This window comes from Variovorax sp. AB1(2024), from assembly GCF_037482385.2.
Taxonomy (GTDB): Bacteria; Pseudomonadota; Gammaproteobacteria; order Burkholderiales; family Burkholderiaceae_C; genus Variovorax.
In genome coordinates this window covers 2,933,552-3,046,569 of record NZ_JBBHKP020000001.1, presented here as the reverse complement: position 1 = coordinate 3,046,569, position 113,018 = coordinate 2,933,552, and the positions used below count along the sequence as shown (strand labels likewise).

General features: G+C 66.2%; 103 protein-coding genes and 1 tRNA gene (2 of these 104 running past the window's edge). 50 read left to right on the top strand and 54 right to left on the bottom strand.

Annotation, left to right across the window (positions count from 1 at the left end; genetic code table 11):
* Positions 1-287, top strand: the 3' portion of a protein-coding gene (locus tag WIX39_RS14155) for an ABC transporter ATP-binding protein (RefSeq protein WP_081266613.1). 364 nt of this gene lie to the left of the window's left edge; only the last 287 of its 651 coding nucleotides appear in the window; the start codon falls outside the window, past its left edge; it ends in the stop codon at positions 285-287.
* A 19-nt stretch (positions 288-306) separates the two neighbouring features.
* Here WIX39_RS14155 and WIX39_RS14150 read toward each other — a convergent pair whose 3' ends face one another.
* Positions 307-1,266, bottom strand: coding sequence for a threo-3-hydroxy-L-aspartate ammonia-lyase (locus tag WIX39_RS14150; protein ID WP_409195252.1), 960 nt, complete (start codon positions 1,264-1,266; stop codon positions 307-309).
* 116 nt (positions 1,267-1,382) lie between these two features.
* On the opposite strand from WIX39_RS14150, the gene WIX39_RS14145 reads away from it, so the two are divergent.
* The 5 genes from WIX39_RS14145 (at position 1,383) to WIX39_RS14125 (ending at position 6,092) form a co-directional block, all read left to right on the top strand.
* The gene (locus WIX39_RS14145; RefSeq protein WP_409195251.1) at positions 1,383-2,090 is read left to right on the top strand and encodes a GntR family transcriptional regulator; all 708 of its coding nucleotides are present in this window, start codon (positions 1,383-1,385) and stop codon (positions 2,088-2,090) included.
* Entirely contained in the window at positions 2,087-2,962 is an 876-nt protein-coding gene (locus WIX39_RS14140; protein ID WP_081266610.1) for a phytanoyl-CoA dioxygenase family protein, read from the top strand. Before WIX39_RS14145 ends, WIX39_RS14140 begins: the two co-directional genes overlap by 4 nt.
* Positions 2,963-2,966: 4 nt before the next feature.
* Entirely contained in the window at positions 2,967-4,328 is a 1,362-nt protein-coding gene (locus tag WIX39_RS14135; RefSeq protein WP_081266609.1) for an NAD(P)H-dependent oxidoreductase, read from the top strand.
* 163 nt (positions 4,329-4,491) lie between these two features.
* The gene (locus WIX39_RS14130; RefSeq protein WP_409195250.1) at positions 4,492-4,854 is read left to right on the top strand and encodes a YciI family protein; all 363 of its coding nucleotides are present in this window, start codon (positions 4,492-4,494) and stop codon (positions 4,852-4,854) included.
* The gene (locus tag WIX39_RS14125; RefSeq protein ID WP_409196343.1) at positions 4,854-6,092 is read left to right on the top strand and encodes an RNA polymerase sigma factor; all 1,239 of its coding nucleotides are present in this window, start codon (positions 4,854-4,856) and stop codon (positions 6,090-6,092) included. Before WIX39_RS14130 ends, WIX39_RS14125 begins: the two co-directional genes overlap by 1 nt.
* A gap of 6 nt (positions 6,093-6,098) precedes the next feature.
* On the opposite strand, the gene WIX39_RS14120 is transcribed toward WIX39_RS14125, so the two are convergent.
* Positions 6,099-6,824, bottom strand: coding sequence for an NUDIX hydrolase (locus tag WIX39_RS14120; protein ID WP_409195249.1), 726 nt, complete (start codon positions 6,822-6,824; stop codon positions 6,099-6,101).
* A gap of 87 nt (positions 6,825-6,911) precedes the next feature.
* Here WIX39_RS14120 and WIX39_RS14115 point away from each other — a divergent pair, with 87 nt between their 5' ends.
* The 3 genes from WIX39_RS14115 to WIX39_RS14105 are packed head-to-tail and all read left to right on the top strand — an operon-like array spanning position 6,912 to position 9,002.
* On the top strand, positions 6,912-7,529 hold the full coding sequence (locus tag WIX39_RS14115) for a DUF4291 domain-containing protein (protein ID WP_409195248.1): 618 nt from the start codon (positions 6,912-6,914) through the stop codon (positions 7,527-7,529).
* A 13-nt stretch (positions 7,530-7,542) separates the two neighbouring features.
* Positions 7,543-8,103 (top strand): NADAR family protein, encoded by a 561-nt coding sequence (locus WIX39_RS14110; protein ID WP_106934967.1) that lies wholly within the window; start codon positions 7,543-7,545, stop codon positions 8,101-8,103.
* Positions 8,100-9,002 (top strand): ADP-ribosylglycohydrolase family protein, encoded by a 903-nt coding sequence (locus tag WIX39_RS14105; protein ID WP_409195247.1) that lies wholly within the window; start codon positions 8,100-8,102, stop codon positions 9,000-9,002. The genes WIX39_RS14110 and WIX39_RS14105 overlap by 4 nt, the downstream gene beginning before the upstream one ends.
* A gap of 13 nt (positions 9,003-9,015) precedes the next feature.
* Here WIX39_RS14105 and WIX39_RS14100 read toward each other — a convergent pair whose 3' ends face one another.
* Positions 9,016-10,464 carry a serine hydrolase domain-containing protein gene (locus tag WIX39_RS14100; protein ID WP_409195246.1) on the bottom strand — a complete coding sequence of 483 codons (1,449 nt, stop codon included), beginning with the start codon at positions 10,462-10,464 and terminating at the stop codon, positions 9,016-9,018.
* A gap of 80 nt (positions 10,465-10,544) precedes the next feature.
* Between WIX39_RS14100 and WIX39_RS14095 the strand changes: the two genes are divergently transcribed.
* The 4 genes from WIX39_RS14095 to WIX39_RS14080 all read left to right on the top strand — a co-directional run bounded on the left by WIX39_RS14095 (position 10,545) and on the right by WIX39_RS14080 (position 15,064).
* Positions 10,545-13,154 carry an FtsX-like permease family protein gene (locus tag WIX39_RS14095; protein WP_409195245.1) on the top strand — a complete coding sequence of 870 codons (2,610 nt, stop codon included), beginning with the start codon at positions 10,545-10,547 and terminating at the stop codon, positions 13,152-13,154.
* Positions 13,155-13,222: 68 nt separating this feature from the next.
* Positions 13,223-13,444 carry a hypothetical protein gene (locus WIX39_RS14090; RefSeq protein WP_409195244.1) on the top strand — a complete coding sequence of 74 codons (222 nt, stop codon included), beginning with the start codon at positions 13,223-13,225 and terminating at the stop codon, positions 13,442-13,444.
* Entirely contained in the window at positions 13,444-14,517 is a 1,074-nt protein-coding gene (locus tag WIX39_RS14085; protein ID WP_409195243.1) for a lipocalin-like domain-containing protein, read from the top strand. The genes WIX39_RS14090 and WIX39_RS14085 overlap by 1 nt, the downstream gene beginning before the upstream one ends.
* Positions 14,518-14,608: 91 nt before the next feature.
* Positions 14,609-15,064 (top strand): hypothetical protein, encoded by a 456-nt coding sequence (locus WIX39_RS14080; RefSeq protein ID WP_409195242.1) that lies wholly within the window; start codon positions 14,609-14,611, stop codon positions 15,062-15,064.
* A gap of 69 nt (positions 15,065-15,133) precedes the next feature.
* On the opposite strand, the gene WIX39_RS14075 is transcribed toward WIX39_RS14080, so the two are convergent.
* The 6 genes from WIX39_RS14075 to WIX39_RS14050 form a co-directional block, all read right to left on the bottom strand.
* Positions 15,134-16,126 (bottom strand): branched-chain amino acid ABC transporter permease, encoded by a 993-nt coding sequence (locus WIX39_RS14075; protein ID WP_409195241.1) that lies wholly within the window; start codon positions 16,124-16,126, stop codon positions 15,134-15,136.
* A 10-nt stretch (positions 16,127-16,136) separates the two neighbouring features.
* The gene (locus WIX39_RS14070; protein ID WP_081266598.1) at positions 16,137-17,012 is read right to left on the bottom strand and encodes a branched-chain amino acid ABC transporter permease; all 876 of its coding nucleotides are present in this window, start codon (positions 17,010-17,012) and stop codon (positions 16,137-16,139) included.
* A 136-nt stretch (positions 17,013-17,148) separates the two neighbouring features.
* Entirely contained in the window at positions 17,149-18,297 is a 1,149-nt protein-coding gene (locus WIX39_RS14065) for an ABC transporter substrate-binding protein (RefSeq protein WP_253819783.1), read from the bottom strand.
* A 102-nt stretch (positions 18,298-18,399) separates the two neighbouring features.
* Positions 18,400-19,599, bottom strand: coding sequence for an ABC transporter substrate-binding protein (locus WIX39_RS14060; protein WP_285412380.1), 1,200 nt, complete (start codon positions 19,597-19,599; stop codon positions 18,400-18,402).
* Between the two features lie 147 nt (positions 19,600-19,746).
* Positions 19,747-20,454, bottom strand: coding sequence for an ABC transporter ATP-binding protein (locus tag WIX39_RS14055; protein WP_285412381.1), 708 nt, complete (start codon positions 20,452-20,454; stop codon positions 19,747-19,749).
* Position 20,455: 1 nt separating this feature from the next.
* Positions 20,456-21,226 (bottom strand): ABC transporter ATP-binding protein, encoded by a 771-nt coding sequence (locus WIX39_RS14050; protein WP_081266594.1) that lies wholly within the window; start codon positions 21,224-21,226, stop codon positions 20,456-20,458.
* Between the two features lie 268 nt (positions 21,227-21,494).
* Here WIX39_RS14050 and WIX39_RS14045 point away from each other — a divergent pair, with 268 nt between their 5' ends.
* A complete protein-coding gene (locus WIX39_RS14045; RefSeq protein ID WP_285412383.1) occupies positions 21,495-22,703 on the top strand; it encodes an AGE family epimerase/isomerase in 1,209 nt (402 codons plus the stop codon).
* A 52-nt stretch (positions 22,704-22,755) separates the two neighbouring features.
* On the opposite strand, the gene WIX39_RS14040 is transcribed toward WIX39_RS14045, so the two are convergent.
* Genes WIX39_RS14040 through WIX39_RS14025 form a run of 4 tightly spaced genes read right to left on the bottom strand, consistent with a single transcriptional unit; the run spans position 22,756 to position 27,725 of the window.
* Positions 22,756-24,318, bottom strand: a complete 1,563-nt coding sequence (locus WIX39_RS14040; protein WP_081266592.1) for a DHA2 family efflux MFS transporter permease subunit — start codon at positions 24,316-24,318, stop codon at positions 22,756-22,758.
* Between the two features lie 50 nt (positions 24,319-24,368).
* The gene (locus WIX39_RS14035) at positions 24,369-25,685 is read right to left on the bottom strand and encodes an efflux RND transporter periplasmic adaptor subunit (RefSeq protein ID WP_409195240.1); all 1,317 of its coding nucleotides are present in this window, start codon (positions 25,683-25,685) and stop codon (positions 24,369-24,371) included.
* A 38-nt stretch (positions 25,686-25,723) separates the two neighbouring features.
* Positions 25,724-27,196 carry an efflux transporter outer membrane subunit gene (locus WIX39_RS14030; protein WP_409195239.1) on the bottom strand — a complete coding sequence of 491 codons (1,473 nt, stop codon included), beginning with the start codon at positions 27,194-27,196 and terminating at the stop codon, positions 25,724-25,726.
* Complete coding sequence (locus WIX39_RS14025) at positions 27,189-27,725, bottom strand: MarR family winged helix-turn-helix transcriptional regulator (RefSeq protein WP_285412467.1); 537 nt, start codon at positions 27,723-27,725, stop codon at positions 27,189-27,191. The genes WIX39_RS14030 and WIX39_RS14025 overlap by 8 nt, the downstream gene beginning before the upstream one ends.
* 76 nt (positions 27,726-27,801) lie before the next feature.
* Here WIX39_RS14025 and WIX39_RS14020 point away from each other — a divergent pair, with 76 nt between their 5' ends.
* Complete coding sequence (locus tag WIX39_RS14020; protein ID WP_106934976.1) at positions 27,802-29,586, top strand: ABC transporter transmembrane domain-containing protein; 1,785 nt, start codon at positions 27,802-27,804, stop codon at positions 29,584-29,586.
* Between the two features lie 15 nt (positions 29,587-29,601).
* Here the strand turns inward: WIX39_RS14020 and WIX39_RS14015 are convergent, their stop codons facing one another.
* From WIX39_RS14015 to WIX39_RS13895, 25 genes are all read right to left on the bottom strand, one after another.
* Positions 29,602-30,054: a DUF1178 family protein gene (locus WIX39_RS14015; RefSeq protein WP_106934977.1), complete on the bottom strand. Its 453-nt coding sequence runs from the start codon at positions 30,052-30,054 to the stop codon at positions 29,602-29,604.
* A 7-nt stretch (positions 30,055-30,061) separates the two neighbouring features.
* Positions 30,062-30,673 carry an NUDIX domain-containing protein gene (locus WIX39_RS14010; RefSeq protein WP_106934978.1) on the bottom strand — a complete coding sequence of 204 codons (612 nt, stop codon included), beginning with the start codon at positions 30,671-30,673 and terminating at the stop codon, positions 30,062-30,064.
* 7 nt (positions 30,674-30,680) lie between these two features.
* Positions 30,681-30,986, bottom strand: a complete 306-nt coding sequence (locus tag WIX39_RS14005; RefSeq protein WP_106934979.1) for a DUF2818 family protein — start codon at positions 30,984-30,986, stop codon at positions 30,681-30,683.
* 15 nt (positions 30,987-31,001) lie between these two features.
* Complete coding sequence (gene nuoN / locus WIX39_RS14000; protein ID WP_106934980.1) at positions 31,002-32,489, bottom strand: NADH-quinone oxidoreductase subunit NuoN; 1,488 nt, start codon at positions 32,487-32,489, stop codon at positions 31,002-31,004.
* A 24-nt stretch (positions 32,490-32,513) separates the two neighbouring features.
* On the bottom strand, positions 32,514-33,992 hold the full coding sequence (locus WIX39_RS13995; RefSeq protein WP_081266583.1) for an NADH-quinone oxidoreductase subunit M: 1,479 nt from the start codon (positions 33,990-33,992) through the stop codon (positions 32,514-32,516).
* Between the two features lie 25 nt (positions 33,993-34,017).
* Positions 34,018-36,048, bottom strand: a complete 2,031-nt coding sequence (nuoL, locus tag WIX39_RS13990) for an NADH-quinone oxidoreductase subunit L (protein WP_106934981.1) — start codon at positions 36,046-36,048, stop codon at positions 34,018-34,020.
* Positions 36,049-36,055: 7 nt separating this feature from the next.
* Entirely contained in the window at positions 36,056-36,364 is a 309-nt protein-coding gene (gene nuoK / locus WIX39_RS13985) for an NADH-quinone oxidoreductase subunit NuoK (protein WP_019653383.1), read from the bottom strand.
* A complete protein-coding gene (locus WIX39_RS13980; RefSeq protein WP_081266581.1) occupies positions 36,361-37,017 on the bottom strand; it encodes an NADH-quinone oxidoreductase subunit J in 657 nt (218 codons plus the stop codon). Before WIX39_RS13980 ends, nuoK begins: the two co-directional genes overlap by 4 nt.
* Before the next feature lie 37 nt (positions 37,018-37,054).
* Positions 37,055-37,576, bottom strand: a complete 522-nt coding sequence (gene nuoI / locus WIX39_RS13975) for an NADH-quinone oxidoreductase subunit NuoI (protein WP_042579825.1) — start codon at positions 37,574-37,576, stop codon at positions 37,055-37,057.
* A gap of 18 nt (positions 37,577-37,594) precedes the next feature.
* The gene (gene nuoH / locus WIX39_RS13970; protein ID WP_409195238.1) at positions 37,595-38,674 is read right to left on the bottom strand and encodes an NADH-quinone oxidoreductase subunit NuoH; all 1,080 of its coding nucleotides are present in this window, start codon (positions 38,672-38,674) and stop codon (positions 37,595-37,597) included.
* Positions 38,671-40,842 carry an NADH-quinone oxidoreductase subunit NuoG gene (gene nuoG / locus WIX39_RS13965; protein WP_106934982.1) on the bottom strand — a complete coding sequence of 724 codons (2,172 nt, stop codon included), beginning with the start codon at positions 40,840-40,842 and terminating at the stop codon, positions 38,671-38,673. Before nuoG ends, nuoH begins: the two co-directional genes overlap by 4 nt.
* Positions 40,843-40,862: 20 nt before the next feature.
* A complete protein-coding gene (nuoF, locus tag WIX39_RS13960) occupies positions 40,863-42,203 on the bottom strand; it encodes an NADH-quinone oxidoreductase subunit NuoF (protein ID WP_106934983.1) in 1,341 nt (446 codons plus the stop codon).
* Positions 42,203-42,757, bottom strand: coding sequence for an NADH-quinone oxidoreductase subunit NuoE (gene nuoE, locus WIX39_RS13955; protein ID WP_199851934.1), 555 nt, complete (start codon positions 42,755-42,757; stop codon positions 42,203-42,205). Before nuoE ends, nuoF begins: the two co-directional genes overlap by 1 nt.
* A gap of 10 nt (positions 42,758-42,767) precedes the next feature.
* Positions 42,768-44,021: an NADH-quinone oxidoreductase subunit D gene (locus tag WIX39_RS13950; RefSeq protein WP_106934984.1), complete on the bottom strand. Its 1,254-nt coding sequence runs from the start codon at positions 44,019-44,021 to the stop codon at positions 42,768-42,770.
* A 5-nt stretch (positions 44,022-44,026) separates the two neighbouring features.
* Complete coding sequence (locus WIX39_RS13945) at positions 44,027-44,638, bottom strand: NADH-quinone oxidoreductase subunit C (RefSeq protein WP_106934985.1); 612 nt, start codon at positions 44,636-44,638, stop codon at positions 44,027-44,029.
* Positions 44,639-44,651: 13 nt separating this feature from the next.
* Complete coding sequence (locus WIX39_RS13940) at positions 44,652-45,131, bottom strand: NuoB/complex I 20 kDa subunit family protein (protein WP_007837763.1); 480 nt, start codon at positions 45,129-45,131, stop codon at positions 44,652-44,654.
* Positions 45,132-45,146: 15 nt separating this feature from the next.
* On the bottom strand, positions 45,147-45,506 hold the full coding sequence (locus WIX39_RS13935) for an NADH-quinone oxidoreductase subunit A (RefSeq protein WP_012748607.1): 360 nt from the start codon (positions 45,504-45,506) through the stop codon (positions 45,147-45,149).
* A 67-nt stretch (positions 45,507-45,573) separates the two neighbouring features.
* Positions 45,574-45,658, bottom strand: a tRNA-Leu gene (locus WIX39_RS13930).
* Between the two features lie 119 nt (positions 45,659-45,777).
* On the bottom strand, positions 45,778-46,188 hold the full coding sequence (gene secG / locus WIX39_RS13925) for a preprotein translocase subunit SecG (RefSeq protein ID WP_081266576.1): 411 nt from the start codon (positions 46,186-46,188) through the stop codon (positions 45,778-45,780).
* 39 nt (positions 46,189-46,227) lie between these two features.
* Positions 46,228-46,992, bottom strand: a complete 765-nt coding sequence (tpiA, locus tag WIX39_RS13920; RefSeq protein ID WP_106934986.1) for a triose-phosphate isomerase — start codon at positions 46,990-46,992, stop codon at positions 46,228-46,230.
* A 13-nt stretch (positions 46,993-47,005) separates the two neighbouring features.
* Positions 47,006-48,004 (bottom strand): NAD(P)H-quinone oxidoreductase, encoded by a 999-nt coding sequence (locus WIX39_RS13915; RefSeq protein ID WP_081266574.1) that lies wholly within the window; start codon positions 48,002-48,004, stop codon positions 47,006-47,008.
* A gap of 89 nt (positions 48,005-48,093) precedes the next feature.
* Positions 48,094-50,436, bottom strand: a complete 2,343-nt coding sequence (gene pnp, locus WIX39_RS13910) for a polyribonucleotide nucleotidyltransferase (RefSeq protein WP_106934987.1) — start codon at positions 50,434-50,436, stop codon at positions 48,094-48,096.
* Between the two features lie 205 nt (positions 50,437-50,641).
* On the bottom strand, positions 50,642-50,908 hold the full coding sequence (gene rpsO / locus WIX39_RS13905) for a 30S ribosomal protein S15 (RefSeq protein ID WP_007837783.1): 267 nt from the start codon (positions 50,906-50,908) through the stop codon (positions 50,642-50,644).
* 160 nt (positions 50,909-51,068) lie between these two features.
* Positions 51,069-52,241, bottom strand: coding sequence for a pyridoxal phosphate-dependent aminotransferase (locus WIX39_RS13900; protein ID WP_106934988.1), 1,173 nt, complete (start codon positions 52,239-52,241; stop codon positions 51,069-51,071).
* A gap of 32 nt (positions 52,242-52,273) precedes the next feature.
* Positions 52,274-53,554, bottom strand: coding sequence for a branched-chain amino acid ABC transporter substrate-binding protein (locus tag WIX39_RS13895; RefSeq protein ID WP_106934989.1), 1,281 nt, complete (start codon positions 53,552-53,554; stop codon positions 52,274-52,276).
* A 125-nt stretch (positions 53,555-53,679) separates the two neighbouring features.
* Between WIX39_RS13895 and WIX39_RS13890 the strand changes: the two genes are divergently transcribed.
* Together WIX39_RS13890 and WIX39_RS13885 are read left to right on the top strand one after the other, a co-directional pair.
* Positions 53,680-54,051: an Hsp20/alpha crystallin family protein gene (locus WIX39_RS13890; RefSeq protein ID WP_106934990.1), complete on the top strand. Its 372-nt coding sequence runs from the start codon at positions 53,680-53,682 to the stop codon at positions 54,049-54,051.
* 189 nt (positions 54,052-54,240) lie between these two features.
* Complete coding sequence (locus WIX39_RS13885) at positions 54,241-55,002, top strand: alpha/beta hydrolase-fold protein (RefSeq protein ID WP_106934991.1); 762 nt, start codon at positions 54,241-54,243, stop codon at positions 55,000-55,002.
* Here WIX39_RS13885 and tsaD read toward each other — a convergent pair.
* On the bottom strand, positions 54,938-55,999 hold the full coding sequence (tsaD, locus tag WIX39_RS13880) for a tRNA (adenosine(37)-N6)-threonylcarbamoyltransferase complex transferase subunit TsaD (RefSeq protein WP_106934992.1): 1,062 nt from the start codon (positions 55,997-55,999) through the stop codon (positions 54,938-54,940). The two genes, WIX39_RS13885 and tsaD, sit on opposite strands and share 65 nt — an antisense overlap.
* Before the next feature lie 129 nt (positions 56,000-56,128).
* On the opposite strand from tsaD, the gene WIX39_RS13875 reads away from it, so the two are divergent.
* From WIX39_RS13875 to WIX39_RS13860, 4 genes are all read left to right on the top strand, one after another.
* On the top strand, positions 56,129-57,382 hold the full coding sequence (locus WIX39_RS13875; protein ID WP_106934993.1) for a nitrate regulatory protein: 1,254 nt from the start codon (positions 56,129-56,131) through the stop codon (positions 57,380-57,382).
* A gap of 333 nt (positions 57,383-57,715) precedes the next feature.
* Positions 57,716-58,960 carry a CmpA/NrtA family ABC transporter substrate-binding protein gene (locus WIX39_RS13870; protein WP_106934994.1) on the top strand — a complete coding sequence of 415 codons (1,245 nt, stop codon included), beginning with the start codon at positions 57,716-57,718 and terminating at the stop codon, positions 58,958-58,960.
* A gap of 10 nt (positions 58,961-58,970) precedes the next feature.
* Complete coding sequence (gene ntrB, locus WIX39_RS13865; protein ID WP_081266756.1) at positions 58,971-59,894, top strand: nitrate ABC transporter permease; 924 nt, start codon at positions 58,971-58,973, stop codon at positions 59,892-59,894.
* Between the two features lie 55 nt (positions 59,895-59,949).
* On the top strand, positions 59,950-60,759 hold the full coding sequence (locus tag WIX39_RS13860; protein WP_081266565.1) for an ABC transporter ATP-binding protein: 810 nt from the start codon (positions 59,950-59,952) through the stop codon (positions 60,757-60,759).
* A gap of 28 nt (positions 60,760-60,787) precedes the next feature.
* On the opposite strand, the gene WIX39_RS13855 is transcribed toward WIX39_RS13860, so the two are convergent.
* Positions 60,788-62,065, bottom strand: coding sequence for an ANTAR domain-containing response regulator (locus tag WIX39_RS13855; protein WP_234382682.1), 1,278 nt, complete (start codon positions 62,063-62,065; stop codon positions 60,788-60,790).
* A gap of 266 nt (positions 62,066-62,331) precedes the next feature.
* Here WIX39_RS13855 and WIX39_RS13850 point away from each other — a divergent pair, with 266 nt between their 5' ends.
* Positions 62,332-63,597, top strand: coding sequence for an MFS transporter (locus WIX39_RS13850; protein WP_081266563.1), 1,266 nt, complete (start codon positions 62,332-62,334; stop codon positions 63,595-63,597).
* Between the two features lie 20 nt (positions 63,598-63,617).
* On the opposite strand, the gene WIX39_RS13845 is transcribed toward WIX39_RS13850, so the two are convergent.
* Positions 63,618-65,339, bottom strand: coding sequence for a bifunctional protein-serine/threonine kinase/phosphatase (locus WIX39_RS13845; protein ID WP_081266755.1), 1,722 nt, complete (start codon positions 65,337-65,339; stop codon positions 63,618-63,620).
* A gap of 64 nt (positions 65,340-65,403) precedes the next feature.
* Here WIX39_RS13845 and nirB point away from each other — a divergent pair, with 64 nt between their 5' ends.
* From nirB to WIX39_RS13800, 9 genes are all read left to right on the top strand, one after another.
* Entirely contained in the window at positions 65,404-67,872 is a 2,469-nt protein-coding gene (nirB, locus tag WIX39_RS13840; RefSeq protein ID WP_106934995.1) for a nitrite reductase large subunit NirB, read from the top strand.
* Positions 67,873-67,884: 12 nt separating this feature from the next.
* Positions 67,885-68,283: a nitrite reductase small subunit NirD gene (gene nirD / locus WIX39_RS13835; protein WP_106934996.1), complete on the top strand. Its 399-nt coding sequence runs from the start codon at positions 67,885-67,887 to the stop codon at positions 68,281-68,283.
* Between the two features lie 2 nt (positions 68,284-68,285).
* Positions 68,286-71,084: a nitrate reductase gene (locus tag WIX39_RS13830; protein WP_106934997.1), complete on the top strand. Its 2,799-nt coding sequence runs from the start codon at positions 68,286-68,288 to the stop codon at positions 71,082-71,084.
* Between the two features lie 100 nt (positions 71,085-71,184).
* Positions 71,185-72,090, top strand: coding sequence for a DNA-binding protein YbiB (gene ybiB, locus WIX39_RS13825; RefSeq protein WP_106934998.1), 906 nt, complete (start codon positions 71,185-71,187; stop codon positions 72,088-72,090).
* Complete coding sequence (gene cobA / locus WIX39_RS13820) at positions 72,087-72,896, top strand: uroporphyrinogen-III C-methyltransferase (protein WP_409195237.1); 810 nt, start codon at positions 72,087-72,089, stop codon at positions 72,894-72,896. Before ybiB ends, cobA begins: the two co-directional genes overlap by 4 nt.
* Before the next feature lie 86 nt (positions 72,897-72,982).
* Positions 72,983-74,101, top strand: a complete 1,119-nt coding sequence (locus tag WIX39_RS13815) for an ABC transporter ATP-binding protein (RefSeq protein ID WP_106935000.1) — start codon at positions 72,983-72,985, stop codon at positions 74,099-74,101.
* A gap of 55 nt (positions 74,102-74,156) precedes the next feature.
* A complete protein-coding gene (locus WIX39_RS13810; RefSeq protein ID WP_106935001.1) occupies positions 74,157-75,425 on the top strand; it encodes an ABC transporter substrate-binding protein in 1,269 nt (422 codons plus the stop codon).
* Between the two features lie 16 nt (positions 75,426-75,441).
* Positions 75,442-76,359, top strand: coding sequence for an ABC transporter permease (locus tag WIX39_RS13805; RefSeq protein WP_106935002.1), 918 nt, complete (start codon positions 75,442-75,444; stop codon positions 76,357-76,359).
* Between the two features lie 282 nt (positions 76,360-76,641).
* A complete protein-coding gene (locus WIX39_RS13800) occupies positions 76,642-77,532 on the top strand; it encodes an ABC transporter permease (protein ID WP_106935003.1) in 891 nt (296 codons plus the stop codon).
* A 1,190-nt stretch (positions 77,533-78,722) separates the two neighbouring features.
* Here WIX39_RS13800 and WIX39_RS13795 read toward each other — a convergent pair.
* A complete protein-coding gene (locus tag WIX39_RS13795; RefSeq protein ID WP_159053625.1) occupies positions 78,723-78,887 on the bottom strand; it encodes a hypothetical protein in 165 nt (54 codons plus the stop codon).
* 73 nt (positions 78,888-78,960) lie between these two features.
* Here WIX39_RS13795 and WIX39_RS13790 point away from each other — a divergent pair, with 73 nt between their 5' ends.
* The 11 genes from WIX39_RS13790 to WIX39_RS13740 all read left to right on the top strand — a co-directional run bounded on the left by WIX39_RS13790 (position 78,961) and on the right by WIX39_RS13740 (position 89,751).
* Positions 78,961-79,404, top strand: coding sequence for a hypothetical protein (locus WIX39_RS13790; RefSeq protein WP_159053626.1), 444 nt, complete (start codon positions 78,961-78,963; stop codon positions 79,402-79,404).
* Between the two features lie 69 nt (positions 79,405-79,473).
* The gene (locus WIX39_RS13785) at positions 79,474-80,718 is read left to right on the top strand and encodes an HlyD family secretion protein (RefSeq protein ID WP_106935004.1); all 1,245 of its coding nucleotides are present in this window, start codon (positions 79,474-79,476) and stop codon (positions 80,716-80,718) included.
* Positions 80,715-81,911 carry a cysteine peptidase family C39 domain-containing protein gene (locus WIX39_RS13780; protein WP_409195236.1) on the top strand — a complete coding sequence of 399 codons (1,197 nt, stop codon included), beginning with the start codon at positions 80,715-80,717 and terminating at the stop codon, positions 81,909-81,911. Before WIX39_RS13785 ends, WIX39_RS13780 begins: the two co-directional genes overlap by 4 nt.
* Positions 81,821-82,855: a peptidase domain-containing ABC transporter gene (locus tag WIX39_RS13775; protein ID WP_409195235.1), complete on the top strand. Its 1,035-nt coding sequence runs from the start codon at positions 81,821-81,823 to the stop codon at positions 82,853-82,855. The genes WIX39_RS13780 and WIX39_RS13775 overlap by 91 nt, the downstream gene beginning before the upstream one ends.
* Positions 82,856-83,003: 148 nt before the next feature.
* Positions 83,004-84,800, top strand: a complete 1,797-nt coding sequence (locus WIX39_RS13770; protein WP_159053627.1) for a hypothetical protein — start codon at positions 83,004-83,006, stop codon at positions 84,798-84,800.
* A gap of 342 nt (positions 84,801-85,142) precedes the next feature.
* On the top strand, positions 85,143-86,273 hold the full coding sequence (locus WIX39_RS13765) for a sterol desaturase family protein (protein WP_081266551.1): 1,131 nt from the start codon (positions 85,143-85,145) through the stop codon (positions 86,271-86,273).
* Positions 86,273-87,064, top strand: coding sequence for a YaeF family permuted papain-like enzyme (locus tag WIX39_RS13760; RefSeq protein ID WP_106935006.1), 792 nt, complete (start codon positions 86,273-86,275; stop codon positions 87,062-87,064). Before WIX39_RS13765 ends, WIX39_RS13760 begins: the two co-directional genes overlap by 1 nt.
* 11 nt (positions 87,065-87,075) lie before the next feature.
* Positions 87,076-88,281 (top strand): NAD(P)/FAD-dependent oxidoreductase, encoded by a 1,206-nt coding sequence (locus WIX39_RS13755; protein ID WP_409195234.1) that lies wholly within the window; start codon positions 87,076-87,078, stop codon positions 88,279-88,281.
* A 222-nt stretch (positions 88,282-88,503) separates the two neighbouring features.
* Entirely contained in the window at positions 88,504-88,716 is a 213-nt protein-coding gene (rpsU, locus tag WIX39_RS13750; protein WP_007833691.1) for a 30S ribosomal protein S21, read from the top strand.
* A 109-nt stretch (positions 88,717-88,825) separates the two neighbouring features.
* Positions 88,826-89,275 carry a GatB/YqeY domain-containing protein gene (locus WIX39_RS13745; RefSeq protein WP_081266549.1) on the top strand — a complete coding sequence of 150 codons (450 nt, stop codon included), beginning with the start codon at positions 88,826-88,828 and terminating at the stop codon, positions 89,273-89,275.
* A gap of 5 nt (positions 89,276-89,280) precedes the next feature.
* Positions 89,281-89,751, top strand: a complete 471-nt coding sequence (locus WIX39_RS13740) for an NUDIX domain-containing protein (RefSeq protein WP_106937494.1) — start codon at positions 89,281-89,283, stop codon at positions 89,749-89,751.
* Between the two features lie 7 nt (positions 89,752-89,758).
* Here the strand turns inward: WIX39_RS13740 and WIX39_RS13735 are convergent, their stop codons facing one another.
* Positions 89,759-90,517 (bottom strand): sulfite exporter TauE/SafE family protein, encoded by a 759-nt coding sequence (locus WIX39_RS13735; RefSeq protein ID WP_409195233.1) that lies wholly within the window; start codon positions 90,515-90,517, stop codon positions 89,759-89,761.
* 101 nt (positions 90,518-90,618) lie between these two features.
* On the opposite strand from WIX39_RS13735, the gene WIX39_RS13730 reads away from it, so the two are divergent.
* Complete coding sequence (locus WIX39_RS13730) at positions 90,619-91,554, top strand: LysR family transcriptional regulator (RefSeq protein ID WP_409195232.1); 936 nt, start codon at positions 90,619-90,621, stop codon at positions 91,552-91,554.
* A 9-nt stretch (positions 91,555-91,563) separates the two neighbouring features.
* Here the strand turns inward: WIX39_RS13730 and pmbA are convergent, their stop codons facing one another.
* Complete coding sequence (pmbA, locus tag WIX39_RS13725) at positions 91,564-92,934, bottom strand: metalloprotease PmbA (protein ID WP_081266545.1); 1,371 nt, start codon at positions 92,932-92,934, stop codon at positions 91,564-91,566.
* A 105-nt stretch (positions 92,935-93,039) separates the two neighbouring features.
* On the opposite strand from pmbA, the gene yjgA reads away from it, so the two are divergent.
* Together yjgA and mog are read left to right on the top strand one after the other, a co-directional pair.
* A complete protein-coding gene (gene yjgA / locus WIX39_RS13720; protein WP_081266544.1) occupies positions 93,040-93,696 on the top strand; it encodes a ribosome biogenesis factor YjgA in 657 nt (218 codons plus the stop codon).
* A complete protein-coding gene (gene mog, locus WIX39_RS13715; protein ID WP_081266543.1) occupies positions 93,693-94,292 on the top strand; it encodes a molybdopterin adenylyltransferase in 600 nt (199 codons plus the stop codon). Before yjgA ends, mog begins: the two co-directional genes overlap by 4 nt.
* A 29-nt stretch (positions 94,293-94,321) precedes the next feature.
* On the opposite strand, the gene WIX39_RS13710 is transcribed toward mog, so the two are convergent.
* The 6 genes from WIX39_RS13710 to czcI all read right to left on the bottom strand — a co-directional run bounded on the left by WIX39_RS13710 (position 94,322) and on the right by czcI (position 103,690).
* On the bottom strand, positions 94,322-94,696 hold the full coding sequence (locus tag WIX39_RS13710; RefSeq protein ID WP_081266542.1) for a hypothetical protein: 375 nt from the start codon (positions 94,694-94,696) through the stop codon (positions 94,322-94,324).
* 59 nt (positions 94,697-94,755) lie between these two features.
* Positions 94,756-97,014 (bottom strand): catalase/peroxidase HPI, encoded by a 2,259-nt coding sequence (katG, locus tag WIX39_RS13705; protein WP_081266541.1) that lies wholly within the window; start codon positions 97,012-97,014, stop codon positions 94,756-94,758.
* Between the two features lie 235 nt (positions 97,015-97,249).
* Entirely contained in the window at positions 97,250-100,465 is a 3,216-nt protein-coding gene (locus WIX39_RS13700) for a CusA/CzcA family heavy metal efflux RND transporter (protein ID WP_409195231.1), read from the bottom strand.
* A 10-nt stretch (positions 100,466-100,475) separates the two neighbouring features.
* On the bottom strand, positions 100,476-101,837 hold the full coding sequence (locus WIX39_RS13695; protein ID WP_409195230.1) for an efflux RND transporter periplasmic adaptor subunit: 1,362 nt from the start codon (positions 101,835-101,837) through the stop codon (positions 100,476-100,478).
* A gap of 18 nt (positions 101,838-101,855) precedes the next feature.
* On the bottom strand, positions 101,856-103,220 hold the full coding sequence (locus WIX39_RS13690; protein ID WP_409195229.1) for a TolC family protein: 1,365 nt from the start codon (positions 103,218-103,220) through the stop codon (positions 101,856-101,858).
* Between the two features lie 95 nt (positions 103,221-103,315).
* Positions 103,316-103,690: a cation efflux protein, CzcI family gene (gene czcI / locus WIX39_RS13685; RefSeq protein WP_285412435.1), complete on the bottom strand. Its 375-nt coding sequence runs from the start codon at positions 103,688-103,690 to the stop codon at positions 103,316-103,318.
* A 159-nt stretch (positions 103,691-103,849) separates the two neighbouring features.
* On the opposite strand from czcI, the gene WIX39_RS13680 reads away from it, so the two are divergent.
* Positions 103,850-104,527, top strand: a complete 678-nt coding sequence (locus WIX39_RS13680) for a heavy metal response regulator transcription factor (protein ID WP_081266536.1) — start codon at positions 103,850-103,852, stop codon at positions 104,525-104,527.
* Positions 104,524-105,849, top strand: coding sequence for a heavy metal sensor histidine kinase (locus tag WIX39_RS13675; RefSeq protein ID WP_409195228.1), 1,326 nt, complete (start codon positions 104,524-104,526; stop codon positions 105,847-105,849). Before WIX39_RS13680 ends, WIX39_RS13675 begins: the two co-directional genes overlap by 4 nt.
* 3 nt (positions 105,850-105,852) lie before the next feature.
* Here WIX39_RS13675 and WIX39_RS13670 read toward each other — a convergent pair whose 3' ends face one another.
* Together WIX39_RS13670 and WIX39_RS13665 are read right to left on the bottom strand one after the other, a co-directional pair.
* On the bottom strand, positions 105,853-107,106 hold the full coding sequence (locus WIX39_RS13670; protein ID WP_409195227.1) for a cation:proton antiporter: 1,254 nt from the start codon (positions 107,104-107,106) through the stop codon (positions 105,853-105,855).
* 87 nt (positions 107,107-107,193) lie between these two features.
* Positions 107,194-109,515 carry a heavy metal translocating P-type ATPase gene (locus WIX39_RS13665; protein ID WP_409195226.1) on the bottom strand — a complete coding sequence of 774 codons (2,322 nt, stop codon included), beginning with the start codon at positions 109,513-109,515 and terminating at the stop codon, positions 107,194-107,196.
* Between the two features lie 70 nt (positions 109,516-109,585).
* Here WIX39_RS13665 and cadR point away from each other — a divergent pair, with 70 nt between their 5' ends.
* A complete protein-coding gene (gene cadR, locus WIX39_RS13660; RefSeq protein ID WP_081266532.1) occupies positions 109,586-110,056 on the top strand; it encodes a Cd(II)/Pb(II)-responsive transcriptional regulator in 471 nt (156 codons plus the stop codon).
* 10 nt (positions 110,057-110,066) lie between these two features.
* Here cadR and cysE read toward each other — a convergent pair whose 3' ends face one another.
* Both cysE and WIX39_RS13650 read right to left on the bottom strand, forming a co-directional pair.
* Positions 110,067-110,840 carry a serine O-acetyltransferase gene (cysE, locus tag WIX39_RS13655; RefSeq protein ID WP_081266531.1) on the bottom strand — a complete coding sequence of 258 codons (774 nt, stop codon included), beginning with the start codon at positions 110,838-110,840 and terminating at the stop codon, positions 110,067-110,069.
* Between the two features lie 76 nt (positions 110,841-110,916).
* Complete coding sequence (locus WIX39_RS13650) at positions 110,917-111,657, bottom strand: RNA methyltransferase (RefSeq protein WP_409195225.1); 741 nt, start codon at positions 111,655-111,657, stop codon at positions 110,917-110,919.
* Positions 111,658-111,767: 110 nt separating this feature from the next.
* Here WIX39_RS13650 and WIX39_RS13645 point away from each other — a divergent pair, with 110 nt between their 5' ends.
* The gene (locus WIX39_RS13645) at positions 111,768-112,826 is read left to right on the top strand and encodes an inositol monophosphatase family protein (RefSeq protein WP_409195224.1); all 1,059 of its coding nucleotides are present in this window, start codon (positions 111,768-111,770) and stop codon (positions 112,824-112,826) included.
* A 2-nt stretch (positions 112,827-112,828) separates the two neighbouring features.
* Positions 112,829-113,018, top strand: the 5' portion of a protein-coding gene (locus WIX39_RS13640) for an FUSC family protein (RefSeq protein WP_409195223.1). The gene runs 2,063 nt beyond the window's last position; the window shows 190 of its 2,253 coding nt (coding positions 1-190); its start codon is at positions 112,829-112,831; its stop codon lies off the right edge, out of view.

Below are 113,018 nucleotides of genomic sequence, written 5' to 3'. Positions count from 1 at the left end.
AAGCAGTCGGCCTGCCCGGCATGGGCGCGCGGCTGCCGCAGACGCTGTCGGGGGGCCAGCTGCAGCGCGTGGCCATCGCCCGCGCGCTGGTGCACCGCCCCGCCCTGCTGCTGGCCGACGAGCCCACGGGCAACCTCGATCCGGCCACCGCCGCCAAGGTGATGGAACTGCTGATCGGCCAGACGCGCGAGCATGGTGCGTCGCTGGTGCTGGTCACTCACTCCGAGAGCGCGGCGGCCCGTGCGGACCGCCTGCTGCATCTCACGGCCAGCGGCATCCGCGCCTGACGAGCCCTTCTGCAGCAGATCAAGGCGCGATGAAAGTCGCGTAGCGCGACAGGTCGACGTTGCCGCCGCTGATCACGATGCCCACGCGCTGGCCGGCGATGGCCTTGCCCGCCGCAATGGCGCCAGCAAAGGCGAGGCAGCCAGTCGGCTCCACCACCATCTTCATGCGCTCGGCGAAGAAGCGCATGGCGTCGACGAGCTGCGCGTCGGTCACGGTGAAGATGTCGTCCACGTCGCGGCGGATGATGCCGAAGGTGTACTCGCCCAGATGCTGCGTCTGCGCGCCGTCTGCGATGGTCTTTGGCGTTTCGATGTGCACGATCCTGCCCGCGCGGAACGACTGCTGGCCGTCGTTGCCTGCCTCGGGTTCGACGCCGTATACCTTGCAGTTCGGCGCGAGTGCGCGCGCCGACAGCGCGGAGCCCGACAGCAGCCCGCCGCCGCCGAGGCACACGAACAGATGGTCGAGCGGACCGATCTCCTCGATCAGTTCCTTCACCGCCGTGCCCTGGCCGGTGAGCACGTCGGGGTGGTCGTAGGGCGGAATCATCGTCATGCCGCGCTCCTGCGCGAGCCGTTTGGTCAGTGCCTCGCGGTCTTCGGTGAAGCGGTCGTACATCACCACTTCGGCGCCGTAGCCTTGCGTGGCCGCGACCTTGGCGGCGGGCGCGTCCTTGGGCATCACGATCACGGCGGGCATCGACAGCAGGCGGGCCGACAGCGCGATGGCCTGCGCATGGTTGCCCGACGAGAAGGCGATCACGCCGCCCTTGCGCTGCGCCGCGTCGAACCTGGACAGCGCATTGAACGCGCCACGGAACTTGAAGGCGCCCATGCGCTGGAAGTTCTCGCACTTGAAGAAGAAGCTCGCGCCCCAGCGCTCGTCGGCGGTGGTCGAGCGCAGTACGGGCGTGCGATGGGCGTGGCCCTCGAGCCGCTGGGCAGCGGCAATGACGTCGTCGAAGGTCGGTAGTTGCATGCGCCGAGCTTAGCGGCGCCTCGCAATCTTTTGCAGCCCCGATGGGTAAAAACCCGGGATGCGCGGCCGCCCTGAAGTTTGTACTCTGTATACAGAGTTCAGATCTGGAGCATGCCATGCCAGCCCAGCTCGTCAGCATCGAAGCCGCCCCCGACCTCGTCGACCAGGTCTACCGCGCCCTGCTCGGCGCCATCAGCAGCGGCACGCTCGCGCCGGGCGAGCGCATCACGCAGGAAGACATCGCGCAGCGCCTGTCGGTGTCGCGCCAGCCGGTGCTGCAGGCGCTGCGGCTGCTGAAGAAAGACGGCTTCGTGCTCGATGCGCCGGGCCGTGGCGTGCTGGTCGCGCCGCTGGAGGCCGAGGCGATGCGCAAGGTCTACCAGGTGCGCGGCGCGCTCGATGCGCTGGCCGCGCGGCTCGCGGCGCAGCAGCGCTTTCGCATTGATCCGAAGCTCATCGAGCGCGGCCGTCGCGCGGCGCGCGGGCGCAACGTGGAAGCCATGCTCGATGCCGACGTGGCCTTCCACCAGGCCATCTACGAGGCCTCGGGCAACCCGCTGATCGGCCAGAGCGCCGATCCGCACTGGCGCCACCTGCGCCGCGCAATGGGCGCGGTGCTGCAGGCCGAGCCGCAGCGCGAATCGCTGTGGGACGAGCACGAGGCGATTGCCGCGGCCATCGCCGCCGGCAACGCCGACCGTGCCGCGCGCCTGAGCGAAGAACATGTCTCGCGGGCCAGCGAGGCACTGAGCGAGCGGCTCGCGCAGCAACAGGCGCGCGCCGCATCCATGACCCCACCGACCAGAAAAGGAGACAAGGCATGAAGCTGACCCCGGAGCAACGCGCGCAGTTCGAGCGCGACGGCTATCTGTTCTTCCCCGGCCATTTCTCTGCCGAAGAGACGAAGGTGCTGACCGACGCGGTGCCGGACCTCTACAGCAGGCGCGAGGCCTTCAACGTGCGCGAGAAAGGCTCCGACGCGGTTCGCACGAACTTTGCCGCGCACCTCATCAGCGAGCCCTTCGCGCGGCTGGCGCGCCACCCGCGCATGGTGGGCCCGGTGACCGACCTGTTCGAAGAAGAGGTCTACATGCACCAGTTCAAGATCAACGGCAAAATGGCGTTCGAAGGCGACGTGTGGCAGTGGCACCAGGACTACGGCACCTGGCTCAACGACGACCTGATGCCCACCGAGCGCGCGATGAACGTCGCGATCTTCCTGGACGACGTGAACGAGCACAACGGCCCGCTGATGTTCATACCGGGCAGCCACCGCAAGGGCGTGGTCGATGCGAAGCATGACCTGACCACCACCAGCTACCCGCTGTGGACGGTCGACAACGACCTGATCCGCCAGCTGGTCGACCGTGCCGGCGGCAAGCGCGGCGGCATCGTCTCGCCGAAGGGGCCGGCGGGCTCGATGATTCTTTTCCACAGTTGCCTGGTGCATGCCTCTGGCAGCAATCTGTCGCCCTTCAACCGCGTGGCGGTGTACCTGAGCCTGTGCGCGGTCAGCAACCACATCCGGCGCCACAAGCGGCCCGAGTACATCGCGCACCGCGACTTCACGCCCATCGAGATGCTGCCCGACGACTGCCTGTTGAAGCCCTATCCGGTGGAGGTGCCATGGAAGAACGGCCTGCCCGAGAGCGCGCTGCGCACCTCGCTGGACGTGCTCGACACTGCGGAGGCCTGACCCCATGAGCCTGCACAACCGCCTGCAGCAGCGCGCCGCCGAAGGCCGCCCCGTGCGCATCGGCCTCATAGGGGCCGGCAAGTTCGGCGCCATGTACCTCGCGCAGATTCCGCGCACGCCCGGCGTGCAACTGGTGGCGATTGCCGACCTCTCGCCGGACGCGGCCCGCGTCAACCTGGAGCGCGTGGGCTGGCAGCGCGAACGTGCCGCGGCCGCGTCCGTGCAGGAAGCGCTGAAGCACGGCACCACCTGGATCACCGACGACTGGCAGGCAGTGACGCGCGAGCCGTCCATCGACATCGTGGTCGAGTGCACCGGCAACCCCATCGCGGCGGTAGACCACTGCCTGGACGCCTTCGCGCACGGCAAGCACGTGGTGAACGTGACCGTGGAGGCCGACGCCTTCTGCGGCCCGCTGCTCGCACGCAGGGCGCAGCAGGCCGGCGTGGTCTATTCGCTGGCCTTCGGCGACCAGCCGGCGCTGATCTGCGACCTGGTCGACTGGGCCCGCACCTGCGGCTTTCCGGTGGTGGCTGCCGGGCGCGGCCACAAGTGGCTGCCGCACTTCACCGAATCGACGCCCGAGACGGTGTGGGGCAACTACGGCCTCACGCCCGAGCAGGCGAAGCGCGGCGGGCTCAACCCGAAGATGTTCAACAGCTTTCTCGACGGCTCCAAGCCATCCATCGAAAGCTCGGCGGTGGCCAACGCCACCGGCCTCACGGTGCCTTCCGACGGCCTGCTCTATCCGCCCGCGAGCGTGGAAGACATTCCCTTCGTCACGCGGCCCAGGAGCGAAGGCGGCGTGCTCGAGCGCAAGGGCATGGTGGAGGTGGTCTCATCGCTGGAGGCCGACGGGCGCAAGATCCCCTACGACATCCGCATGGGCGTGTGGGTCACGGTCGAGGCCGAGACCGAGTACATCAAGAACTGCTTCGAGGAGTACAACGCCCACACCGACCCGAGCGGGCGCTACTTCACGCTGTACAAGCGCTGGCACCTGATTGGCCTGGAGGTGGGCATGTCGGTGGCCAGCGTGGCGCTGCGCGGCGAGCCCACCGGTGCCGCCACCTGCTGGAACGCCGACGTGGTGGCCACCGCCAAGCGCGACCTCGCGGTGGGCGAGGTGCTCGACGGCGAAGGCGGCTACACGGTCTGGGGCAAGCTGCTGCCGGCTGACCGCTCGCTGCGCATGGGCGGCCTGCCGCTCGGGCTGGCGCACGGCATCCGCCTGCTGCGTCCGGTGAAGAAGGGCCAGAGCCTGAGCTGGGCCGACGTCGCCATCGACACTTCGACCGCCGCGTACAAGCTTCGCGGCGAAATGGAAGGCATGTTCGCACCGGCGGTGGAAGCGCGGGTGGCGTGAGCGCCCAGCGCGGGTGAATGCGAAATGCTGCATTGCACCCGCGCGCCATAACGGAAAAAATATTTGCCCCGGCGCGCCACGGCGTGTCGAAATGGCCGCACGCGGGCCGTCATTGTGGTGAGCGATCCTGCTCTGCACAGCTTTTCCATGACGGAGAGACACCATGCAATACATGTTGATGTTCTACCAACCCGCGGCCGAATTCGAACAACGCAACGACGCCTCCTCCCAGGCCTACCGCGCCAGCTGGGTCGCCTATGCCGACGCGGTGCGCCAGGCCGGCATCTCGCTCGGCGGCCACGGCCTGTTCCCGCCCATGACCGGCACCACCCTGCGCGTGCGCGGCGACAAGCACCAGGTGCAGGACGGCCCCTTCGCCGACACCAAGGAGCAGCTCGGCGGCTACTTCGTGATCGACGTGCCCGACCTCGACGCGGCGCTCGAATGGGCGGCGCGAGCGCCGTGCGCGACCAGCGGCGGCGTCGAAGTGAGGCCCGTGTTCGTGGCCACCGCCGTCGCCGCATGATGAAAGACCCGGTGGCTCACCAGGCCGCCGAACGTGCGGCGCGCGATTCATACGGGCGGCTGCTGGCCATCCTGTCGGCCCGCACGCACGACATCGCCGCGTCGGAAGACGCTCTGGCGGACGCTTTCGCGCGTGCGCTCGAGCGCTGGCCGGCCGACGGCATCCCTGCCCGGCCCGACGCCTGGCTGCTGAGCGTCGCGTGGCACCGCAAGCTCGACGCCTGGCGCCACACCCGCGTGCAGGACGAGGCCACGCAGGCGCTGATGCTGCTGGCGGGCGAGGTTGACGACATCGACAGCGCCAACGACGGCGCGGCCGTGCCCGACGAGCGGCTGCGCCTGCTCTTCGTCTGCGCGCACCCGGCCATCGACGCGCCGGCGCGCGCGCCGCTGATGCTGCAGACCGTGCTCGGCCTGGACGCGGCGCGCATGGCCGGCGCCTTCCTGACATCGCCTTCTACTCTCGGCCAGCGCCTGGTGCGCGCCAAGGCACGCATTCGCGCCGCCGGCATTCCCTTCGAATACCCGCAGGCGCGCGAACTGCCGCAGCGGCTGCAGGACGTGCTCGACGGCATCTACGCCGCCTACGGCACAGGCTGGGACGACGTGGACGGCGCCGATGCCATTCCGCGCAACCTCACGGCCGAGGCCATCGACCTAGCCCGCATCCTGTGCAAGCTGATGCCGCGCGAACCCGAGCCGCTGGGCCTGCTCGCGCTCATGCTGTTCTGCGAGGCGCGCACCGCCGCGCGCCGCAACGATGCCGGTGCGTACGTGCCGCTCGACCAGCAGGACATCACGCGCTGGAACCACGAGTTGCTGGCCGAGGCCGAGCACCATTTGCGGCAGGCCTCGTCGATGCAGTCGCTGGGTGCCTACCAGCTGGAGGCGGCCATCCAATCGGCGCATTGCGAACGCCGCGCCGGCGCGCCCGTGCCGCCCGAAACCCTGGTGTCGCTGTACCAAGGCCTTCTGGCCTTGCGCCCCAGCATCGGCGCGCAGGTCAGCCTTGCCTGCGCGCTCGCCAATGCGCGCGGACCGGAGACGGGTTTGCAGGCGCTCGATGCGATTCCCGCGGGCGACGTCACCAACTACCAGCCGTTCTGGGCCGCGCGTGCCCATCTGCTGGCTGCCGGGGGCGCACGCGCGGCGGCGCGGCAGGCATACGACCGGGCCATCGGCCTGAGCACCAGCGCGGTGGTGCGGGCCTATCTCAATGCGATGTCGCAGCGGCTCTGAGCGGCCCTACTTCGTGCTGTTGAAGGTGCGCGGAAACAATGCCGCCTGCGAGCGATCGCGCAGCCGGTAGCTCATGGCCGGCCGGCCCAGGCTGCCCGTGACCATGCCGGCCTCTTCCATGAACCCGCCGTCGAGCATGCGCTTGCGGAACGCGCTCTTGTCGACGTCGCGGCCCAACACCACTTCGTAGACGCGCTGCAGCGCGGGCAGCGTGAAAGGCTCTTCGAGCAGGAAGGCCGGCAGCGAGGTGTATTCGACCTTGCCGCGCAGCCGGGCGACGGTCGCCTCGAGCAGCTCGCCGTGATCGAAGGCCAGCCGCTTGCGCGAAGCGGCACCGACCTCGAACCACGTCACATCCGACGCGTTGGCGCCGCTGCGCAATTGCATGGCCTGCGCAGGAACCAGCGCATAGAAGCAGTGCGTGGCCGACCAGCCGCGCGGGTCGCGCTGCGCACCGCCCCAGCTGCCGAGCTGCTCGAGGTAGGGCGTGACCACGCCGGTCTTCTCGCGCAGCTTGCGCAGGGCGCAGTCGAGCAGCGTGGCGTCTTCGTCGACGTTCACGAAGCCGCCCGGCAGCGCCCACCTGCCGGGAAAAGGCTCGTCGCTGTCGGCTGGCCGCTTCACCAGCAGGACCTGCAGGGCGTCGTCGAGCACGGTGAACATCACCACGTCGACCGTGACCAGCGGGCGGGGAAAAGTCAGCGGCGGGAAGTTCGGCTTGGGTGTGTTCACGGGAAAGGCTTGACGCCGGATTTGTTAGTTGTACTATACAACCCTCAATTAGTTGCACAGAGCAACTCCGAAAGAAGAAAAGAAAAAATGAACACTGCTGTCACACCCCTTCCCACGGAGCCGCACATCGCGCAGCGCGCGCGCTGGCCGCAGAGCGGGCAACACATCCTCGCCCACCACGACACCGAATCCGTCATCGTCTACCAGGCCTACCGCTCTGCCATCGGCGAATACGCGATACGGTATGGCCGGCTCGACGGTCCGGACTTCAGCCTTTCGCGCATGAGCTGGATCAAGCCCAACTTCCTCTGGATGATGTACCGCAGCGGCTGGGGCACCAAGGAAGGCCAGGAGGTTACGCTAGGCCTGAGGCTGCGCCGCGCGTTCTTCGACCGCGTGGTGCGCGAGGCGGTGCCGTCGACCTTCGACGCGCGCTACCCGAGCCGCGAGTCATGGCAGGAGGCCGTCGGCCGGTCCGAAGTGCGCCTGCAATGGGACCCCGATCACTCGCCCAGCGGCCACAAGCTGGAGCGCCGCGCCATCCAGTTGGGGTTGCGAGGCCACACGCTGGCCGCGTTCGCGCACGAGGAACTGCTGGAAGTCATCGATATGCGCTCCTTCGTGGAAGCGCAGCGCCCGCTGGCGCAAAACGACAATCCCGACCTGCAACTGCCGGTGGAGCATCCGCTAGTCGTCGGCGCCTGAGGAGAAAAGAAAAATGACCACGACACCCCGCAGCCCTCGAGACCTGCCCGCGTACTTCGCACAGGGCCACCGCCCCGAATATCTGCTGTTCTGGGGCCACCAGGCACCGAAGATCGGCGTCGACAAGAGCTGCTTCAGCCAATGGTTCGAGGCGGAGTTCATCGTCGACGGCATCCGCTATCGCACCGCCGAGCATTTCATGATGGCGGGCAAGGCGCGCCTGTTCGGCGACGCCGAGACCTGCGAACGCATCCTCGCGGCGCGCACGCCCGCCGAAGCCAAGAAGCTGGGCCGCGAGATCCGCAACTTCGACGAAGCCGCATGGGTGGCCGCTCGCCTGGACATCGTGACGCGCGGCAACATCGCCAAGTTCGCGCAGAACCCGGCGCTCGGTGCCTTCCTGCTGGGCACGGGCCATCAGGTGCTGGTGGAAGCCAGCCCGGTCGATCCCATCTGGGGCATCGGACGCGCCGCGACCGACCCCGCGGCGCAAGACCCGCGCGAATGGAAGGGCCTCAACCTGCTGGGCTTTGCCTTGATGGCCGCGCGCGATGCTTTGAGGCAGACGCCATGAACAACGGCATCGACCGCTACCGCGGCTGCCTGCTCGGCCTGGCCTGCGGCGACGCCGTGGGCACCACGGTCGAGTTCCGCGCGCGCGGCAGCTTCACGCCCGTGACGGGCATGCAGGGTGGCGGCCCGTTCGGGCTAGTTGCCGGCGAATGGACCGACGACACCTCGATGGCGTTGTGCCTGGCCGCGAGCCTGATCCACTGCAAGGGCTTCGATGCTGCCGACCAGATGAACCGCTACTGCAACTGGCGCAGCGTGGGCTACATGAGCAGCACCGGCAACTGCTTCGACATCGGCCTCACGGTGTCGGGCGCCCTCACCCGCTATCTCGCGTCCGGCGATCCGTTCGCGGGCGACCCCGATCCGCGCACGGCCGGCAACGGCGCCTTGATGCGGCTCGCACCGGTGCCGATGTTCTACGCGGCCAGCGCGCAGGCCACCTGGAAGCAGGCCGGAAAAAGCACGCGCACCACGCACGGCGCCCTGGAGGCCATCGAATGCTCGCAGCTCTTCGCGCTGCAGTTGCGCTCGGCATTGCGCGGTGAAAGCAAGGAAGCGATTCTTTCGACAAAGCCGCTGACGCCCCTGAGCGACAAGGTCATGGCGCTCGCGCGCGGCGACTACGCATCGAAGCCCATCGAGCGCATCAAGGGATCGGGCTACTGCGTCGAGTCGCTCGAAGCGGCGCTCTGGTGCTTCGCGCACACGCGGTCGTTCGAGGAAGCCGTGCTCGCCGCCACCAACCTGGGCGACGACGCCGACACCACCGCGGCAATCTGCGGCCAGCTGGCGGGTGCCTTCTACGGCGCCAGCGCCATTCCGGCTGACTGGCTACGCCCGCTGGTGATGCGAGAAGAGATCGAGCAGATGGCAGACCAGCTTCTGGCGCTGGCCGGCTGAGCGGCCCGCGCGGTCACTGCTGCAACGGCACCGCCGCCGCAGCGCCCTCGCGACGCGCATCGAGCTGGCTGCCCCCTTGCGTCAGCGACACGGCGACCACCGCGTTCGCCGCGTCGCGCCGGAACACGAACTGCGCGCCGATGCCCACCACGGCAAAGCGATCGGCGCCCGTGGGCGTCAGCGCGTTGTAGCCGCGCCCCGTCTCGCGCACCAGCAGCTTCGCGCCGCGCACGGTGAAGCTCAGCGCCTTGGCCTTGCTGATGCGGAACTCGCCCTTGTAGTCGTCCAGCCGCTGCGGGTCGAGCGGCACCTCGGCCGTCGGCACCGGGTAGCGGCTCTTGCCGATGGCCAGCATCACCGGCTGCAGCGGCGCGCGCGCGTTGCTGCCGAGCACGACGATCGCCTCGTTGGTGTCGGGCGCGATCAGCCAGAGCGTGCGGTAGCCCTCGGTGAGGCCGGCGTGCCAGTAGGTGCGGCGGCCTCCCTCGGGGCCGCGCACCATCACCGCGTAGCCGATCTCGGCGCCCTCGTAGCGCGCCAGCGGCGTGAGCATGCGCGCGGCGGCAGGCCCCAGCGGGCCGCCGGCGCCCGCGATGATGGCGCGGCTGAAGGTCATCATGTCGGCGGCGGTGGAGCGCAGCGCGCTGGCCGGCGCATAGGCCTGCATGTCGAACAGCGGCTGGCGGCGGTCGCCGGCAAAGGCCGGCGCCATGCGCGAAGCCTTGTCGCCCAGCGTGATGACGGTGTCGTTCATGCCCAGCGGCTCGGTGATGCGCGCGCGCACCAGTTCGCCCCACGAGGTGCCGTAGTGCTCCGCCAGCAACTGGCCGAGCAGCGCCATGCCGAAGTTGCTGTACGCGCCCTCGCAGGGGGGCGCCGCGGCCGTGAGCTTGATGCGCGTGAGCGCGGCCCAGAACATCGGCTTGTCGAAGCTGCGGAACTGCTCCGCCAGCGGCGCGCCGCCGCTCACGCCGTCGGCCATCACGGGCATGCAGCCGGTGTGGGTGACCAACTGGCGCAGCGTGACCGAGGCCACGGCGGCCGACAGCCCTTCCACCTTGCCCGCGAGCAGCTTGCCCACGGTGTCGTCGAGCTTGAGGTCGCCGCGCTCCACCGCCTGCGCCAGCAGCAGGCCGGTGAAGACCTTGGTGACGGAGCCGATCTCGAACATCGGCTGCTCCGCGCTGTTGGGCTCGATGGGGCGCGGCGGCGACGGCGGCTCGGGGTTGTAGGCCGCGCCGTAGGCGGGCTTGCCGTTGCGCAACGTGCCGACCACCAGCGTGCCGCGCTCCGCGCCGAGCGCGGCCTTGGCGATGAAGGCCGGGTCGCTGGCCAGCGTCAGCGGCTGCGGCTGCGCGGCGGCTGTGCCGGCCAGCAGCGGTGCGAGGAGCCAGGCCGCGAGCCAGCGGCAGGGACTGGCGCGGGTCGTGGCGCGGATCGTGGCGCGGGGCAACAGCCGCATCGTGAGATTCCTCAGCTTCGTCGAAGAGGTGCCATCGTGCCACGCCTGTGTAACAACGTGCGCGCCGCGACAATCGGCGTATGCGCGCATTGCTCACGACCTTCTCCTGGCAGGAACTCCGCCACCACCCCTGGCGCAACGCGGCCGCCGTGCTGGCGGTGATGCTGGGCGTGGCGCTGGCGTTCTCGGTGCAGCTGATCAACGCTTCGGCGCTCGACGAGTTCTCCAGCGCGGTGCGCTCGGTCAACGGCCAGCCCGACCTCGAGGTGCGCGCCGTGCAGGGCGGATTCGACGAGGCCGTGTTCGCGCGCATCGCGCAGCAGCCGCAGGTCACGCTTGCCAGCCCGGTGCTGGAGTTCCAGGGCCTGGCGCTGGCCGCCGGCGAGCGACAGGTGCCGATGCGCGTGATCGGCGTCGATGCGCTGGTGCTGCCGACCATCGCGCCCGCGCTGATGCCGCAGGCCGCGGCCGGCGCCGACCGCTTCGCGCTGTTTGCGCCCGGCCATGTGTTCCTCAACAACGCGGCCCGCACCGCGCTGGGCCTGCCGGCGCAAGCGGCCGGCGGCGCGGCTGAGACGGTGCAACTGCGCAGCGGCGACGCGTGGCAACGGCTCGACGTGGCCGGCCATGTGGCCGCAGGCGGCACGGCACTCGCGGTGATGGACATCGCCGCCGCGCAGGAGCTGTTCGGCCAGGTGGGGCAGCTGAGCCGCATCGACCTGCGGCTCGCGCCCGGCACCGACCGGGCCGCGTTCATGTCCTCGCTGCGGCAATCGCCGGGCTGGCCGGCAGGCGTGCAGTTCGCGGAGCCGGGCGACGCGGCGGAGCGCGTGAGCAACCTCTCGCGCGCCTACCGCGTGAACCTCACGGTGCTGGCGCTGGTCGCGCTGTTCACCGGCGCGTTCCTCGTGTTCTCGGTGCTGGCGCTCAGCGTGGCCAAGCGCGCGCAGCAGTTCGCGCTGCTCGGCGTGCTGGGCCTCACCCCGCGCGAACGGCTGCGGCTGGTGCTGGCCGAATCGCTGGTGCTGGGCCTGATCGGCAGCGCGGCGGGGCTCGCGCTGGGCACCGCGCTCGCGGCCTTCGCGCTGCGGGTACTCGGCGGCGACCTGGGCGGCGGGTATTTCGAAGGCGTCGCGCCCAAGCTGCACTGGAGTACGGGCGCCGCGGCGCTCTATGGCGGGCTGGGCGTGCTGGCCGCGCTGGTCGGTGGCTGGTGGCCCGCGCGCGCGGCGCAGGCACTGCCCGAGGCGCAGACGCTCAAGGGGCTGGGCGCGGCGCCCGCGCGGGGCAACAGCCACTGGCTCGCGCTGGGTCTGATCGGGCTGGGTGCGGTGCTGGCCAATGTGCCGGCCATCGGCGGCATTCCGGTGGCGGCTTACCTGTCGGTGGCCTGCCTGCTGGTGGGCGGCATCACCGCCCTGCCCTGGCTCATCGCGCTGCTGTACGACCGCATCGCGCCGGTGTTCGCGCAGCGACTGCTGCCGATGCTGGCCATCGAGCGCGCACGCCGCATGCGCGGCACCGCGGCCGTGGCGGTGAGCGGCGTGGTCGCGAGCCTGAGCCTGGCGGTCGCACTGACCGTGATGGTCGCGAGCTTCCGCGATTCGGTCACGCACTGGCTCGACGTCGTGCTGCCGGCCGACCTGTATGTGCGCGCCACCTCGGGCGGGCGCGGCGGCAACGCGGGCAACGGCAACAGCACCGACACCGCGACCTTTCCTCCGGCCTTCGTGCAGGCGCTGGCGCAGCTGCCCGGCGTGGCGCGCACCGGCACGCTGCGCACGCAGACGCTGCAGCTCGATGCCACGCGGCCCGCCGTCACGCTGATCGCGCGCAGCCTCGAAGGCGGCGCCACCCAGTCGCTGCCGCTGGTTGGCAGCGCGCTGCCGGTGCCCGAGGGGCAGGTCGGCATCTACGTGAGCGAGCCGATGGTCGAGCTGTACAGCGCGAAGCCGGGCACGGTGTTCGCACCGCTGTCCGCCGCCATGGGCGCGGCCACGACTGCGCAAAGGCAACCGCCAGCGTTCTTCGTGGCCGGCGTGTGGCGCGACTACGCCCGCCAGTTCGGTGCCATCACGATGGACGCGCGAGACTTCGAGCGCATCACCGGCGAGCGCAACGTGAGCGACGTGGCGCTGTGGCTTTCACCCGGCGCCTCCGAAGGCGCGGTGCAGACGCGGGTGCGCGAGCTGGCGGCGCGCCAGGCCGGCGGCTCCGCCGACTCGGTGGAGATTGCGTCGGTAGGCCAGATCCGCACGACCTCGCTGCGCATCTTCGACCGCAGTTTCGCCGTGACCTACTGGCTGCAGGCGGTGGCCATCGCCATCGGCCTTTTCGGCATTGCCGCCAGCTTTAGCGCGCAGGTGCTGGCGCGGCGCAAGGAATTCGGGCTGCTCGCGCACCTGGGCTTCACGCGGCGCCAGGTGCTGGCGGTGGTGGCCGGCGAAGGCGCCGCATGGACCGCCATCGGCGCCGTCGCGGGGCTGGGCCTGGGACTGGCGGTGTCGGTGGTGCTGGTGAAGGTGGTGAACCCGCAGAGCTTCCACTGGAGCATGGATCTGCTGGTGCCGTGGCTGCGGCTGCTGGGGCTGTGCGGCGCGGTGGTGGTGGCGGGCACCGTCACCGCGTGGCTCGCGGGGCGGGCTGCGGCCGGGCGGGACGTGGTGCTGGCGGTGAAGGAAGACTGGTAGACGCAGGGGCCGGCTTGCTCCCGTCGCCTACGCCGCACGCCAGCCCTGACTTGTAGACTGAGGCCGATATGCAGCAAACCCCCTCTTCCTCGTCGTGCAACGCATGGCTCGAGAACGCCATCCGCCGCAGCGAGGGCATCGGCCGTCCGCGCGCGCAGCCCGGCTTCATACGCACGCTGGCCGATCGCATGGTCAAAGTGCCTAGCCTCGCTCCGGTGGCATGGGTGCTCAGCGCATCCGGCGACATGGCGCCGGCGCAGCGACATGTCGACGCGCCAGCGGCAGCGTGATGACGATGGCTCCCTCGCCCTTCCTGCTGTCACGCCGCGCACTGCTGCTGGCAGCCTTGAGCGCCGCGCCCGCCGCGTGGGCGCTGCCGCCCAGAACGCTGCAGTTCCCGCGCGATTTCGGCAGCCACCCTGACCTGCACACCGAGTGGTGGTACATCACCGGCCATGCGAAGACGGCGGCCGGTCGCGAGTTCGGCTTCCAGGTGACCTTCTTCCGTTCGCGCGTCGAGGCCACGCAGGGCATGCGCTCGGCCTTCGCCGCGAAGAACCTCGTGTTCGCGCATGCGGCCGTCACCGACCTCGAAGGCCGCGTGCTGCTGCACGACCAGCGCATCGCGCGCGCGGGCTTCGGCGTGGCAGAAGCCAGCGAGGCCGACACCGACGTGCGCATCCGAGACTGGTCGCTGGCGCGGGAAGGCGGCATCTATGTCGCGCGCATTCCGGCCGGCGAGTTTTCACTCGACCTGCGCTTCACGCCGACGCAGCCGGTGCTGCTGCAAGGCAATGCCGGCCTTTCGCGCAAGGGGCCGGAGGAATCGCAGGCCAGCTACTACTACAGCGAGCCGCAGCTCAAGGCGCAGGGCAAGCTGACGCTCAAGGGCCAGGCCGTCGAAGTGAACGGCGCCGCGTGGCTGGACCACGAATGGAGCGAAGCGCTGATGCACCCCGAGGCCGTCGGCTGGGACTGGATCGGCATGAACCTCGACGACGGCAGCGCCCTCACCGCGTTCCACCTGCGCCGCGCCGACGGCAGCGCCCTGTGGGCCGGCGGCTCGTTCCGTCCGCGCGACGGCGTGCCGCGCATCTTCAAGAACGACGAAGTGCGCTTCGACAGCCTCAAGACGTGGGAAAGCCCGCGCACGCAGGCCAAATACCCTACGCAGTGGCGCGTGCAGACGCCAGCGGGCGGTTTCGAGGTGCGCGCGCTGCTCGACGACCAGGAGCTGGACAGCCGCGGCTCGACCGGTGGCGTCTATTGGGAGGGCTTGAGCGATCTGCTCGATGCGCAGGGGCGGCGCGTGGGGCGCGGCTACCTTGAGATGACGGGCTACGCGGCGCCGCTGAAGCTGTAACTGTTGTAGCCGCGAACAGACACCGACAACCGAACCATTCCCGACCGCGTTGGGAAAATGTCGACAACCATCCAAAACAAAGGACCCCACCATGAATATCCGACTCGCAGCACTGGCCATGGCCGGCGCCCTTTGCATCCTCGCGAGCCCGCTGGCGGCCAATGCGCAGGTCTCGGTCAACATCAATGTGCCCGGTCTGGTGATGGCGCCCCCGCCGCCGCCGCGCTACGAGCCGCTGCCACCGCCGCGCGGCGGTTTCGTCTGGGTGCCGGGCCGCTGGGCCTGGGACGGGCGTGCCTATGCATGGCGCCCGGGCGGCTGGCAGCCCGAGCGCGCGGGCTATGCCTACGCTCCGGGACGCTGGATCGAGGACCGTGGCGGCTGGCGCTGGGCCGAAGGCGACTGGCGCCGGCGCGAGGCCTACCGGGAAGCACGCCGGGAGCGCGAGTGGAACGAGGATCACGGCCGCCGCCACGACCGCGACCATTGGCATGAGCGCGAACGCGACTTCTGCCCGCCCGGCCAGGCGAAGAAGGGCAACTGCTGATCCGCAAGCCCGGGCCCGTGGCCGCCATGAAGAAAGGGAGCCGAGGCTCCCTTTTTTCTTTGCCTGCGGCTACTTCACCCGCCCCTTGCGCCGCTCGATGAACGCAATGATCTCCCCCATGATCCCCTTGCGGAACGCCAGCACGCAGATCACGAAGATCAGGCCGGTGACCATGGTCACCGACTCGCCCAGCGTGTTGAACCAGTCGATGGTGGTGATGCGCGCCAGGAAGTTGCCGAGTTCGCCGATCTTGTTTTCCAGCAGCACCACCACGGCCGAGCCCACCAGCGGGCCCGACAGCGTGCCCAGGCCACCCACCAGCGTCATCAGGATGACCTGGCCCGAGGCGGTCCAGTGCACGTCCGACAGCGTGGCGAAACCCAGCACCAGCGTCTTGAGCGAACCCGCCAGGCCCGACAGCGCGGCCGAGATCACGAAGGCCAGCAGCTTGAAGCGGCTCACGTCGTAGCCCAGCGAGAGCGCGCGCGGCTCGTTCTCCTTGATGCCCTTGAGCACCTGGCCGAACGGGGAGTGGATGGTGCGCACGATCAGCAGGAACGCGGCCACCACGATCACCAGCGCCACGTAGTACATGGTGAGGTCGCTCGACAGGTCGATCAGGCCGAAGAGCTTGCCGCGCGGCACGCCCTGCAGGCCGTCTTCGCCGCCGGTGAACTTGGCCTGCAGCGCGACGAAGAACATCATCTGCGCGAGCGCCAGCGTGATCATCGCGAAGTAGATGCCCTGCCGGCGGATGGCCAGCACGCCGAAGATCCAGCCCAGGAACGCACCGGTGAGGGTGCCCGCGACCAGCCCCAGCTCGGGCGTGAGGCCCCAGACCTTCATCGCATGGCCCGCGACGTACGCGGAGCCGCCGAGGAACGCCGCGTGCCCGAAGGACAGCAGCCCCGTGAACCCCAGCAGCAGGTTGAAGGCCGCGGCGAACAGCGCGAAGCACATGAGCTTCATCACGAACACCGGGTAGGCGCCGAAGAACGGCGCCAGCACCAGTGCGAGCACCAGCAGCGCGTAGACGACAGTGGATATCCTTTTCATGTTCATGCCATCCGCCTTATTTTTCTTTGCCGAACAGGCCGGCGGGGCGAATCAGCAGCACGATGACCATGATCACGAACACGACCGTGGAAGAAGCTTCCGGATAGAAGACCTTGGTGAAACCCTCGATCACGCCAAGGCCCAGGCCGGTGAGGATGGCGCCCATGATCGAGCCCATGCCGCCGATCACGACCACCGCGAACACCACGATGATGAGGTTCTGCCCCATCAGCGGCGACACCTGGATGACCGGCGCGGCCAGTACGCCGGCGAAGGCGGCGAGCGCGCAGCCGAAGGCGTAGGTCAGCGTGATCATCAGCGGCACGTTGACGCCGAAGGCTTCCACGAGCCGGGGGTTCTCGGTGCCCGCGCGCAGGTAGGCGCCGAGGCGGGTCTTCTCGATCACGTACCAGGTGGCGAAGCACACCACGAGCGACGCCACCACCACCCAGGCGCGGTAGTTGGGCAGCACCATGAAGCCGAGGTCGGTGGCGCTGGAGAGCGCATCGGGCGCGTCATAGGGCAGGCCCGACACGCCGTAGACCGAGCGGAACACGCCTTCGATCAGCAGCGTGAGGCCGAGCGTGAGCAGCAGGCCGTAGAGATGGTCGAGCTTGTAGATCCAGCGCAGCAGCAGCCGCTCGATCAGCACGCCGAAGATGCCGATGACGATGGGGGCCGCGATCAGCATCACCCAGTAGTTGATGCCGAGATACTCCATCGCCATCCACGTCAGGACGGCGCCGAGCATGAACAGCGCGCCGTGCGCGAAGTTGATGACGTTGAGCAGGCCGAAGATCACCGCCAGCCCGAGGCTCAGGATGGCATAGAACGAGCCGTTGACCAGCCCCAGGAGGAGCTGGCTCAACAGGCCGGGTAGGGAAATATTCATAGACGTATCAGCAAGCCTCTGGCCGTTTTTTCTTTCTCGCGGGGGCCGCCGCGCACGGCCGCCCGAAGCGGCCGGCCCGCCCCCCCTGCAAAGGGGGGTTGGCGAAGCGACACGCAGTGCGCGCAGCCTGGGGGGGTTACTTCCACAACGCGCACTTGCTTTCGGCCTTGGTCGTGAAGACCTCTTCACCCTTCAGCTTCTGGACCACCTTGTAGTAGTCCCACGGCTGCTTGGATTCGGCCGGCGACTTCACCTGCACCAGGTACATGTCGTGCACGAAACGGCCGTCCTCGCGCACGTAGCCCTTGGCGTAGAAGTCGTCGATGGGCGTCTTCTTGATCTGCGCCATCACCGCGTCGGCATCGACGGTCTTGGCGGCCTGCACGGCCTTCAGGTAGGTCATGGTGGCCGAGTAGTCGGCGGCCTGGATGTCGGTGGGCATGCGCTTGGTCTTCTCGAAGAAGCGCTTGCCGAAGGCGCGCGTCTTGTCGTCGAGGTTCCAGTCCCAGCTGGTCGTCAGCAGCAGGCCTTCGGTGTTCTTCAGGCCCAGGCTGTGCACGTCGGTCACGAACACCAGCAGGCCGACCATCTTCATGGTCTTGGTGATGCCGAACTCCCTGGCCGCCTTGATCGCGTTCTGGGTGTCGCCGCCCGCGTTCGCGAGCGCCAGCACCTGGGCCTTGGAGTTCTGCGCCTGCAGCAGGAACGAAGAGAAATCCGACGTGTTCAGCGGATGCTTCACGCTGCCCACCACGGTGCCGCCCTTCTCTTTCACGACCTTGGAGGCATCGGCTTCCAGGGCCTGTCCGAAAGCGTAGTCGGCCGTCAGGAAGAACCAGCTCTTGTCGCCGCGCGCAATGACGGCGCTGCCGGTGCCCTTGGCCAGCGCCACGGTGTCGTAGGCGTAGTGCACGGTGTACGGGCTGCACTGCTCGTTGGTGAGCGCCGAGCTGCCCGCGCCGTTCACCACGAACACGCGCTTCTTCTCCTGCGCCACCTTGGCCATGGCCAGGCCGGTGCCCGAGCTGGTGCCGCCGAACAGCATCGTCAGGCCCTGCGTGTCGATCCACTCGCGCGCCTTGGAGGCGGCGATGTCGGCCTTGTTCTGGTGGTCGGCCTGCAGCAGCTCGATGGGCATGCCGTTGACCTTGCCGCCGAAGTCATCGATGGCCATCTGGATCGCGAGAGCACCGTTCTTGCCCTCCACGTCCGCGTAGAGGCTCGACATGTCGGTGATGAAACCGATCTTGACCTTCTCCTGGGCTTGCGCCGCACCGGCGGCCATGAGGCAGGTGGCAACGAGGCAGGCGGAAGCAATGAGCGTGCGTTTCATGGAGTGATCCTCTTGTTTGACTTCGGTGAAAAGGTCTGGCGCGGCTTCAGCCGTTTACTTCCAGAGGGCGCACTTGGTTTCCGCCTTGGTCGTGAAGACCTGGTCGCCCGGCAGCGTCTTGAGCACCTTGAGGTAGTCCCACGGCTTCTTCGACTCGGCGGGCGACTTCACTTCGACCAGGTACATGTCGTGGATGAAGCTGCCGTCGGCGCGGATCTGGCCCTTGCCGTAGAAGTCGTCGATCTTCATGCTCTTGAGCTGCGCCATCACCTTGTCGGAGTCGGTGGTCTTGGCGGCGGCCACGGCCTTCAGGTAGGTCATGGTGGCCGAGTAGTCGGCGGCCTGCACATCGGTTGGCATGCGCTTGGTCTTCTCGAAGAAGCGGTTGGCGAACTTGCGCGACTCGTCGTTCAGGTCCCAGTACCAGCTGGTGGTGTGCAGCAGGCCTTCGGTGTTCTTCAGGCCCAGGCTGTGGATGTCGCTCAGGAAGACCAGCAGGCCGGCGGTCTTCATGGTCTTGTTGATGCCGAACTCCTTGGCCGCCTTGATCGAGTTGATGGTGTCGCCACCGGCGTTGGCCAGGCCCAGGATCTGCGCCTTGGAGTTCTGCGCCTGCAGCAGGAACGAAGAGAAGTCCGACGCGTTCAGCGGATGGCGCACGGCGCCCACCACGGTGCCGCCCTTCTCTTTCACGACCTTGGTGGTGTCGGCTTCGAGCGCATGGCCGAAGGCGTAGTCCGCCGTCAGGAAGAACCAGCTCTTGCCGCCGCGATCGACCACCGCCGCGCCCGTGCCCTTGGCCAGCGCCACGGTGTCGTAGGCGTAGTGGATGGTGTACGGGCTGCACTGCTCGTTGGTGAGCACCGAGCTGCCGGCGCCGTTGTTGAAGTACACGCGCTTCTTTTCCTCCGCCACCTTGGCGGTGGCCAGCGCCACGCCCGAGTTGGTGCCGCCGAAGACCATCGTCACACCTGCAGTGTCGATCCACTCGCGCGCCTTGGAGGCGGCGATGTCGGCCTTGTTCTGGTGGTCGGCCGTCAGCAGCTCGATGGGCTGGCCCAGCACCTTGCCGCCGAAGTCGTCGATGGCCATCTGGATGGCGGTGGCACCGCCCTTGCCTTCGAGGTCGGCATACAGGCTCGACAGGTCGGTAACGAAGCCGATCTTCACTTTTTCCTGCGCCTGAACGGCGCCCGCGCTCATTGCGACGATGCCGACTGCGGTTGCGATGAGGCCGAGTTTCTTTTTGTTCATGCTGTTGTCTCCTTGAAGGACGGGTGATTGCCTGGTGTTTGTCCGGGGACACCGTGGAACCGGCTTTGCCGGGCCACCGGTGTCGCCCCCTGCAAGGGGGTTGGCGAAGCGACACGAAGTGCGCGAAGACTGGGGGTGGGCTTCATGCTAGACGCCGAGCAACTCGGTGAGCACCGGCATCCTGGCTTCCAGCTCCGCCGAGCCGAAAGTCAGCGCGATGCGGCCGTGCTCCATCACGTAGAAGCGGTCGGCCAGCGGCGCGGCAAAGCGGAAGTTCTGCTCCACCATGACGATGGTGTAGCCCTTGGCGCGCAGCGTGGTGATCATGCGGGCCAGCGCCTGCACGATGACCGGCGCCAGGCCTTCTGAAATCTCGTCGAGCAGCAGCAGCTTGGCGCCGGTGCGCAGGATGCGCGCCACGGCCAGCATCTGCTGCTCGCCGCCCGACAGGCGCGTGCCCTGGCTGTGGCGGCGCTCGGCCAGGTTGGGGAACATGGTGTAGATCTCGTCGACCGACATGCCCTGCCCCGCACCCTTCAGCTCGGGCGGCAGCATCAGGTTTTCCTCGCACGAAAGGCTGGCGAAGATGCCGCGCTCTTCCGGGCAGTAGCCGATGCCCAGGTGCGCGATGCGGTGCGTCGGCATGCCGATGGTCTCTTTGCCGTTGACCTCGATGCTGCCCTTGCGCGCGCCGGTCAGGCCCATGATGGCGCGCAGCGTGGTGGTGCGGCCCGCGCCGTTGCGGCCCAGCAGCGTGACGACTTCGCCCGGCTGCACGACCATGTCGACGCCGTGCAGCACGTGCGATTCGCCGTACCAGGCTTGCAGGCCCTTGATTTCGAGTGCGGCGGTCATGTCAGTGGGCACCTTGCATTTCGCCGTCGGTGGTGCCCATGTAGGCTTCCATCACCTGCGGGTTCTTCGAGACTTCCGCGTACGGCCCTTCGGCCAGCACCGCGCCGCGCTGCAGCACGGTGATGGTGTCGGCGATGGTCGAGACCACGCTCATGTTGTGCTCCACCATCAGGATGGTGCGCCCTGCCGACACGCGCTTGATGAGCTCGGCCACGCGGTGCACGTCTTCATGCCCCATGCCCTGCGTGGGCTCGTCGAGCAGCATGAGTTCGGGTTCCATGGCCAGCGTGGTCGCGATCTCGAGCGCGCGCTTGCGGCCGTAGGGCAGGTTCACGGTCTGCTCGTCAGCCAGTTCTTCCAGGCCGACTTCAGCCAGCAGTTCGCGGGCCCTGGCATCCAATGGCTTGAGCGACTTCTCGCTCTTCCAGAAGTGGTACGAGGTGCCGAGCCGGCGCTGCAGGCCGAGCCGCACGTTCTCCAGCAGCGTGAGATGCGGGAACACGGCCGAGATCTGGAACGAGCGGATGATGCCGCGCCGCGCGATCTGCGCCGGTCGCTCGCGCGTGATGTCCTGTCCATTGAAGAGGATCGTGCCGGTGGTCGGCTCGAGGAACTTCGTGAGCAGGTTGAAGCAGGTCGTCTTGCCGGCGCCGTTGGGGCCGATGAGCGCATGGATCGAGCCGCGCACCACCGAAAGGTTGACCTTGCTGACCGCGGTGAACCCTTTGAACTCCTTGGTGAGCTGGCGTGTTTCGAGGATGACGTCGCTCATCTCGCGGTGTCGCCCAGGTGCGTAAAGATAAAGTGGGTCATGCGGTCCATCTCAATGCGCCACCATCGAGCGCGGCCTGATTGTTGGTGGGCGCCCTGCGCTTGGATACTGGGGCAAATGCCTATGCTGCAGTGCAACCTGCGCAGGGCGGCGCAACGGCCCGATCAGCGACTGTCGTTGCAGCGACAAAGCGCATCCTGGCAACACTAAGACCTCTGCGGGAAACCCCGAGCGGGGTTCGCGGGGCGCTGCGTAGACTGAGGCGAACATGCTGAATTTCCGCTCTCCCGACTTCCTGACCGATCACGTGCTGCACACGCTGTCGTTCTACGAGCCGCGCTGCATCGACGCCTCGGGCGGCTTCTTCCATTTCTACAAGGACGACGGCACGGTGTACGACATGCGCACGCGGCACCTGGTGAGCAGCACGCGCTTCGTCTTCAACAATGCGATGGCCTACCGGCACTTCGGCAACCCGGCGCACCTGGCGGCGGCGCGGCACGGCCTGGCCTTCCTGCAGAGCGGCCACGCGCAACCCGGCGGCGGCTATGCGTGGCAGATCGACTGGCACCAGCAGCGCGCCACGGTGCAGGACAGCACCTGCCATTGCTACGGCCTGGCCTTCGTGCTGCTGGCGCATTCCCATGCGCTGATGGCCGGCATCGAAGAGGCCCATGCCGGGATCGTCCACACCTGGGACCTGATGGAACGGCACTTCTGGGAGCCGCGCCACCAGCTCTACGCCGACGAGGCCACGGCCGACTGGCGCGTGGGCGCCTACCGCGGGCAGAACGCCAACATGCATGCCTGCGAGGCGATGCTGGCCGCCTACGAGGCCACGCACGACACCCGCTACCTCGACCGCGCGCTGGTGCTGGCGGAATCCATCACCGGGCGGCAGGCCGCGCTGGCGGACGGGCTGGTGTGGGAGCACTACCGCGAGGACTGGTCGATCGACTGGGACTACAACCGCGACGACAAGACCAACATCTTCAGGCCTTGGGGCTTCCAGACCGGCCACCTGACGGAATGGGCCAAGCTGCTGCTGCAGCTGGAGCGCCACCTTGCCGCTGCCGGCCGCAAGGCCGACTGGATACTGCCGCGCGCGCAGCACTTCTTCGACACCGCCATGTTCCGCGGCTGGGACGCGGACAACGGCGGGCTGGTCTACGGCTTCGCGCCCGACGGCACCGTGTGCGATGGCGACAAGTATTTCTGGGTGCAGGCAGAAAGCTTCGCGGCAGCCGCGCTGCTGGCGGTGCGCACCGGCGAATCGGGCTACTGGGACTGGTACGACAGCATCTGGGCGTACAGTTGGGAGCACTTCGTCGACCACCGCCACGGCGCCTGGTATCGCATCCTCTCGCCGCGCAACAAGAAGATCAACGACGAGAAGAGCCCGGCCGGCAAGACCGACTATCACACCATGGGCGCCTGCTACGACGTGCTGCGCGCACTGAAGACCTCCGCCAAGTAAAAACCCCCAGGTCTTCTTGGCGAAGCCTGGGGGTTGGTGGGTTGCATGCGTGTCAGTGCGCGCCGGCTGCGGCGTCGCCGCCCGCGCCGCCCTTCTGCGGCCTTGCAAGCCACACCAGCGGGATCAGCAGCAGGAACAGGATCGCCGACGCATAGAAGATGTCGTTCGTGGCCAGCATGAACGACTGCTGGTCGACGATGCGGTTCAGCTGGCCCAGCACCTGCTCGGTGCTGAAGCCGCTGCTCGCCAGGCCCGACATCGCATTGGTCGCCGCGTTGTTGCCCTGGTTAACCGCCTCGGACAGCTGCGAGTGATGCAGCGCCGCGCGGTTTTCCCACAGCGTGGTGGTGATCGACGTGCCCATCGCGCCCGCCGTGATCCGCAGGAAGTTGGACAACCCCGACGCGGCCGGGATGCGGTCCGGCGTGAGGCCCGACAGCGTGATGGTCACCAGCGGGATGAAGAAGAAGGCCATCGCGATGCCCTGGATCACCGTCGGGATGATGATGGTGACGAAGTCGGCCTGCGTGTTGAAGTTCGACCGCATCCACAGCACCAGCGCGAACACCAGGAACGAGAAGGTCGCGTACCGCCGAGGGTCGATCTTGGCCACCGTGAGGCCCACCACCGGCGAGAAGAAGATCGCCAGCAGCCCCACGGGCGCCATGATCATCCCCGCCTGCGTGGCGGTGTAGCCCATCCACTGCTGCAGCCACAGAGGCAGCAGCACCACGTTGCCGAAGAACAGGCCGTAGGCCACGGCCGTTGCCACGGCGCCAGACCAGAAGTTGCGGCGCTTGAACAGCGACAGGTCGACCACCGGGTGCTTGTCGGTCAGCTCCCAGACCAGGAAGAACGCGAAACCGACCACGGCCACCACCGCCAGCGTCACGATCTGCGCCGAGTGGAACCAGTCGAGCTCCTTGCCCTTGTCGAGCATCAGCTGCAGCGAGCCCACCCACAGCACCAGCAGCGCGAGGCCGATGGCGTCGATCGGCACCCTGTGCGTGCTGCTCTCGCGCTTGCGGTACAGCGCCCAGGTGATGGCCGCCGCGACGATGCCCACAGGAATGTTGATGTAGAAAATCCACGGCCACGAGATGTTGTCGGTGATCCAGCCGCCCAGCAGCGGCCCCATCACCGGCGCGACCAGCGTGGTCATCGACCACATGGCCATCGCCAGGCCCGCCTTGGCGCGCGGATAGCTCGACAGCAGCAGCGTCTGCGACAGCGGGATCATCGGCCCCGCGACGAAGCCCTGCAGCGCGCGGAACGCGATCAGCGTCGTCATGTTGGGCGCCAGGCCGCACAGCAGCGAGGCGACCATGAACAGGATCACGCTCGCCATGAACAGGCGCACCTGTCCGAAGCGCTGCGTCATGAAGCCGGTGAGCGGCACCGCGATGGCGTTGGCCACCGCGAAGCTGGTGATGACCCAGGTGCCTTGCGTGGTGCTCACGCCCAGGTCGCCCGAGATGGCAGGCAACGACACGTTCGCGATCGACGAATCGAGCACGTTCATGAAAGTTGCCGCAGACAGCGCGACCGTGCCCCAGACGCGGGCTGCGCCCTCGAGCGGCGGATGCGCAATGTAAGCAGGAGCAGCGGTGGCCATTGCGGGTCGCGCGAACTGAGCTGATTACCTGAAGAAGACCGCGCGGGCGATCAGCCCGGCTGGCCTTGCACGGCCACCGATGCACCGGCGGGCGCGGCCTTGGCCGGTGACGCGGCCGTGGCGGGCGCGCCGCGGCCGAGGTTGGCCGAGACGATGCGGTCCACTTCGGCGTCGGCGCCGCGGTCGAGCTGGCTGTAGACCTGCGTCTGCACCAGCGCGGCAGGGCGCGGCGCGTCGGCCAGCATCTTGCCGCTCTTGGACGAGATGTCGATCTCGGCGTCCATCGACAGGCCGATGCGCAGCGGGTTGGCCTTCAGCTGTTCCGGGTCGAGCGCGATGCGAACGGGCACGCGCTGCACCACCTTGATCCAGTTGCCGGTGGCGTTCTGCGCGGGCAGCAGCGCAAAGGCGCTGCCGGTGCCCACGCCCAGGCCGGCCACCTTGCCGGTGTACTCGACCTTCTTGCCGTAGACGTCGGCGGTGAGCTTCACGGGCTGGTCGATGCGGATGTTGCGAAGCTGCACTTCCTTGAAGTTGGCGTCGACCCACAGCTGGTTGAGCGGCACGATCGACATCATCGGCGTGCCTGCGGCCACGCGCTGGCCGAGCTGCACGGTGCGCTTGGCGACGTAGCCGTCAACCGGCGCGGGCATGGCCACGCGCTGCGTGGCGAGGTAGGCCTCGCGCACCTTGGCGGCGGCGGCCAGCACGCTGGGGTGCTGGGCCACGCTGGTGCCTTCGGTCAGCGACTGGTTGCTGACCAGCGCTTCCTTGGCGGCGACCACGCCGGCCTGCGCCGCTGCGAGCTGGCTCCTGGCGGTGTCAAGCTGCGTCTCGGCGTGGTTGAGTTCTTCCTTCGACACGGCGCCGTTGCCCGACAGCGCGCGGCGGCGCTGCAGGTCGTCCTGCGCCTTGGCGACGTCGCTCTGCGCCTTCACGATGTCGGACTGGCGCAGCGTGACCTGCGCGGCCAGCGAGCCGTTGTTGGCGTACAGCGTGCGTACCTGGCGCACGGCCTGCGCGAGCGCGGCCTCGGCCTGCTCGAGCGCCACCTTGGCGTCGGCCGGGTCGAGCTGCACCAGCGGCTGGCCGGCCTTCACGAAGTCGGTGTCGTCGGCGTTGATGGCCATGACGGTGCCGCCGATCTGCGGGGTGATCTGGATCACGTTGCCCGACACGTAGGCGTTGTCGGTGTCCTCGTAGTGGCTGGCGACCAGCCATTCGTAGAGGCCCCAGCCGCCGCCGGCGACGATGACCACCGCGGCAAGCGCGGTGAGTGCGCGGCGGCGCTTGCCGTTGCTGACGGGCGCCTCCGCAGCGGCGGGAGCTGCGGCTGCAGCGGGCGTCGGAGTGTTGTTATCGCTCATGATGAAGTTCTTTCCGAAGACGAATGAATCAGGTCTGTTCAGTTCTGCGCGGCCGGGGCTGCAGCCGTGGTTGTGGAGGGCGGCTGCCAGCCGCCACCCAGCGCGCGGGCCAGCGCCACCTGCGTGTCGAGCGCGCGCGCGGCGAGGTCGACCGCCAGGCGGCGTTGCTGCAGCACGGAGGTTTCCGCAGTCAGCACGTTGAGGTAGTTGCCGAGGCCCGCGCGGTAGCGCTGCACGGCGATGTCGTAGGCGCCTTCGGCCGCGGTCTGCGCGGCGCGCTGTTCGGCCTGCTGGCGTGCGATCGACTGCGCGCTCGTCACCTGGTCGGCGGCGTCGCGCACCGCGTCGATCACGGCGGCGTTGTAGCTTTCGATGGCCACGTCGAGGTCGGCCGACTTGCCGCGCAGGTTGGCGCGCAGCTTTCCGCCTTCGAAGATCGGCAGGCTGATGGCGGGGCCCACGCCCCACTGCTCGCTGCCCGACTTCAGCAGCTTGCCGAAGCCCAGCGCCTGGAAGCCGGCAAACGCCGTCAGGTTGACGTTGGGATAGAACAGCGTCTTGGCATTGGCCACGTCGCTGGTGGCGGCCTCCACGCGCCACCGAGCGGCGGCGATGTCGGCGCGGCGGCCCAGCAGGTCGGCCGGAATGTTCGCCTGCAGCGCAATGGGCTTGACCTCGCCCAGCAACGGCGGCTTGAGCGATTGCGACACGTTGGGCTGGGCCACGAGCGCGTCGAGCGCATGCTGCTGCAGCGCGATCTGCTCGTTGAGCGATTCGATCTGCTGGCGGGCTTCGGGCAGGCCGCCTTCGCTCTGGCGCAGTTCGAGGCTGGTGTCGAGGCCGGCGGAGACGCGGTCGCGCACGAGCCGGAGCGTTTCGTCGCGTTGCGCCAGGGTGCGCCTGGCCACGGTGAGCTGGTCGTTCAGGCGGGCCCACTGGAAGTAGCTACGCGCCACGTTGCTCGCGAGCAGCACGCGGGCCGCGTCGGCATCGGCGGCGGCGGCGTTGGCAGCGCCGATGGCGGTGTCGAGCGCGCTGCGGTTCTTGCCGAAGAAGTCGAGCTCCCAGCTCGCACCGAGCTGCAGCAGGCCGATGTTCTGGATCGAGCCGCCCAGCGGTGCCGGGTAGATGTAGTTGCTGTTGAACTTCTGGCGGTTCAGGTCGAGCTCGCCGTTGACCTTGGGCTTGAGGGCGGCGCCAGCGATGTCGGCGGAAGCCTGCGCACGTGCGAGGCGGGCCTGCGCGACCTGCAGGTTGGGGTTGCCGGCCACGGCCTGGTCGATGAGCGTGTTGAGCTGCGGATCGCCGAAGGCGAGCCACCACTGGCTGTCGAGGCGGGAAACCGGCACCGCGGCGCTGTCGGGGGCGATGCCCAGCGACGACGCGTCGCGCAACCTGGCCTGCGAGCCGATGCCGGCCATGTCGGCGCAGCCTGCCAATGCGACCACCAGCAGTGCGGCAGCCACGACGGGAGTGCGACGCAACGCGCGCACGGCGAGGGAATCAGTCATTTTTATCTCCACGGGCTGCGAGAGCCTGTGCGTTGTCGAGGATGCGGCGCAGGTAACCCTTGAGCTGCTCCCATTCCTCGGTTGTGAAACCTGCGAGATGTTCGTTCTGCACGCGGCTGAGCACGTACGGCACTTCCTTGGCGGCGGCACGGCCTTCGTCGGTGAGTTCGATGTTGACGACGCGGCGGTCTTCCAGCGACCTCACGCGGCGGCAGAGGCCCTTGGCTTCGAGGCGGTCGAGCAGGCGCGTCATGGCGCCGGTGTCGAGCTCGCAGGCGCGGGCCAGTTCGGCCACGGTGGTGGCGGCGCCGACGTGCAACTTGTACAGCGGCACCCATTGCGGATAGGTCGGCCCGCCGGGCTCGCACATGCGGGTTTCCACTGCCTGCCCTACTGCCGTCACGATGCGGCGCATCAAATAGCCGATGCTGTCTTCGGTCAAGTACGTCTCCGCTCGGTAGAAAACAGGCGGGCGACGCTCTGCGTCGGCGGAGGCCGGCGCGGCTTCTGGGGTGTTTGCATCGCTCATGCCCAAAATATTAGCTGCCGAGGCAATTATTGTCAAGGCCGCCTTTGTAGGGGCAAGGGTTCGGTAGAATCGCCCCATGGCTTCTACCCCTCCGTCTTCCATGGCCAAGGGCTCGCCCCGGTCGCTGTCGGGCCTGAGCCCTTTTCTTCGCCCCTACCGGGTCCAGATCGTCCTGGCGGGGGTGTTTCTGGTGATGGCGGCGGTCACTACGCTGGCTTTCCCTATCGCCTTGCGTAGTCTGATTGACGGAGGCTTCGTCAACCCCGACAAGGGCGCGCAGACGATGGCGCTGCGCGACCACTTCGGCGCCCTCTTCGCCGTGGCCGTGGCGCTGGGTCTTTTCTCCGCCGCGCGCTTCTACACGGTGAGCTGGCTGGGCGAGCGCGTCACCGCGGACATCCGCAACGCGGTCTACGGGCACGTGCTGAAGCAGAGCCCGGCGTTCTTCGAGACCACGCAGACCGGCGAGGTGCTGTCGCGCCTCACGGCGGACACCACGCTGGTCCAGACGGTCGTCGGCTCCTCGCTCAGCATGGGCTTGCGCAACGCGGTCATGGGCGTGGGCGCGCTGGCGGTGCTGGTCTGGACCAATCCCTATGTGATGGTGCAGGTGCTGGGCATCCTGGTTCTGGTGGTGCTGCCGAGCATGTGGTTCGGCCGCCGCGTGCGCAAGCTGTCGCGCGCCAGCCAGGACCGCGTGGCCGATTCGAGCGCCATCGCCGCCGAGGTGCTGAACGCGATTCCTGTGGTGCAGAGCTACACGGCCGAGGACCGCGAAGCCTCGCGCTTCAACGGCTCGACCGAAAACGCCTTCCGCACCGCGGTGCGCCGCACCAAGGCGCGCTCCGTGCTGGTGGCGTTCATCATCATCGCCACCTCGGCAGCGCTGCTCTGGGGCCTGTACCAGGGCACGCAGGCGGTGCTGCGCGGCGACATCACGGCCGGCCACCTGGGCCAGACGGTCGTGTACGTCGCCATTCTTGCCAGCGCCACCGCGGTGCTCGGCGAGGTCTACGGCGACCTGCTGCGCGCAGCCGGCGCCACCGAGCGCCTGATGGAGCTGCTGCACGCGCCCGCCGCCATCGTCTCCCCGGCCAACCCGGCGGTCACGCCGGTGCCTGCCGCCGGCAGCGCCATCCGCTTCGACGCGGTGACCTTCCATTACCCCTCGCGGCCGGGCACGCCGGCGCTGCGCGACTTCAGCCTCGACATCGCGCCGGGCGAAACAGTGGCGCTGGTCGGCTCGAGCGGCGCCGGCAAGAGCACGGTGTTCCAGCTGCTGCTGCGCTATTACGACCCGCAATCCGGCCGGCTGGTGCTCGACGGCGCGCCGCTGACTTCGCTCGCCCTGCCCGACCTGCGCACCCGCATCGGCCTGGTTCCGCAGGATGCGGTGATCTTCTCGGCCAGCGCTTTCGAGAATATCCGCTATGGCCGCCCCGAGGCCACCGCCGAAGAAGTGCACGCGGCCGCCCGCGCCGCCTTCGCCCACGACTTCCTGCAGGCGCTGCCCGAGGGCTACGACACTTTCCTCGGCGAGCGCGGCGTGCGCCTGTCGGGCGGGCAGCGTCAGCGCATCGCGATCGCGCGGGCCATGCTCAAGAATCCGCCGCTGCTGCTGCTCGACGAAGCCACGAGCGCGCTCGACGCGGAGAGCGAGCGCATGGTGCAAGCCGCGCTCGAGTCGGCCATGGAAGGCCGCACGACGCTGGTGATCGCGCACAGGCTGGCAACGGTGCAGAAGGCCGACCGCATCATCGTGCTGGACCACGGCGGCATCGTCGAACAGGGAACGCACGCCACGCTGGTGGCACAAGGCGGCGTGTATGCGCGCCTCGCGGCGCTGCAGTTCACGGCCTGAGCAGGCTGCTTGCTGCTACTGCAGCGTTTCCTTCAGCGCGGCGGGAATCGGCAGCGCCATCACCGGGATGCCCTCGTCGAGCAGCGCTTCGGTCTGCTCGGGCGTCGCCTGCCCGCGGATGCCGCGCTCGCGGGTTTCGCCGTAGTGCATCTTGCGGGCCTCGTCGGCAAAGCGCTCGCCGACGTCTTCGGTCTTGGCCAACACCTCGCGCACGGCGCGCATCCAGCGGGCTTCGGGCGAGAGGTCGGCGGGGGCGTTCGGGCCGACAGCCGCGGGCGCCGCGGCTTCCGGCGCCTTGGCATTGCCCAGGTTCAGGCGCGGCGCGCTCAGCAGCTTGACGATGGCGGTGTCGCCGCAGACCGGGCATTCGACCAGCCCGCTCGCCAGTTGGCTGTCGAAGGCTTCGTTGGACGCGAACCAGCCTTCGAAGCCATGGCCGTGTGCGCAGCGGAGATCGAGAACCTTCATGCGCGGATTATCCCGCGCCGCCTTGGGAGCCCAGGGCCGTCCAGTCCAGTGCCCATGCGCCCGAAATGACGTTCTGCAGCCACAGGGTGCAGGTCAGCGTCTTGGCATCGGTGACGGTGCCGTCGCGGCACCAGCCGGCCAGATCTTCGGGCGTGGCCGTGAACACGTCGAGGAACTCGCCGTGGTCGAGCTGGCGTTCGCCGAGCGAAAGGCCGCGCGCGAAATAGATGTGGATGATTTCCGTCGAGTACGCCACCGCCAGGTGCATGGCGCCCGCATGCGCCCATTCGCGCGCGGTGTAGCCCGTTTCCTCGAGCAGTTCGCGCTTGCCGCAGACGAAGGGGTCTTCGCCCGCATCGAGCTTGCCGGCCGGGAACTCGACCATCACCTGGCCGACGGGGTAGCGGAACTGGCGCTCGAGCACCACCCGGCCGTCGTCCAGCATCGGAATCACCACCACCGCGCCGGGGTGCACCACGTACTCGCGCGTGGCGGTATTGCCGTCGGGCAGGCGGATGGTGTCGCGCTTGGCCTTGAGGAAGTTGCCCTTGAAGAGGTCTTCGCTCTTCGTGAGCTCTTCCCTCAGGTGCGAATCGGAGTTGGAAGATGCAGTCGTCATGTCGTCCTCAATGCCTGTGTTTCATCAGGTAGCGCCAGGTGAACCCCGGAAAGGCGAGCACGATGAACAGCGAGCCCGTCACCGCATAGAACTCCCAGCCCTGCGCCGCGATCTGCCCTGCCCTGCGCTCGAACAGCAGCCCGATGCCACCAGCCAGAAAGTACAAGACCACCAGCTCGGCGAGCCGCACCGCGAGCGACTTGGCATTCGTCGGCAGCGGCACGACGCCGAACAGGCGGTCGTTGAAGAACGGCAGGTTGGCGGCCACGAGGGCCACCAGCAACACGACCCAGACAGACGCGGTTTGCGACACCCGAGGTCGGCCGCGTCAGTGGGCCAGCGTGGCCACGATCGCGTCGTAGCAGAGCGTCATCAGTCCGCCGGGCACGATGCCCAGGATCAGGATCAGCGCGCCGTTGATGGTGAGCACGGTGCGCACGTCGCGCGGTGCCGACACGGTGGTGGCCGTGACCGGTGCGTCGAAGTACATGACCTTGACCACGCGCAGGTAGTAGAACGCGCCGATCAGCGACATCATCACCGCGAACACCGCCAGCCCGATGTAGATGGCGTGGCCCGAGGCGATCAGCGCCTGCAGCACCGCCAGCTTGGCGTAGAACCCGACCAGCGGCGGCAAGCCTGCCAGCGAGAACATCGCGATGGCCATCACGCCTGCGTACAGCGGGCTGCGCTGGTTGAGGCCGGCGAGATCGGTGATCTCTTCGCTCTCGAAGCCTTCGCGTGCCAGCAGCAGGATGATGCCGAAGCTCGCCAGCGTGGTCAGCACGTAGGTCACGATGTAGAACATCGAGGCGCTGTAGGCGTACTGGGCGTTGTAGGTGCCCTGCTGGTCCGAGCCGGCGACCAGGCCGAGGAGCATGAAGCCCATCTGCGAGATCGTCGAATACGCCAGCATGCGCTTCAGGTTGCTCTGCGCGATGGCGGCCAGGTTGCCGACCAGCAGCGAAGCGATGGCGAGCACGGCCAGCATCTGCTGCCAGTCGATGGCCAGCGGCTGCAGCGCGTCGACCAGCAGGCGGATGATGATGGCGAAGGCAGCCAGTTCAGGCGCGGCGCCGATCAGCAGCGTGATCGCGGTCGGTGCGCCCTGGTAGACGTCGGGCACCCACATGTGGAACGGCGCAGCGCCCACCTTGAATGCCAGGCCGGCCACGATGAACACCAGGCCGAACACCAGCACCTGGTGGTTCACCTTGCCGCTCGCGATGGTCTTGAATACTTCGTTGACGTCGAGCGAGCCGGTCGCGCCGTACATCATCGACAGGCCATACAGCAGGAAACCGCTGGCCATCGCGCCGAGCACGAAGTACTTCATGGCGGCTTCGCTGGCCACCGCGTTGTCGCGGCGCAGCGCCACCAGCGCATAGCTCGACAGCGTGAGCAGTTCGAGGCCCAGGTAGATCAGCAGGAAGTTGCTGCCCGAGATCATCACGAACATGCCCAGCAGCGCGAACATGCTGATGGTGAAGAGCTCGCCGCCGCGCAGCATCTCGCGGTCGCCCGCATAGGGACGGCCGTAGACCAGCGTGACCATCAAGGCGACGGTGGCGAAGCACTTGAGCCAGTTGCCCATCGGGTCGCTGACGACCATGCCGCCGAAACCGTAGGCGGTCTTGCCGTCGTGGGCCTGGAGGCCCGACAGCACGGCGACCACGGCCAGCGTGAGCAGCGTCAGCACATAGGTGCGGGTACGGCGCGGGCTCGTGTCCGACAGGTCGACCAGTGCAATGATGCAGGTCATGACCAGCAACACGATTTCAGGGTAGATCGTGACCCAGCTGATTTTGTCAATCATCTCGTTCTCTTCTTCAGCGTGGCATCAGGAGGGCAGCTTCGAAACTGCCACGTGGCGCAGGAGCTCGGTCACCGAGGCATCCATTGCATCAGTGAAGGGCTTCGGATACAGACCCATCCACAGCACGGCAATTGCCAGCAGGGCCAGCATCAGGAATTCGCGGGCATTGATGTCCTTGAGTTCCTTGACGTGGTCGTTGCCGACCGGGCCGAGGTACACGCGCTTGTACATCCAGAGGGTGTAGGCCGCGCCGAAGATCAGTGCGGTGGCGGCGCCAAGGCCGATCCAGAAGTTGGCCTTGACGGCACCCAGGATCACCATCCACTCGCCCACGAAACCGGCGGTGCCCGGCAGGCCGCAATTGGCCATGGCGAACAGCAGCGCGAACGCGGCGAACTTGGGCATGGTGTTGACCACGCCGCCGTAGTCGGCGATCTGGCGCGAGTGCACGCGGTCGTACAGCACGCCGATGCCCAGGAACATGGCGCCCGACACGAAGCCGTGCGCAATCATCTGCACGATGCCGCCGGACACGCCCAGCTCGTTGAAGATGAAGAAGCCCAGCGTCACGAAGCCCATGTGGGCGACCGACGAATAAGCCACCAGCTTCTTCATGTCCTGCTGCACCAGCGCGACCAGGCCCACGTAGATCACCGCGATCAGCGACAGCGCGATCATGAGCCAGGCCCATTCGTGCGAGGCGTCGGGAGCGATCGGCATCGAGAAGCGCAGGAAACCGTAGGCACCCAGCTTCAGCATGATTGCGGCCAGCACGGCGGAGCCGCCGGTGGGCGCCTCGACGTGCACGTCGGGCAGCCAGGTGTGCACCGGCCACATCGGCACCTTCACGGCGAAGGCCGCGAAGAAGGCAAAGAACAGGAAGGTCTGCGCGGTCGAACCCAGCGGCAGCTTGTGCCAGGCCAGGATGTCGAAGCTGCCGCCCGACTTGTTGTACAGGAAGATCAGCGCCACCAGCATCAGCAGCGAGCCGAGCAAGGTGTACAGGAAGAACTTGAACGCCGCGTAGATCTTGTTCGGGCCGCCCCAGATACCGATGATCAGGTACATCGGGATCAGCGTGGCTTCGAAGAACACGTAGAACAGCACGCCGTCGAGCGCGGCGAACACGCCGATCATGAAGCCCGACAGGATCAGGAACGCGCCCATGTACTGGTTCACGCGTTCGGTGATCACTTCCCAGGCGGAAATGACGACGATGACCGTGATGAACGACGTCAGCAGCACCAGCCAGAGCGACAAGCCGTCGACCCCGAGGTGGTAGTTGACGTTGAAGCGCGAGATCCAGCTCGTCTTCTCGACGAACTGCATGGCGGCGGTTCCATTCTGGAAGCGCGTGAACAGCGGCACCGTGACCAGGAAGCTCACGATGGCACCGACGAGCGCGACCCAACGGACGCCCCTGGCGTGCTCGTCACGGCCAAACGCCAGCAGCACGGCGCCGAATGCGATCGGCACCCAGATGGCAAGGCTCAACAAACCCATTTTTCTTTTTCTCCAGCGCTTAGGCTCAGCGTTTGAACCAGACGAAGTACGTCATCAGGACGAAGATGCCGAGCAGCATCGCGAAGGCGTAGTGATAGATGTAGCCCGACTGCATCCAGCGCACCACACCCGAAATCCGGCCGATCACTTTCCACGAGCCGTTCACGACCGCGCCGTCGATCAGCGCCTGGTCGCCGCCCTTCCACAGGCCGGTGCCGAGGGCACGGGTGGCGCGGGCGATGACGTTCTCGTTGAACCAGTCCATGTAGTACTTGTTCTCGAGCAGGCGGTAGATCGGGCCGAAGGCACGCTTGATGGCGGCCGGCAGCGCCGGGTTGATCATGTACATGTACCAGGACAGGACCACGCCGGCCAGCGCCAGCCAGAACGGCGCCGTCGTCAGGCCGTGGATGGCCATGGCCACCGGGCCGTGGAAGCCTTCTTCCAGCTCCTTCATGGCATGGTGCTTGGCACCGTCCACGAAGATCGCGTTCTTGAAGAACTCGCCGAACAGCATCGGCTCGATCGTCATGAAGCCGATCACCACCGACGGGATGGCCAGCAGCACCAGCGGCAGCCAGACGACCCAGGGCGACTCGTGCGGCTTGTGGTCGTGGTGGCCATGGCCGTGGTCGTCGTGCGCGTGGTCGTCATGGTGCGCGTCGGGGTTCTGGTCGTAGCGTTCCTTGCCATGGAAGACTAGGAAGTACATGCGGAACGAATAGAACGCCGTGATGAACACGCCGGCCAGCACCGCGTAGTACGCGAAGTTCGCGCCCCACAGGTGGCTTTCGTGCACCGCTTCGATGATGCTGTCCTTGGAGTAGAAGCCGGCGAAGAACGGCGTGCCGATCAGCGCGAGCGAACCCAGCAGCGAGGTGATCCAGGTGATGGGCATGTACTTGCGCACGCCGCCCATCCAGCGGATGTCCTGGTTGTGGTGCATGCCGATGATCACCGAGCCGGCACCCAGGAACAGCAGCGCCTTGAAGAACGCGTGCGTCATCAGGTGGAACACCGCGACCGAATAGGCCGAGGCACCCAGCGCCACCGTCATGTAGCCGAGCTGCGACAGCGTCGAGTACGCGACCACGCGCTTGATGTCGTTCTGGATGATGCCCAGGAAGCCCATGAACAGCGCGGTGATGGCGCCGATCACGAGGATGAAGCTCAGTGCCGTGTCGCTCAGCTCGAACAGCGGCGACATGCGCGCCACCATGAAGATGCCGGCGGTCACCATGGTTGCCGCGTGGATCAGCGCCGAGATGGGCGTCGGGCCTTCCATCGAGTCGGGCAGCCACACGTGCAGCGGGAACTGCGCGCTCTTGCCCATCGCGCCGATGAACAGGCAGATGCAGATCACGGTGATGAGCATCCACTCGGTGCCCGGGAACGTGATGCCGGCCAGCGTGCCTGCCTTGGCGAAGGCTTCGGTGTAGTTCAGCGTGCCGGCGTAGGCGGCGATCAGGCCGATGCCCAGGATGAAGCCGAAGTCGCCCACGCGGTTGACCAGGAAGGCCTTCATGTTCGCGAAGATCGCGGTCGGCTTGTTGAACCAGAAACCGATCAGCAGGTACGACACCAGGCCCACTGCCTCCCAGCCGAAGAACAGCTGCAGCATGTTGTTGCTCATGACGAGCATCAGCATCGAGAAGGTGAACAGCGAGATGTACGCGAAGAAGCGGTTGTAGCCGTCGTCTTCTTCCATGTAGCCGATGGTGTAGATGTGGACCATCAGCGACACGAAGGTCACGACGCACATCATCATGGCGGTGAGGCCGTCGACCATGAAGCCGACTTCCATCTTCAGGCCGCCCACGACCATCCACTCGTAGAGGGTGGCGTTGAAGCGGGCACCGTCGACGATCACGCTCTTGAGCGTCATGGCCGAGATGATGAAGGCGACCAGCACGCCCAGGATGGTGAGCGAGTGCGTGACCTTGCGGCCGATGTGATTGCCGCCGAACTTGGTGCCGAACAGGCCGGCGATGGCTGCGCCGACCAGGGGTGCCAGGGGCACGGCCAGCAAGGTGGATGCGGAAAGGGTTGCGCTCATGTTGCTGTCAACCCTTGAGCGAGTTGAGTTCGTCCACGTTGATGTTCGACTTGTTGCGGAACAGCAGAACCAGCAGCGCCAGCCCGATGGCCGACTCGGCCGCGGCCACCGTCAGGATGAAGAACACGAAGATCTGTCCGTGCATGTCGCCCAGGAAGTGGGAGAACGCCACGAAGTTCATGTTGACCGCCAGCAGCATCAGCTCGATGGCCATCAGCAGAACGATCAGGTTCTTGCGGTTCAGGAAGATGCCGATCACGGAGAGCGCGAAGAGCATCGCGCCGAGCGAAAGAAAGTGTCCGAGCGTGAGCGTCATGCCTTGTTTTCCTTTGCCGCGTCCGCAGTTGCTGCTTCAGCCACCGGTTCGGCGGCGCGCGTCGCGGGCATCTGCACGATGCGCACGCGGTCACGCGCCTTCACGCGAACCTGGTCGGCCGGGTTGGTGTACTTGCTGTCCTTGCGAGTGCGCAACGTCAGGGCAATGGCGGCCACGATGGCCACGAGCAGGATGACAGCGGCAATTTCGAGCGGATACAGGTATTGCGAATACAGCAGCTTGCCGAGTTCGAGCGTGTTCGAACTGTCGGGGGCCATGGCACCGCTGGTGACGCGCGCCTCGCCGAGGCGGAAGCCGCCCATCAGCACGGCGGCCATTTCGAGCGCGATGAGCGCGCCTACGCCCGCCGCCAGCGGAAAGTGCTTCCAGAAGCCCTCTCGCAGGCTGTCGACGTTGATGTCCAGCATCATCACGACGAACAGGAACAGCACCATCACGGCGCCGACATACACCAGCACCAGCGAGATCGCGAGGAACTCGGCGCGCAGCAGCAGCCAGATGGCCGATGCCTGGAAGAAAGCCAGCACCAGGTACAACGCGGCGTACACGGGGTTGCGGGAAGTGATGACGCGGAACGCTGCGAACAGCAGCACCGCGGCAAACAGATAGAACAGACCGGTCTTGACGTCCATTGGAATTCGAATTGGTACGGGGTTCGGGCTGGTCGGATCAGCGGTACTTGGCGTCGGCCGCCTTGTTCGCTGCAATTTCTTTTTCGTAGCGATCGCCAACGGCCAGCAGCATGTCCTTGGTGAAGTACAGGTCGCCGCGCTTCTCGCCGTGGTATTCGAAGATGTGCGTCTCGACGATCGAGTCGACCGGGCAGCTTTCTTCGCAGAAGCCGCAGAAGATGCACTTGGTCAGGTCGATGTCGTAGCGCGTGGTGCGGCGCGAGCCGTCGTCGCGCACATCGGATTCGATGGTGATGGCCAGCGCCGGGCAGACGGCTTCGCAGAGCTTGCAGGCAATGCAGCGCTCTTCGCCGTTTTCGTAGCGGCGCAGTGCGTGCAGGCCACGGAAGCGCGGCGACAGCGGCGTCTTCTCTTCGGGGAACTGCACGGTGATCTTGCGGGCGAAGGCGTACTTGCCGGTGATGGCCAGGCCCTTGAACAGCTCGAACAGCATGAAGCTGCCCAGGAAGTCCTTGAGCGAGAACGGCGCGGACGGTGTTGCGGTGTGCGCAGCAGACATGATTGTTGGCGCTTCCTGTTATTTCCAGATGTTGAACGGCGTCTGCATCCAGCCACCGACCACGACCAGCCACACGAGGGTGACGGGAATGAAGATCTTCCAGCCCAGACGCATGATCTGGTCATAGCGGAAGCGCGGGAACGTCGAGCGAACCCACAGGAACATGGTGACCACGCAGAAAGTCTTCGCGCCCAGCCAGATCCAGCCCGGAATGAAGCTCAGGAACTCGAACGGGGGCAGCCATCCGCCGAGGAACAGCACCACGGTCAGGATCGAGACGAGCCACATGTTGGCGTACTCGGCCAGGAAGAACATCGCGAAGCTCATGCCCGAGTACTCGATCATGTGGCCGGCCACGATTTCCGACTCGCCTTCCACCACGTCGAACGGGTGGCGGTTGGTTTCGGCCAGGCCCGAAATGAAGTAGACGACGAAGATCGGCAGCAGCGGCAGCCAGTTCCACGACAGGAAGCCGACGCCCATGTTGGCGAACATGCCCTTGCCCTGGACGTTCACGATCTCGCTCATGTTCAGGCTGCCGGTGACCATCAGCACCACGACGAAGCAGAAGCCCATCGCGATTTCGTAGCTCACCATCTGTGCCGAGGCGCGCAGCGCGCCCAGGAAGGCGTACTTCGAGTTCGAGGCCCAGCCGGCGATGATCACGCCATACACCTCGAGCGAGGTGATGGCCATCACGAACAGCAGGCCGGCATTGATGTTGGCCAGCGCCACGTCGGGGCCGAAGGGAATCACGGCCCATGCGGCGAGCGCCGGCATGATGGTCATGATCGGGCCCAGCAGGAACAGGCCCTTGTTGGCGACCGTCGGAAGAATGATTTCCTTGGTCATCAGCTTGAGCGCGTCGGCGATCGGCTGGAGCAGGCCCAGCGGTCCGATGCGGTTCGGGCCGATACGGATCTGCGTGAAGCCGATGGCCTTGCGTTCCCACAGCGTGAGGTACGCCACGGCCAGCATCAGCGGGATCACGACCACGATGATCTTGATCAGCGTCCAGACCACGGGCCAGACCACGCCGGTCCACCAGCCTGCGGCAACCAAGCCCTGGCCGAAGCCATGAATGGTGTCGACGATCATGCCAGTGCCTCCTCGGCACGAGCGGCCACGTTCGAACCAGCCGATGCGTTGCGTGCGTCGGCGGTCAGTTGCAGCGACGGTGCGCGGCGCACGATCGAGTCGAGCTGGTAGATGCTCGCCACCACGGGCGCGGCAACCACGCCGCTGGAAGCGACTGCATTGGCGGAGGTCGCGTTGCTCAGTGCGTTCGCGGGAACGGCGCCCTTGTCACCCACCGTGGCCAGCACTTCGGCGGTCGATTCGAACGCGAAGCCCTGCAGGCCCAGCAGGTTGGCCAGCACGCGCAGCACCTTCCACGCCGGGCGCGTTTCGCCTTGCGGCTTCACGACGGCATGGAAACCTTGCATGCGGCCTTCGGCATTGACGAAGGTGCCAGGGGTTTCGGTGAACGGAGCGATCGGGAGCAGCACGTCGCTGAACTCGAGGTTGGCCTTGAAGGGGCTCAGCGTGACGACCATCTGCGCATTGCCGATGACATCGGCCGCGGCCTTGCCTGCAGCCGAGTCGAACACCGGCTCGGTGTTCAGCAGCAGCACGGCCTTCAGGCCGGAGCCGGCGGCGAGCATGCGGCCGGCATCGAGGCCGCCGTTCTTCGGGAACGCGCCGACGAGCTGCGCGCCCACGGTGTTGGCGGCTTCGGTCAGGTAGCCGACGGTGGCGCCGGTTTGCGCGCCGATCCAGTTCGCCAGCGCCAGCAGGCTGCTGGCCTGGGCGTGGTGGGCGGCGGCGTTGCCGAGAAGCACGGCCTTGCGTTCACCGCTGAGCAGCGAGGCCGCGATGGCCTTGGCGGCGTCGTCCGGTGCGTTCTTCGGGGCCAGCGGCGCGGCTGCGCCATTGGTCTCGCCGATGGCGGCGGCCACTGCGGCCAGCGCCTCGACCCACTGGTCGGCTTCGACGATGCTCGACTGCGCCACGTCAATGGCCCAGGCGTTGCGGTCGGCCATGAGGCTGGCCGAGGTGATCACCGACAGCGCGGCGCCCTTGCGCACGGCCTGGCGGATGCGCTGCGCGAACAGCGGATGTTCCTTGCGCAGGTTCGAGCCGACGACCAGCGCGCGCTGCACCTGCGTGAGCGAGGCGATCGAAGTGCCGAGCCAGCGCACGCCTTCGAACGCCGTGAATTCGGCGTTGCGCAGGCGGTAGTCGATGTTGTCGCTGCCGAGCTCACGCGTGAGCATGGTGGCGAGCTGCAGCTCCTCGAGCGTGCTGTGCGGGCTGACCAGCGTGCCGATGCTCTGCGCACCGTGGTCGGCCTTGATCTGCTTGAGGCCGTTGGCGACGTACTCGAGCGCCGTCTGCCAGTCGACCTGCTGCCATTGGCCGCCCTGCTTCAGCATGGGCTGCGTCAGGCGCTCGGTGCCGTTGAGCGCTTCGTACGAGAAACGGTCGCGGTCGGCGATCCAGCATTCGTTGACGTCTTCGTTCTCGAGCGGCACCACGCGCATCACGCGGTTGTTCTTGACCTGGACGATCAGGTTGGCGCCGGTGGAATCGTGCGGGCTCACCGACTTGCGGCGCGACAGTTCCCAGGTGCGGGCGCTGTAGCGGAACGGCTTGCTCGTGAGCGCGCCGACCGGGCAGATGTCGATCATGTTGCCCGACAGCTCGGAGTCGACCGAGTCGCCGACGAAGGTCTCGATTTCGGAGTGCTCGCCGCGGTGCGACATGCCGAGCTCCATCACGCCGGCCACTTCCTGGCCGAAGCGGACGCAGCGCGTGCAATGGATGCAGCGGCTCATTTCTTCCATGCTGATCAGCGGGCCGACGTCCTTGTGGAACACGACGCGCTTTTCTTCCTCGTAGCGCGAGGAAGAACCGCCGTAGCCCACGGCCAGGTCCTGCAGCTGGCATTCGCCGCCCTGGTCGCAGATGGGGCAATCCAGCGGATGGTTGATCAGGAGGAACTCCATGACCGACTGCTGCGCCTTGATGGCCTTCTCGCTCTTGGTGCGAACGATCATGCCTTGCGTGACGGGCGTGGCGCAGGCCGGCATCGGCTTGGGCGCTTTTTCCACGTCGACGAGGCACATGCGGCAGTTGGCCGCGATGCTGAGTTTCTTGTGATAGCAGAAGTGCGGGATGTACGTGCCCGCCTTGTCGGCCGCATGCATCACCATGCTGCCTTCGGTCACTTCGACCTTCTTGCCGTCGAGTTCGATTTCGATCATGAGTATGTTTCTTCTCGCGCTCAGGCCTTGACGGGCGCCGTCGGAACGTGGCCCGGAATCAGGGCTTCGAACTCGTGACGGAAATGCTTGATCATTGCGCGCACAGGCATGGCCGCAGCATCGCCGAGCGCGCAGATGGTGCGGCCCATGATGTCGCCGGCGACGGAGTCCAGCAGTTGCATGTCGCTGGGCTTGCCCTGGCCGTTGTGGATGCGGTCCACCACGCGGTAGAGCCAGCCCGTGCCTTCACGGCACGGCGTGCACTGGCCGCAGGACTCGTGCATGTAGAAGTACGAGAGGCGCTTGAGCGACTCGACCATCGAGCGGCTGTCGTCCATGACGATCACCGCGCCCGAACCCAGCATGGAGCCGGCCTTGGCGATGGAGTCGTAGTCCATGGTGCAGGCCATCATGATGTCGGCCGGCAGCACCGGCGCCGACGACCCGCCGGGGATCACGGCCTTCAGCGTGCGGCCCTTGCGCACGCCGCCGGCCAGTTCGAGCAGCTTGGAGAACGGCGTGCCCATGGGCACTTCGTAGTTGCCGGGCAACTCGACGTCGCCGCTCACCGAGTAGATCTTGGTGCCGCCGTTGTTCGGCTTGCCGCACTCGAGGTAGGCCGGACCGCCGTTGCGGATGATCCAGGGCACCGCCGCGAAGGTCTCGGTGTTGTTGATGGTCGTCGGCTTGCCGTACAGGCCGAAGCTGGCCGGGAACGGCGGCTTGAAGCGCGGCTGGCCCTTCTTGCCTTCGAGCGATTCGAGCAGCGCGGTTTCTTCGCCGCAGATGTAGGCGCCGAAACCGTGGGCGGCGTGCAACTGGAAGTTGTACGTGCTGCCCATGATCTTGTCGCCCAGGTAGCCGGCGGCGCGCGCTTCCTCGAGGGCTTCCTCGAAGCGGTCGTAGGTCTGGAAGATCTCGCCGTGGATGTAGTTGTAGCCCACGCTGATGCCCATGGCATACGCGGCGATGGCCATGCCTTCGATCACGATGTGCGGGTTGAACTGCAGGATGTCGCGGTCCTTGCACGTGCCCGGCTCGCCTTCGTCGGAATTGCAGACGAGGTACTTCTGGCCCGGGAACTGCCGGGGCATGAAGCTCCACTTCAGGCCGGTCGGGAAACCAGCGCCGCCGCGGCCGCGCAGGCCCGACGCCTTGACTTCGGCGATCACCTGGTCGGGCGTGAGGCCCTCGGTGAGGATCTTGCGCAGGGCCTGGTAGCCGCCGCGCGCCTCGTAGTCGGCCAGACGCCAGTTGGTGCCGTCGAGGCCCGCATAGATCTGCGGCTCGATGTGGCGGTCATGGAAACAGGTCTGGACGCCCGTTGCCTGGAACTGCTGTAGAACTTGTTCGGGCGACATCACGAAGCCTCCCCTTTGGCGGCCGGTGCGGCACTGCGCAGGCCGTCGATGAGCTGGTCGAGCTTTTCGTTGCTCATGAAGCTGCACATGGTGCGGTCGTTGACCAGCATCACGGGCGAATCGGCGCACGCGCCGAGGCATTCGCTCTGCTGCAGCGTGAACAGGCCGTCGGCCGTGGTCTCGCCCATCTTTATGCCGAGCTTCTTCTCGAGGTGCACGAGGGCGGTGACGCCGTCACGCAGCTGGCAAGGCAGGTTGGTGCACACGTTGAGCTTGAACTTGCCAACCGGGTGCTGGTTGTACATGTTGTAGAAGGTCGTCACTTCGTGCACGGCGATGGGCGCCATGCCGAGGTACTCGGCAATCTCGCGCTCGCGCTGCAGGCTGACGAAGCCCTCGTCCTGCTGGACGATGGCCAGGCAGGCCATCACCGCGGATTGCTTGCCTGCTTCGGGGTACTTGGCCACCTCGCGCGCAAAGCGCTCGAGAATCGCCGGCCGCAGAGGGGAAGAAGGCGCCAGAGGCGCCGTGTCATGGTGGGTCGAGGAAGTCATTCGCTCTTTCTCACCTGTCGATCTCGCCGAACACGATGTCCATCGTGCCGATCACCGCGACAGCGTCGGCGATCATGTGACCGCGCGACATTTCGTCGAGGGCGGCGAGGTGCGGGAAACCAGGGGCGCGGATCTTCAGGCGGTACGGCTTGTTGGCGCCGTCGCTCACGAGATAGATGCCGAACTCGCCCTTCGGGTGCTCGACGGCGGCATACGCCTCGCCTTCGGGCACGTGGAAGCCTTCGGTGAAGAGCTTGAAATGGTGGATCAGCTCCTCCATGTTCGCCTTCATCGATTCGCGCGCGGGCGCGGCGACCTTGTGGTTGTCGGTGATGACAGGACCGGGGTTGGCGCGAAGCCAGGCCGAGCACTGCTGGATGATCCGGTTGGCCTGGCGCATTTCTTCCACGCGAACCAGGTAGCGGTCGTAGCAGTCGCCGGTCTTGCCGACGGGCACATCGAACTGCATGCGGTCGTAGACGTCGTAGGGCTGCTTCTTGCGCAGGTCCCACTCGATGCCCGAGCCGCGCAGCATGGGGCCGGTGAAGCCCAGGTTCAGCGCGCGCTCCGGCGTGACGACGCCGATGCCCACGGTGCGCTGCTTCCAGATGCGGTTGTCGGTGAGCAGCGTCTCGTACTCGTCGACCATCTTCGGGAAGCGCTTGCAGAAGTCGTCCACGAAGTCGAGCAGCGAGCCCTGGCGGTTCTCGTTGAGCTTCTCGATGGCCTTCGCGTTCTTGATCTTGCTGACCTTGTACTGCGGCATCGCATCCGGCAGGTCGCGATAGACGCCGCCCGGACGGAAGTACGCCGCGTGCATGCGCGCGCCGGACACGGCTTCGTACATGTCGAACAGGTCTTCACGCTCGCGGAAGCAGTAGATGAGCATGTTCATCGCACCGCAGTCCAGGCCGTGCGCGCCGAGCCACAGCAGGTGGTTCAGCAGACGGGTGATCTCGGCGAACATCACGCGGATGTACTGCGCGCGCTCCGGCACCTCGAGGCCCATCATCCGCTCGATGGCCAGGCAGTAGGCGTGCTCGTTGCTCATCATCGACACGTAGTCGAGACGGTCCATGTACGGCAGCGACTGGATGAAGGTGCGCGATTCGGCGAGCTTTTCGGTCGCGCGATGCAGCAGGCCGATGTGGGGGTCGGCGCGCTGGATGACTTCGCCGTCCAGCTCGAGCACCAGGCGCAGCACGCCGTGTGCCGCCGGATGCTGGGGACCGAAGTTGAGTGTGTAGTTCTTGATTTCGGCCATATCAGTCAGTGCAAACCGCCGCCGTAGTTGTCTTCGCGGATCACGCGCGGGGTGATTTCTCGCGGCTCGATCGATACCGGCTGGTAGACGACGCGCTTCTGTTCCTCGTCGTAACGCATTTCGACGTGACCCGACACCGGGAAGTCCTTGCGGAACGGGTGGCCGATGAAGCCGTAGTCGGTCAGGATGCGGCGCAGGTCGTCGTGCCCTTCGAACACGATGCCGTAGAGGTCGAACGCCTCGCGCTCGAACCAGGTCGCGGCATTCCAGACGGGCTGCAGCGAATCGACCACGGGCAGGTCTTCGTTAGGCGCGAACACCTTGAGGCGCACGCGCTGGTTGAGGCTCACGGAAAGCAGGTGCGTGACGACGCCATAGCGTTCGCCCTGCCACTCACCTTCGCGGTAGTCGGAGTAGTCCACGCCGCAAAGGTCGATCAGTTGCTCGAACCGGCAGCCGGGCGCGTCGCGCAGCAGCAGCGCGGCATCGATGTAGTCGGTGGAGTCGACCACGACGGTCACTTCGCCGAGTGCGATCGTCACGGCCTTGGCCTTGTCGCCGAGCGTCTCGGCGATGGTGGCGCGCAGCACCTCCGGCGAAATTGCAAAGTCAGTCATCGTCGGCAATCTCTCAGGCGCGGGCAATGGTGTTGGTGCGGCGAATCTTCTGCTGCAGCTGGATCACGCCGTAGAGCAGCGCTTCGGCGGTGGGCGGGCAACCCGGCACGTAGACGTCGACCGGCACGATGCGATCGCAGCCGCGCACCACGGAATAACTGTAGTGGTAGTAGCCGCCGCCATTGGCGCACGAGCCCATCGACAACACCCAGCGCGGCTCGGGCATCTGGTCATAGACCTTGCGCAATGCCGGAGCCATCTTGTTGCACAGCGTGCCAGCCACGATCATCAGGTCGGACTGGCGCGGGCTGGGACGGAACAGCATGCCGAAGCGGTCGATGTCGTAGCGGGCAGCACCCGCGTGCATCATTTCCACGGCACAGCATGCGAGGCCGAACGTCATCGGCCAGAGAGATCCGGTCTTCGCCCAGTTCACGACCGAGTCGTAGGTCGTGGTGACGAAACCTTCTTTGAGAACGCCTTCAATGGCCATTGTGTAGCTTCCTTGTCATTCCCAGTCGAGCGCGCCTTTTTTCCACTCATAGGCGAAGCCCACGACGAGGATGGCGAGAAAGATCATCATGGCCCAGAAGCCGACAGCACCGATCTCCTTGAGCGCAATGGCCCACGGAAAGAGAAAGGCAATTTCGAGATCGAACAGGATGAAGAGAATCGCGACGAGGTAATAGCGCACGTCGAACTTCATGCGCGCATCCTCGAAGGCTTCAAAGCCACACTCGTAGGGAGCGTTCTTTGCGGCGTCGGGCCGATTGGGGCCGAGAATGTATCCGATGACCTGAGGGGCGACGCCTACGCCGACTCCGACCAGAATGAACAAAAGGACGGGGAGGTAGGAGTCGAGATTCATCGAGAGTTTTTCACCGCTTGCCACCGGCAAGAAGAGCCTCTGGATGAGGCTTTCTGCCGATGAGATTTGGTGCGGTCGGCGAGACTCGAACTCGCACAGCTTTCGCCACTACCCCCTCAAGATAGCGTGTCTACCAATTTCACCACGACCGCGGTTTTTACTGTTCGGATGGCATGAGGTACCTGAAACAGGTAGTTGGCTTTCCGAACAGATTTAGAGTTTACCCTGAAAACGAGCCGTTTTTCACTGACAGCTCATGAAAACGAGTTGATTACTTGCTGGGAATCTGGCCCGGCGCCGGAGCGGGCGCGGCGGGAGCCGACGCAGGGGCTGCAGGAGCCGTTGCACCAGGGATTTCGCCGGCCGCGGGAGCAGCAGGCGCAGCGGGTGCGGCAGGCGCTCCGACAGCGGCGCGCTCGAGCAGACTGCCACCGCCGGCAGGACGCGAATGGCTGAAATAGGCCAGCAGCAGCGTGCATGCGAAGAACACGGCAGCAAGCACCGCCGTGGTGCGAGACAGGAAGTTCGCACTGCCGCTGGCACCGAACAGGCTGCCGGCGCTGCCGCTGCCGAAAGCGGCACCCATGTCGGCGCCCTTGCCGTGCTGGATCAGGATCAGGCCGATCATGACGAGGGCTGCCAGCATCTGCACGCCGACCAGAAGGTTGAGGACCACATTCATTCGTTCTTACTCCTAATTGATTGCCGCCGTTGACCGCGTTCAGCGAGCAGCGGCAGAGATGATCTGCAAAAAGTCTGGCGCCTTGAGCGACGCGCCGCCGATGAGGCCGCCGTCGATGTCGGCCTGTGCCAGCAGCTCGGCGGCATTCGCCGCGTTCATGCTGCCGCCGTAGAGGATCTTGATGGCCGCAGCGTGCTCGCTCGCCGCGTGATGCAGCTGCGCGCGCAGCACGGCATGCACCGCCTGCGCCTGTTCAGGCGTGGCCGTCTTGCCCGTGCCGATGGCCCAGACAGGTTCATAGGCCACGACGATCTCGCTGATGCAATGGCCGTTCACATGAATGACCGCCGCCAGCTGACGCTTGACGACTTCCTCGGTCTGCCCCGCTTCGCGCTGTGCCAGCGTCTCACCGACGCAGACGATCGGCGTGATGCCGTTGGCCAGTGCGGCGGCGGTTTTCGCAGCCACGGCCTCGTCGGTCTCGCCGTGATACTGGCGACGCTCCGAGTGGCCGACGATTGCGTAGCGCACGCCGAAATCCTTCAGCATCGCCGCCGATTGCTCGCCCGTGAACGCACCTTGCGCATGCGCCGAAATGTCCTGCGCGCCCAGCGCCAGAGCAGGCGAACCCGCCAGCAGCGATTGCAGCTGCGCGAAGTACGGCGCAGGCGCGCACAGCGCCACGTCGCACGCGGCCGGGCTCGCAGCCAGGCCTTGCTGCAGCGCCTTCACCAGCGCCTCGTTGGCAGCCAGGCCGCCATTCATCTTCCAGTTGCCGGCGATCAGTTTCTTCTTGGTCGTCATCGCGTTCTTCTCGTCACCATGTCAGCACGATCTTGCCGATGTGCTGGTTCGATTCCATCAGCGTGTGAGCCTGGGCGGCGCCGCTCGGTTCACCCGCTGCTGCAAAAGTGCTGTGGATCACGGGCTTGATCGCGCCGCTCTCGAGCAGCGGCCAGACCTTTTCGCGCAGCGCCTTGGCAATGGCACCCTTGAATGCCACCGGCCGCGGACGCAGCGTCGAGCCGGTGATCGTGAGGCGCCTGCGCAGCACGAGGCCCGCGTTGATCTGGCTCTTCACGCCGCCCTGCACCGCGATGATCACGAGCCGGCCGTCCTCGGCCAGGCACTCGATCTCGCGCGCCACGTAGTCGCCGGCGACCATGTCGAGCACCACGTCCACGCCCTTCCCGCCCGTGAGCTTCTTCGCCTCTTCGACGAAATCGCTCGTGCGGTAGTTGATGGCATGGTCCGCGCCCAGCTTCCTGCAGGCTTCGCACTTGTCGTCGCTGCCGGCCGTGACGATCACGGTCGCACCGAGGGCCTTGGCGATCTGGATCGCCGTCACGCCGATGCCGCTCGAGCCGCCCTGGATCAGCAGCGTCTCGCCCTTCTGCAGGCGGCCACGCTCGAACACGTTGCTCCAGACGGTGAAGAAGGTCTCCGGCAGCGAAGCCGCCTCGACATCGCTCCAGCCCTTGGGCACCGGCAGGCATTGCGCGACAGGGGCCACGCACAGCTGCGCGTAACCGCCGCCCGCAATCAGCGCGCAGACACGGTCGCCGACCTTGAAGCCGGCTTCAGCCAAAGCCGCGGCGTCGCCCGACACGATCTCGCCGGCCACTTCGAGGCCCGGCAGGTCGGATGCGCCCGGCGGCACCGGATAGTTGCCCATCCGCTGCAGCACGTCGGGGCGATTGACACCACTCGCCGCAACGCGGATCAGCAGTTCGCCAGCGCCGGCTACCGGATCGGGGCGCTCCGCCACGCGCAGCACCTCGGGGGCACCGAACGAAGTGATTTCAATGGCTTTCATGGTCTTTCGGCCTCCTGCGCCCGCAGATGGGGCGAAGCTTGCTGTTCAAAAGATGGCAACGGCGGCACTGGACCGCCGTTGCGCCCTTCTTACTCCTGAGGCTCGCGCGGGGCTTGCTGTTGCTGCTCGCCGGCCGCAGCCTGCGGCTGCTCGTTGCGCGGTTGCTGCTGCTGGTCGTTGAAGCGCGGTGCGCGCTCGCCACGATCACCACCGCGGTCGCCACGGTCGCCGCGATCACCACGGTCCGAACGCTCGCGGCGCTCACCACCACGGTCACCACGGTCACCGCGATCGCCACGGTCTTCACGCGGCGGGCGCTCGCTGAATTCCATGCCGGCCGGACGCTCGGTCAGGGCCTTCATGGACAGCTTGACGCGGCCCTTTTCGTCGGTCTCGAGAACCTTGACCTTCACGATCTGGCCTTCGCTCAGGTAGTCGGTCACCTTCTCGACGCGTTCGTGCGCGATCTGGCTGATGTGCAGCAGGCCGTCCTTGCCGGGCAGCAGGTTGATGAGCGCGCCGAAGTCCAGGATCTTGGTGACCGGGCCTTCGTAGACCTTGCCGATTTCGACTTCCGCCGTGATCTGCTCGATGCGCTTCTTGGCCAGTTCTGCCTTTTCCGGATCGGTCGAGGCGATGGTGATGGTGCCGTCTTCGTCGATGTTGATCGTCGTGCCGGTTTCTTCCTGCAGGCCACGGATGACCGAACCGCCCTTGCCGATCACGTCGCGGATCTTCTCGGGGTTGATCTTCAGCGTGGTCAGGCGCGGTGCGAAGCTGGAGACTTCGGCCTTGGCCTCGCCCATGGCTTCCTGCATCTTGCCCAGGATGTGCATGCGCGCTTCCTTGGCCTGTGCCAGGGCGACCTGCATGATTTCCTTGGTGATGCCCTGGATCTTGATGTCCATCTGCAGCGCGGTGATGCCGTTGGTGGTACCGGCAACCTTGAAGTCCATGTCGCCCAGGTGATCTTCGTCGCCCAGGATGTCGGTCAGCACCGCGAAGCGGTTGTCTTCCTTGATCAGGCCCATGGCGATGCCGGCCACGTGCGCCTTCATGGGCACGCCGGCGTCCATCATCGAGAGGCAGCCGCCGCACACCGATGCCATCGACGACGAGCCGTTCGACTCGGTGATTTCCGACACCACACGCACCGTGTAGGGAAACTCTTCCTTGTTCGGCAACACGGCGACGAGCGCGCGCTTGGCCAGGCGGCCGTGGCCGATTTCGCGGCGCTTGGTCGAGCCCATACGGCCCACTTCACCGGTGGCGAAGGGAGGCATGTTGTAGTGGAACAGGAAGCGGTCTTCGTATTCGCCGGCCAGCGCGTCGATGCGCTGCGCGTCGCGTTCGGTGCCGAGCGTGGTGATGACCAGCGCCTGGGTTTCGCCGCGCGTGAACAGGGCCGAGCCGTGGGTGCGGGGCAGCACCGAGTTGCGGATCTCGATGGGGCGCACGGTGCGCGTGTCGCGGCCGTCGATGCGGGGCTCGCCCGACAGGATCTGGCTGCGCACGATCTTCGACTCGATGGCGAACAGCAGGTCGCTGACCTTGCCGGAGTCGAATTCGGTGCCTTCGGCCTTCAGTGCCTCGAGCACGCTGGCGTTGGCTTCGCGCAGGGCTTGCGTACGGGCCTGCTTGCTGCGGATCTGATAGACGGCGCGCAGCTTTTCTTCGGCCAGGCCCTTGACCTTGGCGACGAAGGCTTCGTCTTCGGCGGGGGCCTTCCAGTCCCACACCGGCTTGCCGGCGTCGCGCACGAGTTCATGGATCGCGTTGATGGCGACGTTGGCCTGCTCGTGGCCGAACACCACACCGCCCAGCATGATTTCTTCGCTGAGCTGCAGGGCTTCGGACTCGACCATCAGCACGGCAGCTTGCGTGCCGGCGACGACGAGGTCCATCTGCGAATCCTTGCGGGCGGTCTGGCCCGGATTCAGCACGTACTGGCCGTTGATGTAGCCAACGCGGGCCGCACCGATCGGGCCGTTGAACGGCACGCCGGAGATCGACAGCGCGGCGCTCACGCCGATCATGGCGGCGATGTCGGCATCGACTTCGGGGTTGAGCGAGATCGTGTGGATGACCACATGCACTTCGTTCAGGAAGCCTTCGGGGAACAGCGGGCGGATCGGGCGGTCGATCAGGCGGCTGGTCAGCGTTTCATGTTCGCTGGGCTTGGCTTCGCGCTTGAAGAAGCTGCCGGGGATCTTGCCGGCGGCGTAGGTCTTCTCGATGTAGTCGACGGTCAGCGGGAAGAAGTCCTGGCCGGGCTTGGCCGACTTGGAAGCGACCACGGTCGCGAGGATGACGGTGCCGTCGATGTCGACGAGCACGGCGCCGCTGGCCTGGCGGGCGATTTCACCCGTTTCCATGACGACGGTCTTGTCGCCCCATTGGAACGACTTGGTGACTTTGTTGAAGAGGCTCATGTTTGCTCCTGTTTTAGTAGCGGATCACACAGGATCCGCAAGGGGCGGAGGCTTCTCAGAACACGATGCCATTCCAGCGAAGCTCGGGGCGAACTTCATTGGAATGACACAGCTTCGCTCTGTTTGGGCACTCCGAAAGTGGATCGCGAAGTAAAAAACGCCTGAGCTAGCGGACTAACCCAGGCGTTTTTTCATGCGATTTGGTTTACTTGCGCAGACCCAGCTTGGCGATCAGCGCGGTGTAACGGTCGGCATCCTTGGACTTGAGGTAGTCCAGGAGCTTGCGGCGGCGGCTCACCATGCGCAGCAGGCCGCGGCGACCGTGGTGGTCCTTGGCATGCGTCTTGAAGTGGGGGGTGAGCTCGTTGATGCGGGCGGTCAGCAGTGCGACTTGCACTTCGGGGCTGCCAGTGTCGTTGGCGGCGCGGGCGTTGTCCTTGACGACTTCGGCCTTGATGGAGGCTGCGATCATGTTGATTTCCTTGTTCCGGGATGTTTGACTTGCGGTGTGCGCTGGAACTGCACCCACCGTGCGCCTTGCGGCATGCAAAGCCTCGGGATTATAGCCCGGCGACTTTCGCCGGGCTTTCATGCCCCCTGGAAACCCTCCATCGAGGCAAGGCAGCCCGGGTTCAGCCCTTGCCGGGCCGCTGCTGCGCCAGCCAGTCGCGCAGGCGCTCCACGCCCTTCACCAGCCGCTGCGGGTCCTTGGAGGCAAAGCACCAGCGCAGCCAGCCCTGGGCTTCCGGCGCGAAAGCGTTGCCCGGCGCGAGCCCCAGGCCCGCCTCGGACACCAGCCGCTTGGCCACTTCGAGCGAATCGCCGAAGCCTTCGAGCCGGAAGAAGGCATACATGCCCCCCTTGGCCGGCGCCACCTGGACCCCCGGCACCGCCGCCAGCAGCGGCACCAGCGTGTCTCGGCACGACTTCAGGTGGGCCACCACGCGCGGCGTGATCTCGCCCGTGTGCTCGATGGCGGTGATGGCCGCGCGCTGCGTGAACACGCTGGCGCACGAGGTGTTGAACTCGATCAGCTTGCCGATGCCCTCCACCATCGACGGCGGCAGCACCAGCCAGCCGAGGCGCCAGCCCGTCATGAGGAAGCTCTTCGAGAAGCTGTGCGTCACGACCAGGCGGTCGTCGGGCTCGGAGATGTCGAGGAAGCTGGGCGCGCAGCCGTTGGGCGTCGGCTCGTAGTACAGCCGCTCGTACACCTCGTCGGCCAGGATCCAGGTGCCGGTCTGGCGGCAATGGTCCAGCACGGCCTGCTGCTCGTCGCGCGTCATGGTCCAGCCCGTGGGGTTGTTGGGTGCGTTGACGATCAGCAGCTTCGTCCTGGCAGTGACCGCGGCGCGAAGCGCGGGCAGGTCGAGCGTCCATTGCCCGTCCACCGGCACCAGCGGCAGCGTGCGCACGTTCGCGCCCATGATCGCGGGCTGCGCCGTCAGGTTGGGCCAAACGGGCGTCACGGCGACCACCTCGTCGCCCGCATCCACCAGCGCCTGCACCGCGAGCATCAGCGCGCTCACCCCGCCCGACGTGACTGCGATGCGCGAGGCATCGACCGCCGGATGCAGCCCGCTGGTATAGCGCGCGATGGCCTCGCGCAGCTCGGGCAGGCCGAGGTTGTGGGCATAGAAGGTTTCGCCGCGCTGCAGCGACTCGATGGCCGACTGGCGGATCACCTCGGGCGTGACTTCGTCGCTCTCGCCGAACCAGAAGGCCAGCACGTCGTCGCGCCCCATGCCGGCATTGGCGACTTCGCGGATCTTCGACGCTTCGAGGTTGTGGATGGCTTCACGCATGTCTTCGGGTCCTGTTCTCTGTCATCAATCGATCAAGGTCTCTTCATCTTGCACGAGGTCGGCAGCTCCGCGCGTTCGGCGGGAATGGTCTTGACCACGCGGAAGCCGTAGCCCGAACCCTCGACGTCGAACTGCACGCCCGGCCTGCCCTGCCGGTCCATCACGCCAACCACCAGCTGCTGCTGGAACTGGTGGTCCGCGGCACGCATGCGCCCGCGCTGGCCATGGAGGCTCACGTCGGCCTGCTCCAGCGCGCGTGCGACCGGCACCGCGTCCACGCTGCCCGCGCGTTCGACGGCCTGCACAAGCGCTTCGATCATCAGCGCCAGGCGCATGTGCACATAGTCTTCGGCCGGTTTCGGAAAGCGCGCGCGGAAGGCACGATAGAACTCCGCGGACTGCGCCGTCTGCACGTTGGGCAGCCAGTCGGCCACCGCGACCACGCGGCCGATGCCCGCGTCGCCGATGGCCGCGGGCGCGCCCAGCGCATTGCCGTAGAAGGTATAGAAGGTGCCGTTGAACCCGGCCTCGCGCGCCGCCTTCACCAGCAGCGTGAGGTCGTTGCCCCAGTTGCCCGTGACCACGGCCTGCGCGCCGCTCGCAATGATCTTCGTCGCGTACGGCGCGAAGTCTTTCACCTTGCCCATCGGGTGCAGTTCGTCACCAACGATCTCCACGTCGGGCCGCTGCGCGCCGAGCTGCCGGCGCGCTTCGCGCAGCACCGACTGGCCGAAGCTGTAGTCCTGGCCGATGAGGTAGGCGCGCTTGAGCGCGGCGTCGTCCTTCACCACGTCCATCAGCGCCGCCACGCGCATGTCGGCATGGGCGTCGAAGCGGAAGTGCCAGAAGCTGCAACGCTCGTTGGTGAGCACCGGATCGACAGCCGCGTAGTTCAGGAAGATCACGCGGCGCGACGGGTCGCGCTCGTTGTTCTTGTCGATGGCATCGACCAGCGCTGCGGCCGTGGCCGACGAGTTGCCCTGCAGCACGATGCGCGCGCCGTCGTCCATTGCTGCGCGCAACGCGGAGAGCGCTTCTTCGTTCTGCCCCTTGCTGTCGTAGCGGTCGAGCTGCAGCATGCGCGCGCCGCCAGGCAGCCTGATGCCGCCGCGCGCGTTCACGCGCTCCACGGCCCACAGCAGGTTGCGGAACACGGCCTCGCCGGTGTTGGCGAAAGGGCCGCTCATGCTCTCTATCAGCGCGAGGCGGATGGGTGCGGGCGAAGCCTGGGCGAGCGCCGCGAAGGGCCTCGCGCATAGCGCCAGCGCCGCGAATTTCAAGGTCTCGCGACGCAAATTAAAGGGGGGATTCATTGTCTTGAAACGCTTGCCACTGCGCCTAGATGAGGTGTCAAGCGGCACTCACACGATTGAACGGCCGCGCAGTGTAAGGGACACACATTCCTTGTCCCCATTGTGTTCATTCAGGAGTTCTTCACATGTTTTTCGCACCTACCCTCCGCACCGCCCGTTTCGCTCCGCGCGCCTATGACCGCGCCTTCGAACGCTTCGCCAGCGAGGCCTTCGCGGGTGCCCGCCGTTCGCCGCTCGTCGAACAGGACGACAAGAGCTGGACCCTCTCGCTCGACGTGCCCGGCTTCTCGCGTGAAGACCTCGCCATCAGCATCGAAGGCGCTGTGCTGCGCATCGACAGCAAGGCCGAAGCCAAGCGCCAGTTCAAGGCCGCCTACGAGCTGCCGCAGGACATCGACGTGGCCACCAGCGAAGCCAAGCTCGAGAACGGCGTGCTCACGCTGAAGCTCGGAAAACTGGTGCCGGTGAGCCAGGCGACGAGTTTGCAAATCAACTAGTAAGGGCGATGCCCACAAGAAGAAAGTGTCAGCCAAGGGTTGCTTTTGACTTTGAACATGCTCCCTATTCACAATAGGCGTGCATAACGTCACATCATGTGACGTTTTCTTAGTACTTTCTTCTTCGTGGGCGTCTTGTAAACGCATCGAAAATCATGACGGTGCGGATCGGGTGCCCCTCCTGGCACCATGAAAACTCACCTTCAACCTGCAAACCCCACCGAACAATCCGACACGCTCCTGGTGTTCCTGCCAGGCGCCTACCTCAAGCCCGACGAGTTCGAGCGCGAAGGATTCATCAGCGCCGTAAGGGAGCGCCACCTCGCAGCCGATGCGCTGCTGGTGGATGCCGACGTCTCCTACTACTACGACCAGACGCTCAGCGAACGCCTGCATGCGGACGTCATCGAGCCGCAGCGCGCCAAGGGCTACAAGGCGATCTGGCTGGTGGGCATTTCCATCGGCGGCTTCGGCGCGCTGATCCACGAACTGGCCAAGCCCGGCTCGGTGGACGGCATCGTGGCGCTGGCGCCCTACCTCGGGCGCCGGGTGCTGGGCGCGGAGATCAAGAAGGCCGGCGGCCTGCGCGCATGGCAGGCACCCACCGGGCCGCAGCCCGACGAAGAGCCCGACCGCAAGCTCTGGCCCTTCTTCCAGCAATACCTATCGGCGCAGCCTTCGAAGAACCTGCCGCCGCTCTACCTGGGGTTCGGCCTCGAAGACCGCTTTGCCAGCAACCACAAGCTGCTGGCCGACGCACTGCCGCCGGGCCGCGTGTTCACCACCGAAGGCGGCCACGACTGGCCGCAATGGCGCCAGCTCTGGCGCAACGTGCTGGACGTGCTGCCGCTGCCGGCCATCGGCCGCTCGCGCCAGCCGCAGCCTGCTATGCAGCAGCCTGCGGCATCGATGCCTCGGTCGTCAGCGATGCCAATGGCCATCGCGGTCTGACGTCGAAGGCATAGCGCTCGGTTGCCTGCGACAGGCCCGACTGCAGGCGCATCGCGGCGGCCATGGCGATCATGGCGCCGTTGTCGGTGCACAGGTGCAGCTCGGGGTAGTGCACCCGCACCTTGCGCCTTGCGCATGCGGCATCGAGTTGCTCGCGCAGGTTCTTGTTCGCCCCCACGCCGCCCGCCACCACCAGCCGCTTCAGGCCGGTCTGGTCGAGCGCGGCGAGCGACTTCTTCAGCAGCACCTCGACGATGGCCGCCTGCGTGGACGCCGCGAGGTCGGCCTTGCCGGCCTCGAGCTGGTCGCCGAGCTTCTTGGCCTGGGTGAGCACCGCCGTCTTCAGGCCGGCGAACGAAAAGTCGAGATCACCGCTGTGCAGAAGCGGGCGCGGCAGCTTGAACGCCGCCGGGTTGCCGCCTTCGGCCAGCTTCGCGAGCCACGGGCCGCCCGGGTAAGGCAGGCCCATGAGCTTGGCGCTCTTGTCGAAGGCCTCGCCGGCCGCGTCGTCGATGGTCTCGCCCAGCAGCTCGTAGCGCCCCACGCCGTCCACCCGCATCAGTTGCGTATGGCCGCCGGACACCAGCAGCGCCACGAACGGAAACTCCGGCGGATCGGCGCTCAGGAACGGCGACAGCAGGTGTCCTTCGAGGTGATGCACGCCCAGCACCGGCTTGCCCAGCGCCACGCCCAGCGCGCAGGCCACGCCGGCGCCCACGAGCAGCGCGCCCGCCAGGCCCGGTCCGCGGGTGTAGGCCACCACGTCGATTTCACCGAGCGAGCGGCCGGCCTCGGCCATGACCGACTCGGTCAGCGGCAGCACGCGGCGGATGTGGTCGCGGCTGGCCAGTTCGGGCACCACGCCCCCGTAGGCCTGGTGCATGGCGATCTGGCTGTGCAGCGCATGCGAGCGCAACACCGGCAGCGCGTTGCCGTGCGACTCCACCAGCGCCACGCCGGTTTCATCGCAGGATGATTCGATTCCCAACAAGAGCATGCCGCCGAGTGTAGGTGGCGCCTGCCGCGGTCGCCCGCGAAGGGGCAAGCGCAGGCGAGCGGGAGGCCCTCGAGAGGCACGGATGTTGCAGTGCTCCCCCAAGCCCCCCCGCAGGCGAACGCACCCACCATGAAGTCCGGACTGAGTTTTCTGATCGCCGCCCGCCGCTGCGAAATCGACGAGCTGGACCAGCTCGCGCGCACCAGCGAACTGGTCGGCGTGATCGGGCGGCTGGTGCACGCGCTGCAGCGCGAGCGCGGCATGTCGAACGTGTTCCTTGCATCGCACGGCGTGCGCCTGGCCGAGCAGCGAGCCCCGCAGATCGCCGAATGCCTGGCGCTCGAGCAGGAAGTGCGCGCCGGGTTCGACCAGCTCGAGTCCGAGCATCACCGCGGCGTCGGCTCCGGCAACGGCGCGCGGCTGTTCAGCCGCATCGCCTGGGTGCTGCCGGGGCTGGACGCCCTGCCCGCCCTGCGCCGGCGCATCGATGCGCTCGAACTCAAGCCGTCGCAGTCGACCGCCGCCTTCGTCAAGCTCATCGCCGGCCTGCTGTCGGTCGTGTTCGAGGCGGCCGACGGCGCCACCGACCCCGAGATATCCCGCCTCCTGGTGGCGATGTTCAACTTCATGCAGGGCAAGGAGTTTGCCGGCCAGGAGCGCGCATTCGGCGCCGCCGCGCTGGCCCAGGGCCGCAGCGACGAAACCCGGCGCCTGCAGTGGCAGCACCTGATCGAATCGCAGGAACGATGCTTCCAGGTGTTCGTCGACTTTTCCGGCGATGCGGTGCTCGCCCTCTGGCGCGAGAGCCAGTCCGACGCCACCCTGGCCGAGCTGGAGCGCATGCGCCGCAGGGGCGCCACCTCCGCGCCCGCCGACTCCGCACTCGGCCAGGCCTGGTTCGACTGCTGCACGCGCCGCATCGACGCCATGCGCACCGTCGAAGACCGGCTCGAAGCCGACCTGCGCGCGCTCTGCAGCCACAAGACAGCCCGGGCCCGCAGCGAACTCCAGGCCTACCGGCAGGTGCTCGACACCTTGGCGCCGGAGACCGACGCCGCGCTGTTCTTCGACGACGCCGACGCGCAGGCCGCCGCGCCCGCGCAACTCGGCCGCCACCTCGAGCGCTCGGTGCTCGACATGGTGCAGGAGCAGTCGCAGCGGCTGCAGGCCATGAGCGACGAACTGCAGACCGTGCGCGCCTCGCTCAATGAACGCAAGCTCGTGGAACGCGCCAAGGGCCTGCTGATGGCGCACCGGCGCATGAGCGAGCAGGAGGCGCACAAGATGCTGCGCGAGACCGCCATGAACCAGGGCCGCCGGCTCGTCGAAGTGGCCGAGTCGGTGCTCGCGATGGCCGACTACCTGCCCCCGCCGCCCCGCTGAGGGCGTTCAATTTGGTGCGCCGCACAACAACCGTGCCTGCCGCCCGTGCACCGTCCGGATGGCGCTTCGCCCTTGCAGCGCAAGACGTTCCAGCTACTTTTCCGATAGCAGCAGACCGCCCGGCAGGGCTGGCACACCGCTTGCAAGCAACCAGCGCATAGACCTCCAGGGGTCTTCAGGCAGGCGGCACCCAACGGCGGGTGCCACCCACCGACCGGACAAAGGCGTCCCCATCCCGCAAGGGCTCGTTTTCGAGCAGCCCCTGCGCGGTGCGGACGCCTTTTCGTTTTTGTCTTTGCTGTTTTTGTTTGCCTTCAACCGGAGCCCCGCCACATGACCGACCTGCTCAAAACCCGTCTCAGCCGACGCCGCGTCCTGCAAGCCGCCGCCATCGGCGCCGTGGGCATCGACCCCGCCCTGCGCGCGGCCGTCTGGGCCCAAGGCTCCGACAAGCCCGAGAAGGAAGAAGTCAAGATCGGCTTCATCCCGCTGACAGACTGCGCCAGCGTGGTCATGGCCTCGGTGCTGGGCATCGACAAGAAGTACGGCGTGAAGATCGTGCCCAGCAAGGAAGCCAGCTGGGCCGGCGTGCGCGACAAGCTCTCCAACGGCGACATCGACATGGCGCACGTGCTCTACGGCCTGGTCTACGGCATGCACCTGGGCCTGAGCGGCCCGAGGAAGGACATGGCCGTGCTCATGACCCTGAACAACAACGGCCAGGCCATCACGCTGTCGAAGAAGCTCTCCGACAAGGGCGCGGTCGACGCCGCCTCGCTGGCCAAGCTCATCGCCAGCGAGAAGCGCGAATACACCTTCGCGCAGACCTTCCCCACCGGCACGCACGCCATGTGGCTCTACTACTGGCTCGCATCGGCCGGCATCGATCCGTTCAAGGACGTGAAGAACATCACCGTGCCGCCGCCGCAGATGGTGGCCAACATGCGCGTGGGCAACATGGACGGCTACTGCGTGGGCGAGCCCTGGGGCCAGCGTGCCATCATGGACGGCATCGGCATCACGGCCATCACCACGCAGGACATCTGGAAGGACCACCCCGAGAAGGTGCTCGGCTGCACCGCCGAGTTCACGAAGAAGTACCCGAACACCGCGCGCGCCGTGACGGCCGCCATCCTCGAAGCCAGCAAGTGGATCGACGCCGGCCTGCAGAACAAGAACAAGATGGCCGAGACCATCGCCGACAAGAGCTACGTCAACACCAGCGTGGACGCCATCAACCAGCGCATCCTGGGCCGCTACACCAACGGCCTGGGCAAGAGCTGGGACGACCCCAACCACATGAAGTTCTACAACGCCGGTGCCGTGAACTTCCCGTACCTGTCGGACGGCATGTGGTTCCTCACGCAGCACAAGCGCTGGGGCCTGCTGAAGGAACACCCCGACTACCTGAAGGTGGCCACCGAGATCAACCGCATCGACATCTACAAGCAGGCCGCCGCCGCCACGCAGACGCCGGTGCCCAAGGACCCGATGCGCACCAGCAAGCTGTTCGACGGCTCTGTCTGGGACGGCAAGGATCCGAAAAAGTACGCCGAGTCGTTCAAGCTTCATGCCTGAGGAGAACACCATGGTCAGCGCAGTCTTTCATTCGCCGCTCGAAGCGACCACCGCACAGGTGACGCAGGTGGCCCCTTCCGTCGCCGCCAGGCCGGCAGCGCCAAAGCCGACACCCGCTCCGGCGCCCGAGACCCGGGTGCGCGCGCCCATCGACCTGCGCGCATTCTGGATGCGCGTGCTGCCGCCGCTGGCGGGCTTCGGCCTGCTGCTGCTGATCTGGGAAGTGGTGGCCATGAAAAGCACCACCGGCTTTCCCACGCCCGCGGCCACCTGGCAGCAGGCCGTGACGGTGTTCAGCGATCCGTTCTACAGCAAGGGGCCGAACGACCAGGGCGTGGGCTGGAACGTGCTGTCGTCGCTGCAGCGCGTGGCGCTGGGCTTCGGGCTGGCGGCGCTGGTCGGCATTCCGGCGGGCTTTGCCATCGGCCGCTTCGAGTTCCTCTCGCGCATGTTCAACCCGCTGATCAGCCTGCTGCGCCCCGTGTCGCCGCTGGCCTGGCTGCCCATCGGCCTGCTGGTGTTCAAGGGCGCCAACCCGGCCGCGATCTGGACCATCTTCATCTGCTCGATCTGGCCGATGGTCATCAACACCGCCGTGGGCGTGCAGCGCGTGCCCAGCGACTACATGAACGTGGCCAAGGTGCTGAACCTCAGCGAGTGGAAGATCCTCACCAAGATCCTGTTCCCCGCCGTGCTGCCCTACATGCTGACCGGCGTGCGGCTGGCCGTGGGCACCGCGTGGCTGGTGATCGTGGCCGCCGAGATGCTCACGGGCGGCGTCGGCATCGGCTTCTGGGTGTGGGACGAGTGGAACAACCTCAACGTCGCCAACATCATCATCGCGATCTTCGTGATCGGCATCGTAGGCCTGGTGCTGGAGTTCGCGCTCATCAAGCTCGCAACGGCATTCACGTTCGAAGAGGTGAAGTCATGAGCCGCACGGCCGCTCCGAAGGCGAATACCGCAGCGCTGCTGCGCGGAGGTTTCCAATGATCGACGACAGCAAGTACATCGAGATCCACGGCGTCGAGCAGGCGTTCAAGACGCCCAAGGGCCGCTTCGTCGCGCTGCGCGACGTGAACCTGAACGTGGCCAAGGGCGAGTTCATCACGCTCATCGGGCACTCGGGCTGCGGCAAGTCGACGCTGCTGAACCTGATCGCCGGGCTCACCACGCCCACTCAGGGTGCGCTGCTGTGCGCCAACAAGGAAATCAAAGGGCCCGGCCCCGAGCGCGCGGTGGTGTTCCAGAACCACTCGCTGCTGCCCTGGCTCACCTGCTTCGAGAACGTGTACCTGGCGGTCGAGCGGGTGTTCGCCGCCACGGAAAGCAAGGCGCAGTTGCGCCAGCGCACCGACGCCGCGCTGGCGCTGGTCGGCCTCACGCCCGCCGCGCAGAAGCGGCCCGGCGAGATCTCCGGCGGCATGAAGCAGCGCGTGGGCATTGCGCGCGCGCTGTCGATGGAGCCCAAGGTGCTGCTGATGGACGAGCCTTTCGGCGCGCTCGACGCCCTCACCCGCGCCAAGCTGCAGGACGAGCTGCTCGCCATCGTGCAGAAGACGCACAGCACCGTCGTCATGGTGACGCACGACGTGGACGAGGCCGTGCTGCTGAGCGACCGCATCGTGATGCTGAGCAACGGCCCGGCCGCCACCATCGGCGACGTGCTTTCGGTGGGCATTCCGCGCCCGCGCAACCGGGTCGAGCTGGCGGAAGACCCCGTCTACGTGCACGCCCGCAAGGCGGTGATCGACTTCCTCTACACGCGCCAGGCGCACGTGGAGAAGGCCGCGGCCTGACGCTGCGCGAGCGCCAGCACCAACGGCGTCACGACATGATGACCTGGAGGCTGTGCTCGTACGAGGCCGTGAGGCGCTCGAAGGTGTCGACCAGCGCGTCGCTTGAACGCACCAGCGTGGCGCGGCCGTCGGCGCTGTCGAGCGCCTGCACGCCGCCGACCAGCCGCAGCCATTCGTCGCGCGCGCTGGCCAGCGCGGCGCGGATCTCGGCGGTGCTCAGCGGCGCATGCTCCAGCTCGAGCAATGCGGCCTCGAACTCGGCCATGGTCGGCACCAGCCGCGCGTTCGCTGCCTTCTCTTTCAGCGCGGCGGCCAGCAGCGCGTCCTTGGCCAGCCGCTGCGCCCGCATGCGCTGCCGCCCGCAGATGTTGACGATGCGCAGCGCGCGCCGCGCGCCCGAGGTTTCGAGCGCCTCGGTCAGGGCCTCGGCGGCGCGGAGCAATACTTCCGCGCGCTGGTCGATGTCGGCCAGCCCCGCCGCCGACGGCCGCGCGGCCAGGGCAGCGGCCAGCCCGCTCCAAGCGGCCTGCGCATCCCCCAACGCCTGCGCGCCGGCCGCCCCGAGCCCGAGGGCGGCCAGATGATCGAGGTTCTGCTGCACCCGCTCGGCCGACTGCGTGCGCAGCAACCGCGCCCGCTGCGCGTCGATGCCGCCGAGCAACTGCGCCGCCACGCGCACCAGCCGCTGCGAGAGCATGCGCAGCTGCCCGGCCCGGTTGATCGCGTCGGCCCACTGCGCCGCCTCGATGACCGATCGCGAAACCTCGCCCAGACGCAGGTTGGCATGCATCGCGGCGCCGCGCAGCAGGCCGAAGGCCTCGTCCTCGCCGATGCCGCGCGCGGACATCAGCAGACCCTTGGCCCGGTCGACCCACTTGCGCTCGTCCATGCGGGTGCGCAGGCTCTCCAGTTCGGTGCGCAAGGCGGCCTCGCGCTGCCAGCGGGACCGGGCGCGGGCGATCAACGCGGCGAGCGATGCCGCATCGACGGCATCGGCCTGCAACCACGCATGCACGCCGAGCGCGACCAGTTCTTCATGCTGCGCGCCGCCCAACGGCGCGCTGACAAGGCTCAGCGCGCACGGCGGCAGGCCGGCCCACGTGCGCAAGGCATCGAACAGCGCGGGCGCGGGCGCAGGCAGGCAGATCAGGGCCTGCCGGGGCCCCAGCGCCTCGACCTGCCGCGCGAAGCTGCCGCAATCCGCGCAGCCGAGCACGTCGAGACCCGCGCCGGACAGCGCCCGCGCAAGCGCCTCGGGCAGCACGAGGCCGGCGGGTTCATCGGGCAGGACAACGAGAAGGGACATCTTGGGGAAGCGGTGTGGGAGCGCACCGCGAGCATAGGCCACACCCGCGCACACTTGCGGGCACGCCTCTTGCATGAAACGGAGCGCGGTGTAACGAAGCACCGCTTTGGTGACGAGGCTGCAGGTTCCTGCGGCCGGCCCGGCAATCCACTCGCCGTGCACACCCCCACGCCGACAGCGTCCGCTGCCGGCACTCCGCCCCCAACCCCGTCCGTCGACACGACCTCTCCAGGGTCGCGCCGCGGCTTTTCGCATCTTTGAACGCCATGTCCAGCTTCAGGAATTTCTTGCAATCAGGCCACAGCCCGACACTGTTCGCGGCCTTCCTGTACTTCTCGTTCTCCTGCTGCATCTGGGTGCTCAACGGCGCAATGGCGCCCTTCATCGGCGAGACCTTCGATCTGTCGCCCGCCCAGAAGGGCCTGATGCTGTCGGTGCCCATCATCGCCGGCGCGCTGATGCGCTTTCCGCTGGGCATCCTCTCGCAGTACATCGGCCGCAAGAAGGCCACGCTGGTCGAGATGGCGCTGATCGCGGTGGCGATGCTGTTCGGCTTCTTCTTCGTCAAGAGCTTCAACGACCTGCTCGCCATGGGCGTGCTGCTGGGCATTGCAGGCGCGAGCTTCGGCGTCGCGCTGTCGCTGGGCTCGGGCTGGTTCCCGCCGCAGCACAAGGGCCTGGCCATGGGCCTGGTGGGCGCGGGCAACGTGGGCACGGCGGTGTCGGTGCTGGTGGCGCCGCCGCTGGCGAACTGGCTGGGCTGGCAGGCGGTGTACGGCGTGGCCGCGGTCGCCATCCTCATTCCGATGGTCGTGATGGTGGTGTTCGCCAAGGAGCCGCCGGACGTGAACGCCCATTCGAGCTTCCGCGAGCACATTGCCTGCCTGTTCGAGAAGGACGGCTGGGTGTTCAGCCTGATCTACGGCGTGACCTTCGGCGGCTTCATCGGCCTGACCACCTTCCTGCCCTCCTACTACTACGACCAGTTCGGCGTGAGCAAGGTGCAGGCGGGCCAGCTGACCATGCTCGCCGCCTTCATGGGCGCGGCGGTGCGCATCGCGGGCGGCTGGATCTCCGACCGCTGGGGCGGCGTGAACACGCTGACGGTGGTGCTGCTGGTGGTGGCCGTGAGCCTCGTGCTGGTGGGTTTCTCTTCAGGCTCGCTGGCCGTCACCACGCTGGTGCTGATCGTCTGCTTCGCCGCACTCGGCGCGGGCAACGGCGCACTGTTCCAGCTGGTGCCGTTGCGCTGGCCCGCGAGCACGGCCGTGGCCGGCTCGATGATCGGCGAGATCGGCGCGCTGGGCGGCGGCCTCGTGCCCAACGCCATGGGCCTTTCGAAGCAGTACATGGGCAGCTATCTCTGGGGGTTCGTCTTCTTCGCGGCGCTGTCGCTGGTGATGCTGGGCGTGATGCGCGTGATGCAGATCCGCTGGACGCGCACCTGGGCCGAAAAAGGCGGCCGTGCGCGCGTCACGACGCCGCACAACCCTGCCGCCACCACCCATGTACGCAAGGCGGCCCGCCCATGACTCGCCCCGCCCGCATCCGCTCAGCGTGGCAGGAACAGCAGCCACACGACGAGCAGCACGTTGAACAGCACCGACACGCCGAGCGCCAGTTGGTAGAGCGCGAGCGGATCGCGGCGGATCAGCGGCGTAGCGGCGGGCGCGTTGACGGGGCGGGATGCACCGCGTTCGAGCGCGAGCAGCAGTTCCTCGGCGGTTTCGAAGCGCTCGCGCGGGTCGCGGGCCACGGCCTTGCGCACCAGATGATCGAGCCAGATCGGCACGTCGGGCCGCAGGCGCGAGAGCGCGACCGGGTCGCGACGGTAGCGCGCCACCTGGTAGGGCTCGATCTCGCCGTAGGGCAGGTGGCCGGTGAGCCACTGGTAGAGCGTGACGCCGAGCGCGAACAGGTCGCTGGCCGCATCGGCGGTGCCGCCCTCCTCCCACTGCTCGGGGTTGATGTAGCTGGGGGTGCCGGCATGCAGCTCGCGCTGGGCCGCGCCTTCTCTTCCGGACAGCGCCACGCCCAGGTCGAGGATGCGCCAGCGCCCGTCGTCGCCCAGGTGCAGGTTGCCGGGCTTGATGTCGCGATGGATCACGCCCTGGCGATGCAGCCGGCCGAGCGCGCGGCTCAGCTCGATGCCGGCCGCCACCACCTCGGCCACCGTGCCGCGCGCGTTCAGCTTGCGCAGTTGCTCCAGGGTGCGCCCGCCGTGCCAGTCGAACACGATGTAGAGCGCGCTCGCGTCCTCGGCGCGTTCGTGCACGCGAACGAAACCGCTGCCGCCGACGCCTGCCACGCGCAGCCCCAGCCACGCCTCGTGCGCCAGCATCGCGCGTTCCTGCGGATCGCCGGCGCGCGAGGGATGCAGCGTCTTCAGCGCGACCAGCTCGCGCGTTCGCGGGTGCCGCGCCTGGTACAGCAGGTGCACGCCGGTGTCCGCCACCAGCGCGGTGACGGCGTAGCCGTCGAGCACGTCGCCCACTTTCAGCGCGGGCGGCGGTGCGAGCCGGCGGCCGTCGCCGAGTTCGTCGTCGAGCTGCCGCGCATCGAGCCCGACCACACGGATGACCAGCGCGGTCGCGTTGTCGCGCGTGCCGGCGTCGAGCGCCGCATGCACCAGCGCCTCGCTGGCGGCCTCGGCGTCGCCCTGCAAGGCCAGCGCGGCCACCTGCTGCGGCTTGAGCACGCAGTGCACGCCGTCGGAGCTCAGCACGAAGCAGTCGCCCACGCGCACGTCGCCCTGGGCGTAGTCGACGCGCACCTGGTCGTCGAGGCCGATGGCGCGCGTGAGCCGGCTGCGCATGTCGGGATGGTCGAAGGCGTGGTCCTGCGTGAGCGGCACGGCCGGCCCGCCGCCGGCACGCACGCGCCAGGCGCGCGTGTCGCCCACGTGCGCCAGCGTGTAGCTCTGTCCGTGCAGCACCAGCGCGGTGAGCGTGGTGAGCGCCGTGCCGCCGTCCTGCTTGCTCTGGCGCCGGCGGTTGTGGTCGGCCAGCCAGCCGTTCTGCGCGCCGACCAGCCGGTCGAGCGCGGCGGTCGGCTCCCAGGTTGCGGGCGTGGCGAAGTAGTCGGCCAGCAGGCCCATCACCGTGGTCTGCGCCGCTTCGCGGCCGTGCCCGCCGCTCGACACCCCGTCGGCAATGGCCGCGATGAGGCCGCGGGCCTCGTCGCCCGGCGGCGCATGCACTGCACCGGCGAAGTCTTCGTTCAGCTCGCGCGGTCCGCGCTGGCTGCTGTAGCCGATGTCCACTTCAAAGCTCATGGCGCGATTCTGAACGCGCGCCACGGGTACCCGTTTGCTTGATTTCCCTGAAAGGTCCAGCCCCATGAAGAAAATGAAACTCGTGATGGTCGGCAACGGCATGGCCGGCGTGCGCACGCTCGAAGAGCTGCTGAAGATCGCGCCCGAGCTGTACGACATCACCGTCTTCGGCGCGGAGCCGCATCCCAACTACAACCGCATCCTGCTGTCGCCGGTGCTCGCGGGCGAGCAGACGGTCGACGAGATCGTGCTCAACAGCTGGGAGTGGTACACGGACAACCACATCACGCTGCACGCCGGCAAGAAGGTGGTGGAGGTCGACCGCGTCAAGCGCATCGTGCGCGCGGTGGATTCGCAAGGCGGTGTCACCGAGGCCGCCTACGACCGCCTGCTGATGTGCACCGGCTCCAACCCCTTCATGCTGCCTGTGCCCGGCAAGGACCTCAAGGGCGTGATCGCCTACCGCGACATCGCCGACACCGACTACATGATCGAGACCGCGCGCACGCACAAGAACGCGGTGGTCATCGGCGGCGGCCTGCTGGGCCTGGAGGCCGCCAACGGCCTGATGCTGCGCGGCATGAACGTGACCGTGGTGCACGTGATGCCCTGGTTGATGGAGCGCCAGCTCGACGACGTGGCCGGCAAGCTGCTGCAGAAGTCGCTGGAAGACCGCGGCCTGAAGTTCCTGATGGGCGCGCAGACGCAGGACCTGGTGGGCGGTGAGGACGGCCGCGTGAAGGCCATCCGCTTCAAGGACGGCACCGAGGCGGCCGCCGACCTGGTGGTGATGGCCGTGGGCATCCGCCCGAACGTGGAGCTGGCCGAGAAGATGCGCCTGCACTGCAACCGCGGCATCGTCGTCACCGACACCATGCAGACCGTGACCGACGCGCGCATCTACTCGGTGGGCGAGTGCGCGGCGCACCGCGGCATTGCCTATGGCCTGGTCGCGCCGCTGTTCGAGCAGGCCAAGGTGGCGGCCAACCACCTGGCGCAGTTCGGCATCGGCCGCTACCTGGGGTCGCTCACCTCCACCAAGCTGAAGGTGACGGGCATCGACCTGTTCTCGGCCGGCGAGTTCATGGGCGGCGAAGGCACCGAGGAGATCGTCATGAGCGACCCCTTCGGCGGCGTCTACAAGAAGCTGGTGATCAAGGACGACAAGCTCGTGGGCGCCTGCCTCTACGGCGACACGGTGGACGGCAGCTGGTACTTCAAGCTGCTGCGCGACGGCCGCAGCGTGCACGACATCCGCGACAAGCTGATGTTCGGCGAATCGAACATCGGCGACACCGGCCACGAAGGCCACAACAAGGCCGCGAGCATGCCCGACGACGCCGAGGTCTGCGGCTGCAACGGCGTGAACAAGGGCACCATCTGCAAGGCCATCAAGGAAAAGGGCCTGTTCACGCTCGACGAGGTGAAGAAGCACACCAAGGCCAGCGCCAGCTGCGGCTCGTGCACCGGGCTGGTCGAGCAGATCCTGATGTTCACCGCGGGCGGCGACTACTCCGCCACGCCCAAGAAGAAAGCCGTGTGCGGCTGCACCGACGCGAGCCACCAGGACGTGCGCGACGCGATCCGCAAGGAGCACTACCTGACGCACGACGAGGTGTACCGCAACCTCGGCTGGCGCACGCCCAACGGCTGCGCCACCTGCCGCCCGGCCGTCAACTACTACCTGATCAGCACCTGGCCGAAAGAGGCGAAGGACGATCCGCAGAGCCGCTTCATCAACGAGCGCAGCCACGCCAACATCCAGAAGGACGGCACCTACTCCGTCATTCCGCGCATGTGGGGCGGCCACACCACGCCGGACGAGCTGCGCCGCATCGCCGACGCGGCCGACAAGTACAAGATCCCGACCGTCAAGGTCACGGGCGGCCAGCGCATCGACCTGCTGGGCGTGAAGAAGGAAGACCTGGAAGGCGTGTGGAAGGACATCGGCATGCCCAGCGGCTTTGCCTATGCCAAGTCGCTGCGCACGGTGAAGACCTGCGTGGGCAGCGAGTGGTGCCGCTTCGGCACGCAAGACTCCACGCAGATGGGCAAGGACCTGGAGCGCGCGCTGTGGGCCATGTACTCGCCGCACAAGGTCAAGCTGGCGGTGTCGGGCTGCCCGCGCAACTGCGCGGAGGCCGGCATCAAGGACGTGGGCGTGATCGGCGTCGACTCGGGCTGGGAGCTCTACGTGGGCGGCAACGGCGGCATCAAGACCGAGGTGGCGCAGTTCCTCGTGAAGGTGAAGACGGCCGAGGAAGTGATGGAGTATTCGGGTGCCTTCCTGCAGCTCTACCGCGAAGAAGGCTGGTACCTGGAGCGCACGGTGCACTACATCGGCCGCGTGGGGCTGGACTACGTGAAGAAGAAGATCCTCGAAGACGCCGAGGGCCGCAAGGCGCTGTGGGAACGCCTGCAGTTCGCGCTCGACGGCGAACCCGACCCGTGGTTCGAATCGGCGCAGGCCTCGGTCGACGTGCGGCAGTTCACGCCGCTGACGGCGTCGAGCGACACCCACCAGACAGCCTGAAGGAAGGACACCATGAACGATTGGAAAGTCATCTGCCGCATCGACGACATCCCCGTGCTCGGCGCGCGCCGCGTGACGCGGCCCGCCGGCGTGGATGTTGCCGTGTTCCGCAATGCCGAGAACGAGGTTTTCGCGCTGCTCGACCGCTGCCCGCACAAGGGCGGACCGCTGAGCCAGGGCATCGTCTTCGGCACCAGCGTGGCCTGCCCGCTGCACAACTGGGCCATCGGGCTGGACGACGGCTGCGCCAAGTCGCCCGACGAAGGCTGCACGCCGAAGTTCGCCGTGAAGGTGGAAGACGGGGTGGTGCACCTCGACGCGGGCGAACTGGCAACGCACGCCATCGACCTGGAACGCCCGGTCGCCGGGCCGAAGCCGTTCGCGGTGCTGTCGGTCCTTCCGCTGGAATAGCCATGACGCTGGAGACCCGCTCCACCTGCCCCTATTGCGGCGTCGGTTGCGGCGTCATCATCGAATCGCAAGGCGGCGAGATCACCGGCGTGCGCGGCGACCCCGAGCACCCGGCGAACTTCGGCCGGCTGTGCACGAAGGGCTCGACGCTGCACCTCACGGCCAGCGCCGCGGTCACGCGGCAGACGCGGCTGCTGCAGCCCATGCAGCGCCTTGTGCGCGCCGAGGCGCCCACCGCTGTGACCTGGGACACCGCGCTCGCCAACGCCGCCGGCAAGTTCGCGCAGGTGATCCGCGACCATGGCCCGGACTCGGTCGGATTCTATGTGTCGGGCCAGTTGCTCACCGAGGACTACTACGTCTTCAACAAGCTGGCCAAGGGCCTGATCGGCACCAACAACATCGACACCAACTCGCGCCTGTGCATGAGCAGCGCCGTGGCCGGCTACAAGCAGACGCTGGGCGCCGACGCGCCGCCGGCCTGCTACGACGACCTGAAGCACGCAGCCTGCCTGTTCATCGTGGGCAGCAACACGGCGTGGGCGCACCCCATTCTTTTCCGCCGCATCGAGGACGCGAAGGCCGCGAACCCGGCGCTGAAGATCGTGGTGGCCGACCCCCGCCGCACCGACACCGTGGAGATCGCCGACCTGTTCCTGCCCATCCAGCCCGGCACCGACGTGATGCTGTTCAACGGCATGCTGCACCTGATGCTGTGGGAGGGCTGGATCGACGCGAAATACATCGCGGCCTACACCAGCGGCTTCGACGCTTTGAAGGCGACGGTGCGCGAGTGCACGCCGGACAAGGTGGCACAGGTGTGCGGCATCCCGAAGGAGGACCTGCTCGAAGCGGCGCGGCTCTTCGCCACCTCGCCTGCCACGCTGAGCCTGTACTGCCAGGGCCTGAACCAGTCGTCGAGCGGCACGGCGAAGAACGCTGCGCTCATCAACCTGCACCTGGCGAGCGCGCAGATCGGCCGCGCGGGCGCGGGCCCGTTCTCGCTGACCGGCCAGCCCAATGCGATGGGCGGGCGCGAAGTCGGCGGCCTCGCCAACCTGCTGAGCGCGCACCGCGACCTGGCGAACCCGGATCACCGAGCCGAAGTGGCCGCGCTGTGGGGCGTGCCCTCGGTGCCCGGGAAGCCGGGCAAGACAGCGGTGGAGATGTTCCAGGCCGCGGCCGACGGCGAGATCCGCGCGCTCTGGATCGCATGCACCAACCCGGCGCAGTCGATGCCCGACCAGGCCACCGTGCGCCGCGCGCTGGAACGCGCCGAGTTCGTCGTGGTGCAGGAAGCCTTTGCCACCACTGCCACCTGCGCCTTCGCCGACCTGCTGCTGCCCGCCACCACCTGGGGCGAGAAGGAAGGCACCGTGACCAACAGCGAGCGCCGCATCTCGCGCGTGCGCCCGGCCGTGCCGGCGCCCGGCGAGGCGCGCAACGACTGGTCGATTGCCGTGGCCTTCGCGCACCGGCTCGAAAGGCAGCTGGGCCGCACCTTCACGCTGTTCCCGTACGAGACGGCCGAATCCGTCTGGAACGAGCATCGCGAATCCACGCGCGGGCGCGACCTCGACATCACCGGCCTGAGCTACGCGATGCTGGAAACCGCCGGCCCGCAGCAATGGCCGCTGAAGGAAGGCGAAAGCACCGGCCGCGCGCGCCTCTACGAAGACGGCGTGTTCCCCACGCCGGACGGCCGCGCCCGCTTCGTCGACACGGTCTACAAGCCGGTGGCCGAAGCCCGCGAGGCCCGCTACCCCTTCTCGCTGAACACGGGCCGCCTGCGCGACCAGTGGCACGGCATGAGCCGCACCGGCACCGTCGGGCGCCTGTTCGGCCATGTGTCGGAGCCGGTGGTGCAGATGAACGCGCAGGACATGGCGCGCCGCCAGATCCGCGAAGGCGACCTGGTGCACCTGACCTCCAGGCGCGGTTCGATCATGCTGCCCGCGCGCGCCAGCGCCGAGATGGGGCTGAGCCAGGTCTTCGTCGCCATGCATTGGGGCGAGGAATACCTGAGCGGCTGCTCCTCGAACGGCACGCGGCTGGCGGGCATCAACGCGCTCACCACGCCGGCCTACTGCCCGACTTCGAAGCAGCCCGAGCTGAAGCACACGCCGGTGAAGATCCTCAAGGCCGAGCTTCCGTGGTCGCTGCTGGCCATGGCTTGGCTGCCCGATGGCGAAGCGCTTGCCGCGCACCGCGCGCTGCAGCCGATGATGGCGCTGTTTCCTTTTGCGACCTGCGTGCCGTTTGCCGGCAACACGCAGGGCGCCGAACGCAGCGGCCTGCTCTTTCGCGCCGCCGCGCATGACGCGCCCGACGACGCGCTGGTCGAGAAAGTCGAGGCCCTGCTCGGGCTGCAAACCGCCGACACCCTGCGCTACGCCGACCGCCGCCGCGGCCAGCGCCGCTCGGCCCGGCTGGTGCGCCGCGCCGACGGCGGCGCCGGGCTCGAAGCCTTCCTGCTAGGCGGCGACACCAGCGCCGAAGCCTGGATTGCCACGCTGCTGCGCGAGGAACTGCCGGCCCAGAGCTACGGCCGCCTGCTGCTGTCGCCGGGCTCGAAAGCGCCGGTGGCGGTGCAATCGCGCGGCAAGACGGTGTGCACCTGCTTCAACGTGGCGGACGTGGCCATTCAGACCGAACTGGGCCGCTGCACCGGCACCGCCGACGAGCGGCTGGCGAAGCTGCAGGGCGCGCTGAAGTGCGGCACCAACTGCGGCTCGTGCATTCCGGAGCTCAAGCGCATGGTGCGGGCCGCGCCGGCCGAGGCGGAGGCGGTTGCGCCATGACCCCGTGTCTCGCTCCCTCCCACTCCGGGTGAGGGAGCAAAACCAATGCATAAGCCAACTCACATTCCGGCATAAGCATTGCAGGACAATCCGCCTACCCATGGGAATCAGCCAATACATCAAGGAAATCGGCCGCGGCGCGCGAGGCGCCAAGCCGCTCACGCGCGAACAGGCCACCGACCTGTTCGGCCAGGTGCTGGACGGCACCGTCACCGACCTGGAAATCGGCGGCTTCTGCCTGGCCATGCGCATCAAGGGCGAGACACCCGAGGAGATGGCAGGCTTTCTCGATGCCACCCATGCGCGGCTGAACCTGATTCCGGACGGCGACCGGGCGCTGGTCGTGCTGCCCAGCTACAACGGCGCGCGCAAGCTGCCTGTGCTCACGCCGCTGCTGGCACTGCTGCTGGCGCGCGAAGGCCTGCCGGTGCTGGTGCACGGCAGCGCCAGCGAAAGCTCGCGCGTGCTGGCGTCCAACGTGCTCTCGGCGCTTGGCGTCGCTGCGCTGGAGGCCGTCCGCCCCATCGCCAACGGCGAAGCGGCCTTTGCTCCCACCGAACTGCTGAACCCCGCGCTCAAGCGCCTGCTCGACGTGCGCCGCGTGGTCGGCCTGCGCAACCCGGGCCACAGCGTGGTCAAGCTGATGCAGCCCACCGCCGGCGCCTGCGTGGTGGTGGCCAGCTACACGCACCCCGAATACGCCCGCACCATGGGCGAGACCTTCGAGCTCACGGGCATGACCGCCCTGCTCTCGCGCGGCCTCGAAGGCGAAGTGGTGTCCGACCCGCGCCGCACCGCGCAGATCGACGGCTTCGTGCGCGGCGTGCGCACCGAACTGCAGGCGCAGCAGGCGGGCACCGCCGCCGACGTGCCGGGCCTGCCGAAGGAAATCGACGTCGCCACCACCGCCGACTACACGCGCCGCGTGCTGGCCGGCGAGCTTCCCGTGCCCGAAGCCATCGCGGCGCAGGTCAGGCACATCACGCAACTGGCATCCCACGCATGAACAACGACAACCCCACCTCCCTCATCGCCGGCCGCTGCACGCTGGTGGGCGCCGGCCCGGGCGACCCCGAGCTGCTGACCGTCAAGGCCGTGAAGGCGATCCAGGCCGCGACGGTGCTGCTGGTCGACGACCTGGTGAACGACGAGATCGTGCAGGCCTACGCCCGGCCCGACGCGCGCATCGTGCACGTGGGCAAGCGCGGCGGCTGCAAGAGCACGCCGCAGGCCTTCATCGAGCGGCTGATGATCACCGCCGTGCGCGAAGGCGAGACGGTGGTGCGCCTGAAGGGCGGCGACCCCTTCATCTTCGGACGCGGCGGCGAAGAGGTGGAGCACCTGCGCGAAGCCGGCATCGAATGCGCCGTGGTCAACGGCATCACCGCCGGCCTCGCGGCCGTGACCGCGCTGGGCGTGCCGCTCACGCACCGCGACCATGCACAGGGCGTGGTGTTCGTCACCGGCCATGCCAAGACCGGCGCGGGCGCGGCCGAAGACCCGACCGACTGGCGCGCACTGGCCGCGACGGCGTACAACGCGCGGCTCACGCTCGTCATCTACATGGGCGTGGCGGGTGCGAGCCACATCGAGCGCGAACTGCTGCAGGGCCTGCCGGGCGACACGCCGGTGGCCGTCATCCAGCATGCGAGCCTGCCGCACCAGCGGCACATCGCGACCACGCTCGACAAGCTGCAGCGCGGCATCGCCGAAGCGGGGCTCGCCAGCCCGGCGGTGATCGTGGTGGGCGACGTGCTGCGCGGGCTCGCCGCAGCCGCCTTGCCGGTGCGCGCGGACAAGGTCGGTACCTGATCGGCACCTGACCGGGGCGAGGACGGTTCGCGCGGCGCGGGCGCCGCGCACCACAACGTGGCATGGATCGTGCTGTGCCACCGGCAATGAATGCAGCCGTCACGCCCGAACCCGCCGCCGTCGAAATCGTCGCGCTCACCAAGCGCTACGCCCCCGGCACGCCGGCCGCCGTAGACCAGATCGACCTGCGCATCGCCAGCGGCAGCTACTGCTGCCTGCTCGGCCCGTCGGGCTGCGGCAAGAGCACCACGCTGCGCATGATCGCGGGCCACGAGTCGGTCACCAGCGGCGACATCCTGCTGGACAACCGCAACATCACCGACCTGCCCGCCGCGGCGCGCGGCACGGCGATGATGTTCCAGAGCTTCGCCCTCTTCCCGCACCTCTCGGCCACCGACAACGTGGCCTTCAGCCTCAAGATGAAAGGCGTCGGCAAGGCCGAGCGCCACAAGCGCGCCAACGACCTGCTCGAACGCGTCGCGATGGGCCACCTGGCCGACCGCAAGCCCGGCGAGCTTTCCGGCGGCCAGCAGCAGCGCGTGGCGCTGGCGCGCGCGCTCATCACCGAGCCGCGCGTGCTGCTGCTCGACGAGCCGCTGTCGGCGCTCGACCCCTTCCTGCGCATACAGATGCGCGCCGAGCTGCGGCGCTGGCAGAAGGAACTGGGCCTGACCTTCGTGCACGTGACGCACTCGCAGGAAGAAGCGATGGCGCTGGCCGACACCATGGTGGTCATGAACCACGGGGTGATCGAGCAGGTCGGCTCGCCGCACGCGGTCTACAACCACCCGGCGAGCGAGTTCGTGGCGCGCTTCATGGGCGGCCACAACGTGTTCGACACGCCGGCCGGCCCGATCGCGGTGCGCAACGACCGCATGCGGATCGCCGCAGTTTCCGGCGAAGCAAGCGCGGCACCCGATGCACTGCGGGCCACCGTCACCGACGTGGAGTACCAGGGCACCTACGTGCTGCTTGGCCTGTCGCTCGGCAGCGCCGCGCCGGGTCGCCAGAACGTTTCGGTGCTGCTGGGCGAAGCCGCTTTCCTCGCCCGGCCCTATGCGCAGGGCGAGGCTGTGCACCTGTCATGGGCCGCGGCCGACGCGCGCGTGCTCGGCCCAGGCGCCAAGCCGCCGGGCGAGCGGGCCTCGGCACTCGCCGGCAGTGCACCGCGCGACGACACGGCCGCGCTTGCCATGACCCTCTGAGCCGACCCTTTTTCTTCCCTTTCCTTTCCACTGCTTCTTCCACGGAGACTTCACCATGACCGACCCCATCGACTCGTCCGCCGGCTTCAAGCGTCGCACCCTGCTGCAGGGCACGGCCGGCATCCTGGCCACGGGCATCGCACCCTTCGTGCATGCGCAGGAAAAGGTCGTGCTGCGCTACCTCGGCACGGCGGTGAACCAGGACAAGGCCATTGCCGAGAAGTTCAAGGCCGACACGGGCATCGAGATCCAGTACGTGGCCGTGACCACCGACGACGTCACCAAGCGCGCCGTCACCGCGCCCAACAGCTTCGACCTGATCGACACCGAGTTCTTCTCGCTCAAGAAGATCGTGCCGACCGGCAACCTCAAGGGCATCGACACCAAGCGCGTGAAGAACGCCGACAAGATCACCTCGCTGTTCACCAAGGGCGAAGTCGCCGGCAAGAAGGTCGGCGACCAGGGCACGGCGCCCGTGAAGGTGATCTACCTGGAAGGCGAGAAGAGCAAGGCCTTCGCCAAGTCGGCCACGCAGTACATGTCGCTGATTCCCACCACCTACAACGCCGACACGCTGGGCATCCGCCCCGACCTGATCAAGCGTCCCATCGGTTCGTGGGCCGAGCTGCTGAACCCCGAGTTCAAGGGCAAGACCGCGATCCTGAACATCCCGTCGATCGGCATCATGGACGCGGCGATGGTGGTGGAAGCCAAGGGCATCCACAAATACGCCGACAAGGGCAACATGACCAAGGCCGAGATCGACCTGACGATCAAGACCCTGATCGAGGCCAAGAAGGCCGGCCAGTTCCGCGCGCTGTGGAAGGACTTCAACGAGTCGGTGAACCTCATGGCCTCGGGCGAGGTGGTGATCCAGTCGATGTGGTCGCCTGCCGTGACGGCCGTGCGCAGCAAGGGCATCGACTGCACCTTCCAGCCGCTCAAGGAAGGCTATCGCGCCTGGGCCTCGGGCTTCGGCCTGCCGGCCACGCTCTCGGGCAAGAAGCTCGACGGCGCGTACGAATTCATCAACTGGTTCCTCGACGGCTGGGCCGGCGCGTACCTCAACCGCCAGGGCTACTACAGCGCCGTGCTCGACACCGCCAAGACCAAGATGGAGGCCTACGAATGGGCCTACTGGATGGAAGGCAAGCCCGCCGCGCAGGACATCAAGAGCCCGCAGGGCGATGTGATTGCCAAGGCCGGCTCGGTGCGCGACGGCGGCAGCTACGAGCAGCGCATGGGCGGCATCGCCTGCTGGAACGCGGTGATGGACGAGAACGAGTACATGGTCCGCAAGTGGAACGAGTTCGTCGCGGCCTGACCTCCGGCCTGAGCCTGTGAGCGCACCCTCGACCAGCGCGTCCGCCGCCACCGCGCCCATCCACGCCGTCAAGGCGTGGTGGCAGGCGGCGCCGTTCGCGCTGGTGTTCCTGCTGTTCTTCCTGATTCCGCTGGCGCTGGTCGCGATGGTCAGCCTGTGGAACTTCAATGAATACGAGCTGATCCCGGCGGTCACGCTGCGCAACTACCTGAGCCTGTTCGAGGGCTGCTCGCGTCTCACCGACAACGGCGACCTGTGCGTCACGCTCAACACCTACCTGAGCACGTTCAAGTTCTGCGTGCTGGTGTGGGGCATCACGCTGCTGATCGGCTTTTCGGTGGCGTACTTCCTGGCGTTCCACGTGCGCTCTTCGACCATGCAGACGGTGCTGTTCGTGCTGTGCACGGTGCCGTTCTGGACATCGAACGTGATCCGCATGATCTCGTGGGTGCCGCTGCTGGGGCGCAACGGGCTGGTCAACCAGGCGCTCATGGGCCTGGGCCTGGCGAACCAGCCGCTCGAGTGGCTGCTGTTCTCCGATTTCTCGGTGGTGCTGGCCTTCGTGCACCTGTACACGATGTTCATGATCGTACCGATCTTCAACAGCATGATGCGCATCGACCGCTCGCTGCTCGAAGCAGCCAGCGACGCGGGCGCCTCGGGCTGGCAGACGCTGTGGAACGTGGTGGTGCCGCTGTCGCGCACCGGCATCCTGATCGGCTCGATCTTCGTCATCACCATCGTCATGGGCGACTTCGTCACCATCGGCGTGATGGGCGGCCAGCAGATCGCGTCCATCGGCAAGATCATCCAGGTGCAGACCTCGTACCTGCAGTTTCCGCTGGCGGCTGCCAACGCGATGATCCTGCTGGCGGTGGTGCTGATGATCATCTGGGGGCTCACCCGGCTCGTCGACATCCGAAAGGAGTTGTAGCGTGGGCTTTTGTTCTTCAGGGCACGCTCACGCCGACGGGGTACCTTGCTCCGCGAATGTCCCCCGGCCTGCGGCCTCCTCCTTTATTTCGCTGCGCAAGGCACCCCATCGGCGCGAGCGTTGTTCGCAGCAGTGGTTGATCGGCCGCGAACCAGCAGCGTGTCCTGTGCCGGGAGCATCGGGTGCTCCCCGCAGCGAAATAAAGGAGGAGCCGAAGGCGGGGGACATTCGCGGAGGGGAGTACCCGGTGCTCTCGGCACTCGCCCTGAAGGAAAAACACAAATGAGCCAACGCATAGGCGAACAACGCTCCCCAGGCTTCTGGCCGCTGGCAACCGTATTCGGACTTTTCGTCCTCTTCCTCTACGGCCCGATGATCACGATCTTCGTGCTCAGCTTCCAGGGCCCCGAGGGCGGCCTGACCTTTCCATTGCGCGGCGTCTCGCTGCACTGGTTCTACAAACTGGCCGAAGGGCTGGGCACGGTGGACATCGGCGCGGCCTTCAGGCGCTCGCTCGCGCTGGGCGCGGTGGTCATGGCCTTCACCGTCGTGCTGTCGGTACTGGCCGGCCTGGCATTCCGCAAGAAGCTCGCGGGCAGCAACGCCCTCTTCTTCGTCACCGTCGCCAGCCTCATCATGCCGTCGATCATCATCTCGCTCGGCATCGGCCTGCAGTTCCGGCTCCTCGACACCGGCATCAAGAGCCTGCTGACAGCCATGGACGCCACCACCCTGCTCGAAGGCTACGGCACCGCGCTCGGCCTGTTCAGCTCCGCCCTGGGCGCACACCTGACATGGACGCTGCCCTTCGGCCTGCTCATCATGTTCGCCGTGTTCAACCGCTTCAACCCCGCCTACGAAGAAGCCGCACGCGACCTGGGCGCCACCCCGTGGCAGAGCTTCCGCTTCGTGGTGCTCCCGCTGATCGGCCCCTCGATCGTGGGCATCGGCATGTTCGGCTTCACGCTGTCGTGGGACGAAATCGCCCGCACCTCGCAGGCCATCGGCGACGTCAACACCCTGCCGCTCGAACTGCAGGGCCTGACCTCGACCGTCACCACGCCGTCGATCTACGCACTGGGCACGGTGACCACCATCGTGTCGCTGCTGGTCATGGCCGTGGCGCTGGGCTCGGCCGCCATGCTGCGCCGGCGCTCCACCCGCAAACGCTAGCCGAGGGCTGCGCACCGGGCAGCCAGCAGCGTCTCGATGTCGTGCACACGCCGGCCCGTGGCATCGACAACGTTGCGCTAGGTTTCGATTCATCGCGGAAACGCTACTCCCTTGAAATCAACGGCATTTGCCCCGAGCACTCATTGGGATTGGAAATCGTATTTCATGAATAATGGAGTTCTTGGCGATTTAAATCGCTAATTTTGTAATTCCTACCAGAGTCAACTCTGCTTTGCTCAGTAGGTTAGCGCCAAATCTCTGGGTACGCAAATAAAAGCCATATACCGATAATTTGCCCCTTGGTTCGCTATGTTTTCTTCATAGCAATGCTCAAGATATCAGGGTCCTAAACGCGGCGAAGTGGGCTGCGCGCTCGCACGGCGCGGTCGTCGTGGAAACTATGGCTAGCTCTATGCTGTTAGAGCTGCTTCCAGTGCACGCTCCGGCCTAGCGCAGGATTTGGCTGGTTAGCGCTATTCAGTCGAACACAAGACAACTCGACACCCCTAGGCAGGCCTAACGGCCTCGCGCTGACGCACCTCTATTGAGTTCTACCGAATACTGATCTTCTACCCACGGCAATTTGCGTTTAAGGCTGATCCACGTAAAACCATGCCCTGCTCGTCTTTAAAAAGCAGAGCATCTTAAGAGTGATCGACGTGGCGACATTGAATGTCGCCAGACATTGGCCCTCTGCGAGTAGATGTCATGCGCGAGATCGCAAGGCATGCCTGTCTCGCAAGACCGTAAAAAAGTACCTGCGAGGTGCCGCATTACGCTAAGCAAACGACCTCGAGCAAGCTCGATCCGTATGCCGAGAAATTCGCGACCTGTCACGCGATCGAGCCACCAAATCGCGGAAACAGCGCTGCACTCTGCGGCAGACCCACACAATCGACTAGCTTGAAGGCGATCGCCCGATCCAAGCACTGCAAGACCCTCTCGAGAGTCTCCGCCTTGAGCAAAAGATCAAAAGCGCATGGGATCTCTTTGGTGCGGAGGGGGGGCGATTCGGACACTCCTTCCGTAAGCACCGCAGTTTGCTGGTGAATCCAATTGCTTAGAGCATGCGCTTCAAAACAAAGACGCTCATGAAATGTCGATCGTCGATGTAAAACCATTTGCCTATTTGACAATAAGAACCAATTGATATCAATTGTTAAATAGCCCATGCAAACCGTATGGTAATTTCATATCGTCCGCGTGCTCTTAGTAGCATTCATCGCCGCGTCCGAGCCTGCGATCGCAACCGTCAAAGGCATCCCGACAGAAGCAATCAGGCCGCCGTTGTTGGTCGGATAGGAAGCCTCAGATACCACGTCAACAGACATAAATGATTCCCGTTCTTTTTTCATTCTGATTGTTTGGAGGTGAACATCAATATTTAATACCAGCCATATTTCCAATTTACTAATTCAAAACTCAATCATGGAAAAAACAGGAATTCGCCCACTTAGCAACGAAGAATTGAACCAAGTCTCCGGAGGGCAACTAAGGGAGATTACGGTCACCGCGGATCGAGAATATCCGGCAATGCCTCCAGGGTATGGGGCATCCTTTATGGACCGGTTTGGTAGGGCAGGCATGGATATGCTGGGGCAATTTACTCGGCTAGAAGGAGAATTGCAAAAGCAAAGAGATTTTTCTCCTTCTAACTTTGCCCACCCGCCGATATTAGGGCCGGTCACCGACCGCGGTCACATGGGCATGATTGCTCCACTAAAAAGTCATCCAGGCGAAATCGCAATGGATCGAAACGGAAATGGTGTTTTCGACACGATATTGTATCTGCCAAACACCCAGGCCAATACAACACCTTATGTCTTTACGAACAGAGGAAATGGAATAACTCTAGGTTGGTATCCAAAGTAGCCCTGAACAATTTTAAGGCGTCACAAACCTGCGCTACAGATTCGTCTGTAGCGTCAAATTAAATAGATAATGACAACACTGTTCAGAAAGGAGGCCCTGGAAAATAAAAGTCTACGGTTGCACGGCACCGTGACACTAAAAAATACAACCAGGCTATCCATCATTGCCTATGCTTTGCTGGCGATAGCTGCAGCGCTGATTTGCGCAGCCCTGCTATCGCAGTATTCTCGAATTGAAGTTGTCCCCGGCGTTGTTATTACAACTCAGCCTACCGCCAAGGTTTTCGCTTCAAGAAGCGGTGTGATAAAAAAAATCTTGGTCCGAGAAAATGAAAAAGTACAAGTCGGCCAGCTCCTAGGCGTGGTTTCTGTCGACTATGTAGCGGACCAAGGGGCTCGAGTTGCCGAAGACAGCTTATCTGCACTCAACGAGCAAAAATCCGCCATTCGAGACCAGCAAAAGAGCTTAGAAATGGCAGTCTTGCAAGAAACAAAGCGACTGCAGCAACTCGCAAAGCAAAGCGACCAAGAAGTTATCAACTTTACGTCACAAATCGCACTTCAAAAACAGCTTGTTGCGTCAGCCGAATATCTATTCGAACTCAGCGATCTAGTGATTGGCGAAGGGATTGTTTCAAAAGTAGAGCACGAAAGAAGGCGTCAAGCCAGAATTCAAGAGAACCAAAAATTACAACAACTGGAGCAACAAAAAAGCTCTGCTATCGCACAACGACAGCAATTCGAAATTCAGCTAAAAAAGTCTTTTATTGACCATCAGAGGCAAATGGCAGCCCATGAAGGGAATATCAGCCTATTAGATCAGCAAAGATCTAAACTTCGAGCCGACGTCGATTACAACATCATATCGCCCGCTCACGGCCGCATCACAACCATTCAGTTAGCACAGGGACAAAACGCGGATCCGAGGGTTCCAATTATGACTATTGTGCCCGAACCCAGCGCCTTCAAGGTCGACGCCTATGCGCCATCCAGATCCATCGGGTTTATCCAAAAAGGACAGCCCGTGCGACTGATGTATGACGCGTTTCCATATCAACGATTTGGTTCATTTGAGGGTGTGATTGACGAGGTTTCGCGGGCAATTAGTTTGCCCAGCGAACTGGATGTCCCACTTCAACTAAAAGAAGCAGTGTATCGAATAAGAATAATCACCCCTGAGCAATCAATTAAAGCATTCGGAGCTACGTATGCCCTGCAATCCGGCATGACATTAAGAGTAAGCATCATTTTGGAAAAGCAAACCTTTTTAGATAAATTGCTTGAGCCGTTTTACGCAATGAGGGCTAAATCTTGAAGAGGAAGAAATTTTCGCAAGAAAACTATCAACGGCAATCCGAAACGGGAGAGTGCGGCTTAGCCTGCATATCAATGATCGCAAGTTACTACGGAAAGTCCGTAGGCCTCTCCAGCATCCGCAGGAAATTCCCCATTTCATCGAGGGGAACGACTCTTAAAATGCTTATTGAGCTAGCAGACGCTCTACAACTTCAAAGCCGAGCCGTTCGGCTGGATCTAGATAGTATTTCCGGACTTCAGCTGCCAGCCATCCTACATTGGGAGCTCAATCACTATGTAATTCTGATTGAGGTCTCGACAAAAAATGGAGAAATAACATACCTCCTTGCAGATCCTGCAATAGGAATTAGAAAAGCAGCAGAAAAAGAATTTTCTCAGGGATTCACGGGAGTCGCACTCGAAATCAACCCCAATAAAGAATTTCTTCCAGAGCGAGCCCATACAAGACTTCAGGTCAAGCAACTCTGGTCTGGAATGCACGGCATTGTCGCAGCCTTGCTGAAGGTGCTGGCCCTTTCTCTGCTCATACAGGCGATATCTCTTGTAATGCCGTTTTATCTTCAGACGGCTGTCGATACCGTTGTGCCCGCTCAAGACAAAGATCTAGCTAAGGTGCTGTTCGTTGGGTTTCTTGGGCTTCTGGCAATCAACACCGTTTCCTCTTGGACACGCTCCCAGTTGATGCTGATTTTGGGAAATAGACTCTCCCTTCAAACCACTACCAATTTATTTAGACATACCGTTTTCCTGCCGACGCTGTGGTTTGAAAGACGGCATCTAGGTGATGTTATATCTCGATTTGGCTCCATGCAACCCATTAACGATTTGATCAGCAGAGGGTTAGTCTCTGGAATTGTGGATGGCATCCTGGCGCTGCTTACGCTCGGATTGATGATTCTATATTCTCCCATTCTGTCAGGAATCGCGATTTTTGCCGTCTTTCTAATCTCGCTGATAAAAGTCTTTTATTTCAACGCAGCTAAGATACTGAGCGACAACCTTTTATCGGCACAGGCCAACGAAGAAAGCGTTTTTATAGAAAGCATCCGCGGGATTGAGACGATAAAAGGCTTCTGCCAAGAAAGCAGTCGTCAAAAGATTTGGCAAGGAAAAAAAATGCTTCTGTTGAAGCGACGATCAACAACGGAAAACTCTCGGCCAATTTCGAAGCAGCGAGCGCGGCGGCAGTAGGCCTTGAGGCGCTCCTGTTTGTCTATATAGGCGCGAACCTTGTGATCAATGCGGAAGTCACATTGGGAATGATGTTCGCTTATCAAGCGTACAAACAGAATTTTATTGGTGCAGCAGTTCGATTAGTCGATCAATTAATGAGCTATAAGCTGCTAGGAGTTCATTTAGATCGAATTTCAGACATTGCATTTTCGCGGGGCGACTCCTTGCCTGACATGGAGGATTTCGCATCGGCGCCATTTAAAAACCTGGAGTTGAAAAACATTCAATTTCAATATTCACATGAATCACCAAAAGTCTTGGAAAATTTGGACCTGAAAATTCAATTTGGAAAGACGACCGCGATCATTGGAAAATCAGGCTGTGGAAAAACGACTTTGGTAAAAATTTTATGTGGAATACTCGAGGCCCAATCCGGTGAATTTTTGATCGATGGCATGCCGCTTGAAAACTATGGTCGGCGACGATATCGAAATCAGCTCGGGATAGTCAGTCAAAATGACACCTTATTTTCGGGGTCATTAGCTGAAAACATATCGTTCTTCGATCCAGACTATGACAAGGATTGGCTAGTAAGTTGTTGCCGTCAGGCTGCAATACACGATGAAATAAACTCAATGCCAATGGGTTATGACACCATGGTTGGGGACATGGGATCAAATTTATCCGGGGGTCAGAAGCAAAGAATTTTGCTTGCTCGCGCTCTGTATAAAAAACCAACCATCTTGATTATTGACGAAGGGACCGCGCATCTTGACATCAGTACAGAAAAACTCGTTGCCGCAAGCATCAAGGCCTTAGGTATTACACGAATTATTGTTGCCCACCGCCCTGAAACAATAGGGAGCGCAGACCATGTTGTGGAGATTTTTCACAAAGCATCAGCGACTTTAGCGAGCACCGATGGTTTAATTCGACAGTCAAGGCAAACCAATGCATTTTAGTGTTTGGCAAAAAAAACGCGCTCGAAAATGGGCAATTTATCTCCTAACTCTAATAGTTTTTCTTTTCCTATTGGCGCGGGATTCAGGGGTAATTAGAGATCGCATAATCGGGCACCTATATGGCATTACAATTAAAAACTCGCCTCCAATGCCCCTGGTTGCAGCCCAAAAGGAGTATGTTTGTTCGGCTAATGAGGTAACGCTATCTCCGTCGGGAAATTACGCAATTTTTGAGCGCGGAGAACGCAAAACCAACATCATGGCATCGAGTGGAACCGCGATGCAGGTAGTCGATCTGGTATGTTTAAAAAACAATAATCCAATGGAAAATTGTGCCGTTCATTTAGCTGGCTTTGATGGAATGCGCCCTTTTGCTTGGCTAAGAGATGAAAGTGCGATATTTGCAATGGAAAATGAAACAAATCTAATAAAAATCGCACTAAGCCCTGTGGGCTCTATGAATTCCCCCCGTATCGTAGAACGAGTCAAGTTTGATAGTTTTAGTGCAATCAGATCATTAACAAAATCCGGGGTGACTGATGATAGTTCTGCAAAAATTAACGTGGATCGCTTGAATGAATTGAATCGCGAAGTGTTTGAGCGTGTACGTAAAAATGACACCGTCGTAGGGATTTCGCTAATGGCAGACGGGAAAGTTGGAGTCTTTGCCAGGACCGAAGACTTGCAATCTGTCATATACGACGATTGGAGGCGCTTTGAACAAGGGACAAAAGAAATGGTGATCCATTCGTCTGTACTTGCTCCCGCTCCCGGCGGCGAGAGTGAAAAACTGCTGGTACTGGGGACAGGGTTTGCGACCCAGAGCGATGGCTTTGAAATTGCCAATTCCAACGCATCATATGCGAGCAAGCCTCTCTTATCTCCTCAAGACGGGCAATGGCTGGGGTGGTTCGACTTAAAAGATTTACGGCTTAGTCAGAATTTAATTAATGGCAATGCGGCAGAAAATGAGGTCAAAACTATTTTAAAGGACCCCTCACAGACAATTTCTGGCCTTTCTATTTCGGACTCTGGCGACTTTGCAATAATTTCAAGAGATTCTTTCGAAAATAAATTGATTACTATCGGGGATCGCGAAGGAAAATTTGCGATCGATTGCCCAAACCTGTACCCCATAGCGTTTGGAAGTCTTGAGAACTCTCTTGAAGACCGAGCATTTAAAGCCGCAGTTGATGTTGTCTCTCTCGGCACATCAGAATGGCCGCTGTACGGAATTTCGCTTGTGCAACCCAACCCACATGGGTTGGCGGTTGTATTCGGTGGAGGGCCTGGAAATTCGGGACTCAATCAATTAAGAACAAATTCCTCCGCTCACATGTACCGGCGCCTCGGGTACAACGTACTTATTGTGGACTACAGCAGCAGTCCGGTGTACGGGTTACGGGTGGCAGAGCGAATCAGGCTTCTCGGATTGAATGCACTAACGCGGGATAGCGACCTTGTTGCTCGCTATATCTTGGAGAAGCATCCGGAAGAGAAAAATATCGTTGTGCATGGAGAGAGTTTCGGAGGCCTTCCTGCAGTTTCCCTGAGTGCTTCGATTTCAGGCCCGAACAATCTAGTATTGATGGCTCCATTTTTAAAATACTTAAAACCAGAAGAATGGGTTTTTGATGCCAAAGGAGCATCAAATTCGGCGCGTTCGAATTATCAGCACGCATGGGACAAAGCTGTTATGGGCGTTGATTCAAAGGACTCCAACGAATTCGAGATTCAACTTCGAAAATTTGTCGAGCGGAAAAATCCTGAATCTCGGATTTTTGTTGCGTTCGGCGATGCGGACGTAATGTCTAAAAAGGAGCACCTCCCAAATTCTTGGGATGAAGGGTTGGAAACTCAAGTATTTTCGGGAAATCACGAGATGCTCTCGCTGAATCCCGCGCTTTGGCCAGCTGTGGCGGAATGGTTGGGCCTAGCAAAATGAGATGTCCTAAGGGAGTGAATCTTTCCTGTTAGTGCCGGTGCAATCGTGATCGGCGGTTTAGCTGGTCAAAATTGCGTCGGCCCTAACGGGCTAACCAACTCAACGGCGTTGTCGACCTCAATAGACCTCCGCACAGCCGAGCCGGGCCCACACATCGACAGAGTGAATCATCTCTGCTAGTCATGCGACGTGTGCTACCCCGCACGGAAGGCATTGAGGCCAATATACAAAGGTAAGCGATTGGTTCCAAGGTTTAGTTGCGCTAGAGCCGCCTCGTCGAAAAACACCGCGCGACCTAAAATCCGCCGCACAACAAGCACAACGCAACCCTGAGGGGGTCCCATGCTCGACATCGACAAACTCAACGAATTCACCAACAACCATGGCGAACTGCGCCGCGGCCAGGGGCTGGTCACGGGCACGATCGCCCTGAGCCTGGCCATCCTGTGCTTCCTGGGCGTGCTCGCGTTCCACTTTCCGCAGTACCTCACCACGCCGGAGCTGCGCAAGAGCTACAACGTCGACGTGATGCGCATCATCCTGCTGACGGCGCTGGTCATCTCGGGCGGGCTGTCGCTGGTGAACATCATCTTCAACCGCTCGCGCTGGCTGTCGTCGGCAGCGTTCCTGCTGGTGGTTGCGTCGGCGCTGCTGGGCGGGCACAAGGTGCCGGTGCACGACTTCGCGGACCACACGCCGTACATCGGGCTCGACTGGTTCATCCTCGACCTGCTGGGCTCGTCGCTGATCTTCATCTTCATCGAGAAGCTGTTCGCGCTGCGCAAGGACCAGCCCGTGTTCCGCGAGGAGTGGCAGACCGACTTCCATCACTTCGTGGTGAACCACATGATCGTGGGCTTCGTGCTGCTGGCCACCAACCTGCTGGTGCACAAGCTCTTCGGCTGGGCAGCCAACGACGGCATCCGCGGCTGGGTCGGCAACCTGCCGTTCTGGGCCGGGCTGCTGCTGATCATCCTGGTGGCCGACCTGGTGCAGTACTGGACGCACCGCGCCTACCACGAGGTGCCCGTGCTGTGGCGCCTGCACGCGGTGCACCACAGCGTGAAGAGCATGGACTGGATGGCCGGCTCGCGCCAGCACATCCTGGAGCTGCTGATCACCCGCACGCTGGTGCTGGCGCCGATCTACGTGCTGGGCTTCAGCAAGGAAGTGATCGACGCCTACATCGTGGTGGTCGGCTTCCAGGCGGTGTTCAACCACTGCAACGTGAGCGTGCGGCTCGGCCCGCTGCGCTATTTGATCGTGACGCCCAATTTCCACCACTGGCACCACAGCCAGGACATCGAGGCGCTCGACAAGAACTATGCAGCGCACTACGCCTTCCTCGACTACATCTTCGGCACGGCCGTGAAGAGCACCAAGCTCTGGCCCGAGAAATACGGCGTGCTGGGCGACTACGTGCCCAACGGCTTCTTCAAGCAGTTGAAGTTCCCGTTCGTCTGGAAGGGCTGATGCGCGCTGCCTTCAAGACCCGCGCGGCCCTGGCGGCCGCGAGCGCCGCATTGCTCATGCTGACGGCATGCGCCACCCGCCTCGACCTGCCCTCCAACGACGCCGGGCTGCGCCTGCGCGTGCAAAGCTCGGTCATCGCGCCGGGCAATGGCGGCGAGCTCATCGCGGCCGATGCGCTGGAGGCGGGCGACATCCTGCTGACCTCCATCGCCACGGTCAATTCGTTCGGCATCCGGCTGGGAACTTTCTCGCCGGTGAGCCACGCGGTGCTGTACCTCGGCGACGGCCAGATCGCCGAAGCCGTGGGCACCGGCGTGCGCGCACGGCCGCTGGCCGAGGTGGTGGACGAGGAACAGATGGTCGTGGCCTTTCGCGTGCCGGGCGTCGATGCAGCCGGCGCCGCACGCCTGCGCGAATGGGCGATGTCGCAGGTCGGCACGCGCTACAACACCGTGGGCGTGCTGCTGAACGCGCCCTTCGTGCTCAACCGCCGCCTGTGCGAACTGCCGCTGATGCCCGAGGCCGTCAGCAGCTACTGCATGAGCGGCATGGCGATGGTGCAGTTGGGCGCGAGCCGCAACGACCAGTTCTTCTGCTCGCAGTTCGTGCTGGAGGCCTACAGGCAGGCCGGCCTGCCGATCACCCGCGCCGACCCGCGCTGGGTGAGCCCGGCCGACCTGCTGCACATGCGCGAAGGCGACGTGCCCTCGATCGCCGCCACGCAGCCGCTGCGCTACGTGGGCCACCTGAAATACAACCCGCCGCCGCTGCTCGCGGCGGATGGCCCTTGAGCGCGGCGGACGTGTCCCGCCGGTTCGGCGTCGTGGTGATCGGTGCCGGCGCTGCCGGGCTGTTCTGCGCCGGCGTGGCGGGCCAGCGCGGGCTCAAGGTGCTGGTGGTGGACCACAGCGAGAAGGTGGGCGAGAAGATCCGCATCTCGGGCGGCGGGCGCGCCAACTTCACCAATCGCGACCTCGACGTGCGGGCGCCGCAGCGCCACTTCATCGGCGACAACCCAAATTTCTGCCGCTCTGCGCTGTCGCGTTACGCGCCGCAGCAGTTCATCGACCTGGTGCAGAAGCACGGCATCGCCTTCCACGAGAAGCACAAGGGGCAGTTGTTCTGCGACGGTTCCTCGCAGCAGATCGTCGACATGCTGCTGGCCGAATGCGCGGCGGGTGGCGTCGAACGGTGGCAGCCGTGCAGGATCGGGAACATCGCCTTGACGCGCTCAGGCAGCTATCGAATCGAGAGCAGCCGAGGCCCCATCGAGACACCGAAGATCGTGGTTGCCACCGGCGGCCTGTCGATCCCGCAGATCGGCGCCACCGATTTCGGCTACCGCATCGCCGAGCAGTTCGGCCTGCGCGTTGTCACGCCGCGGCCGGCGCTGGTGCCGCTGACCTTCGGCGGCGAAGCCTGGGAGCCCTACGCGGGGCTGGCCGGGCTGGCGCTGCCAGTGCGCATCGAAACAGGGGCCAAGAAGGAAAAAATGGCCTTTCTCGAAGACCTGCTGTTCACCCACCGCGGGCTTTCTGGCCCGGCGGTGCTGCAGATTTCGAGCTACTGGAAGCCCGGCGCCCCGCTGACGCTGGATTTCGCCCCCGGCGTGGACGTGGCCCAGGCGCTGGGCGAAGCCAAGCTGCGCTCGAAAAAGCGCATCGCCAACGAACTGGCCGCCCTGGTGCCTTCGCGCCTGGCCGACGCCTGGGTCGGCCAGGACCCGGCACTGCAGCGCCCCGTGAACGAGGCCGCCGACAAGGCGCTGGCCGCGCTGTCGGAGCGCATCGCCCGCTGGCAGATCACCCCCAGCGGCACCGAAGGTTACAAAAAAGCCGAGGTGACGGCCGGCGGCGTGGACACCCGCGACCTGTCGTCCCAGACCATGGAATCGAAGCAGCCCGGGCTGTTTTTCATCGGCGAAGTGGTCGATGTCACAGGCTGGCTGGGCGGGTACAACTTCCAATGGGCGTGGGCGAGCGCACATGCATGTGCGACGGCCCTCTGACCCTATTCGCCAGGGCACCGTGGAACCGGCTTCGCCGGGCCACCGGTGCCGCCCCCGGCGAGGGGGAAGGCGAAGCGACACGAAGTGCGCGCAGCCTGGGGGAGTGCTATAATCGCGGGCTAACTCTGGCCTCCCCTCAACGGCCGCAAACAGTTTTCAGTTGAGGAACCCCGGCTTGGGGCCTCGATCTCTCCAGGCCAAATTCATTTCAACGATTCATCAATGACCACCATCCGCGTTAAAGAAAACGAGCCCTTCGACGTCGCACTGCGCCGTTTCAAGCGCACCATCGAAAAGCTCGGCCTGCTGACCGACCTGCGTGCCCGCGAGTTCTACGAAAAGCCGACCGCCGAGCGCAAGCGCAAGAAGGCCGCTGCGGTCAAGCGCCACTACAAGCGCGTGCGCAGCATGCAGCTGCCCAAGAAGCTGTACTAAGCAACGCCCGGGCGGCCGGCTCCAGACGAAAGTCAGCACCGCCGCCCAGTTGCCTCAGCCGCGCCAGGGAAACCTGCCGCGGCTTTTGTTTTTTCCGAAAGGTTGCCGAATGACACTCAAAGAACAGATCACCGAAGACATGAAGACGGCCATGCGCGCCAAGGACTCCGAGCGCCTGGCCACCATCCGCCTGCTGCTGGCCGCCATGAAGCAGAAGGAAGTCGACGAGCGCGTGGAGCTCGACGACGCCATGGTCGTCGCCATCGTCGACAAGATGGTCAAGCAGCGCAAGGACTCGATCGCCGCCTTCACCACCGGCGGCCGCGCCGACCTCGCCGACAAGGAAGCCGCCGAGATCAAGGTGCTGGAGGTCTACCTGCCCCAGCGCATGAGCGCCGATGAAACGGTGGCCGCGGTGAAAGCCATCGTGGCCGAGCTGGGCGCCAGCGGCCCCGGCGACATGGGCAAGGTGATGGGCGTGGTCAAGACCCGCCTTGCCGGCAAGGCCGACATGGGCCAGGTCAGCGCAGCGGTCAAGGCCGCTCTGACGGGCGCCTGATGCCGATGAACGCCGACAGCCGCTCCGTCGCCATTCCCAAGGCCTGCGCCTGCCTGGTCGACGCACGGGGCCGGCTGCTGGTGTTCCGCCATCCCGAGGATGGCAACATGCAGCTCCCCAAGGGCACCATCGAGCCCGGCGAAGCGCCCGAGGTGGCGGTGCGCCGCGAACTGCTCGAGGAATCGGGCATCGACCACCGCGGCCCGCTGCAGTCGCTGGGCACGCTGGACCGCGAATGCGAGGCCGGCGTCGAAGGCAACACCCATCGCCACCCGCAGCTGTGGCACCTGTTCCTGATGCGCGCAGAAAGCCCGCTGCCCGAGAGCTTCACGCACACGGCAACGGGCAGCCCCGAAGAGGAAGGCCTGGTCTTCCTGTTCAGCTGGCTCGAAGCCGGCGACGCGCTGGACGACTTCGCCCTGCCCTACCGCCAGACCATCGAGCGCGTCCGCGCCGCCCTGCTGCTCGCAGCCTGACACCGGCTCACAGGCCGGCGCGCGCGGCCATGTAGAGCCCGAGCAGCGCCAGCCCGATCAGGAAGCAGCGCTTGAACACGGCCACCGGCAGCCGCCGCCGCAGCCAGGTCCCCAGCACCATGCCGCCGATGGCCGGCACCAGCATCGCGAACGAGCCGCCCAGCGCCGACACTGGAAAGCCCCCGTTTCCGATCAGCCCGACGGCCAGCACCACCGTCGAGGTGGTGAACGAGATCCCCATCGCCTGGATCAGCGAATCGCGCTGGAACCCCAGCGCCTGCAGGTACGGCACCGCCGGCACCGCGAACACCCCGGTCACCGCCGTCACCAGCCCCGTGACGATGCCCACCAGCGGCCCCAGCCAGCGCGCCCGCGCGTCGCTCACGTGCAATTGCCGCCCGGTCAGCCCCCAGACCGCGTAGACCACCAGCGCCACCCCGAGCGCGAACGAAGCCCAGGCCCCCGCCGGCACGCCCAGCCACAGAGCCCCGCCCAAGGTACCGACCACCACGCCCACCTGCATGCCGCCGATGCGCCTCAGCACCGGCATGAAGGTCTCGCGCGGCCCGGTCTGCCAGATGTTGGTGACGAGCGAAGGCACTATCAGCAGCGCCGCCGCCTGCACGGGCGACATCCACAGCGCCAGCAGCCCCATCGACACCGTCGGCAGCCCGAGGCCGACCACGCCCTTGATCACCCCGGCCAGCAGGTACACCGCGGTGGCGGCGGCCCAGAAGCTCATGGCGTCGTTCGTCGGCATCGTCATGGCGGCCGAGTCTGCCGGGGAAGCCCGCGCCCGGAAATGCGGCATTCGCGCAGCCGGCCTCAGGCTGGGCCTGAGGCTCCTGGTGCACACTCCAGCGGATCATGCGATTCGATCTCACCGACCTGCGGCTGTTCCTCAACGTGGTCGAGGCCGGCAGCCTCACCGGCGGCGCCGGCCGCTCGCACATGACGCTGGCCTCCGCCAGCCAGCGGGTGCGCGGCATGGAAGACGCGCTCGGCACCCCGCTGCTCACGCGCCATGCACAGGGCGTGCGCGCCACGGAGGCCGGCCGCACGCTGCTGCACCATGCGCGCGTCGTGCTGCAGCAGATGGAGCGGCTGCGCGGCGAACTCGGCGAATACGGCCAGGGCCTCAAAGGCCACGTGCGCTTCATGTGCGGCACTTCGGCGCTGACCGAGCACCTGCCCGAAGTGCTGAGCCGCTTTCTCGCGCAGCATCCGCGCATCTCCGTGGACCTGGAAGAACGCGCCAGCCCCGACACGGTGGAAGCACTGCGCGCCGGCCTGTGCGACATCGGCATCGTCTCGGACGCCATCGACAGCGAAGGCCTCGAATGCCACACCTTCCGCCGCGACGACCTCGTGCTCGTCATGCCGCGTGGCCACGCGCTGGCCGGGCGCCGGCGCCTGAAACTGGCCGAGGTGGTCGGCAACGAATTCGTGGGCCTGCCCGCCGACAGCGCGCTGCAGCAGCTGATCACCCAGCATGTGCGCGCGCTCGGCAAGCACCTCGCCTACCGGGTGCGGGTGCGCAACTTCGAGGCGGTGTGCCGCATGGTCGAGTACGGCATCGGCGTGGGCATCGTGCCGCAGACTGCCGCCGAGCGCTGTGCCCGCTCGATGAAGATCGCGCGCGCCTCGCTTGCGGACAAATGGGCCGAGCGCACGCTGATGGCCTGCGTGCGCTCGTCGGAAGAGCTGCCGCTCAATGCCAGGCGCATGCTCGAGCACCTGATCGCGCCGGTGGAAGAACCAGCCAGGCCGCGTCGGGCCGCGACGGAGGCCCGTTCCGGTTGACCCGGGGCCTCAGGCGCCGGCCACCTTCATGCGGTTCACCAGCACAGAACCGGTGGTCTTGGCGCCGAAGGTGTAGGCATCGGCACCGATGGCCTCGATGCCCATGAGCATGTCTTTCAGGTTGCCGGCGATGGTGATCTCCTGCACCGGGAAGGCGATCTTGCCCTTCTCGACCCAGAAGCCGCTGGCGCCGCGCGAGTAGTCGCCGGTCACGTAGTTCACGCCCTGGCCCATCAGTTCGATCACGAACAGGCCGGTGCCCAGCTTGGCGAGCATGGCGTCGAGGTCGTCTGTGTGCTTGGTCAGGCGCGAACTCAGCGTCAGGTTGTGCGAGCCGCCGGCGTTGCCGGTGGTCTTCATGCCCAGCTTGCGGGCCGAGTAGGTCGACAGAAAGTAGCCTTCGAGGCGGCCGGCATCGACCACCTTGCGCGCCCGGGTGGTCACGCCTTCGTCGTCGAAGGGCGAGCTGCCCTTGCCGCGCATCACGTGCGGGTCTTCGGCCACGTCCATGTGCTTGGGCAGCACGGGCTTGCCCAGCGAATCGAGCAGGAAGCTGCTCTTGCGGTACAGCGCCCCGCCGCTCACGGCCTGCACCAGCCCGCCCAGCAGGCCCACGGCCAGCGGCGACTCGAACAGCACCGGGCATTCGGTGGTCTTGATCTTGCGCGACTTCAGGCGGCTCAGCGCCCGTTCGGCGGCGTAGCGGCCCACGGCCTGCGGGCTGGCCAGTTCGTCGGCGGAGCGCATGGAGCTGTACCAGGCGTCGCGCTGCATGTCGTCGCCCTTGCCGGCGATGGGCGCCACCGAAATCGAGTGCCGCGAGCTGGCGTAGCCGCCGCGGAAGCCGTGCGTGTGGGCGCTGAAGAAGTGGCTCTGCTGGGCCGAGACGCCCGCGCCTTCGCTGTTGGTGATGCGCTTGTCGGTCGACAGGGCGGCCGCTTCGCATTCCAACGCCAGCCTGGCGGCCTGCTCGCTCGTCACGTCCCAGGGATGGAACAGGTCGAGCTCGGGGTGTTCCTTGGCGATGTCGTCCTCGTCGGGCAGGCCGCTCACCGGGTCTTCGGCGGTGAAGCGGGCGATGTCGTAGGCCGCCTGGACGGTCTGCTCGATGGCGGCTTCGGAGAAATCGGAGGTGCTGGCGTTGCCGCGGCGGTGGCCCACGTAGACCGTGATGCCCAGCGACTTGTCGCGGTTGCGCTCGACGTTCTCGAGCTCGCCCTTGCGCACGGAGACGCTCAGGCCGCAGCCCTCGGACGCCTCGGCGCCGGCATCGGTCGCCCCGAGCTTCTTGGCGTGCGCCAAGGCCGAGTCGACCAGGTTTTCGAAGAAGGAACGGCTGTAGGCGAAGCCGGAATCGGCGCGCGAGGAGGATGTCGTCATGTGGTGGCTATGATACTTGCGCCCCCCAATCCCCGTTTACCCCCTGCTTCCCACCGCGCATTGCATGCGTTGCAACGCCTCGCGGTGCGGCCCAGAATCCATCCCATGTCCCGCAAACCCAAAAAAGGCTATTTCGTCCGTGGCCAGTTCGTCGCCGAAGGCAGCGAGCTCGACCTGGAGCTCAAGCGCGAGCTCAAGGGCACCGACGACGCCAGCCGCACCGACCTCAAGCGCGAGAGCGACGAACTCCAGAAACTGGGCGGCGAACTGCTCACGCTGCGCGCCGGCCTGTTCGACGCGCTCCCGCTCGACGAAAAGCTGGTCGACGCCATCGCCGAAGCCAAGCGCATCACCAATTTCGAGGGCAAGCGCCGCCAGATGCAGTTCATCGGCAAGCTCATGCGCAAGCTTGAGCCCGAGGTGCTGGAGGCCGTCAGGCAGGCCCTGTCGGAGCAGGCCAGCGTGCCGGCTGCCGAAACCGCCGCCCTGCACGAGGCCGAGCGCTGGCGCGACCGGCTGATTGCCGATGACGACGCCCTCGGTGGCTGGATCGAAACCCACCCCGCCACCGACTCCCAGCAACTGCGCGCCCTGGTGCGCCAGGCCCGCAAGGACATGAAGACCGGCCCGGCCGGTGAAGCGCCCCGCCAGGGCAAGGCCTACCGCGAGATCTTCCAGCTGGTGCGCGCACAGCTGGCGGTGCACGGCGGCGACGACCACGCAGCCGCAGCGGCGGAACAAGACCGGGAAGAGGACGCATGAGCGCGGAAGCCGCCTTCGATCTGGTCCGCATCGGCATCGTCTCGGTCAGCGACCGCGCCTCCAGCGGCGCCTACGAAGACAAGGGCCTGCCCGCGCTGAAGGAATGGCTGGGCAAGGCGCTGAAGAACCCCATCGAATTCGAGCCCCGGCTGATTCCCGACGAGGCCGCGCGCATCAGCGCAGCGCTGGTCGAGCTGGTCGATGCCGGCTGCTCGCTGGTGCTGACCACCGGCGGCACCGGCCCCGCGCTGCGCGACGTGACGCCCGAGGCCACGCTGGCGGTCGCCCACAAGGAAATGCCCGGCTTCGGCGAGCAGATGCGCCAGATCAGCCTGCGCTTCGTGCCGACCGCGATCCTGTCGCGGCAGGTGGCGGTGATCCGCGACAAGAGCCTGATCATCAACCTGCCGGGCCAGCCCAAGTCGATCGCGGAAACGCTCGAGGGACTGAAGGACGCGAACGGCGCGCAGCTGGTGCCCGGCATCTTTGCGGCGGTGCCCTACTGCATCGACCTGATCGGCGGGCCGTACCTGGAAACCGACGATTCGGTCTGCAAGGCCTTCAGGCCGAAATCGGCCATCCGCACACGCGCCTGATCGGCGCCGACCAACGGCCGCTACAGCCGCTACTGCGGCGGAAGGCTCTTCGCCTCCACGTCCTTCAGGCACGCACTGACCGCCGCGTGCGATGCCTGCTCGTGGCAGCGCGCGGCCGCGGCACGCACCGCCTTCTGCTGCACACGGCGCTCTTCGGCGCTGTCGATCTGGTAGCTCATGAGCCATTTCATGGACAGCGCCAGCACGATGCCCAGCCCGAGCGACATGCCCACCACCGTGGAGCGCCAGGTCCGCGCACTGTGCACGGCGGGCTCGGCCACGGGGCCGACGTCGAACGCCATGGGCGGATGTGAAGGTGAGCCGCCATGGACCCGGCGGCGCTGCGAAGCGCGCGGCTCGGCGGTGGCAGTGGTGCGTGCGGAAGACTTGTCGTAGCTGACCATCGAGCCGATTGTCCGCGAATCGGCAGCCCCCGCCGCAACGCGCCGGGGGCTTTTCAGGCTCAGGCCAGGTCGAACCTGTCGAGGTTCATCACCTTCGTCCACGCGGCCACGAAGTCGTTCACGAACTTCTCCTGTGCGTCCGAGCTCGCGTAGATCTCGGCAATGGCACGCAGCTGCGCATTCGAGCCGAAGACCAGGTCGGCGCGCGTGCCGGTCCACTTCAGTTCGCCCGACTTGCGGTCGCGGCCTTCGTACTTCTCGTTGCCGGCAGGAGCAGCCTTCCACTCCGTGCCCATGTCGAGCAGGTTGACGAAGAAGTCGTTGCTCAGCGTGCCCGGCTTCCTGGTGAAGACGCCGTCCTGGCTCTGGCCGACATTGGCGCCGATCACACGCAGGCCGCCGATGAGCACGGTCAGCTCCGGTGCGGTCAGCGTCAGCAGCTGCGCCCGGTCGACGAGCAGCACTTCCGCCGGCACGCTGAACCGCGCCTTCGTGTAGTTGCGGAAACCGTCGGCCACCGGCTCCAGCGGCTCGAAGGACTGCACGTCGGTCTGCTCCTGCGACGCGTCGGTACGTCCCGGCGAGAACGGCACCTTCAGTTCGCGTCCGGCATTGCGCGCGGCCTGCTCCACGCCCGCGCCGCCGGCCAGCACGATCAGGTCGGCCAGCGAGATCTTCTTGCCGCCCTGCTGCGCTGCGTTGAACTCATCGCGAATGCCTTCGAGCACCTGCAGCACCTTGGCCAGTTGAGCCGGCTCGTTCACTGCCCAGTCCTTCTGGGGCGCCAGGCGAATGCGCGCGCCGTTCGCGCCGCCCCGCTTGTCGGAGCCGCGGAAGGTCGACGCCGATGCCCATGCCGTCGAGACGAGCTGCGCCGGCGTGAGGCCCGAGGCCAGCACCTTCTTCGCGAGCGCCTCCACGTCCTGCGCATCGACCAGCGCGTGGTCGACGGCGGGAATCGGGTCTTGCCAGATCAGCTCTTCGGCCGGCACCTCCGGCCCGAGGTAGCGTGCGCGAGGGCCCATGTCGCGGTGCGTGAGCTTGAACCATGCGCGGGCGAACGCATCGGCGAACTGGTCGGGGTTCGCAAGGAAGCGGCGCGAGATCTTCTCGTACGCCGGGTCGATGCGCAGCGACAGGTCGGTGGTGAGCATGGTCGGCGCGTGGCGCTTCGACGGGTCGTGCGCGTCCGGGATGGTTCCCGCGCCGGCGCCGCCCTTGGCCACCCACTGGTGCGCGCCCGCCGGGCTCTTGGTGAGTTCCCATTCGAAGCCGAACAGGTTCTCGAAGAAGTTGTTGCTCCACTTCGTGGGCGTGGTGGTCCAGGTGACTTCCAGGCCGCTGGTGATGGTGTCGCCGCCCTTGCCGGTGCCGAAGCTGCTCTTCCAGCCCAGGCCCTGGGCCTCGATGTCCGCTGCCTCGGGCTCATGGCCGACGTTGGTTGCCGGACCCGCGCCGTGCGTCTTGCCGAAGGTGTGGCCGCCGGCGATGAGCGCCACGGTTTCTTCGTCGTCCATGGCCATGCGCGCGAAGGTGTCGCGGATGTCGCGTGCCGCGGCGAGCGGGTCGGGGTTGCCGTCCGGGCCTTCGGGGTTCACGTAGATCAGGCCCATCTGCACGGCGGCCAGCGGGTTCTCAAGATCGCGTGTGTGCGGCACCTTGCTGTCGTCGTCCTTCACGAGCACAGCGCCGGGTTTCTCGACGCCCGGCGAACCTTGCGAATAGCGGATGTCGCCGCCGAGCCAGGTGGTCTCGCGGCCCCAGTACACGTCCTGGTCGGGTTCCCACACATCGGCACGGCCGCCCGCGAAGCCGAAGGTCTTGAAACCCATCGTTTCCAGCGCGACGTTGCCCGTGAGGATCAACAGGTCGGCCCATGAGATCTTGTTGCCGTACTTCTGCTTGATCGGCCAGAGCAGGCGCCGTGCCTTGTCGAGGCTCACGTTGTCGGGCCAGCTGTTCAGCGGCGCGAAGCGCTGCTGGCCGCGACCGGCGCCGCCGCGTCCGTCACCGATGCGGTAGGTGCCCGCGCTGTGCCATGCCATGCGAATGAACAGCGGGCCGTAGTGGCCGAAGTCCGCCGGCCACCAGTCCTGCGAGTCGGTCATCAGCGCGGCGAGGTCTTTCTTCACCGCTGCAAGATCGAGGCTCTTGAACGCCTCAGCGTAGTCGAAGTCCTTGTCCATCGGATCGGATTTCGACGAGTGCTGGTGAAGCAGATCGATACGCAGCTGCCTGGGCCACCAGTCTCGGTTGGTGGTGCCGGCACCTGCTGCCTGGCTGAAGGGACACTTGGCTTCGGTCTTGTCACTGCTCATGGGAACTCCTGGTTTTGTGCTGCGAGGGGATGGGGCAAATTCTCTGACAGAAGCAGCCGTGGGGCGAATAGAAGCACTCAATTCCAGCGATAGCGCAAGCTGGCCGTTGCGGTCGCTCGCCATGCGGTCTCTGCCGTGCGGACGCGAGCTTTATAGCCCCATCGCCCGCCCCGCCGCAATCGATCGGCCCCCGCAGCCGAGTGGCATCACGCAGGGCGCTGCGGCGTGCGAATGCTCATGTGCCATGGGGTCCTTGCGGTACTGGGTCGAGCGGCGCGCCGTGCTTCTGCTCGCGTGCGTTTTCTTCCTGCCGCGCCTCGTCTTCGTCGCGCCTGTGCGCGATGCGGTAGAGCAGCGGAAGCACCAGCAGCGTCAGCGCGGTCGACGAAAGGATACCGCCGATCACCACGGTGGCCAGCGGCCGCTGCACCTCGGCGCCCGTGCCGGTGGCGATGGCCATGGGCACGAAGCCCAGCGACGCGACCAGCGCGGTCATCAGCACCGGCCGCAGCCGCGTGAGCGCGCCTTCGCGAATGGCCGCGTCCAGCGGCAGTCCACCCTCGCGCAGGTTGCGGATGAACGAGATCATCACCAGCCCGTTGAGCACCGCCACGCCCGAGAGCGCAATGAAGCCCACCGCCGCAGAGATCGACAGCGGTATGCCGCGCATCCACAGCGCGACGATGCCGCCCGTGAGAGCGAACGGAATGCCGGTGAACACCAGCAGCCCGTCCTTGAGGTTGCCGAACATCGCGAACAGCAGCGTGAACACCAGCAGCAGCGACACCGGCACCACGATCTGCAGCCGCTGCGTGGCGGACGCGAGGTTCTCGTACTGGCCGCCCCACACGGTCCAGTAGCCGGAGGGAATGCTCACCTTGCGCATGGCCTCTTCGGCCTCGGCCACGAAGGAGCCCAGGTCGCGGCCGCGCACGTTGGCGCTCACCACGATGCGGCGCTTGCCGTCTTCGCGGCTCACCTGGTTGGGGCCCGGCGCAATGTCGAGCGTGGCTACTTCGCCCAGCGGGATGAAGCTGGTGCGCGCGCCCTCGGCGCCCGCCCCCTTGGGCAGCGCCACGGGCAGGCGCTTGATGGCCTCGAGGTCGGTGCGCAGGTTCTCGGGCAGGCGCACGATGATGTCGAAGCGCCTGTCGCCGTCGAACAGCGTGCCCGCCTCGCGCCCGCCCACCGCGACCGAGATCGCGTCCTGCACGTCGCCCACGTTCAGGCCGTAGCGCGCGGTCTTGTTGCGGTCGATGTTCACCGTGAGCATCGGCAGGCCGGTGGTCTGCTCGACCTTCACCTCGGCCGCGCCGGGGATCCCGCCCAGCGCCTGCGACACCTCGGCCGCGGTCTTGTCGAGCACGTCCATGTCGTCGCCGAAGATCTTCACCGCCACGTCGCTGCGCACGCCGGAGATCAGCTCGTTGAAGCGCAGCTGGATCGGCTGCGAGAACTCGTAGTTGTTGCCCGGCAGCTTCTCGACCTCTTCCTGCACCGCCGCCAGCAGCTCGGCGCGCGAGCGGCGTGGCGCGGGCCACTCGCTTTCGGGCTTGAGCATGATGTAGCCGTCGGAAATGTTCGGCGGCATCGGGTCCGAAGCGATCTCCGCCGTGCCGGTGCGCGCGAAGATGCGCTCGATCTCGGGAAACTTCTGCTTCAGCGTGCGTTCGAGCTGCTTCTGCATCTCGACCGACTGCGTGAGGCTGGTGCCCGGAATGCGCAGCGCCTGGATGGCGAAGTCGCCCTCGCTCAGGCTGGGCACGAACTCGGTGCCCAGGCGCGTGGCCAGCAGGCCCGACAGCAGCACCGCCACCACCGCGGTGGTGATCACCAGCGGCTTGGCGGCCATGACGCGCGCCAGCAGCGGCTCGTAGCCGCGCTTGGCCCACACCATCAGGCGGTTTTCCTTCTCGCTCACCCTGTTGCCGATGAACAGCGCCACGGCCGCGGGGATGAAAGTGATCGACAGGATCATCGCGCCCAGCAGCGCGATCACCACGGTGAAGGCCATCGGATGGAACAGCTTGCCCTCCACGCCCGTGAGCGCAAAGATCGGCAGGTACACGATCATGATGATGAGCTGGCCGAACAGCAGCGGCCGGCGCGCCTCCTGCGAGGCCGCGAACACTTCATGGAAGCGCTCGGTGCGCGTCAGCGGCCGGCCCTTGTGGGCCTGCGCGTGAGCCAGCCTTCGCACGCAGTTCTCCACGATCACCACCGCGCCGTCGATGATGATGCCGAAGTCCAGCGCGCCCAGGCTCATCAGGTTGGCGCTGACCTTCTGGTTCACCATGCCGGTGAAGGTGAAGAGCATCGACAGCGGTATCACGAGCGCGGTGATGATCGCCGCACGGATGTTGCCGAGGAACAGGAACAGGATCGCGATGACGAGCACCGCGCCCTCGAACAGGTTCTTCTTCACCGTGGCGATGGCCTTGTCGACCAGCACCGTGCGGTCGTACACCGTCACCGCCTTCACGCCGGCGGGCAGCGTGCGGTTGATCTCCTGCATCTTTCTGTCGACGGCCTGCGACACGGTGCGGCTGTTCTCGCCGATCAGCATGAACACCGTGCCCAGCACCACTTCGCGGCCGTTGTCGGTGGCGGCACCGGTGCGCAGTTCCTTGCCGACGCCGACCTCGGCCACGTCCTGCACGCGCAGCGGAATGCCGCCGGCGTTGCCGAGGATGACGTTGCCGATGTCCTCCACCGACTTCACCTGCCCCGGCGCGCGAATGAGGTATTGCTCGCCGCGCTTCTCGATGTAGCCCGCGCCCACGTTGGCGTTGTTGCGCTCCAGCGCGGTGACCATGTCGGTCATGGTGAGGCCGTGGGCCAGCAGCTTGGCCGGGTCGGGTGCGATCTGGAATTCCTTGGCGTAGCCGCCGATGGAGTTGATCTCGGTCACGCCCGCCACGTTGCGCAGCTGCGGCTTGATGATCCAGTCCTGTATCTCGCGCAGGTCGGTGGGCGAATAGGGCTTGCCGTCTGCCTTCTTCGCGCCCTCTTCCGCTTCCACGGTCCAGAGATAGATTTCGCCGAGGCCGGTCGAGATGGGCCCGATCACCGGCGATATGCCGCTGGGCATGCTTTCGCGCGCCGACTGTATGCGCTCGTTGACGAGCTGCCGCGCGAAGTAGATGTCGGTGCCGTCCTTGAAGATCACGGTGACCTGCGAGAGGCCGTAGCGCGACAGCGAGCGCGTCTGCTGCAGCCCCGGCAGGCCGGCCATGACGGTCTCGATCGGGTAGGTCACGCGCTGCTCGGTCTCCAGCGGGGAGTAGCCGGGCGCGGCGGTGTTGATCTGCACCTGCACGTTGGTGATGTCTGGCACCGCGTCGATGGGCAGCTTCTGGTAGCTGAAGATGCCCAGCGCCGCCATGCCCAGCACGGCAAGCAGGATCAGCCAGCGCTGCTCGATGGAGAAGCGGATGATGCGTTCGAACATGCGGGCTTCCTCAGTGGGTGTGCGTGGCGGAGCTCTTGCCCTGCTGCGACTTCACGACGAAGCTGCCGCTCGCGGCATAGGCCGCGCCGGGCTTGAGGCCGCTGGTGACCTCGATGCGCTGGCCGTCGCTGCGCCCGGTCTGCACATGCTGCGGCACGAAGCCGCCGGGCACGCGCAGGAACACGGTGGGCTTGTCTTCCACCGTCTGCACCGCCTCGGCCGAAACCGTCACGGGCGCATCCACTTCGGAGGCCACGAGCTCGACGTTCACGAACAGCCCCGGGCGCCACACGCGCTGCGGGTTGGTCAGCGTGACGCGCGCGGTGGCGGTGCGCGTCTGCGCGCCGATGAGCGAACCCACGTAAGACACCTTGCCGTTGGCCGTCTGGCCCAGGGCGCTGGAGCGGATGCTCACCGGCTCGCCGATGCGCACCAGGTTCAGGTTGTTGGCCGCCACGCTGATCTCGGCCCACACCGTCGACAGGTCGGAGATGGTGAACACATTCACCGCTTCCCCCACCGATTCGCCGAGCGAGATGTGCTTCTCGACCACCATGCCGTCGAAGGGCGCACGCAGCTCGTAGCGGCCCAGCGCCGACGAAGATGGCGTGGCGCCCAGCGCCAGCAGCTTCTGGTTGGCGTTGGCCACGGCGATCTGCGCCTCCTGCATCAGTTGCTGCGCCTGCAGGTAGTCCTGCTCGGGCGAGATCTTTTCTTCCCAGAGCTTCTTCTCGCGCTCGTAGGTGGTGCGCGCCAGCGCGAGCCGGCGCTGCGCCGACTGCAGCTCGCTGCGCTGCTCCGACAGCGCCGGGCTCGAAATCACGGCCAGCACCTGCCCGCGCTTGACCTCCTGGCCCAGGTTGGCCGACACGCTGTCGACCACGCCCGCCACGCGCGGCACCACGTGGGCCGTGCGGTCTTCGTTGAACTTGATCTCGCCGGGCAGTTGCAGCGACGACTTGATGCGCGCGGGGCCCGCGCTTTCGATGGTCATGTCGGCGGCCTTGATCTGCGCGTCGGTGAAGGCGATCTTTTCTTCCTCTTCCTCGTGGCCGGCGGGCTCTTTTTTCGCCTCCTGCTTGCCTTCCTCGTGGTGTTCGTTGTCGGCGTGGCCCTTGGCTTCACCGTGGCTGTGGTCGTGGTCTTTGCCCTCTTCCTTGGCTTCCTGCTTGCCGTGAGCCTTGCCTTCTTCGTGGTGCTCGCCGTCGCCGTGGCCGGCCTCTTCCGAGTGGCCTGCGGCCTCCGGCTTGGCGGGTGCGGAGCGAAGGATCAGCGCGCCGGCGCCGAGCCCCACCACGAGGACGACGACGATGGCCATCCACTGCTTCTTGCCGACGCGTTCTTTGAACGAGCCGCGGTTTTCTGTGTTCATGATCTGTTGCCTTGCTTGTCAGCGCGCCACGGGCGCCGCGGGTGTCACGGGAGAGATGTCGTCGCCTTCGTTGCCGAGCAGCCGGTCGAGTTCGCCGGCCGCACGGTGCGCGTCGGCCAGCGCGAGCAGGTACTGCGCGCGCACCTGGAACAGCGTGCGTTGGGCATCCAGCGCCTCCAGGAAGCTGAACTTGCCCAGCTCGAAGCCCTTGGTCGCGGCCTTGTAGGCCGTCTCGGCACCGGGCAGCGCGTCGTGCTGCAGCGTCTGCGCGGTGGCGCGCGCGGAGCGCAGCCGTTCGGTGGCCTGCGCCACCTCGGTGCCCAGTTGCAGCTCGGCGGCGGCGAGATCGTCGCGCGCCTTTTCCTCGCGGCTCAGAGCCTCGGCAACGTTGCCGCGGTTGGTGTCGAAGATCGGCAGCGGCACCGACAGGCCAACCACCACCTGGTTGCGCCGGCTGCCGCCGGCCTCGCCGTCGGAAGCCGGCACGCGCTTGGCGCCGAGCGACACGGTCACGTCGGGAATGCGCTTGGCCTGCTCCAGGTCGGACAGTGCCTTGCGCCGCTCGACTTCCAGCCGCGCCTGCACCACCACGGGCGCCGCGGCAATGCGCACGCTCAAGTCTTGCGACGCCGCCATCGCGGGCAACTGGTCGACCGCGCCCTCCACCTGCGTGAAGCGCGGATCGGGGTTGCCCCACAGCGCGGCCAGTTGCTGGCGGGCCGAGCGCAGCGTGCCTTCGGCCTGCAGCAGCTCCACGCGCGCACCGGCCTCGGCCACGCGCGCCCTGGTTTCTTCCAGCGGCGACACCTTGCCGGCGGCCACGCGATTGGTGGCCGCGCGGGTCGCGGTCTGCGCGAGGCCCACGGAATCCTGCGCGAGCCGCAGGCGCTCCTGCGCGGTCAGCACGTCGAAGAAGGCGGTGACGGTCGCGGCGCGGATCTCGGCGCGGCGCCCCGCCAGTGCCGACGCGGCCTGGTCGCGCGCGCGCTCGGCGGCGGTCACGCGGGCCGCGCGCTTGCCGCCGAGTTCGATCGGCTGGCTCAGTTGCAAGGTGGTGGTGCGGTTGTCGCGGCGCAGGTCTTCGAGCTGTGCGTCCAGCGTGGGGTTGGGCCAGGCGCCGGCCTGCACGATGGCGGCCTCGGTGGCGTCCTGCTCGCGCGACGCGGCGGCAAGGCCGGGGTTGGCGCGCAGTGCCATCGCAACCGCGCTGCGCAGGGTCAGCGGGCCCGCGGGCTCCAGTGTCCTGGTGGCCGCGCGCGAAGACGCCTGCGGCGAAGCCGAAGAGGAACCGGCCGAGGCCGGAACGGACGGCGTGACTTGTTGTGAATATGCCGGGGGCACCGCCATGGCCAATACGGCCAGCGGCACGAAGAGCGTGCGCATCGAATTCTCCTGGGTTGCGAAACAACGGACGGACGAATTCGGCGAGAGCTCAGCTGATGGTGTGGATCAGAAGTCGGGTGTGTTCTCTCGCCGAATCAGAGGGCGAGAGACCAGTCGGGACGGACCGGAACGTCGGAGATGTGCGAGTCGAAGCGCTCGGCGGCCATGACGCGCAGCGGCTGTGCAATGCGCCGCGCGGACGGCACGGGCTCCGGCGTGCCTTCGACGTGCTGCGCGTAGCCCGAATGGCAGACCGCGCAGTCGCCGATGACGGCATTGGGCTGGGTGCTGGAGTTCTTCTGCGCGCCCTCGCCGCTGTGGCTGCGGTCGGTGCCGCGGCTTTCGTGCTCGTGGTGGCCCCAGTGCTGGGGCTGCATGTCGCGCTCGTGCTGGCAATAGGCTGACGCCGCCGCCCAGCTGAGCTGGAACGGAAGCAGGAACAGCATGAGGATCAGGAACCAGCGGCGCATGGAGCAAAAAGTATATCGGGGGCCTGTGGCAGTGCTTCGGCAATGCCCTTGCGGCTTGCAGGCGCCGCGGAATGTATGACACAAGGTCGAGCGCTTGTCCGTCAATAGGATTACCAAAACGTAACCATGGCGGCGAAAGTGCTTCGTTACCATTCGGAAATGCGCATTCTTGTCATCGAAGACGAGCCCAAACTGGGCGATTACCTGAAAAAGGGGCTCGAAGAGAACGGATACGTGGTCGACATAGCCCGCGACGGCATCGAGGGGAAATACCTCGCCACCGAGGGTGACTACGCACTGGTTCTGCTCGATGTGATGCTGCCCGGCATCGACGGCTTCGCCGTCCTGCAGGCCATACGGCGCACCCGCAACGTGCCCGTGCTGGTGCTCACCGCGCGCGACAAGGTCGAAGACCGCGTGCAGGGCCTTCAGCAGGGGGCGGACGACTATCTCGTCAAGCCGTTCTCGTTTTCGGAGCTGCTGGCGCGGGTTCAGGCGCTGCTGCGCCGGGGCAAGCCGCAGGAATCGACAACGCTGCGGCTGGCCGACCTGGAGCTCGACCTCGTCAGCCGCAAGTGCTTTCGCAACCGCGCGCGGCTCGACCTCACGGCCAAGGAATTCACGCTGCTGGTGGTGCTGCTGCGCCGGCGCGGCCAGATCCTGTCGCGCACCACGCTCGCCGAGCAGGTGTGGGACATGAACTTCGACAGCGACACCAACGTGGTGGAAGTGGCCATCCGCCGCCTGCGCAGCAAGCTCGACGACCCGTTCGACGTGAAGCTGCTGCATACGGTGCGCGGCATGGGCTACGTGCTGGAAGACCGCTCCTGGGCATGAGCCAGCCCCCAGGCCGGCCGCACTCCATCCAGAGCCGGCTGTCGCTCTGGATCGCCGCGCAGACCCTGTTCGGGCTCAGCGTGATCTGCCTTGCCATCTACCTCGTCACCGCCTGGAACTTCGGGCAGAAGCAGGAAGAGGAACTCGACCACAAGGCCGTGCTGGTGCAGCACCTGCTCAAAGAGGCCGAGAAAGGCGGCGACCTGCCCTTCCTGCGGCACAAGCTCGACGACTTCTTCTCGATGCAGGACGACGTGACGCTGTCGATCTCGCACGCGGGCCAGACGCTGTTCCAGTCGACGCCCGCCGTCGGAGGCCGCTGGATGCTGCGCGACATCGAGGTGCCATGGACGCAGGGCGCCACCAGCACGCAGCTGTCGGTGCAGATCGGCGTGAACACCGCGCAGGAAGCGCGGCTGCTGCGGCGCCTCGCCTGGACGCTGCTGGGCGCGGTGGTGCTGGGCACGGCGCTGGTCTCGTTCACCGGCATGTGGCTGGTGCGGCGCGGGCTTCGTCCGCTCAAGCGGCTGGCCGAGAGCACCGCGGCAATGGCGCCGGACAAGGCCAACCGGCCGATCGACGCCATGGACTTCGCGGAGGAGCTTCGCCCCTGGATCACCCAGTTCAACGCCCTGCTGCTGCGTGTGCAGCGCGCCTACGTGCAGCTGGAGTCGTTCAACGCCGACGTGGCGCACGAGCTGCGCACGCCCCTGGCCAACCTGATCGGCTCCACCGAACTCGCGCTGACCCGCCAGCGCAGCAACGAAGAGCTGCAGGCCGTACTCGCGTCCAATCTCGAAGAGGTCGGCAGGCTCTCGGGCATCGTCACCGACATGCTGTTCCTGTCGCAGGCCGAGCGCGGCACGCCGATGCGCACGCGCGCGTCGACCAGCCTGGCCGTGCAGGCCGCCGACGTGATCGACTTCTACGACGCCATGCTGGAAGAAGCCGGCCTGCGCGCCGAGGTGGCCGGCGATGCCATGGCAAACGTGGATGCCGCGCTGATACGGCGCGCGCTGTTCAACCTGCTGGGCAACGCCATCCGCTTCGCCACGCCGGCCTCGGTCATCCGCATCGAGATAGCCCAGGACAGCGAGGAATTCAACATCGCGGTGGTCAACCGCGGCGAGCCCATCGACCCCGCCGCGCTGCCGCGCCTGTTCGAGCGCTTCTACCGCGCAGCCCAGGCGCGCGACGGCTCGACCCGGCACCACGGCCTGGGGCTGTCGATCGTCGAGGCCATCGCGCGCATGCACGGGGGGCGGGTGTTCGCGGCCAGCCAGGGCGGCGAGACGCGCATCGGGTTCACGCTGCAGCGATGAGCCTCAAGGCTTGGCGTGCGCCGCGTCGGCCACGGCAGGCGCCCGGCGGCCGATGAACAGGTTGATCAGCGGCCCGGTCATGGCGGTGGTCGCGAGCGCCATCACCAGCAGCATGGTGAACAGCTCGGGGCCGATGAGGCCGGCGTCCAGGCCGATCTTCATGACGATGAGTTCCATCAACCCGCGCGCGTTCATCAGCGAGCCGGTGGCCAGGCTTTCACGCCAGCCGTAGCCCGCCATGCGGGCGCCGACCGCGCCGCCGGCGATCTTGCCGAAGGCGGCCGTGGCCAGGATCAGCATCATGGCGCCGAAGCCCGCACCCGAGAACGCATTGGACGTGGTGCCGAGCCCGGCCAGCGCAAAGAACAGCGGCATCAGCACGACGATGGAGATCGGCTCGATGCGCTCGCTCAGCGACTTCAGCAGCCGGTCGTCGCGCGGCAGGCAGGCGCCGAAGAGGAAAGCGCCGAACACCGCGTGCAGGTGCAGCCACTCGGTGGCCAGGGCCGTGGCCAGCAGGCCGAGCATCAGCGAGGCCATCACCGTGGTCGAGGGCTCGCCTTCGGGCGCCCTGGTGCGCAGCAGCCACGCGAAGGCCGGCTTGAGCCCGAAGAACAGCACGCACAGCACCACGGCCATGCCCAGCGTGGTCTTGAGCAGCCCCTGGTAGCCCTCGCCCGCCCCCACCATCGCCACCACGAAAGCCAGCAGGATCCACGCGAACACGTCGACCACGGCGGCGGCGCCGAGCGACAGCTGGCCGAAGGGCGTGCGCGTCATGCCGCGGTCCTTGAGGATGCGCGCCATCACCGGGAATGCGGTGATCGACAGCGCCGCCGCCATGAACAGCGCGAACGGCCAGAAGCCGACACCCGCCGGCGCCAGCGTGGGATAGAGGGCCGGCGAGATCGCGATGCCCAGCGCCAGCGGCACGACCACGCTCAGCACGCCCACGTAGCCCGCCGAACGCAACTGCTCGCGCACGCTCTTGGAAGCCCGCAGCTCCAGCCCCACCACGAACATGAAAAGCACCAGCCCGAGGGTCGACAGCGACGACAGTCCCTGCAGTGACTCCCTGGAGAACAGCTGCGCATGCAGCGACGGAAACAGCGCCCCGAAGACGATCGGCCCCAGCATCAGGCCGGCGGCCATCTCGCCCACCACGCCGGGCTGCCCGACGTGCCGGAGAACCCAGCCGCAGACGCGCGCGGTGGTCAGGATGACGATGAGTTGCAGCAGCAGGGAAGTTGCGGACATGGCGTAGCGATAACTTGGAAGCCGACGGAATTGCGGCCCATGTTAGTGCCCCACGATGACCGGCTCAACCCGGCCTCCGCCCTGCCCTTACTTGGCTACGCGCATCAGGCGCAGCCCGTTCGCCACCACCAGCAGGCTCGCCCCCATGTCCGCGAACACCGCCATCCACATCGTTGCGCTGCCGAACACCGCCAGCACGAAGAACACCGCCTTGATGCCGAGCGCCAGCGTGATGTTCTGCCACAGCACCGAGTGCGCGCGGCGCGACAGGCGGATGGTCTCGGGAATGCGGCGCAGGTCGTCGTTCATGATGACCACGTCGGCCGCTTCCATGGCGGTGTCGGTGCCCGCGCCGCCCATGGCGAAGCCGATGTCGGCCTGTGCCAGCGCGGGTGCGTCGTTGATGCCGTCGCCGGTCATGGCGGCCGCGCCGTAGCGCTGCTGCATGGCCTTGATGGCGTCGAGCTTTTCCTCGGGCAGCAGGTTGCCGCGCACGTCGTCGATGCCGGCGTGGGCGCCGATGGTCTTTGCCGTGGCGGTGTTGTCGCCGGTGAGCATCACGGGCGTCACGCCCAGCGCGCGCAGCTCGGCCACCGCCGCCTGCGACGATTCCTTGATGGTGTCGGCCACCGCGAACAGCGCCAGCACCGCTTTGTCCGACGCCAGCAGCGTGACGGTGCGGCCCGCTTCTTCATGCCGCTCGAGCTCGGCTTCGAGCGCCGGCGAGCACAGCCCGCGTTCCTCGATCAGGCGATGGTTGCCGAGCACGTAGGCCTGGCCCGCCAGCGTGGCCCCGACGCCGCGGCCGGGCAGCGCGGTGAAGTCGGCGACCTCTTGCCTTTGGCTCTTCAGGCCCTCTGCAATGGCTTTCGATACCGGGTGGTCGGAGCGGCCCGCGATGCTGGCGGCCACCGCGAAAGCGACGGCTTCATTGCTCGATGCATCCAGCAGCACCGACTCGACCAGCTTCGGCTTGCCTTCGGTGACGGTGCCGGTCTTGTCGAGCGCAATCGCCTTGAGCTTGCGCGCCTCTTCGAGGTACGTGCCGCCCTTGATGAGAATGCCGCGTCGCGCGGCCGAGGCCAGCGCGCTCACCACGGTGACCGGCGTGGAGATGACCAGCGCGCACGGGCACGCAATGACCAGCAGCACCAGCGCCTTGTAGACCGACTGCATCCACGTCCAGTCCATGAACAGCGGCGTGAGCACCGCCACGGCCAGCGCCAGCACGAAGACGGTGGGCGTGTAGATGGCCGCGAACCTGTCGACGAAGCGCTGCGTGGGTGCGCGCGAGCCTTGCGCCTCCTCGACGGCGTGGATGATGCGCGCGAGCGTGGTGTTCGACGCCACCGCCGTCACGCGGAACTCCAGCGCGGCGGTCTGGTTGATGGTGCCCGCGAACACCGGGTCGCCCACGGTCTTGTCGACGGGAATGCTCTCGCCGGTGACGGGTGCCTGGTCGATGGCGCTGCTGCCTTCGGTCACCACGCCGTCGAGCGGCACGCGCTCGCCGGGGCGGATGCGCGCCACGGCGCCCAGCGCCACGGTGTTGGCCATCACGGTCTGCCAGCTGCCGTCGGCCTGCTTGACCTCCGCCTGCTCGGGCGCGAGCGCCAGCAGGCTCTGGATGGCGTTGCGCGCGCGGTCCACGGCGCGCGCCTCGATCAGCTCGGCAATGGCGTAGAGCGCCATCACCATCGCGGCTTCGGGCCACTGCCCGATGATGAAGGCGCCGGTCACGGCCACCGCCATCAGGGCGTTGATGTTCAGGCGCCCGCGCACCAGCGCGGCAAAGCCTTTCTTGTAGGTGTCCAGGCCGGCCAGCCCGATGGCGCCGAGCGCGAGCACGACTTCCAAGGCCTTGAAGCCCATGCCGTCCGGCGCCATGAACGAAATCGACTCGGCGGCGATGGCCAGCACCAGCGCCGCGACGAGGCGCACGAGGCCCATGTTCATGCCGGCGATCTGCGCGGGCGCCGCGGCGGCCTGCTCGCCGGGAGCGTTGAGCGGTTCCGGCTTGAAGCCGGCCTTGCGGATGGCGGCCAGTGCCTCGGGCAACGCGCCGTCTTCGGTGGTGATGGCCATGGTGCGCTCGCCGAGGCGAAAGCGCAGGGCCTTGACGCCCGCCACCGGTTCCAGCGCGCGGCGGATTTCCGACTCTTCCACCGCGCAGTCCATGGTGGGAATGCGGAACAGCAAGGCGCCCTTGGGCACATCGGCATTGTCTGTTGCGGCCGGAGCGAGCGGAACCGGGCCGCAGGGGCTGGCGCTGCCGCAGCACGAATGCTCGGCGTGCGAGTGGGCATGGGGCTTGGCGTGCTCGTGGTCGTGGCCGTGGTCGTCGCCCTGCAGATGGGGGTGCGAATGGGCGTGCGGCACAGGCCGGGTCAGAGCGTTTTCGTTCGTCATGGAATCGATTGGAAACCCTGAAGCAGGTGTAGAGTCAAACGTTCATTTCCATTCGTTCATTTGCCGCATCATGAAAATCGGTGAGCTGGCCAAGGTCGCGAACACACCCGTCGAAACCATCCGGTACTACGAGCGCGAACGGCTGCTGCCCGAGCCCGCGCGCACCGACGGCAACTACCGCATTTACGACGAAGACCACGCCCAGCGCCTGGGCTTCATCCGCCGCTGCCGCTCGCTGGACATGACGCTCGACGAGATCCGCAGCCTGCTCAGATTCCGCGACGCCCCGCAGGAAGACTGCGGCCAGGTCAACCAGCTGCTCGACGACCACATCGGCCACGTGGCCGCGCGCATCGCCGAGCTGAAGACGCTGGAAAAACAGTTGAAGGCGCTGCGCCAGCAATGCGGCGGGTCGGAGTCGGCGAGCAACTGCGGCATCCTGCAGGAGCTGGACACCGCCACGCTCGCGCCCGAGCCCTTCGGCCAGCACGCGGGGCACGTGCACGGCGCGCTGCACGCGCCGGCCAAGCGCGCGGCCTGACCGGTCTTTTCTACTTGCCGATGAGCTGCGTGAGCTTCTCGGCTTCGAAGCACTCGTCGCGGGCCGCATCGCCCGGCACGCAGTCCTTGGTGGTGCCGGAGCGGTCCGACAGCTTCTCGATGGCCTGCCACAGCAGCGCGATCTGGTGCTCCTGGCTCGACGCGTTCTCGACCAGGCCGCGCATGGCCTGGCTCAGCGGGTCGTCTTCCTGCGTGATGCCGTAGGCCGAGAACTTCTGCGGCGCGGCCACGTCCGCGCTTTCACCGGCCTTCGACGGGATGATGCGCGCCGGAATACCCACCGCCGTCGCGCCCGCGGGCACCGGCTTGATGACCACCGCGTTGCTGCCGATCTTGGCGCCGTCGCCCACCTCGAAGCCGCCCAGCACCTTGGCCCCTGCGCTCACCACCACGTTGCGGCCCAGCGTGGGGTGCCGCTTGGTGCCCTTGTAGAGCGAGGTGCCGCCCAGCGTGACGCCCTGGTAGATGGTGCAGCCGTCGCCGATCTCGGCGGTCTCGCCGACCACCACGCCCATTGCGTGGTCGAAGAACACACGTTCGCCGATCTTGGCGGCCGGGTGGATCTCGATGCCCGTCATCCAGCGCGCCCAGTGCGCGATGAAGCGCGCCGGCCACTTGAAGCCGTGGGTCCAACAGGCGTGCGCCCAACGGTGCAGCACCACGGCATGGAAGCCGGGGTAGACCGTGATCACTTCCCAGGCGCTGCGGGCGGCCGGGTCGCGTTCGAGGATGCACCGGATGTCGGCGCGCAGTCGAGAGAACATCGCTGCCTTTTGTCGTTATATCTATATGGGGCGGGCAGTCTATAGCCCGCCGCCATCGCTTACGGGCGATAAGGTTTTATTCGGGCAGCGAGCCCCGGGGCGGCTTGGTCGCGTCGCTCGTGGCCTTGGCGATGCCGCGCAGGATGTGGATTTCTTCCGGCGTGGGCTGGGCCCGGTTGAACAGCTGCTGCAGCCGCGGCATGAGCTTCTTGGGCGCCTCCGGGTCGAGAAAGCCGATGTCCACCAGCGAGCGCTCCCAGTGGTCGAGCATGCCTGCCACGGCCTGCGCGTCGGCGGCCTGCACCGGGTTGACGGCCTCGCGCACTTCGTAGCCGCCCAGCGCCAGCCGCCATTCGTAGGCGATCACCTGGATGGCTGCGCCCAGGTTGAGCGAGCCGAATTTGGGGTCGGTGGGGATGGTGAGCGCCACGTTGCAGCGGTAGACGTCTTCGTTCCGCATGCCGAAACGCTCGGAGCCGAACAGGAAGGCGACGTGCTGGTCACCCTGCTTCGCCAGCGGCTCCAGGTGCTCCCGGGGCGTGCGGGTGGGCGGGCCGAAGTCGCGCGGGATCATGGCCGTGGCGCAAAGGTGGGTCACGCCGTCGAGGGCTTCGTCCAGCGTCTCGACGATGCGGGCGTTGGTCAGCACGTCGAGCGCGCCGCTCGCGCGCTGGATGGTTTCCTCGCGCCGCAGCACGTTGGCCCAGCGGGGAGCCACCAGCACGAGGTCGGAGAAGCCCATGGTCTTCATGGCGCGGGCGGCGGCGCCCACATTGCCGGCGTGGCTGGTCTGGATCAGGATGAAACGGGTGCGCATGGCGGGTTCGGGAGACACGGAACGGCGGAGCCGGTAAAATGCCCCGATTCTCGCTGCCCGCATCGCCGGGCCGCCTCCGGGGTCCTCCCCACCGTTCTTCCCACAATCCAATGTCGTCCCCCAACCTGCATCCCATGCTCAACGTGGCCGTCAAGGCCGCACGCGCCGCCGGCGCGATCATCAACCGCGCTGCCCTCGACGTCGAGGCCGTGCGCATTTCGCAGAAGCAGGTCAACGACTTCGTCACCGAAGTCGATCACGCGAGCGAGCAAGCGATCATCGAAACGCTGCTCGGCGCCTACCCGGGGCACGGCATCCTGGCCGAAGAATCGGGCACCGAACACGGCGCCAAGGACTCCGACTACGTCTGGATCATCGATCCGCTCGACGGCACCACCAACTTCATCCACGGCTTTCCCGTGTACTGCGTGTCCATCGCGCTGTCCGTGCGCGGCAAGATCGAGCAGGCCGTGGTGTACGACCCGAGCCGCAACGACCTGTTCACGGCCACCAAGGGCCGCGGCGCCTACATGAACGAGCGCCGCATCCGCGTGTCCAAGCGCACCAAGCTCACCGAGTGCCTCATTTCCACGGGCTTCCCGTTCCGCACCGGCGACAACTTCAAGCAGTACCTGGCCATCATGGCGGACATGATGCCCCGCATGGCCGGCCTGCGCCGCCCCGGCGCGGCGGCCCTGGACCTGGCCTACGTGGCCGCGGGCTTCACCGACGGCTTCTTCGAGACCGGCCTGAACCCCTGGGACGTGGCCGCAGGTTCGCTGCTGGTCACCGAAGCCGGCGGCCTGATCGGCAACTTCACGGGCGAGCCCGAATTCCTCGAACAGCGCGAATGCCTGGCCGCCGCGCCGCGCATCTACGGCCAACTGGTGCCGCTGCTCGCCAAGTACTCCAAGTTCGCCAACGTCGACGACAAGCTGCGCGCCAGCGACCGCATGCGCGCCGTGTCGGCCTCGACCAAGTCGAACCCCGACGACGCGTCGGCCGACCTGTACGCCCGCAGCACGGTGGTCGATTTCGCCGACGAAACCGCTGAAGGCGACAAGCCCGCCGTGGCCGTTCCCGCCGCGCCGCGCAAGCTCACGCGCGTGCGCCGCGACGCCGCTCCCGCAGCTGGAGCCCCCTCCGAGGGCGACACTTCCGCCAAGTGACGATGCTGGGGCCCCGCGCCGCCCACCGGGTTCGCGCCGCTCTGCGCATTGCGCTGAGCCACTATGTCGCGAGCGGGCTCACCGTGGCGCTGGGGCTGCTGTTCATCTCGGGCGGCATCCACCTGTGGCTGGGCACCCTGGCGGCCTCCACGGCCGCCACCGGCGTGATCGTCACCGCGCCGCCCGACCTGC

Excerpts from the sequence above, each read along its gene's own strand:
- WIX39_RS14150 (WP_409195252.1), bottom strand. The coding sequence starts at position 1,266 with ATGCAACTACCGACCTTCGACGACGTCATTGCCGCTGCCCAGCGGCTC.
- WIX39_RS14145 (WP_409195251.1), top strand. The coding sequence starts at position 1,383 with ATGCCAGCCCAGCTCGTCAGCATCGAAGCCGCCCCCGACCTCGTCGAC.
- WIX39_RS14140 (WP_081266610.1), top strand. The coding sequence starts at position 2,087 with ATGAAGCTGACCCCGGAGCAACGCGCGCAGTTCGAGCGCGACGGCTAT.
- WIX39_RS14135 (WP_081266609.1), top strand. The coding sequence starts at position 2,967 with ATGAGCCTGCACAACCGCCTGCAGCAGCGCGCCGCCGAAGGCCGCCCC.
- WIX39_RS14130 (WP_409195250.1), top strand. The coding sequence starts at position 4,492 with ATGCAATACATGTTGATGTTCTACCAACCCGCGGCCGAATTCGAACAA.
- WIX39_RS14125 (WP_409196343.1), top strand. The coding sequence starts at position 4,854 with ATGAAAGACCCGGTGGCTCACCAGGCCGCCGAACGTGCGGCGCGCGAT.
- WIX39_RS14115 (WP_409195248.1), top strand. The coding sequence starts at position 6,912 with ATGAACACTGCTGTCACACCCCTTCCCACGGAGCCGCACATCGCGCAG.
- WIX39_RS14110 (WP_106934967.1), top strand. The coding sequence starts at position 7,543 with ATGACCACGACACCCCGCAGCCCTCGAGACCTGCCCGCGTACTTCGCA.
- WIX39_RS14105 (WP_409195247.1), top strand. The coding sequence starts at position 8,100 with ATGAACAACGGCATCGACCGCTACCGCGGCTGCCTGCTCGGCCTGGCC.
- WIX39_RS14100 (WP_409195246.1), bottom strand. The coding sequence starts at position 10,464 with ATGCGGCTGTTGCCCCGCGCCACGATCCGCGCCACGACCCGCGCCAGT.
- WIX39_RS14095 (WP_409195245.1), top strand. The coding sequence starts at position 10,545 with ATGCGCGCATTGCTCACGACCTTCTCCTGGCAGGAACTCCGCCACCAC.
- WIX39_RS14090 (WP_409195244.1), top strand. The coding sequence starts at position 13,223 with ATGCAGCAAACCCCCTCTTCCTCGTCGTGCAACGCATGGCTCGAGAAC.
- WIX39_RS14085 (WP_409195243.1), top strand. The coding sequence starts at position 13,444 with ATGACGATGGCTCCCTCGCCCTTCCTGCTGTCACGCCGCGCACTGCTG.
- WIX39_RS14080 (WP_409195242.1), top strand. The coding sequence starts at position 14,609 with ATGAATATCCGACTCGCAGCACTGGCCATGGCCGGCGCCCTTTGCATC.
- WIX39_RS14075 (WP_409195241.1), bottom strand. The coding sequence starts at position 16,126 with ATGAACATGAAAAGGATATCCACTGTCGTCTACGCGCTGCTGGTGCTC.
- WIX39_RS14070 (WP_081266598.1), bottom strand. The coding sequence starts at position 17,012 with ATGAATATTTCCCTACCCGGCCTGTTGAGCCAGCTCCTCCTGGGGCTG.
- WIX39_RS14065 (WP_253819783.1), bottom strand. The coding sequence starts at position 18,297 with ATGGCCGCCGGTGCGGCGCAAGCCCAGGAGAAGGTCAAGATCGGTTTC.
- WIX39_RS14060 (WP_285412380.1), bottom strand. The coding sequence starts at position 19,599 with ATGAACAAAAAGAAACTCGGCCTCATCGCAACCGCAGTCGGCATCGTC.
- WIX39_RS14055 (WP_285412381.1), bottom strand. The coding sequence starts at position 20,454 with ATGACCGCCGCACTCGAAATCAAGGGCCTGCAAGCCTGGTACGGCGAA.
- WIX39_RS14050 (WP_081266594.1), bottom strand. The coding sequence starts at position 21,226 with ATGAGCGACGTCATCCTCGAAACACGCCAGCTCACCAAGGAGTTCAAA.
- WIX39_RS14045 (WP_285412383.1), top strand. The coding sequence starts at position 21,495 with ATGCTGAATTTCCGCTCTCCCGACTTCCTGACCGATCACGTGCTGCAC.
- WIX39_RS14040 (WP_081266592.1), bottom strand. The coding sequence starts at position 24,318 with ATGGCCACCGCTGCTCCTGCTTACATTGCGCATCCGCCGCTCGAGGGC.
- WIX39_RS14035 (WP_409195240.1), bottom strand. The coding sequence starts at position 25,685 with ATGAGCGATAACAACACTCCGACGCCCGCTGCAGCCGCAGCTCCCGCC.
- WIX39_RS14030 (WP_409195239.1), bottom strand. The coding sequence starts at position 27,196 with ATGACTGATTCCCTCGCCGTGCGCGCGTTGCGTCGCACTCCCGTCGTG.
- WIX39_RS14025 (WP_285412467.1), bottom strand. The coding sequence starts at position 27,725 with ATGAGCGATGCAAACACCCCAGAAGCCGCGCCGGCCTCCGCCGACGCA.
- WIX39_RS14020 (WP_106934976.1), top strand. The coding sequence starts at position 27,802 with ATGGCTTCTACCCCTCCGTCTTCCATGGCCAAGGGCTCGCCCCGGTCG.
- WIX39_RS14015 (WP_106934977.1), bottom strand. The coding sequence starts at position 30,054 with ATGAAGGTTCTCGATCTCCGCTGCGCACACGGCCATGGCTTCGAAGGC.
- WIX39_RS14010 (WP_106934978.1), bottom strand. The coding sequence starts at position 30,673 with ATGACGACTGCATCTTCCAACTCCGATTCGCACCTGAGGGAAGAGCTC.
- nuoN (WP_106934980.1), bottom strand. The coding sequence starts at position 32,489 with ATGATTGACAAAATCAGCTGGGTCACGATCTACCCTGAAATCGTGTTG.
- WIX39_RS13995 (WP_081266583.1), bottom strand. The coding sequence starts at position 33,992 with ATGGGTTTGTTGAGCCTTGCCATCTGGGTGCCGATCGCATTCGGCGCC.
- nuoL (WP_106934981.1), bottom strand. The coding sequence starts at position 36,048 with ATGAGCGCAACCCTTTCCGCATCCACCTTGCTGGCCGTGCCCCTGGCA.
- nuoK (WP_019653383.1), bottom strand. The coding sequence starts at position 36,364 with ATGACGCTCACGCTCGGACACTTTCTTTCGCTCGGCGCGATGCTCTTC.
- WIX39_RS13980 (WP_081266581.1), bottom strand. The coding sequence starts at position 37,017 with ATGGACGTCAAGACCGGTCTGTTCTATCTGTTTGCCGCGGTGCTGCTG.
- nuoI (WP_042579825.1), bottom strand. The coding sequence starts at position 37,576 with ATGTCTGCTGCGCACACCGCAACACCGTCCGCGCCGTTCTCGCTCAAG.
- nuoH (WP_409195238.1), bottom strand. The coding sequence starts at position 38,674 with ATGATCGTCGACACCATTCATGGCTTCGGCCAGGGCTTGGTTGCCGCA.
- nuoG (WP_106934982.1), bottom strand. The coding sequence starts at position 40,842 with ATGATCGAAATCGAACTCGACGGCAAGAAGGTCGAAGTGACCGAAGGC.
- nuoF (WP_106934983.1), bottom strand. The coding sequence starts at position 42,203 with ATGTCGCCCGAACAAGTTCTACAGCAGTTCCAGGCAACGGGCGTCCAG.
- nuoE (WP_199851934.1), bottom strand. The coding sequence starts at position 42,757 with ATGACTTCCTCGACCCACCATGACACGGCGCCTCTGGCGCCTTCTTCC.
- WIX39_RS13950 (WP_106934984.1), bottom strand. The coding sequence starts at position 44,021 with ATGGCCGAAATCAAGAACTACACACTCAACTTCGGTCCCCAGCATCCG.
- WIX39_RS13945 (WP_106934985.1), bottom strand. The coding sequence starts at position 44,638 with ATGACTGACTTTGCAATTTCGCCGGAGGTGCTGCGCGCCACCATCGCC.
- WIX39_RS13940 (WP_007837763.1), bottom strand. The coding sequence starts at position 45,131 with ATGGCCATTGAAGGCGTTCTCAAAGAAGGTTTCGTCACCACGACCTAC.
- WIX39_RS13935 (WP_012748607.1), bottom strand. The coding sequence starts at position 45,506 with ATGAATCTCGACTCCTACCTCCCCGTCCTTTTGTTCATTCTGGTCGGA.
- secG (WP_081266576.1), bottom strand. The coding sequence starts at position 46,188 with ATGAATGTGGTCCTCAACCTTCTGGTCGGCGTGCAGATGCTGGCAGCC.
- tpiA (WP_106934986.1), bottom strand. The coding sequence starts at position 46,992 with ATGACGACCAAGAAGAAACTGATCGCCGGCAACTGGAAGATGAATGGC.
- WIX39_RS13915 (WP_081266574.1), bottom strand. The coding sequence starts at position 48,004 with ATGAAAGCCATTGAAATCACTTCGTTCGGTGCCCCCGAGGTGCTGCGC.
- pnp (WP_106934987.1), bottom strand. The coding sequence starts at position 50,436 with ATGAGCCTCTTCAACAAAGTCACCAAGTCGTTCCAATGGGGCGACAAG.
- rpsO (WP_007837783.1), bottom strand. The coding sequence starts at position 50,908 with ATGATCGCAGCCTCCATCAAGGCCGAAGTCGTCAAGGACAACGCCCGC.
- WIX39_RS13900 (WP_106934988.1), bottom strand. The coding sequence starts at position 52,241 with ATGCGTGAAGCCATCCACAACCTCGAAGCGTCGAAGATCCGCGAAGTC.
- WIX39_RS13895 (WP_106934989.1), bottom strand. The coding sequence starts at position 53,554 with ATGAATCCCCCCTTTAATTTGCGTCGCGAGACCTTGAAATTCGCGGCG.
- WIX39_RS13890 (WP_106934990.1), top strand. The coding sequence starts at position 53,680 with ATGTTTTTCGCACCTACCCTCCGCACCGCCCGTTTCGCTCCGCGCGCC.
- WIX39_RS13885 (WP_106934991.1), top strand. The coding sequence starts at position 54,241 with ATGAAAACTCACCTTCAACCTGCAAACCCCACCGAACAATCCGACACG.
- tsaD (WP_106934992.1), bottom strand. The coding sequence starts at position 55,999 with ATGCTCTTGTTGGGAATCGAATCATCCTGCGATGAAACCGGCGTGGCG.
- WIX39_RS13875 (WP_106934993.1), top strand. The coding sequence starts at position 56,129 with ATGAAGTCCGGACTGAGTTTTCTGATCGCCGCCCGCCGCTGCGAAATC.
- WIX39_RS13870 (WP_106934994.1), top strand. The coding sequence starts at position 57,716 with ATGACCGACCTGCTCAAAACCCGTCTCAGCCGACGCCGCGTCCTGCAA.
- ntrB (WP_081266756.1), top strand. The coding sequence starts at position 58,971 with ATGGTCAGCGCAGTCTTTCATTCGCCGCTCGAAGCGACCACCGCACAG.
- WIX39_RS13860 (WP_081266565.1), top strand. The coding sequence starts at position 59,950 with ATGATCGACGACAGCAAGTACATCGAGATCCACGGCGTCGAGCAGGCG.
- WIX39_RS13855 (WP_234382682.1), bottom strand. The coding sequence starts at position 62,065 with ATGTCCCTTCTCGTTGTCCTGCCCGATGAACCCGCCGGCCTCGTGCTG.
- WIX39_RS13850 (WP_081266563.1), top strand. The coding sequence starts at position 62,332 with ATGTCCAGCTTCAGGAATTTCTTGCAATCAGGCCACAGCCCGACACTG.
- WIX39_RS13845 (WP_081266755.1), bottom strand. The coding sequence starts at position 65,339 with ATGAGCTTTGAAGTGGACATCGGCTACAGCAGCCAGCGCGGACCGCGC.
- nirB (WP_106934995.1), top strand. The coding sequence starts at position 65,404 with ATGAAGAAAATGAAACTCGTGATGGTCGGCAACGGCATGGCCGGCGTG.
- nirD (WP_106934996.1), top strand. The coding sequence starts at position 67,885 with ATGAACGATTGGAAAGTCATCTGCCGCATCGACGACATCCCCGTGCTC.
- WIX39_RS13830 (WP_106934997.1), top strand. The coding sequence starts at position 68,286 with ATGACGCTGGAGACCCGCTCCACCTGCCCCTATTGCGGCGTCGGTTGC.
- ybiB (WP_106934998.1), top strand. The coding sequence starts at position 71,185 with ATGGGAATCAGCCAATACATCAAGGAAATCGGCCGCGGCGCGCGAGGC.
- cobA (WP_409195237.1), top strand. The coding sequence starts at position 72,087 with ATGAACAACGACAACCCCACCTCCCTCATCGCCGGCCGCTGCACGCTG.
- WIX39_RS13815 (WP_106935000.1), top strand. The coding sequence starts at position 72,983 with ATGAATGCAGCCGTCACGCCCGAACCCGCCGCCGTCGAAATCGTCGCG.
- WIX39_RS13810 (WP_106935001.1), top strand. The coding sequence starts at position 74,157 with ATGACCGACCCCATCGACTCGTCCGCCGGCTTCAAGCGTCGCACCCTG.
- WIX39_RS13800 (WP_106935003.1), top strand. The coding sequence starts at position 76,642 with ATGAGCCAACGCATAGGCGAACAACGCTCCCCAGGCTTCTGGCCGCTG.
- WIX39_RS13795 (WP_159053625.1), bottom strand. The coding sequence starts at position 78,887 with ATGAAAAAAGAACGGGAATCATTTATGTCTGTTGACGTGGTATCTGAG.
- WIX39_RS13790 (WP_159053626.1), top strand. The coding sequence starts at position 78,961 with ATGGAAAAAACAGGAATTCGCCCACTTAGCAACGAAGAATTGAACCAA.
- WIX39_RS13785 (WP_106935004.1), top strand. The coding sequence starts at position 79,474 with ATGACAACACTGTTCAGAAAGGAGGCCCTGGAAAATAAAAGTCTACGG.
- WIX39_RS13770 (WP_159053627.1), top strand. The coding sequence starts at position 83,004 with ATGCCCCTGGTTGCAGCCCAAAAGGAGTATGTTTGTTCGGCTAATGAG.
- WIX39_RS13765 (WP_081266551.1), top strand. The coding sequence starts at position 85,143 with ATGCTCGACATCGACAAACTCAACGAATTCACCAACAACCATGGCGAA.
- WIX39_RS13760 (WP_106935006.1), top strand. The coding sequence starts at position 86,273 with ATGCGCGCTGCCTTCAAGACCCGCGCGGCCCTGGCGGCCGCGAGCGCC.
- rpsU (WP_007833691.1), top strand. The coding sequence starts at position 88,504 with ATGACCACCATCCGCGTTAAAGAAAACGAGCCCTTCGACGTCGCACTG.
- WIX39_RS13745 (WP_081266549.1), top strand. The coding sequence starts at position 88,826 with ATGACACTCAAAGAACAGATCACCGAAGACATGAAGACGGCCATGCGC.
- WIX39_RS13740 (WP_106937494.1), top strand. The coding sequence starts at position 89,281 with ATGAACGCCGACAGCCGCTCCGTCGCCATTCCCAAGGCCTGCGCCTGC.
- WIX39_RS13735 (WP_409195233.1), bottom strand. The coding sequence starts at position 90,517 with ATGACGATGCCGACGAACGACGCCATGAGCTTCTGGGCCGCCGCCACC.
- WIX39_RS13730 (WP_409195232.1), top strand. The coding sequence starts at position 90,619 with ATGCGATTCGATCTCACCGACCTGCGGCTGTTCCTCAACGTGGTCGAG.
- pmbA (WP_081266545.1), bottom strand. The coding sequence starts at position 92,934 with ATGACGACATCCTCCTCGCGCGCCGATTCCGGCTTCGCCTACAGCCGT.
- yjgA (WP_081266544.1), top strand. The coding sequence starts at position 93,040 with ATGTCCCGCAAACCCAAAAAAGGCTATTTCGTCCGTGGCCAGTTCGTC.
- mog (WP_081266543.1), top strand. The coding sequence starts at position 93,693 with ATGAGCGCGGAAGCCGCCTTCGATCTGGTCCGCATCGGCATCGTCTCG.
- WIX39_RS13710 (WP_081266542.1), bottom strand. The coding sequence starts at position 94,696 with ATGGTCAGCTACGACAAGTCTTCCGCACGCACCACTGCCACCGCCGAG.
- katG (WP_081266541.1), bottom strand. The coding sequence starts at position 97,014 with ATGAGCAGTGACAAGACCGAAGCCAAGTGTCCCTTCAGCCAGGCAGCA.
- WIX39_RS13700 (WP_409195231.1), bottom strand. The coding sequence starts at position 100,465 with ATGTTCGAACGCATCATCCGCTTCTCCATCGAGCAGCGCTGGCTGATC.
- WIX39_RS13695 (WP_409195230.1), bottom strand. The coding sequence starts at position 101,837 with ATGAACACAGAAAACCGCGGCTCGTTCAAAGAACGCGTCGGCAAGAAG.
- WIX39_RS13690 (WP_409195229.1), bottom strand. The coding sequence starts at position 103,220 with ATGCGCACGCTCTTCGTGCCGCTGGCCGTATTGGCCATGGCGGTGCCC.
- czcI (WP_285412435.1), bottom strand. The coding sequence starts at position 103,690 with ATGCGCCGCTGGTTCCTGATCCTCATGCTGTTCCTGCTTCCGTTCCAG.
- WIX39_RS13680 (WP_081266536.1), top strand. The coding sequence starts at position 103,850 with ATGCGCATTCTTGTCATCGAAGACGAGCCCAAACTGGGCGATTACCTG.
- WIX39_RS13675 (WP_409195228.1), top strand. The coding sequence starts at position 104,524 with ATGAGCCAGCCCCCAGGCCGGCCGCACTCCATCCAGAGCCGGCTGTCG.
- WIX39_RS13670 (WP_409195227.1), bottom strand. The coding sequence starts at position 107,106 with ATGTCCGCAACTTCCCTGCTGCTGCAACTCATCGTCATCCTGACCACC.
- WIX39_RS13665 (WP_409195226.1), bottom strand. The coding sequence starts at position 109,515 with ATGACGAACGAAAACGCTCTGACCCGGCCTGTGCCGCACGCCCATTCG.
- cadR (WP_081266532.1), top strand. The coding sequence starts at position 109,586 with ATGAAAATCGGTGAGCTGGCCAAGGTCGCGAACACACCCGTCGAAACC.
- cysE (WP_081266531.1), bottom strand. The coding sequence starts at position 110,840 with ATGTTCTCTCGACTGCGCGCCGACATCCGGTGCATCCTCGAACGCGAC.
- WIX39_RS13650 (WP_409195225.1), bottom strand. The coding sequence starts at position 111,657 with ATGCGCACCCGTTTCATCCTGATCCAGACCAGCCACGCCGGCAATGTG.
- WIX39_RS13645 (WP_409195224.1), top strand. The coding sequence starts at position 111,768 with ATGTCGTCCCCCAACCTGCATCCCATGCTCAACGTGGCCGTCAAGGCC.